Below are 86,896 nucleotides of genomic sequence, written 5' to 3'. Positions count from 1 at the left end.
AAGATAAAACTAAAGGGCATGAGTCCGGTTCAATACCGAACACATACCCTACAGGTTGCTTAAATCTTCGTGTCTAACTTTTTGGGTTCACTTCACGTTAGCGAAAACGATCACCCTTTTTTATAGAGATATCGATGTGACACCCAACGTTGTGCGAAAAAGAAAAACAGCAATGTAGGTATCGTTATGATCATAGCCGCAGCAGCCATTAAGTGATACTGTGTGTTAAATTGGTTTACAAAATGCTGTAGGCCGACCGGCAATGTGTACATGTCTTCCGATTTCAGGAAAGTAAGAGCAATGATAAATTCGTTCCATGTTGTCAGGAAAGAATAGAATGCAGTGATAGCTAAGCCTGGTAGCGAAAGCGGAAGCACCATTCGCCAGAAGATCCCAAACTGCGAGCATCCATCTATTCGAGCCGCTTCCTCTATTTCGATCGGAATAGTATCAAAAAAGTTCTTTAAAACCATCACACAAAAAGGTACGGTAATCGCTAGGTATGCGAGAATCACGCCGATGTATGTATTAAACAAATCTAGCTGATCCATCATGATAGAAAGAGGGACAAGGAGTATAACCCCCGGAACCATTTGTGTAAATAAGAAACTCATCTTGATCCCTTTACGTCCTCGGAATCGGAAGCGAGAAATCGCATATGCGGCAGTAGCGGACAAGATCAACCCAATCACCGTTGTCAACAGCGAGATGATGATACTATTTAAAAACCACGTCCAAAACACCCCATCTGACCTCGTTAATAGATCTACATAATTCTCAATCGTAAACGTCTTAGGCAATATGCGAAACGTGTCACGATAAATCTCGGATACGGGCTTAAAGCTTGTCAATAACAGCCATAGAAGAGGAAACAGAGAAACGAACGAAGCAATTCCTAGTAAAATGTGAACCCATTTATTTGATTTACCCATTTTAATAGTACATCCCTTCGTTCTGGTTTGCCTTTAGTACACGCCGATAATATAGAGTAACCGCGATTAAAAAGCTAAGAATCACGACTCCATAAGTAGAGGCTATGCCGATATTGCCATTTTGAAACATTTCCTGATAGGTATAGGTTATAAGAGTCTCAGTCGAATTCGCCGGTCCACCGCCCGATACGATATAAATCACATTAAACATATTAAAAGTCCAAATCATCCCGAGCGCCGTGGCAGTGGCAGCTACTGGGCGGAGCAGAGGGAGTGTGATATGCGTAAGTTGTTGCCATGAGGAGGCACCTTCGATTCGAGCCACTTCATATAAAGAGGTTGGAATACTTCGAAGTCCACCAAGAAATGTGATCATCATAAACGGAACCCCGATCCACACATTTACCATGATAACGACCAGCATCGTAATCGTACCATCATCTAACCAATGAAAAATCGGAAGCCTTACTTTATGTAGAACTTGATTCATAAAGCCAAACCGATCGTGAAACAACCATAACCATGCATAGGCACCGACAAAAGATGGAACTACCCACGGAATCATCAGCAGGGTCTGATACATCTTGCGCCCTTTCCGAATTCGATATAAGAGCAGGGCTAGTACGAGCCCGATCGTAAATTGGAGAAAGAGATTAATCACCGTCCACGCTAGAGTCTGGAATATGACATCACGAAAAATGGAATTAGATGAAAAAAATGTGCCAAATAACTCAATGTAGTGTTGAAAGGTCATCTGACCATGATGATCGATCAAACTATAACGAATTTCTTTTGCCAAGGGATAAAAGAGCGCTAGCCCGATTGTAAGCAGTGAAGGGAGTAAAAAAATCCACGCGATCCACGCACTTCCTTTTAACTTCATATAGCAATCATTCCTTCTATGGAAATAACAAAGGGAAGAAAGGCATCTCCCCTTCTTCCTCCAAACTTTTTGGTAGCTTGTTTATGCAAACCCTAACCATCGTTTCATTTTGATCAAGATACCCGAATCTGGTTCTAAAACGAGTAGGGGAACCATTTCCCCCATAATTCGCTTCGAAATATTACGATATGCTTTCCCGGATAAGCTACTACGTTCCCAAACGATTGGCTCTCCATCATTACCAGCTCGAATCACTTGTTCATCATCAGGGACTACTCCTAGTAGATCAATCGCGAGGACAGAGACGACTTCATCAATCGCCATCATCCCACCTTCTTTTACCATCTGTGTCTTAAGTCGATTAATCACTAACTTAGGAGTAGGCATATCTTCTTTCTCGAGTAGTCCGATCACTCGATCCGCATCTCGAATCGAAGCATTTTCTGGTGTGGTAACCACAATCGCTTGATCAGCCCCAGCAATAGCATTTTGAAATCCTGATTCAATCCCTGCTGGGCAATCGATGATGACATAATCAAACTCTTCTTTTAATTCACTTACCAACCAGCGCAAATGATTCGATGTAAGTGCACTCTTATCCTTCGTCTGCGCAGCTGGCAATAGATATAATTCGTCACAACGCTTATCTTTTATAAGTGCTTGTTGCACTCTACATTTCTTCTCAATAACGTCAACTATATCATATACAATTCTGTTCTCTAAACCCATCAGGACATCTAGATTACGCAGTCCGATATCTGTATCAATCATAACCACTTTCTTCCCTGCCAATGCCAGCGCTGTACCCACATTTGCGGTGGTAGTCGACTTTCCTACTCCACCTTTACCAGAAGTAACAACAATGCTCTCTCCCACTTGACTCCCCTTCCCCTCTATAACGATCGATAACTTCTCTGCACTTCTTTCCACTCTCGGTCGGGGCGGATCTGACAAAAATGATTCATACGTTCTACCGAAATCTGTCCATCCACTACATGAGCAAATCGCATCGTGCTATCAAATTCAGTCCACTCATCGGGAGGCCTAGAAATGACATCAGCCACGCGAAGCTGGGTTGGCTTAAAGACTGATGCCGAGATGACAGCCCTCTCATCTCCATTCATTCCTGCGTGAGCTAATCCCCGTAACGCTCCCATTACATAGATGCTTCCAGAGGCTTGTATACTGCCACCCGGATTTACATCACCTAGAAATAGCAGATCTCCTATATGAGTCAAGACTTGTCCAGAACGAACGGTTCCCGAAAGAGTCGTGATCCCCATTTCCGACTTAATTAGATGCGGTTTTCCTTCTGATTCAATACCATAGATTACTAGATTCTTCTTTTGGGAAAATATATCACGTAGCGACTTTTCTTCTTCATTTGTAATTTGACGTGATCCCAACTTAATTCGAATCTTTGTATCTGGTCCCTCCCAAAGTGTTTGATTATGCTCCAATTTATGGGCTAACTCTTCTAAAATCTCCGAATAGGGACATGAATCATCAAAATAAAACAATAGACCATCCTTGGTTCCTTTGATCGTTACGTAAGGCTTCATCACTTTCCCCATTCACGTCACCCCGCCTCAACTCTATTTTTTCGCTAAATTCCATCATTTTCCTTCTTATTGTCAAAAAACCGTTTTAACTCGGTTCAAACATTAACCCTTCATTTCGTAAGCTACAAAAACGACCATCCCCAATAATGATATGATCTACGACCTCAATCCCCACTAACTCCCCAGCCTCCATTAGGCGCTGGGTAACCATTATATCTTCTGGACTAGGTGTAGGATCCCCACTCGGATGATTATGAGCACATATGATGGAAGCTGCATTGTATCGGATTCCCTCTCGAAAAATATCGCGAGGATGTACGATGGAAGAATTTAATCCTCCGACAAAAATATCTTTTTTATGTATAATTCTATTTTTTACATTAAGGTAGAGACAAACAAAATGCTCTTGTGGGAGATAACGAAGATCCTCCATCAAATATTCAGCCACTGTCTCTGGATTTTGAATGGATACTAGCTCTTCTCGTCGATGCTTGACAAGACGCTTTCCAATCTCAATCCCAGCCAAAATCTGAATCGCTTTCGCTTCCCCGATTCCTCGGATCTTCGTCAATTCTTGCAGAGAAGATCCATGCAGATTTCGAAGTCCACTCGTCTCCATAAGTAAGCGCTGGGCCAGTGCTATAACGGACTCCCCACGACTTCCTGTTCGAAGAAGTAAAGCAATTAATTCCGCATTTGATAAGTGTTCTGCACCAAGTTGAATCATTCTTTCCCTGGGTCTCTCATCTGCTGGAACATCCCTCATCCGTAATGGAGAATTACTACATTCCACTAGAATCCTCTCCCAAACATTTTGCATTGATTAAGTGTCCATCTTGATGCATTACACAACTGGTTATGACTTCTCATACAACGGGCAAGAACAGGTTTCTAACATTTCTGCAAGCAAGGATAGCGACATCCCCACTACGTTAAAATAGCAGCCCTCAATCTTTTCAATAAAACTAGCTCCATATCCTTGAATCCCATAGGAACCAGCCTTGTCCATCGGTTCCCCAGTCTCGATATACCAGTTCATCCTCTGATCAGAGAGCGAGTTCATCCACACATCGGTGATCGCATGTCTCGATAGTCGGCGCTTCACCTCGCCATCACGAACCTCGATCAAACTAATGCCACTAAATACTTGGTGCCAAGTTCCTTGAAGACTCGATAGCATCTCAAACGCATCAGCTGGATTACTCGGCTTTCCGAGAATCTTGCCTCCTTGCACCACAATCGTATCCGCGCCAATAATCCAAGCATTTTTCTCTTCCTCAGCCACTTTCGCTGCTTTACGCAAAGATAATATTTCTACTACTTCGCTTGGTTCTATTAAACCCTCTATCTCTTCACTAACCTCACTCGTCCGCACACGAAAATCCACTTTTAGATGGGCTAATAATTCACGTCGCCTGGGTGAGCTAGATGCTAAAACAATCTCCACATAAGCGCCTTCTTTCGTCCAAAATCCTCCTATGTACAAAAAAGCACCTCGTCAAAAAGGTGCAGTCAAAATTATGATAATTTTAGTTTAGCAAACTTGGCATTATTCAACAAGAATCTAACCAAACTGACTATTGAAATGATTCGATTAGTTGCTGGTACGAAGTACTATAACGGACCAACCCTTCTTGAATCATCCAGAGCAATGCCGTATTGGGATTCTTCTGGGCTTCCTCAGCCGCTTGTACCGACTGATCAATGCCTCGGATCATCTCCGATAGATAATTTTTAGAGGTTTGTGGTAAAGAGGTCGCGATTGCCTGTCCATCTGTGAGCAGCTTTCGATGTTTTTCTAAATACTCTGCTTTAAATGGAAAGGGAGGCGGTTCTTTGGAACTGGTAAGTTGTGCTACGGTTAAGGGTGTCATCTCCTGTACCATTTCATTCCCTAGATGAATAAACGACTGCAATGATGAATCAATCTGTTTCTTGGTTTCTTTTTGAGACGACTGTACCTTTTTAGAACTTACCGGAATCCCTTTTTGTTTTAGGAAATTAGATAGCTGCCCTGCTTGTTTCTCATCGATTGTCATTCCTACGAAGATCCGATCTGGATTCGCAAACGATAATACCGAAGCAAATCCCTTGGCACGAAGCTCAAAAACACCTTTTTGCGCAGCAGATGCGTCACCGTAGCCTCCTGTTTCCATCAAAATAAAAGGCAACTCTGGAAAATGGTTGGGATCACCTTGAACAGGGGTTTCTTGTTTCGAATCACTTTTGGGTGTTAGGTGTGAATCAATGGAGTTTGTTGATCGCTTTTCCTCTGAAAAAAACAGAGATAGAACGGATACCCCCATAATCGAGCCTAAGACCGTTGCACCTACTATCGATAACACGATCTGTAGCCATGTTTTTTTCCAATTAAACCTTCGTTTTTTCGGATTTCGAGGTGGGGTATGTGGGGAGCTCCACTCGATGATCTCTGACTCCCGATCATCTTCGATTGAGAAAACTTTTCGAAAACGATAAGCACTTAATGCATCTAGAAAGGTACGTCCTTGAGCGGGCGGTTTCGGTTCCACCGGTTCTATGAGTTCTGTTTCTATTGTTTCTGAACATTCCTCTTCCTGCTGATTCTGAATCGGGTCAACAATCACAGATGTAGGTACCGTTGAAGAGGGATGTGTAACGACTTTTACTAAATGATCATCCCGAGAATCGCCTACAGCAGACTTTTCTCGTTTGGGCTTTACATTTACTTTTACCATAATAGATCCTCACTCCCAGAAACTTTCTATCACAGTATATGGACAAATACCCAAACTAGAACTACGCTACTAGACAATTTTACTAGAATGAGAGAAACCATTCTAAATAACCTGCCCACATCGTTTCTCCTGCCATCCACGCCATTATCGCCCCTAGTACAATATATGGACCAAAAGCTATTTTCTGCTTTCGAGCAACTTGTTTGGTTGTAAGCGCTCGAAGCAATACTACTACACATGCACTCACACATGCGATCCATAAGTGAATGATCCAATTCCATGTACCCAACCAGATAAAGAGAGCGGTTACTAGCTTTATATCGCCCCATCCCATAGAACGAGTAAGCCAAACCAGAACGATAAATAGAAAAAGAATCCCCAACCCCACTAACCACTCCGTTTGTAAATACTCTTGATAGGACTGACTTCGAATCTGCTCCACAACTCCTAACCCACAGATTACAATCACACATAGATTCGGAATCACTCCCATCCATAGATCGGACCACACGATCATCCCCATGATCCATAGAATCCCCGTGATGGTGAACCATTCCGTGTTGTGAGAGAAGGAATCGATAGAAAGAAGGGCTGTCCCGTACACCAATGAAACTCCATTCATCCACCATGTGACCTTTTTAGGTAACTCATCCTTCCAGCTACTATGTAGTTGGTTCCGCTTTTGCCTATAGGTTAGATAGATGTGTGTAATATTAGGTAATAGTCCGAATGAGACGATGCATATGATCCATTGCCATGTGTTCAATGTTGGTTCCTACTTCCTAGTAGAGGTTCAACAAACATCTTCAATTTTAGTCGACCAATGAATCCCATTTCTGTACAATGTAATTAATCGTTCTTTTACATATAAGAGGTGAACTATTTTGCTTTCCATTCAGAATATAACCGGTGGTTATTCACGTACAAGCCCCGTTATCCATAACCTCTCTTTTCAAGTGAATCCTGGTGAAACAGTTGGGCTAATTGGGCTAAACGGAGCTGGTAAAAGTACCACGATGAAACATATTCTAGGTCTATTAAACGCACATAGTGGCTCGATCACGATTGATGGGTCTACACTATCTGACCAGCCAGAAGACTTCCGATCCAAAATCGGCTACATACCAGAAGTCCCTTTGTTTTATCCGGAGTTAACATTATGGGAACACCTTGAATTAACGGCTTCTGCTTATGGATTATCAGATGAAGTGTTTCATAAGCGAGCTGAGCAGCTCTTAAAACAATTTCAAATGGGACGAGCACGCAACTGGTTCCCGGATACATTTTCCAAAGGGATGCAACAAAAAATTATGATTCTCTGTACTTTTCTCACTGAATGTAAGTATCTCATCGTAGACGAGCCATTTGTAGGACTGGATCCCATCGCAATCGATGAATTGGCGATGCTCTTGCAACAACGTAAAGAGAAGGGAGCGGGTATCTTAATCTCCACCCACATCCTTGATATGGCTGAGAAACTTTGTGATCGCTATGTTTGTATTCATCAAGGAAATATTGCACTTGCAGGGACGATCCAAGAGATGCGGAGCCAAGCCAAGCTCCCACACGCCACCTTGCATGAACTCTTTATATCCGTTGTAAGAGGGGATCATCGATGAAACAGAATAAATCCTTGCTACAACAGCGGATCCATACAACTTGGACGAAAGCCACGCGAATCATCGCCCTGATCGCAAGTGGCGGAGGAACGCCTCTAGTTCTCGGTATTCTCTTAGTTGGCTTTTACATAGCATATCAAAGCTTACTCACAGGACTACCTGCCACCTTTCCATTTGATTGGGTTGTATGGGGAATTCTTACGTATACCCTCTCCAGCGTCGAATTCCGACCATGGATCGAAAAAGCGGATTTAGTCTTTTTACTTCCTCTCGAGCACAAGATGCCGGCTTGGAGAAAAACGGCCTTTTTATACTCAGCAGGTATGGCTATGCTTCGTCTTACCATCGTTCTTTTCCTGCTTTATCCCCTTTATCGAATTCGTATCGGTACTTCGTTAGAATGGTGGACGGCAATTAGTATGTTACTCGCTCTACAAGTTTGGACCCTGTGGGTACGAATGATGGGAGACCACCGCAGGCTCCAAGAGTTTTCGCACATATTGGACCAAGCTTGCCTTTGGGGGATTACATCATTTCTCGTATTTTGGTCACTCCATCCCTATCAAATCTACACCGTGCTAGCTCTATTTCTTCCCATCGCTCATTCTATTTGGCTATATAAAACGACCAAAACCAGCCAAATGCCATGGATGATCTGGCAAAAAAGAGAATCGATCATCCGACATCGATGGCAATCACTTGCTAGTTGGTTTGTCGAGTTGCGAGGGGTTGAACCACCGATTAAAAAAAGAACGTGGCTCATCGCTATCATCCATCGTTCGACAACACAAAAGGAGCCATTTACCTATTTATATTGGCGCACCTTAATCAGGCGAAGTGACTTGTTTGCTAGTTTCTATCGAATTTGGATTTGGGCAGCCCTCTTCGTCGTCAGTCTTCCCTATACATGGGTATCTTGGACGATTACTCCGTTTGCAGTCAGTCTCTTCGTCCTCCAAATGCCTAGGTTAATCACACAGCAAACATACCCACTCTGGGTAAAACTGTATCCCGTATCCGCACGACGAGCCGTCCATAGCTGGGCTAGCATCACTCGAATCCTCACAGCCTTACTCGGCCTTCTACTCGTCATTATGCCCCTAGCCATGAAGCGGGTGAGTTATATCGAAGCAATTATTCTACTTCTTATCAACTGGGCGATCGGATTTGTGATTATCGATTGGAATAAACGGAAGCTTTCTCACTCCAATCCCCCAGACTAATAGCTGATCTAACAACAAATGTTTCAGCATTAAAAAAGGCATGACGGAAAGCAACTATCGCTTCCTGCCATGCCTTTTTCTTATCTCATAAAATTACTTACTACCTAATACTTCTTTCACATCTTTTTTAATTAACGCTTGATCTGGATTCATTCCATTATAAAATTTACGAACTTTTCCCGTCCCATCTACCAAGTAAAATTGAACCGGATGTTGGAAGAGGGGTTTTCCGCCCTGAACTTGGCTATCTTGCTTCTCCACTGTCCCTTTGAAAGTCTCACGCGCTAGTTTCTCCATATCAGAAAGCGCATAGCCCGTTAAGAAATGCCAGTTAGTAAAATCAGCTTTATGCTTCTCTCCAAATGCCTTTAGCACCGCAGGCTTGTCTGTCTCAGGATCAACGCTAAAAGAGACGATCTCTACATTTAATCCATCTGCTTTCAATTCTTCTTGGATTTTCCGCATATTCGCGGTCATAGGCGGGCAAACGTCTGGGCAACTGGTAAAAATAAAATCACTTAAATATACTTTTCCCTTTAGATCCTGACTTCCGAATTTCTTGCCATCTTGATCCGTATATGTAAACTCTGGAACCTGCCAATTATCTTGCGTTACATCATTTGTAGAAGTACTTGCTTGCTGATTCGCCGCTTCTTTGTGCCCGGCATGTTCATTTGATTTAGAACATCCGACTACCATACCCATCACACTAACTGCTACTACTCCTACTACCAAAAAACGTTTCATATTCCTCGCCTGCCTACTCTATCATTTTACTTCTATATTATTCCAAATCAAATCATTGTGCAATAGCTCACATGAATCATTCTACCACTTTCAGTTCTTCTCTGCTCATTCACTTATCGGTATCCCCACTATAATCTCCTATCTTTTTGTCCTACTAGATACAGCAAATGATATGTTGCATATACACCTGATTCCATTTGATAGATTTGATCATATTGATCCATCACCCGTGGAAGTAGCTTTCGATGTACAGATAATGATGGTGTCGTTTCACTATAATTGGCCCCAGTCGCTTTGATACTTTGAAAAAAATCCCGACAACTAGAATACGACATCCGCTTCCAGTCCTCTATTCCCTTTAACATCGTCAGCCCAGCTTGCTTCCATACTTCTTGCCACTTCTCCAACGAATGCATCGTTAGACGGTGTTGGCTCGATCTAATCAGAAGTTCGCTCTCGATTTTCTGGAAGATAGTCGCTAGTTCTTGAAAGGTGTCTTGCCCAAATGTAGAAGAAACCAGCCATCCAGTAGGTTGAAGTGCTTCTGCCCACGAATAAACCGTACTCTTTGGATCCGTTAACCATTGAATCGTCGCATTGGAGATAATGAGATCAAAGGGGCCAGATACTAGCTGTTGAAGCGCTTCTGCATCCCCTACAATAAATTGAACATGAGGGCTTTTCACTTTTTCTTTTGCCACTTCAATCATTTTGGACGCTAAGTCGATCGCCACGATCTCTGCATGTGGATATCGATCAATAAGGAGACCAGTCAAATACCCCGTACCACAGCCTATTTCACAGATTCTCTCTACTGGATTTCTCCTATACGAGAGAAGTTTAATCAAATGATGAGCCATCTGCTTCTGTACCCTTGCCTGTTGATCATATGTCAAAACGGAACGATTGAACCGATGCGCTACTTTGGCTTTACGAATGCTCTCCATGTAAACACTCCTTTATCCACTGCTGAAAACGCCCCTTCTGCGTCCAAAAACAAGCATGACCGCTCTCACTCCAGATGGTACACTCCACTCTAGGAAGTTGTTTTGCTAGATGCAACGTTGCCTCCGCAGGACAGATACCATCTTCAGATCCGGTCAGTAGAAACACAGGGGTAGAAATCTCTTTCCCTCGATCGCGAAGTGAAAATTCTTGTAGAAAATCAAGTCCGGCTTGTAAAGAAGAGAGGGAAGGGAGATGTTTACGAAACACCCCCTGCCACCTCTCCTGCCAACCATCTTCTTGTTCGAGCAACGAAAACATCTTTTGATCAAACGAACGAATCACTTCTTGTCTATTCGAACGTAATTGCTTTTTCATCCTTCTAAGTACACGTTCATCCCATCCTATGTCATCATGACCCTGCTTCATAAAATCAGCTACACCACCGATGAGAAAAAGACGACTGATCCGCTTAGGAAAACGAAGAGCCAGTTCCAAAGCAACCATCGCTCCTAGAGACCACCCCACCACTGTTACTTCATCTTCTTCCATCTTCCCCAATGTTTGGATCGCCTGTTCCATCACGTGCTCTACCTGTTCACAATGACAAAATGAGAGCGTAACATGATGATAATCAGGCCACTCCCCATGAAATGGCTCCCAAATCCCTTCCGGAACCGACCAGCCCGAGATCCATAAAAATGCATGCTCTTTTCTACTCATGTAATCACCTTACATTCATGTCCAATTTGACCAATCTTACGAATCGCTTCTTGTACATCCCCGTCTCGATGACTTGCCATCAAGGAAAATCGAATCCGTGCTTCTCCTTTAGGAACAGTCGGTGGCCGGATCGCCACAGCCAGTACCCCACAATCAACTAATCGCTTGCTAAACTGGAGCGTCGTCGAACTCTCTCCCAGCACAATCGGTATGATCGGTGTCATCGAATCGGTAAGCCTAAATCCAGCCTGAGAAAGCTCTTCACGAAAATAGCGACACTTCCCCATCAGATATTGACGTAATAAGGCCCCCTGTTTCACCAATTGCAAAGATCGACGGATGGCTGTTATCATCACTGGAGGAAGCGCCGTCGTATAGATAAAACTACGTGCCGTATGAATGAGATAGCGAATCCACTCCCTTTTTCCAGATACATAAGCTCCGTATACACCGAACGCTTTACTAAATGTGCCCATGTGCAGGTCCACTTGCTCAGCAATGCCTAGGTCGTGAGCCAACCCTCTTCCCTGTGTTCCGACCACCCCCACACTATGAGCCTCATCCACAAATAAAGCCGCACCATAGCGCTCTTTTAGATAAACGATCTCCTGAAGGGGCGCGAGATCGCCATCCATACTAAACACCGCATCCGTTACAATTACCTTTCGCCTGATCCCTTTTTGATCTGCCTTCTTCAAATGGTTCTCCAAATGGTCCATATCTCGATGGCGATATCGATAGTGGGTTGCACCACTAAGCCGAATCCCATCCACGATACTTGCATGATTAAACCGATCACTAAATACCGCATCTTCTCGTCCCAATAACGCAGATAAAACACCCAGATTTGCCATATAACCATTGCCGAAAACCAATGCCTCTTCGGACTTTTGCCAATTCGCTAACTCCGATTCTAATAGAGCTGTCTCTTCCTCATGCCCCACAATTAAACGGGAGGAAGGCGACCCTGCTCCCACCCCTCGTTCGATCGCTTCCCCCATCGCCTCAGCCAATTGGGGGTGTCCTGCTAACCCTAGATAGTTATTGGAAGAAAGATTAAGCAATGTTTTTCCTTCACGCCGACATACTGGTTGCGACGATTCCGTCACCACTCTCAATTCACGTGTTAAATCCTGCTCTGCCCTACGCCCCAACTCTTCTTCAATCCACTGATCCCAATCGTTTACAGCGCGCATTCTTCAATCTCAAATCCCAAATCTTCAATCATTTGATGATCGATTAAGGAGGCTTGTCCTTCCGTCGTCAGGTAGTCCCCCACAAAGATCGCATTTGCAGGATACAGAGAAAGTGGCTGCAAATGGCGTAGGTTCACTTCCCTTCCCCCAGAAACCCGGATTTCTTTACTTGGATTGATAAATCTCATTAGAGCCAATACCTTCAAACAGTACCGCGGGTCTAAATCTTCCTTATCTTCTAGTGGCGTTCCTTTAATCGAATGAAGAAAGTTTACCGGAATCGAATCTGCATTAAGCTCTCTCAATGCATAAGCTATCTGAACCACTTGCTCCCGAGTCTCTCCCATTCCCACGATACAACCCGAACACGGAGACATTCCAACTGTTTTTGCTTGTTCAATGGTTTGCACCCGATGATCATAGTTGTGAGTGGTCGTGATATTAGAGAAATGATCTTTACTTGTATTCAAGTTGTGATTATAACGATCGACGCCTGCCGCTTTCAGTCTCTCCGCTTGATCATTTCGTAAGATTCCTAAGCATGCGCACACTTTCATCTTTAAATCTTGTTTAATCTCTTTTACTGCTTCAATCACTTCCTCTAGCTCGTGTTCAGTAGGGCCACGGCCACTTGCTACGATACAATAGGTTCCTGCCTTTCGAGCCAACGCTTCTTTCGCACCAGCGACGAGAACATCTCTTTTCATCATCGTATATTTCTCAATCGGCGCATCGGAAACGATCGATTGAGAACAGTAGCCACAATCTTCTGGACAAAATCCGCTCTTAGCGTTAATAATCATGTTCAGTTTTACCTTTCTGCCAAAGGTATGATACCGAACTCGAAAAGCGGCTTGTAGTAAGGGAAGTAGCTGAGAATCCTCTGCATCTAGGATGGATAATGCTTCTTCCATGGTTAGAAGTTCTCCCTGTAGTGCTTTGTCAGCGTATCGTTCCCACTGTGTAGATGTGATCGTTAACATATTTGCTCCCCCTCATAAATCGATAGACTTGATCAATTCTGTCATATTCACATTCTGCCTCATGACTTGCCTTACCATATGAGATGATAAATCCGCTTCTAGCCATGGAACGGTTCCTAGCACAGGGATTTGAGCCATCTGCTCGATGAATCGAGAATTATGCTCTACACTCAGATCCTGATCGGTTTCCCGAAGTCCATTTAAGATCACTCCCACCGGATGTAATCCCATCTGGCGGGCAACAAAAGTCGTTAACACGGTATGATTCACTGTACCGAGAAGTGGATTCGCTATAATCAGAAGTGGCCAGCCGATCTCTTTCGCTAAGTCTGCAACACTGTAATCGTGTCGTATTGGAACCATGAGTCCACCAGCCCCTTCGACCAATACCACATCATGCTTTGCCTTTCTCTCTTCGACATGTTGCAAAATTCGCATGCGGTCTATTTCTACCGCCGCAATCTCTGCTGCTAATTGGGGTGCTACTGGCTCAGAAAAGCTATAGGTAACGATTTCTTCAATCGGAGCTGTTATCTGAGCTAATTTTTTTAGCACCATCCCGTCACTTTCCGGGGAATCGAGGGCATGTCCGCTTTGCACTGGTTTTAGTATCCCTACATCATAGCCATAATCTCGTAGTGCAAGCGCCAACCCAGCCGTGATCACGGTCTTCCCGATCCCTGTCCCTGTTGCCGTAATAAAGATTCCTTTACTCATCCTTCTGTAACCTCAGAAATAGCTTGATATAAAATCGTAAGCATCTCTCTTAGTTCTTCTTTGGTCGTGATGAGCGGTGGAATTAAGGTAATCACGCTATCGAGTGGACGAGTAATGAGCCCTAGTTCCTTCGCTCGTCTACAAACCCGTACCCCGATCGCCTCTTCAAAGGCATATGGCTCTTTTCGCTCCTTATCTCGCACTAACTCTATACCTACGATCAGTCCCAATTGTCGAACATCTCCCACATGAGAGAGCATTTCAAACTCTTTTAACCAAACTGATAACAACCTACTTACCTCTTGAACGTGCTCAACGACATGCTCCCGCTCATAAAGCTTGAGACTGGCAAGTGCTACCGAACATCCAAGCTGATTTCCTGTATAAGAATGGCCATGGAAAAAAGTTTTCCCTTCCGCATGATCCCCATAAAAGGCATCATAGACTTCATTGGAAGTAAGGGTCGCCGCGACAGGAAGATATCCACCCGTTAATTTCTTTCCTACCATCATGATGTCCGGCTGAATCCCTTCATGTTCACATGCAAACATCTTCCCTGTCCGACCGAATCCGGTAGCTACTTCATCGACTAAAAGGAGAACATCATACTGACGGCATAGCCTTTCTACTTCTGAAAGAAAGCCATCTGGCATCACGATAATCCCACTTGCCCCTTGCACCATAGGCTCTACAATGAGACCTGCAATCTGATCAGATTTATCCTCTAGTACCTGGTTTAATTCATCTAGACAACTCTGTTTACATTCCTCCACCGTTCCAGGAAACCGATACGGATATGGGTACGAAACCTTTTCAGTTGGGAACAGCAATCGATTGAAAGCTTGATGAAACGTACTAATTCCCCCTACACTGACCGCCCCCACGGTATCACCATGGTACGCATTTTTCATACTAAGAAACGTCTGCTTCTCAGGCTTTCCTCGATGCTTCCAATAGAGAAACGCCATCTTTAATCCGATTTCAACTGCCTCTGCCCCACTATCCGAGTAAAAAACTTTTTGTAAGCGATCCGGAGCAAGCTGAACAAGTTGCTCTGCCAATAAAATAGATGGTACATTCGCCATTCCTAATAAAGTAGAGTGAGCAATTTGCTCTAGTTGCTGTTGAATCGCTTCATTTAGCTCTTTTCGATTATGACCGAACACATTTAGCCACACGGAAGCATTTCCATCGTAGTATTCATTTCCTCGTACATCGATTAGCTTGACCCCTTGGCCACGTTCAATGATGATTGGGTTATCCTGTAAATATTCCTTCATTTGTGTGAATGGATTCCAGAGGTATTTCTGGTTCTTCTCTAGTAGCTCTTGATAGTTCTGTGACATGCTCCTACCCCCAGACTAATGTAAACTATTTATTTATATTAAGTTTACATTGATTCCAGTTGAGTATATCAAAATGGTAGGGACTCTACAATTGTCTCTTCACGAAAGCTTACCTTGTTGGATACACGACGTGTCTGAGGAGACACCGTATTAATCCGAAATAAATAATTCTGAATAAATCGTTTTTTATTTACAGAGAAGAAAAGGCCAACTAAAGATTGACTGCCACATTGAAATAAGATATAATATTTCTGAATATAATATTATATCTGTAAACACATGCTATTAAAAAGTGTTTGCATTGTTAGTAGCATGTGACCTGAAGCCAACAGGTCTTTTTTCAGTTTTTGATTTGGTTCCATCACAGCAGTTTTTGCCCAAGCCCCCGAAAAGGTGTATTAACCAAAATATAGGATACGGTTCATATTTGGAGTTCCTGTTAGCCTCATTCGGAGCGTTGGGCAAGATACTGCATTTTCATTAGCAGAAAAGTTGGAAGCGGGTAATGTGATGAAGATATGGTCCAATAAAGGAAGGAAGTGAGAGTCATGATCGATACACCTATGCATGTCGAAAATCGAGTTGAGACAGGCTTAGATTTTACAGTACAAATTTATGTTGACCCAGCGGGTGATCGACTGCGTGTAGATGATTACAGGGGAAATGTTTTCTCAATCATGAAACGTATTGAAGAGATTGCCAAGCAATACCACTTTACTAAGGTTTTTGTGAAAGCAAGAAGTGAGGACTGGCAATCTTTTGTGTCCAGAGGTTACATGTTAGAAGGGATCTTTAAAGGATACTTTAACGGAAGTGATGCATATAGCGTAGCTCTTTATTTTAGTCTTGAGAGGCGCACCAGTGACCATTGGATAAAAGAAAATGAGATCCTACAAAAAGTGCAAACCCACCCCATGACATCGGATCCCAAAGAGTTTTCAAGCAATTATCACATGCGTTTAGCAATAGAAGAGGATGCGGAGCAACTAGCAAACTTGTACAACACTATTTTTCAATTTTATCCAACTCCAATGAATGATGAAACATACGTTCGAAATGCGATTGAAAACGGCACCATTTTTTATGTGGTTGAAAACGAAGATCAAATTGTAAGTGCCGCTTCTGCAGAATTAAATACGACCTATAACAATGCAGAGATAACGGATTGCGCTACATTATCAGAACATCGTCGGCATGGATTTATCAAGAATTTAATTCTATCACTTGAAAGTGAGCTAAAACAAAGAAGTATTTTTTGCGTATACTCATTAGCACGCTCTCTTTCGTTTGGAATGAATATGGCATTTCATCAACTTGGCTACGAGTATACGGGTAGGCTAACAAAAAATTGCAATATACATGACAAATTTGAGGACATGAGCTTGTGGACGAAGGATTTGTCTGTGTAGGGGATTCCGACAGAAAAGTACAGCTTATACCATTACCAAGTCATCCGTTTGTCGGATGGCTTTTTTGTTCTTCATCCAGTGCTTGTTTCCTATATTTCCGAAAACGCAGAATCGTATATATCCCAGCAACAAACCAGACCACACCAAAAAGCGAGTAGGTATAGTTTTGAATATTAGATGAACTGATGCTAAAGATATTGAATAACGTTTTTAGATTCGTCATGATAATGAGTCCACCTACTAGGACTCCTAATATAGGGGCAGGGATGAGTCGTACTAACCAAGCGGCAATGGGGGCTGCTATGACACCACCTATCATCAGAGCGAGCACCCACTCCCAGTGAAACTGCTCCCATCCGAGCGAGATTAGAAAGCCTAGTGTAGCGGAGAAGGCAATGGCAAATTCGCTCGTATCTACAGAGCCTACTACTTTTCGTGGTTCCAGTTCCGTTCGCGCCATCAAGACAGGCGTAGCAAGCGGGCCCCAGCCGCCGCCACCTGTAGAATCTGCAAATCCTGCAATAAACCCTAGAGGGACGAGTAGTTTTTTACTGGGAGTTCGGTTTGACAGGTTCATATTCTGCTTAAAACGAACAAATGAAAACCGAAATAGAACATAGACCCCTAGTAAAAACAAAAACATCGCAACATACGGTTTCACCAATTCGCCAGGTAGATTACTTAAAAAACAGGCACCCATAAACGCCCCTATCGAACCCGGCAAAATCAAACGAAGAACCGTTTTCTTATCTACATTTCCAAAACGGATATGCGAAACCCCAGAAGCCGCCGTTGTCACCACTTCAGACATATGCACAGATGCAGATGCAATCGCTGGCGCAATCCCAAACAGCAATAATAATGAACTCGACGTCACCCCATACGCCATCCCTAGCGCACCATCCACAAGCTGTGCAAAGAACCCCACGATAATAAAGGTAACCAAACGATTCATATCATCCCTCCATTCAACACAAATACTTATAATACATATATGATTACTTTGTATTAGGGTATGACATGATAAGATATTTCAAAATCATATATTAAACAAAAAGACATGTAGAGTTAAATCATGAGTGAACATAATTTAAAAAAACTCTCCTTCATGAATGGCTAAGGGAGCAAAGTTAAGACAAGCCCTTCTGATCGTGCTTCAGAAGGGCTTGTCTAACTAACATCATTTTATTTCAGATAAACTGCCCTTATCGACTGTGTAGTAGTAATTTTCAATAGGGCTGTGGCCTGTTGCTCCAGAGAAAATATGTACCCGGATATCTGTTATACGATCACCATTGAAGTCTCCAAATCTCAAACTTGGCTCATATCCGCCATTCCCCACTTCTACTTGTGTCCTTTTGTGACTTTTCCCATCAACCACTCGAAGATATAGCTTTTCATTCCAGCCATCCTGTGGAAACTCTTTTTGACCGATTAGTGTGATTACATCCTTTACTCTATCTCCCGTCACATCTCTCTTGACTTGAGTAATCATATACCGAACACGTTTTCCAGAATCTTTCGTAACCACAGATTCCCCTGAATCGGATGCAGCAAATGCTTGTGGAATGATATGAAAACCAGACATAGCCATCAACCCAGACACCACTAAAATCCCACTTTTCAACCATAGCTTCGTACATACTTCTTTCATTTTTTCACCCTATTCTATATTTTCATAACCTATTTTATATTATATCGATCACTTAGATTGTTTGTAAAGTTTTTCCATATGTTTTATTCCTAATATATATTTTCTTGATATACCTAAATATCAACTCAGCTTTCTCTTCCATGATTGATAGCTGATAACATATATAATCTTAATCCAACCTGTATTTCTCTTACAAAAGAGTAATACAAGTGAAAGGAAAACAAATGGGAGGAAATCGGAGCATGGATTAAAATATCAATATAAACAAAAACAAAACGGAGGTGAGCTTGATGAACTGGATGACAGTGCTAAAAACGGTATTCGAAGTTGTATTTAATGTATGGATTGGAAAAGAAAGAGGTGGGGTCTAATTTGAATACGATTGCGCATATGAAAGGAAAAACTTAGAAGTCATTCTACGTAAATTCGGGAATGACTTCTTTTTATTTTATGTTACAATGAGAGTAAGGAAGTAAAGAAGTAAAGAATACAAACCAATCCTGAAGGTGATTTTATGCATGTATATCGCATTAGCTCGAAGGGTCAAGTTACTGTACCTAAGGAAGTTCGAGAGTGCTTAGAATTAAAAGAAGGTGATTACATCACTTTTGGGATTGAAGATGGAAGAGTTTTCATCGATAAAGTTCAGATGGTACAAGGTGATCTCTCCCACAAAACCGATTAGAGAGGAGTAGATAGATGGAAGCTGTATTAAAACAACCACAACCAACTCCGGAGATAACCCCCAAAGACCATAAAAAGCTATCTGCATTAGCTTTATGTAAACGAGGTATCTTAATTTTCTTAGGTGCTATTTTGATGGCTGTAGGCTTGGAGATATTTTTAGTGCCAAACCAAGTTATTGATGGTGGCGTTGTCGGAATCGCAATCATGTTGTCGCACTTATCTGGTCTAAACTTAGGGCTTCTTTTGTTTGTATTAAATGTTCCGTTCTTTTTCCTCGGCTACAAACAAATTGGAAAAACGTTTACCATCTCTTCTATCTTTGGTGTCATCGTGATGTCTATTGGCACAAATTTGTTGCATCCTGTACAACCTTTAACCTCAGACCCATTACTCGCTGCTGTATTTGGCGGAATGATCTTAGGTGTAGGTGTGGGGCTAGTCATTCGATACGGTGGCTCTTTGGATGGAACAGAGATCTTAGCCATTGTGTTTAACAAACGCATTCCTTTATCCGTTGGTCAAACCGTCATGTTCATCAACCTATTTATTCTAGGGAGTGCTGGATTCGTCTTTTCATGGGATCGTGCTATGTACTCATTGATGGCTTACTTTATTGCCTATAAAGCAATTGATGTCACCATCGAGGGTTTCAATGAAACGAAGTCTATTTGGATTATTAGTGATAACCCAAGATTACTTGGGGATGCAATCTTGAACCGCTTAGGAAGAGGCGTTACGTACCTAAATGGCGAAGGTGCATTTACAGGAGAAGAGAAAAAAGTCATCTTCTGTGTGATTACTCGTCTAGAAGAAGCAAAACTGAAAGCAATCGTGGAAGATATTGATCCACAGGCATTCCTCGCCGTTGGAAATATTCATGATATCCAAGGTGGAAACTTTAAGAAACGAGATATTCATTAGCACTCATCCTTTTATCATTCAAAAAGAAGTAGACTCTTCATTTGAAGGGCTACTTCTTTTCTATAGTAAATCCAGCCAACGATTTCGCATATTCAAGAGGATTCGTCATCACTTGATCAAACATTTGACGATTATTCTTAATATACAAAGGCATATAAAGATCATGGTACTTATTTATCTCTAGCAGCCAGATTCGCTTCTCGCTATCCACGGCGATGTCTAGACCCACGTCTCCAAACAAACCGTGTTCGTCAATTACCTGACACGCTTGTTTACAAACCTCTTTTATCTCCTCTTCCATCACCTTGATTTCTTGATTAGAAGCTGAGAACATTTTTTTTAATGCCACTGCGCCCTTCCGTAATTGACCCTTTTCTCGAAAGTTAGTTGTGATACTCCCTTTCTCTCCAATTCGGGCAAGAATCCCGACACATGTCCATTGTTTTCGCTTCCCTTTCTGCATAATGACACGGAAATCAGTAGAAAAATCTTTTCGATCTGGAAGAACATCTTGTTGGATCATATAATCCATGGTTTGTAGTTTTTCTAATAGTTGATATATCCCTTCTTGCGTAAGGATCGTTTTTTGCTGGTCCCGATCAATGAAATGGTATTTTTCTCCTTTTTTCTTCACTAAAAAGAGCCCTACTGCCCGTCGTGATATATTGGGCTTTAGAAAGACCGATCCATACTTGTCGATCATACCTTGAAAGCTTTGGATATCGACTAGTTTTTTTGTTTCAGGTAGATGTTCTCTTAACGTTTGCGAAAGCCATTTCCATAAGATCCATTTACTAAAAGTGCGAGAATTAAAGACTTTTCCTGAAACATGATTCGCTAGTTCTGTAGGAATTTTTTTACAAAACATCCTTCTGTACATAGCATCTGGAAAAGGAAGCCGTGTAGAGCACCAGACTTCTTTCTCATCTCTCGCTTTGGGATTAAAGTAGGATCCTTGGATGGTTCTCGTTTTCGTTTTAACATTTCGTAATGTAAATACGTAGATTAATCCTTTTAGCTGGGGGTATTTTTTTACATGACAGGCAAAGTAGGGATACTTTTTTAGGCTGGGCAAAAGGATTCCGATTACAGGACCTATATGGATCTCATCCTCTTTTATCTGTACCTCGTAAGGTAACACAGGAATGGGGAAAGGAAAGGGTTGAGCCGGAATGCCTAGTGTACGATCCGGGAGTTTCTTACTTATTTTCACTTGTAATTCACAGGTATACGAACCAAAATGAAGCGACATCGTATCTGGGAGCGAACTTTTCTGTGCAAAGGGATTTCGGGGTAGAAGGATATTGTTTGTTTTCTTGATCCATTGAATCCTCACCATTTCACCTCTCTGTATACTTCGGTTTAGAAGTATGATTTCTACTATATGTATATTCATGGACTACTCAACGGTTAAAAAAGAGCAACTGCATGGTTGCCCTATCTGAAACTCTCTTTATTTATCTCTCTATATGAATCGGCAAACTTTTTAGCGATTGGCCTGTGACTGAATCCGTTAGATGGTCTGATACTTTCATCCCATCGATTGGACTAATATTTGAAAAGCGCTCAACAAAAGAAGTAAATAACATAGTCGCTTCCAAACGTGCCAGAGGAGCGCCTAGGCAAAAATGAGCGCCCGCTCCAAAGGTCAGGTGATGCTGATTCCCAGAACGATGGATATCAAAATCTCCGGCATGTGCAAATTGGGATTCGTCTCGATTTGCGGAGGCGATCCAAGCAACGACCATTTGTCCCTGTTTCATCTCGTGTCCAAATATGTCAGTATCTTGAGCTACTCTCCGATCCATGGTAACTAAGAATCGAAAACGAAGAGCCTCTTCTACTAACTTAGGAATGAGGGACACGTCTTTACGTAACTCTTGGTAAATGTCTGGTTTATCAAATAGCATGGCGTAAAATGTATTTGAAATCAGCGTGGTCGTCGTTTCATTCCCAGCACCTAGTAGTCCAATTCCCGACATCACTACCTCTTCATCGGTTAGTTTCTCACCCTCTAACTCTGCTTGAACCAGGTCAGAAAGAATATCATTTGCTGGATTTCGCCGTTTTTCAAGCACAATTGGATGTAAGTATTCTCGAAACTCCTTCATCGCTTGTGCCTTTTTTGCCGCGATATCAGTAAATAAATCCTTGGCGTAAGGGAGAAAGAGGATGTTTGACCAAGCTTTAAATAATTCTCGATCTTTTGAAGGAACTCCGAGCAAATCGGCAATGACAATGATTGGCAATGGGACAGCCAGCCTTTGTACTATATCCACTGTCGTCTGATCTTCTAGGCCCGCAACCAGTTCGTCTGCCAATAATTGAATGCGAGGCTTCCATTCATTCAGGCTTCGAGGTGTAAATGCTTTTGAAAGCAACGCACGACGACTTCGGTGTTGTGGTGGATCACAGTTGTTTACGTTATTTCGATCATCCTGATCACTACGAGGAATCGGGATTAAGCTACGTTCTCGTTTACTAGAAAATAACTCGTGGTCAAATAACACACGCTTTACATGATCATATAAAAAAACATTCCATACATCTTGTTCAGGGTCATAAAAAACGGGACTCTTTTCGCGCATTTCTTTATACCATGCGTAAGGTTCCCATTGTTCTTCCTTCGATTTTAATTTGGCTATGTCGTGCAATAGGATGGCTTTACGCAATGATGCTTCCATAAAGAAAACCTCCTCGACATTTATTTTACTTACTTAACTAATTATAACATAGTAAATGTAGAAATATAATACTATCTAATGAATATTCAATTATTTTCATAGAAGAAAGCACTACCCAAAGGATAGCACTTTCTTACACCCTACTACTGTGCAAATCGCTTATGTAACTCAGGAGCCAAGCCATGAGACACTCGCCAAATGTCACCCGCGCCCATAGTAATCACTAATGTTTCAGGATGTACCGATTCTGCAAGATAGTGGATAATATCATCGATGGATGCCATAAACTGTGTATTTGGATTGCTGTTTTCGACGATCAACTTCGCTAAGCGCTCTGCCGATACGCCTGGGATCGGTTTTTCCCCTACAGGTGCATACAGCGTATGAATAATAACCTCGTCTGCTTCTCCAAAGGCTTCGCTAAACTCCTGCATCAGATGATAGGTACGAGAATATCGTTGTGGCTGAAATACACACACAATCTTTTTCTTGGAAGCTTTCGCGCCTTTAAGAGTTGTGACAATTTCTGTTGGATGATGGGCATAATCATCGACGACTAATACATCATTTACTTCATCAATCACCTGGAAACGTCGTTTTGCCCCCTGACACTCTGATAGAGCTGCTGCCGCTGCTGCGAACTGCACCCCTAACTCTAGTGAAGTAATGATAACCGCAAGTGCATTGGCGATATTATGACGTCCGGGAATACGAATCGTCACATCACCTAGCTCATGACCGCGATGAACCACGGTAAAGGTAATCGCGCGAAATTTCTCACGAATATTTACTGCACGATACTCGGCATCCGGATGGTCAATTCCATACGTAATGTACTTTCCTTTTACGCGCTCAGCCATACTTCTTACATGCTCATCATCCCAGCATAAGATCGCTGCTCCTTCTGGACGCACCTGACTTAAAAACTCTCGATACGCTTGTTTTAAGTTTTCAAAGTCGCCGTGGTAGTGTTCGAGATGATCAGGTTCAATATTGGTCACGACAGCGATATGCGGGAAGTATTCGAGAAAAGAGCCATCGCTCTCATCCGCTTCTGCTACTACAAATTTACTTTCGCCGGCCTTGGCATTACTTTTTAATCCGACTACTTCTCCACCGATGATGTATGTCGGGTCTTGGCCACAGATCTCAAGTGTTTGAGCGATCAAGGACGATGTAGTTGTCTTGCCATGCGCTCCAGCCACGGCGATCCCTGTTTGATCATTTAACAGCCGCGCCAACATTTGTGCACGATGGATTACTTCAATGCCTTGTCGCCTTGCTTCTTCAATCTCTGCATTATCTTGAGCGATGCTGGTAGAGTATACAACTAGCTCTGCACCATGTACATTTTCTGCTTGGTGTCCCATTGTTACTTTAGCACCACGCTCTATCAAGCGCTCAACCAAAGAGTTTACCGCTACATCAGAGCCAGATACAGGAAAACCCATATCGAGGAGGACACGCGCAATGGCACTCATCCCGTACCCACCGATCCCAATAAAATGTACTCTTTTTTTCTCCACTTGGATCACCAACCTTCTCACCATTTAAATCGATCTTACAAAATAAGGGCGTACTTCTGAAACGAGATATAAAGAACCTGTAATGACGACTACATCGTCTGAATTTGCTTGATTTACTGCTACCTGAACCGCATCTTCTGTCTTTTCAAATGCTTGTACCGTGCCTGAGAAATAAGGCGTTAACATGGTAGCTAGCTCATTTGCTCTACGTGAGCGTGGGAAGTTCGAAATTTCCGTTACGATGATTTCATGTGCTATATCCACAATGGGCTTTAGTATGTCGATTTCTTTATCTTGTAGGGAAGCCAACACAAAGCGGATTTTCTTATGTGGATACCACCTCGTAAGGGATGCTGCTAATGACAAAATCCCATCTTGATTATGGGCACCATCTAGTATTACCAGCGGTTGATCCTGTACCTTCTCCATACGCCCCGCCCAATGAACCTTTTCAAGTCCTACTCTAATGTGGGTTTCTTCCACCACTGTTATGTACCTGCGCCTGAGAATGTCGATCGTCATGAGGGCCGTTGCTGCATTCTCAAACTGGTGAACCCCTTGTAAACCAATAGAAAGATTCGTCAGTCTTTCAAAAGGACTCGTAAAGGAAAAAACTTGTTTATTAGCTGTACATTCTTCTATTTCATAGGAAAATTGTTTATGTAATTGATAAATGGCGGCCGATTCATTCTGGGCAATCCGATGAATCACAGATTGGGCATCCCCCTCTTCGACACTACTTACGAGGGGAACTCCGCGCTTGATAATCCCCGCCTTTTCGCGAGCAATATCTGGTAATGTGGAACCTAAAAACTCTTTATGATCATATCCAATGTTCGTAATGACCGATACAAGCGGATGCACCACATTCGTCGAATCCCAGCGTCCACCCAGTCCCGCCTCCCAAACGACGAACCATGGACAAGCATCTAATGCAAAGTAGCAAATCCCAACAAGCGTCCAAACCTCAAAAGGGGAGGGAGCATTTCCCTGTTCCACTAATTCTTCTAGGTACGGAAGCAACGTATTGCTCCACTGGACAAACGATTCTTCCGAAATGCCGATTCCATCTACTTGAATTCGTTCATTCCACTCTAAAATATGGGGAGATAAAAACACTCCAACCGAGTAGTCAGCCTCTCGCAAGATTGAAGTAATCATAGCACCTGTGGAACCCTTTCCATTCGTACCTGCGATATGAATCCATTTGCATCGGCGCTCTGGATGTCCAAGTCTAGCCAACACCCATTTCATACGATCCAGACCAGGCTGAATCCCCATTACACAATGCTGATCCATCCAATCTTGGACTTCTTGGGCTGCTCTAAACAACGTAGCTCGCTTCCTTCCTTCGATCTCTGCACACTCAGCATCGATCCATACTCTGTCCATTTTGCAATGGATTCCCCGTTTCGTCAACAGAAGGAACAGGGTAGGAAACAGATCCTACCCTTCTTTCCTTATCGCAAATGAAACTTTTGTTTTACCCATTACTTATTGTTGTAATTCGTTTAATCGCACTTGTACTTTCTCACGCTTTTCGAGGTAATCTTTCTCTTTTCTTTTTTCTTCCTCTACTACATGATCAGGGGCTTTGCTTACAAACCCTTGATTCGATAGCTTCTTCCGAACTCGATCCACCTCGGAATTTAGCGTGGTTAGTTCTTTTTTCAACCGATCTATCTCTTGATCGATATCAATCAAACCAGCCAGTGGAATAAAGATTTCCGCTCCCGTTACCACCGCACTCATCGTTTTCTCCGGTGTTCCGGCTGTCATAGAAATCGTTAATTCCTCTGTTTTACAGAAATGGCGAATGAAAGCTTCCCCTTGTAAAAGAAGTTTTTCGGTCGTCTCATCACTTGGGCGAATAATCAATTCTATCATCTTGCTCAAGGCTACATTTGCCTCGGCACGGATATTTCGCACGTTTCGGATTACCTCGATCAACAAAGCGATTTCCTCTTTCGCTTCGGAAAACTGTAGCTCTGCTTGTTCTTCCGGCCACTTTGCTGTAACGATACTTTGCCCTTCATGAGGAATTTGTTGCCAGATTTCTTCGGTAACAAACGGAATCATCGGATGCATAAGACGAAGAATCTGATCCAAAACGTGGCAGAGAACGGATTGAGCTGTTTTCTTGACTAGTTCATCATCACCATATAGATGCAGTTTTGCTAGTTCGATGTACCAATCACAGAAGTCATCCCAAACAAATTCATATAAAGCACGGCCTGCTTCATTTAACTGGTACGATTCTAGGTAATCGGTCACTTGACCAATGGTTTCCTGAAGACGAGTCAAGATCCATTTATCTGCTGTACCGAGATTGCCTGATAGATCGATATCTTCAACCTTGAAATCTCCTAGATTCATAAGCACAAAGCGGCTTGCATTCCAAATTTTGTTGATGAAGTTTCTGGCTTGTTCGACCCGTTCGATACGGAAACGCAGATCTTGCCCTGGAGTGGAGCCTGTAGATACCATAAAGCGCATCGCATCTGCGCCGTATTGTTCGATTACTTCAAGCGGATCCACACCATTTCCTAAGGACTTGGACATCTTCACGCCATTTGCATCCCGAACTAATCCGTGAATCAGCACATCTTGGAATGGTTTTTGCCCTGTAAATTCAAGGGCAGTAAAAATCATACGCGACACCCAAAGATAGAGAATATCATGTCCGGTAACTAAGACGCTATTAGGGAAATAGCGATCTGCATCATCCGTTTTTTCAGGCCACCCCATCGTCGAGAACGGCCACAGCGCGGAACTAAACCAAGTATCCAGCACATCATCGTCCTGACGGATATCGGTACACTTACAGGACTGACAATATGTTGGGTCTTCATACGTTACCGTCATTCCTCCACAGCTATCACAATACCAAACCGGAATACGATGTCCCCACCACAACTGACGAGAGATACACCAATCGTGAATGTTTTCAATCCAACGGACATACTGATGCTCGAAGCGTTCGGGAACAAAGGTTACTTTATCTTCACTCTTCTGAAGCTGGATAGCCTGCTGTGCAAGAGGTTTCATCTTCACAAACCACTGAGTAGATAGATACGGCTCGACAATGGCATCAGAACGTTCACTATGCCCAACCGAATGAATATGCTCCTCTATTTCAACCATCACACCTGATTCTTGTAGATCTTTCGTAAGTTGTTTTCGACATGCAAAACGGTCCATGCCTTGATATTTTCCTGCGTTTTCATTCATAGCTCCTGTTTCATCCATCACTACGATCTGTGGTAAGTTATGACGTAGTCCCATCTCGAAATCATTTGGATCATGAGCTGGTGTAATTTTCACAGCACCTGTTCCAAACTCTTGATCCACATACTCATCCGCGATAATAGGGATTTCACGCCCTATGATCGGTAAAATCAACATTTTCCCGATCATATCTTGATAACGCTCATCCGCTGGGTGAACGGCAACTGCAGTATCTCCCAACATCGTCTCAGGTCTTGTGGTGGCTACTTGAATATAACCAGAACCATCCTTCAACTGATAGCGCATGTGGTATAGCGCACCCTTAATCTCTTTATGAATCACTTCTACATCAGAGAGAGCTGTACGTTGTGCTGGGTCCCAGTTAATGATTCGTTTACCGCGATAGATTAACTCCTTGTTAAACAGATCAACAAACACTTTGCGAACCGCTTGAGATAATCCTTCATCCAAGGTAAAACGCTCCCTTGAATAATCCATCGAGAAACCCATTTTGCTCCATTGTTCACGAATCGTTTTTGAGTAGTGATCCTTCCACTCCCAAGACTTTTCTAAAAAAGCTTCTCGCCCGAGATCGTGGCGGCTAATGCCTTCTTCTCGAAGTTTCGCTTCCACTTTTGCTTGCGTCGCAATGCCCGCGTGATCCATGCCCGGTAGCCATAGTGTGTCATACCCTTGCATCCGTTTCATCCGAATCAGTACGTCTTGTAGCGTAAAATCGAGAGCATGTCCCATATGTAGCATTCCTGTAACATTCGGGGGAGGTAAAACAATGCTGTAAGTAGGACGATCTTTATCGCCTGAAGGTCGAAATAATTCATGTTCTAGCCAAAATTGATATCTTTTTTGTTCTACGGATTTCGGATCATACTTCGTAGACATTTGCAGTTCGTTATCCATACATTCATCTCCTCAATATAATAAAACCCTTCATCCATCAAAGGACGAAAGGGTTATTTTCGCGGTACCACCTTTGTTCATAAGTAAGCATTCACATCCAACTTATGCACTTAGGGCCTGTTAACGGATAGGCTTCCGGTCTACCTTACTATGGATCGATAAATAACCATCTGTTCGGGGAGACAGCTTTCGGGTGACGTTCGATCTAGATTCCTTAGGAAATCTCTCAGCCGATGGATTTCCTTCTCTGATAGGTATTGCTGGATCTACTCTTCCCGGTCATAGCTCATCGATATGAATTCTTTGTACAATATTCTAACGCGAAGAAGGGGGTGAGTCAAATAATATATCTATAAGTTCGCCATTATATTATCCACGTATTCCAAAGGTATGCTTCACATGATCAATCATACCCTCTGGGTCTGCTAAAAAGGTGAACAGCAACATCACGCTTAATAGCATAAATGCTAGAAAGCCGATAAATAAGGCCCCACGATAAAATTTGGAAGCAAACGTCTTAACAAAACTCAAATGGAATCTCCTCCCATAAAAACTGGTACCTACATTTTAACATATTTCTTATTCTCTACGTTTTCCGTGTCCATGTCTAGATAGACCAAGAAATCTACATAATATTGGCGCATATGGTATTCAACCAGTACATTTTATGACAAACTGCATATCTTATCGGGTATACAAGCAAAGTTTCCCTAAGGAAACATTATAAGCAGAGACCACAACTAGTACGGTCAGAAGATCATTCTACCTTGAACTACTACCACCTGTAAAGGTGATAGATTCCTGCGAACCCGTCTAGCCTTAGCATCACACCCAATTCATCCCACCGCTTATAGAAGCGGGAGTACTCTTAGATAATTCAGATAGAACAGGAGGAGACATAATGTGGGAAGCACTTTTTCTAGCTCTCTCCCTCTCGCTACCCGCCAAATTTATTCGACGTGTAGTAGATCGCAGGCCAAAAGAGAAATAGGGCGTAAAGGAAAAGAAAAACCCCGGGAATCCCCAAGGTTCAGTCTCTGTCATTGTCTTCTAGATCTAGATGATCTAGATGATCTAGATGATCTAGATCTGGCTCACTTTCACCTTGTGATGATGGCTTCATTTCCTTTATTTCCTTTGGCGCCCTTGTTTCTTGTGTTTCCTTTATTAGTTTTGGTTCCTTTATTGGTTCTGTTTCCTTTATTGGTTTTGTTTCTTTTATTGGTTTTGTTTCTTTTGTTGCTTTGGTTGACTTCGTTCCCTTGGTCGCCTTTAATGTTGTTTTTGCCGCTGCCTTGGTCGATTTTTTAGCTGGTTTCGTACGTCCTGTTTTTGGGGGTTCGGTCTTCCATAATCGTTTCACCACATCAAACAACGCATGCATCTGCTGAATTTTGTTTTCTAGTTGAACCACGGCATCACTCTCACCCATGATTCTGGGTCTATCATAATACTTATGAGCGAGGCGCAATACGTTCTCTGGATAAGAGAGGTAGATAGCGAGTAGTTTCTTTTCTTTCGGACTGAGTGGATTTTCAGATTCATACACTTCTATTAAGTGCTGAATTTCTTCTGGATCCAGGTTTCTATGTTGGAATCGGCGTAAAAATACTGCCAGATCACGGACAGGAGTATCAATTTCCGCATCGTCAAAGTCAATCCAATAAAATTGCTCATCATCGCGAACTACATTGGAGGGATGTAGGTGACCGTGGCATAAAGTATATCTAGGAGGCACACCTGATTCAGCTTCGACAAAGCGCTCCAATCCCTTGATCGCAAATGTAAACAATCGGTCCACCAAATCAATTTGTCCCACATATACTTTATCAAATGGAGACTTATATTCTCGATTTTGAACGACTTCTTGATATTCGCTTAATTTAGTTTGATAACCTTTCCATCTCTCAACTTGCTCCTGCTCTACCTGCTTCGTTCGATCCACATGTTCGCTTACCAACGGTTCTGCTTGTTTGTGAAATATTCCTAATGAACGCACAAGTACTTCCGGATTATAATCAAATTCTTGAGGTTCCTGTGGTTGTACCCAAGGGGTTAGATACCAACATTTCCCCTCACGCTCGACAAATGTTTCATTCTGTTCCGTCTTTTTACACGAAAGTAGATTTGGATAACCTGCATCATGAATCTGATCTGTAATATCATGAATCAATGCAAGTGTATCTGCTGATTGAGAAGTCGATTTCAAAGCAAACCATCTTTCACCATCAAATACTTGCCAAACGTTACGTGATCCTTTTTGAACATGTTGTGGCTTGAAACGAAACTGTTTACATACCTGTTTAATGACGGAACGTTCGTCCCGACTATCTTTTTCTTGGTTCACATCTTCCCTCTCCTTCTTAGGAGGTTACAAGCAAACTTTCCTAATCTATACTTGGGATACAAACAATCTGACCCTCTTCTAGTTGTTCGGAGCTTAGGTGGTTACAAAGTTTAATACGGGAAGAAGAGACTTGATATCGATCCGCAAGAGAGTCAACCGATTCTTCCTTTTGAATAATAACAAGTCGCATTGCTGTAAAGGTTTCTGGCTTCTTACCTACTAACCAATAGGACCATTCATTTACACCTTTTTCAGGCTCATCTAAATCATAATCATCTGGCCCCAGATCTGGGTCTCCTCGTCCATCCATCATTTCAAGATCATTTGCCGAAAATCTCCGCTCCATTTCTGGCTGCCTTGCTTCATCTGGAAAAGGATAAACATACTCTTCCTCTGGTTCATATTCTGGTTGCATCGGTCGTCTTTCATTACTATATCTGGATCTTGATACTTCTCTTTCTAGCTCATATGGGTCTTGAAGATCTTCTACATCTGGATGATAGTGGGTAAATAACTCTTGTGCAGAGAAATGATCGTCTTCCTCTGACACTTCACTCTCCGATTGTCCGGGTTGTGCCTGGAAGAACGGTTGGCTATCTTCCACCATCGAATCTTCTTCCAGCGATTGGGTTGAATGTTTTCCGGATGCGACTCCGTCAATGAATAGAATCGCTTCAATCTGCAATTCAAATGGAGAGACTAATTGGTAATCAAATGATTCTACTTCTGCTGATACATTGCTAATATCAGCTCGATCTGCCGGTAGCGTAATTTCCACAGGAATCACATACGAGATACCCTCTGGTTCATCAGCCATCGAGACTTCCGAATCACCTGACTCTCCTATATAACTTCCGTTTAGGCGCAGATAGCCTTGAATTCTCACATGATGACCTTCATCCAATATCTGTACATCTGGAAATAAGTCCAATTCAAGTACACGAACAATGCCCAGTTGTTGTGGATGCAGGCTCACCTTTTCTGAGATATCAAAACGAAGTTGGTTATATTGATTTTCCACTTTTCTAAATTCCCTCCCCAAACAATCTGTCCATACCAAGAATGGAATGTTATTGTATCTATATGCGACACTCTTTGCTATATACCGATTTTCGGATGAGGAGTTATTTTCATAGAAAATAGACTAGGATTGGGTTTCCTAGTCTATAGCAACTTGCTTTTTTATTTAACTAGAGTTGTTTTAACGCATTGCGATTTGCCTCAATGGTGCGGGCAATTTCTTCTTCCGAGTGAGCTGTAGAGACAAACATCCCTTCAAACTGGGAAGGTGGCAAAAAGACGCCTTCCTCTAACATCAAGCGGAAATACTTCGCAAATCGCTCCGTATCTGCCATCTTCGCTTGATCATAAGAGGTTACTTTTTCTCCCGTAAAGAACAGACATACCATGGAACCAACGCGGTTAATATGGTACGGGATGCCGATCTCTTCTGCATTTTGACGGATCCCTTCCGCTAGACGAGCTCCCTTTTTATCTAGCTCATCATATGCTTCTGGTGTCATCTGTTTAAGCGTAGCGATCCCTGCTGCCATAGCAAGAGGATTTCCAGACAGAGTGCCCGCTTGATAGACAGGACCTACTGGAGCTACCATCTCCATGATCTCGCGCTTCCCACCATATGCACCAACTGGCAAACCACCGCCGATCACTTTCCCCATCGTGGTTAGATCAGGAGTGATATGGTAAAGTCCTTGTGCAGAATGATATCCTACACGGAACCCTGTCATCACTTCATCAAAAATCAGGACGATGCCGTATTGATCACTCAAGGAACGTAACCCCTCTAAAAAACCTGGAGCAGGTGGAACTACACCCATATTCCCTGCAATCGGCTCTAAAATAATGGCCGCAATATCGTCGCCAAATTTTTCACAAGCCAATGATACGCTCTCTAAGTCATTATAAGGCACCGTAAGAGTATGTTCCGCCGTTTGCTCCAGCACGCCTGGGCTATCTGGAAGGCCCAGTGTAGCTACCCCAGATCCAGCTTTAATCAGCAAACTATCTGAATGTCCATGATAACTACCTTCAAACTTTAAGATCTTACTTCGTTTCGTATAAGCACGAGCAAGACGCAAGGCACTCATGGTTGCTTCGGTACCCGAATTCACCATACGAACCACTTCTACGGAAGGCATCCGTTCGACAACCATCTGAGCCATCTGAGTCTCTAGTTCCGTTGGAGCACCAAAACTAGTCCCTTTCTCAGCCGTATCTTTAATGGCTTGTACAACAGTAGGATTAGCATGTCCTAAGATGAGTGGACCCCAAGAGCAGATGTAATCGATATACTCATTTCCATCTACATCCGTTACCCTTGATCCCTTCCCTTGTCCAATGTATACAGGATTCATCTTCACCGATTTAAAGGCACGAACAGGGCTGTTTACACCACCTGGGATAATCCTAACTGCTTCCTGAAAGTGATGGATGGAGCGTTCAAATTTCTTCTTGATCTTCTTCACTCCCTCTCTTGTTGTCTTATATCGAACCATACTTCTTAGTATTGTAACGCAAATAGGATAAAAACACACCTATTCACCGTGAATTCGTCGTTTCTGGAAGTTTTTTGTAATAAATTGGGATTTAACAGGAGGTTATTTTATTTTTAGGTCGAATTTTATACCCTACAGTTAGTTTGGAAGGAGTCAACAACGATGGATGAGTACAAGTCCATATTAAATAAAATCTTAGAAGCTGTGCAGATACATCATGCCAAATTCGATAGTTTAGAGCTTCGAATGGCTAGATTAGAAGGCAAGATTGACGGACTCGAGATGCGTTTGACGAGTGTGGAAGAGCGTCTTACGAACGTGGAAGAGCGTCTTACGAACGTGGAAGAACGTCTTACGAACGTGGAAGAGCGTCTTACGAACGTGGAAGAACGTCTTACTGACGTAGAAGAAAGTGTAAGAATCCTTAAGGGAGAATTCGGCGAACATCAATTACGGCTAGAGCGCCACGAAGTAAGCCAACAAATTCTCGCCCAGAAAATATTTGCACATGACACTGACATCTTGCACATGAAAAAAAGATTTTTTGCATAAGAAGAAGCCCCGTGGTTCAGCTCCTCGGGGCTTCTTCTCACTTAGAGAACATCTACACTGTATAGCTTCCTTCCTTTATCCAACACGCTACATCCTTGGCATGGTACGTTAGGATCATTTCAGCCCCAGCACGTTTAAAACCGACTAGCATCTCCATGACCACTTTTTGCTCATCGATCCATCCATTTTGTGAGGCAGCCTTAATCATGGAGTACTCTCCACTTACATTGTAAGCGACTACAGGTAAATCAAAGTTTTCTTTTACCCGATAGATCACATCTAAGTAGGCAAGTCCTGGTTTTACCATTAATAGATCTGCACCCTCCATCACATCGGAAGTAGCTTCTCTCATTGCTTCACGGGCATTGGCAGGGTCCATTTGATAGGTGCGGCGATCTCCGAAAGAAGGGGTAGAGTGGGCCGCATCTCGGAACGGACCGTAAAAGCTAGAAGCATATTTTACCGCATAAGACAGAATCGGAATATGAGGGAAGCCTGTTTCATCTAACCCTTGACGTATCGCCGCCACAAAACCATCCATCATATTAGAAGGGGCAATCATATCAGCCCCCGCTTCTGCTTGGGAAACCGCTGTTTGTACTAATAGTTCCAGCGCTTGATCGTTCAGGATCTCGCCATCTTCAACAGGTCCACAATGTCCATGATCTGTATATTGGCATAAACAGGTATCGGCAATCACATACAGTTCCGGAGCTTCCTGTTTAATCAAGCGGATCGCTTTTTGGACGATTCCATGTTCATGATATGCTTGGCTCCCACAAGAATCTTTTGTGCTAGGCACTCCAAAGACGATCACTGAAGGTAATCTCAATTCGACGATTTCGTTTAATTCATTTTCCAATTGATCGAGAGAAAAGTGAAATACACCGGGCATGGAAGGAATCTCTTGTTTAATATTTTCGCCCTCTACGATAAAGAGCGGATAGATAAGGTCGCTTGTATGTACATGATTTTCACGGATCATGCGGCGAATTTGTTGGTTAGCACGAAGACGGCGGTGGCGTGAAAAGGTGTTCACGTGTGGATCCCTCCCTATGGGTTCTAATTTTAAGTCTAAATATCAGCTGTCTATGGTCAGGTCTATACTAGATGATTTAGAGAAATGGCACAGATAAACAAAGAACAACTTAATGCTTTTTGCTAGATTGCATTGCTACTTTCAATACTGCCTGAATTAATCCTTCTATCGTATATGGCTCAGCAATAGCTGCTACATTTAGCCCTAGTTTGATAGCTGCGCCAGCTGTAACGGGTCCAATGCAGACAAGTTGAGTAGTAGATAGCAAAGCTTGTACATCTGGACGTATGGACTGCATCACTTTGGCAAAGTTTTGGACGGTGGAGGAGCTAGTGAATGTGATGATATCAAGTAGCCCTTGTTCGAGGTAGCAAGCAACTCCCTCTGCATCTCCCATGTCTAACTGAGTCTCGTATAAATCGATCTCCACAACTGTACATCCCTCTTGTCTAAGCGCAATCGGTAGTATTTCCCGGGCAAGATTGCTACGCGGTAGCAAGACTTTCTGGCCAGGCTCGACCATCGGCAATAGTTGATCTATTAAATCCTCTGCCCGAAACGTAAGGGGTACCAGATCCACTTGCACCCCTTTGGCTTCAATGGCTTGAACGGTTTTAGGGCCGACTGCGGCGATTTTCACCTGTTCCATAATATCCAGTTGTAACTCGCTAAGTCGCTTGAAGAAAAATTCAGCTCCATTCACACTCGTTAGCACGATCCAATCAAAATGAGCGATTTGCTGCAAAGCCGCATCAATTTGACTTAAATCGGAAGGCATGACGGTTCGAATCATCGGCATTTCGATGGGATCACCGCCTAAGTCTGCGATTCGTTTTACCAGCTCACTGCTCTGACTACGAGCACGCGTTACGAGGACTCGATGTCCCAAGAGTGTTTTTTTCTCCAGCCGAGGTAGATGTTTTTGAATCGAATCGTTCATCGTAGGCTACCCCTCTTTACACCGAAACAGAAGCCAATAATTCACCTGCTCCTAATTCAATCAATCGATTTGCAAGTTCTTGGCCCATCTTGATTTCGTTTTTACCTATAATGGAATCAGCAATCATTTTTTTACCAGTAGGATCGCCAACTAATCCTTTTAGTTGTATTTGCTCCTCGCAGATCTGGGCATATGCTGCGATCGGCAAATGACAGCCACCATGGAAAGCTTGGAGAAATGCCCGCTCTGCACGTACCGCCCTAGCTGTCTCTTCATGATTGATTTTCGCTAATAGGGATCGGGTCTCCCGGTCATCCTCTCGACATTGAATCGCAAGCGCCCCTTGACCCACTGCTGGCAACATCGTCTTAACCGAAATCCATTCCGCGATATCCTCCTGCCAAGATATTCGATTCAAACCAGCCGTCGCTAGGATAATCGCATCAAACTGGCCATCGTTCATCTTCTGTACGCGAGTATCAATATTTCCACGAATCGGCTCAACTCGCAGATCAGGACGAATCGCCAAAATTTGAGCTTGTCTACGCAAACTACTCGTTCCCACTATAGAACCAGAAGGCAGTTCTTCTAGCGTTGATCCATCCCGCGATAAAAGACAGTCCCTTACATCTTCTCGAACTGGAATCGCCCCAATTATTAATCCATCTGGCATTTCAGCGGGTAAGTCTTTCATACTATGGACAGCTAAGTCAATCTCCCCGTTTAAAAGGGCACTTTCGATTTCCTTGACAAATAGACCTTTCCCACCTACTTTGGATAGGGTCACATCGAGGATTTTGTCCCCTTTGGTAACGATTTTTTCTAATTCAACTGTAAGCTTCGGTTCCATCTCTTTTAAACGATCCATCACCCAGTTGGTCTGGGTCATCGCAAGTTTACTTTTTCGTGTTCCGACCACGATGGTTCTCATACCGCACAAGCCTCCTGTTTCAAAGCCTCTAGACCCAGTGGTGAAAGCTCCATCTAGAGAGTAATACATTCCCGATCATAACCAGTATGGCAACTACATTCCACCAAGCCAATCGTTTTCCCTGCCAGCCAACCCGACGCCACTGCCATAAAATCAAGCTGTATACAGTTAAAGTCAGAAGGGAAGAGACCATTTTAGGGTCTATCCATACAGATGGTTGGACGACCTGAATAGCCCAAATCCCACCAAGTAGAAGCGAAACAGCAAGACAAGGAAGACCTACAATCAGAGAGCCTGTTGAAAACCGCTGTAAACTTCCTAAACTCGGGAGTTGTGTAAGGAAACGATTCCATTGTTTCTTTTTTAATAAAAAACTTGCTATATAGTATAAAAAAGCACTGATACTTGATAATGAAAAGGCAACATAGCCAATGATAGCAAGCGATATATGGACAAAAATCAGTTCAGAAACCATGATCACTTCTTTTTGAAATGGCACACCCCGTACAAAAAATAACTGAATCGCTAACACGATCAGACCTACAGAGCTAATCGTCATAAAAAATATATCGAGCTTTACGATGTGTTGATAATATAAGGCAAAGGAAATGAGAGCCCACGTATAAAGAAGGATCGGATCAATCTCCGAAATCTGTGGCCATGTCCGCCACATTTCCATCTCAATCAGGGACAACTCAATCCCCCAAACCATAAATAAAAGCGCAGATGAAGCGATCGTGGCCCTTGGATTCGGTTTAATCAATCCAGCAAATCCAAATAGCAAACTGAGCATATAGGCATAGATCAAAAAGTCGTATAACCAACGTTCAGCAAGCAAATCCCCTCATCCCCTTTCCTGTCATTTATCAGGAGATCGAAATCGTTGTTTTGAGAGTCTTCGCTACATCCGTTTCTATTTTTTCTTCACATGTATCCCCTGTTTTTTGAAGCTCCTTCTCCAATGCAAAGAGATGGACAAACAAGTCTAACGCTTCTTCTTTCTGAGGACCTGCTGCCAGTTCTTTCATTCTTACTATAGGGTCCCGTAGCATTTGATTAATAATGCTTTTAGTGTGCTTATTCAGCACTCGACGCTGGTGCTCTGTCAATTCGGGAAGCTTCCGTTCAATCCGTAACAAAGCCTCTTCTTGAATGGAAATCGCTTTTTCACGCAAAGCCGTAATGAGCGGAACCACACCCAGTGTTTGCAACCATTCGTGAAACTTCTCACACTCAAGCAAAATCCATTCCAACACTTTTTCGGCTTCTTGATGGCGTAATTTCATATTTGCCTCCACAATACCATGTAAATCATCAATATCGTAGAGAAATACTTGATCTAACTCATGGACACTCGGTTCAATATCACGTGGAACGGCGATGTCGATGATAAATAAAGGAGTACGCCGATTCTCTATCACAGGCGCGATAAACTCCTTCGTAATGACAGCTTGCTCCGCTCCCGTTGAAGAGACAACGATATCCGCCTCTGCTAGAGATGGAAGAAGCTGATCCCACGGACGTGCTTCACCGCGGAATCGACTCGCCAACTCTTCCGCTTTTGCCAACGTGCGATTAATCACAATCACACGGGCAGCTCCGCTTGACGCAAAATGCTTCGCTGTTAGTTCAGTCATCTTCCCAGCGCCTATTAATAAAATCGTCTGGTTTTGAAAAGAGGAAAATAACTTTTTACCTAATTCTACTGCTGCATAGCTCACCGAAACTGCATTCTGGCCTATTTCTGTTTCAGAGTGCACTTTCTTGCCAAATGTAACCGCTTGTTTAAAAAGCATATTAAATACTGTACCTGTCGTACCAATCTCTAGGGCTTGCAGAAAAGCCGTTTTCATTTGACCTAAGATCTGTGTCTCACCAATCACGAGGGAATCTAATCCACACACAACGCGAAATAAATGATGTACAGCCTCTTGATCTTGTTTTATATATAGATGCTCTTGAAATTCTTCTTTCGGTATGCGAAACCAACTCTCCAAAAACGCCTTAGAGTAGTACTCACCAGTATGAAGTTGATCCACTACTACATATAACTCCATGCGGTTACATGTACTAACGATCACACATTCTAGAATACTCTTCATATCTCGCAAGCTTCTTAAAGCCATAGTAAGACGATCTTCTTGAAATACAAGTCGCTCTCGCAACTCTACAGAAGCTGTCTTATGACTAAATCCAATTGTCAGTATATGCATAATCTATTTCACTCCAATCTCTACAACTTCCCATTTAACAGAAGAAGAGATCATAAAACCATTCAAAACGTTCATAAAAACCAAGACATATTATAACATACAGCGATCTAAATCTCTCTTCATTTCCTGTGAACATTTTAGCGCATAGCCACACATAGTCTATAAAATCTACTATATAGGAGCAGGTACCTTTTTGATATCCATCCTTGCTCACCATTATTTTTCCAATAAATACTAATTTTATGCAGTCTCTTTAGCACAAAGCCTCCTCTTATACTCTAGCAAGTAAAAATTTGTGCTAAAATAGGAAGATACATTCTAATACGTCAGAGGAGAGTTTTTTCATGCAAAAAAAAGCCATTGGGTTCGTCTTGGTTTTAGCTGGTGGATTATCACTCGTCATCGAAACGAGAACAGCAGCTCTTAACACCTTGATTACATGGCCTTTTCTTCTATTCCTTCTAGGTTCCATCTTGGTATTTATTTCTTTTTTGCAAAAACAATCCCAATTAACTGTAATTGGCGGAATTATTGCTGCAATCGGCTTGTCCGTATGGGGATTCCGATATATTCCGAGTTGGCCTAGACATTGGAGCATTTTGATGTTGATGATCGGGGTTGTGGTTTTTTTACAATACATGCAGAATAAGAATAATATGACTCTCATTATTTCCTTGGTCCTATGTTTGGCAGGTTTCTTTGCCAATCCTGTTGTTGCCGATATTTCTTTATTTGCTCCGATTGCGCATACACTAAATACATACTGGCCGATACTGATTGTGGGATTGGGACTCATGTTTATCATGAAGAGATAAGGATGTGATTGATATTGAACCAACTCATCAAAATAAAAACCCCTGAACAAATTGAACGAATGCGGCGTGCGGGCGTTATACTTGCCTCTTGTCATAAAGAGATAGCTAAATATATCAAGCCAGGAATTAGCACGTGGGAGATCGATGAATTTGTAGAGCAATATCTCGCTGAGTGCGGTGCTATTCCCGAACAAAAGGGATATATGGGTTACAAATACGCTACCTGCGCATCCATAAACGATGAAGTGTGTCACGGGTTCCCACGAAAAACGAAGCTTCTAGAGGGGGATATTGTTACCATTGATATGGTGGTCAACCTTAATGGATGGCTAGCCGACTCAGCTTGGTCCTATGCCGTGGGTAAAATTTCACCTGATGCAAAGCGACTTCTTAAATTGACAAAGCAATCCCTTTATCAAGGAATTGAAAAAGCACAAATTGGCAATCGAATCGGGGACATCTCCCATGCCATCCAAACGTTTGCGGAAGCGAATGGTTTATCTGTAGTACGTCCTTTTATCGGCCATGGAATCGGAAGTAAGATGCATGAGGCGCCTGAAGTTCCACACTTTGGCCCTGCTGGAAAAGGCCCCCTCATCCAAGAAGGCATGACCTTTACGATTGAACCTATGCTGAATTTAGGGAAACATCATGTACAGCTCATGAGTGATGGCTGGACGGCGAAAACCGTAGATGGTAGTTTATCTGCTCAGTATGAGCACACCCTTGCGATTACGGCTAATGGGCCTATTATCTTAACTGATCAAGACTAAAAAAGGCTATAAAGATGAACTATGCTGTTCATCTTTATAGTCTTTTTATCATTTTAACTTTCCAGACTGGTTATCAAAGATTGCTTCTCTTCATACCGCTCAATCGCTAATTGAATCAAACGGTCTATTAACTCTGAGTATGGAATCCCTGTCTCTTGCCACATCACAGGATACATACTAAACGGTGTAAACCCGGGTAGCGTATTCACCTCGTTGATTAGAATTTCCCCATTATCTTTACGCAGGAAGAAGTCTACACGAGCTAAACCTGTGCAATCTAACGCTTGGTATGATTTAACCGCCATTTCTCTAACTTGCTTCGTCTGCTCTTCCGTTAGTTTCGCTGGCACCTCCATCGCAGACTTACCATCTACGTACTTTGCTTGATAATCATAGAAATCGCCAGATGAGATGATTTCGCCTGGAAGCGAGGCTTGTGGATCATCATTTCCAAGCACAGCCACTTCAATTTCACGAGCAGGGATAAACTCCTCGACTAATACTTTACGGTCATAACGATAAGCCAATTCCATCGCTTGCTCTAATTCACTACGATGATTCGCCTTCGAGATCCCTACACTCGAACCCAAATTTGCAGGCTTCACAAAACATGGATACCCGAGTTTCTCTTCTACCCCATCAAGCACTTCCTCCTTTTGCTTAAAGAAGTGACTACGTAAATAATGTACAAACTCACCTTGCGGCAAACTCGCTGAAGCGCACACCATCTTCGCCATTACTTTATCCATCGCCACAGCTGATGCGAGCACTCCTGCTCCTACATAGGGCACATTTGCCATCTCAAACATTCCTTGAATCGTTCCATCTTCTCCATATGTACCGTGTAAAACTGGAAATACAACATCTACAAACTCACTGGTCAATGCAGGGAGTTGTTTTCCGTTGGTAATCGTGCCTACAGATGGCAATTGAGATTGTAGTTGATCCAGTTTCTCTGCACCAAGACTATCTTCAAGCGCCGGGAATGCATGTGTACCCACTAGCCATTCTCCCTCTTTTGTAATTCCGATAGGTAAAACTTCATATTTTTCTAAGTCCATAGCCTTCATCACGGAAGCCGCACTGATCAACGACACCTCGTGTTCTCCAGATTTACCACCGTAAATGACAGCAACACGTAGTTTCTTCTGCATCATTCCCCAGCCTTTCTGATATAGCCTTAATTTATCTATCAGTTACAGGATATAAGTCTAAATTTTTATCTGAATCTCTATCTCAATTCCTTCCAAAAGGTCTGTTCATTAGCTAGTAAATGAGAATGGAATAGGAGCAATGTATCTGACTACTGCGAGGTTAGTAAGCCTTACTTAGCTCCGTCCTTCGTAGCAAGAGCGTTTTGTGGCAATGTCTGAGCGTTATTTGCGAGTTTTGCCACTTACCCGAAGCTACGAAGACGGAGCGGACTTGCTTTTCCACATCTTTGTAGGTTTACTATTTGAGCTATGGGCAGATACATTGACCCGAGAAAAGCTTAAGTCTAGTTAATCAACAGAGCGAACCTCAGCACCATCTACACCCTCAACCGAACCATCATCCACACGCCGCATGATCTCTCCCCAAAGCTCGTCCCTTCCCACCTTCGTCTCCGAAGAGAAAAGAATCACCGGATCACTTGGCAAAACATTCAACGTTTGCTTAACCACCTTTAAATGCCTTTGCCAATGCCCCTTCGTAATCTTATCTGCTTTCGTCGCAACGATGATCACTGGGATATTATGATGCTTTAAAAATCGATACATCGATACATCATCCTGTGATGGTGCATGACGTAAATCAACGATCTGGATGACCGATCGCAGCGGCTCACGCTTCGTAAAATAAGACTCCAGCATTCGTCCCCACGCAGCTCGTTGGACCTTAGACACTTTTGCATATCCGTAGCCGGGTACATCCGCAAACATCACCTTATTATTCACCGAGAAAAAATTAATCGTTTGCGTCTTCCCAGGTTTCGAACTGGTATGAGCTAGTTTCTTTCGATTTATCATGGCATTAATCAGAGATGATTTACCAACGTTGGAACGCCCAGCCAGGGCAATCTCTGGCAGGGCGTCTTCTGGATATTGACTTAATTTCACTCCACTTGTTATAAAATTCACTTCAGTTATCTTCATTAGGATCCCTCACAAGCGCGATTTTCAACACTTCATCCATGTGTGAAACCGCAGTAAACGTTAAACCTTTCTTAACGCTCTCTGGTATTTCAGCGATATCTTTTTCATTATCTTTTGGAATGACGATATGTGTAATACCCGCTCGGTGCGCACCTAAGGCTTTCTCTTTTAAACCACCAATCGGTAGTACCCGACCGCGCAATGTCACTTCACCCGTCATCGCTACAAATCGTGAAACCGGAATATTAGTTAATGCGGACACTAGAGCAGTCGCCATCGTAATACCTGCGGACGGACCGTCTTTAGGAATTGCTCCTTCAGGCACATGGATATGAATATCATTTTTCTCATGAAAATCAGCTTCCACACCTAGCTCACTCGACCGTGAGCGAATGTAGCTAAATGCGGCTTGAGCCGACTCTTTCATCACATCACCTAATTGACCAGTCAGAGTGAGACGACCCTTTCCTGGGAATAACGAAACTTCTACGGCTAATGTGTCTCCGCCTACTTCTGTCCACGCTAGACCCGTTACCACTCCAACTTGGTCTGTATCCTCTGCTCTGCCGAAGCGGAACTTCTCTGTTCCTAAATACTGTTCCAAATTTTTAGGTGTAACGACCACTTTCTTCTTCTCACCCGCTACGAGTTGCTTCGCCGCCTTACGACAAAGCGTACCCACCGTCCGCTCTAAACTACGTACGCCGGCTTCTCTCGTATAATTACGAATCAGTTTTAGAATCGTATCTCCATGGAGCTGCATCTTCTCCCTAGATAGTCCGTGTTCTTTCAATTGCTTCGGATACAAATATTTTTTTGCAATCTGTTCCTTTTCTACTTCCGTGTAGCCCGATATAGTAAGAAGCTCCATCCGATCCAATAAAGGCCTTGGAATCGTGCTAATCGAATTGGCAGTCGTGATAAACATCACTTTTGATAAATCATAAGGCACTTCCAAATAATGATCACTAAAAGTAGAATTTTGATTTGGATCAAGAACCTCGAGTAAAGCGGCACCTGGATCCCCACGGAAGTCCATCGCCATCTTATCAATTTCATCCAGAAGAAACACAGGATTGCTCGAACCTGCAGTCTTCATCCCTTGAATAATCCGGCCCGGCATGGCTCCTACGTAGGTACGGCGATGTCCGCGAATCTCAGCTTCATCACGAACCCCTCCTAAGGAAATACGGACAAATTTACGGTCAAGTGCTCTAGCTACGGATCGAGCAAGTGATGTTTTCCCTACCCCGGGTGGTCCAACTAGACAAAGGATCGGCCCCTTCATCTCATTTACCATCTTCTGAACAGCTAGGTACTCTAACACGCGTTCCTTCACTTTTTCTAATCCATAATGATCTTCATCTAATACTTTTTCTGCTTTTAACAAATCTAAATCATCTTCTGTGAATAAATTCCAAGGAACATCTAATAACCATTCGATATAAGTGCGAATCACGCCACCTTCTGCAGAAGAAGTAGGAATTTTTTCGAGTCGGTCTAACTCCTTCTCCACTTTTTCTAAAACGTCAGGAGGGAGATCGACTTCTTCCATCTGGTCACGAAGTCCTTCAATCTCCCCAGCACGGCCTTCTTTTTCACCTAGCTCTTTCTGGATGGCTTTCATCTGCTCACGGAGATAGTATTCTTTTTGCGTTTTCTCCATTTGACGTTTTACACGACTACTTATTTTTTTCTCTAATTCCAGTACTTCTTTTTCATTATGAAGGAACCCAAGTAATTTCTCTAAACGAGCCTTTACATTGGCTTCTTGTAAAATTTCTTGTTTATCAGCCATTCGAATCGGAAGGTGAGAAGCAACCAGATCAGCCAATCGGCCTGGCTCTTCGATATCAGACACAACCGAATGAGTCTCAGCAGATATTTTCTTGGTTAAACGTAAGTATTGTTCAAAGTAATCGAGAACCGATCTCATAAGCGCTTGTAAATCAACACTCTCTTCCACTTCGTCCTTTACGGCGATGACAGATGCCTCTAAATACTCATCCCCATCTTCAAAACTCATGAGACGAGCCCGTTCTAATCCCTCAACTAACACACGAATGGTACCATTCGGTAGCTTCAACATCTGTCTAACCTTGGCAACTGTACCAATCACATAAAGATCCTCGCGAGTAGGGTCCTCTAATTGAGCATCTTTTTGGGTAATAAGGAGGATTTGACTATCTTCCACCATAGCCTGCTCTAAAGCTTGGATTGATTTCTCCCTCCCCACATCCAAATGAATTACCATACTTGGATATACAAGTAATCCCCGGAGTGGTAGAAGCGGCAGGTTACGTTCCTCTTCTTTTCCAGCCATAAATGCACCTCCACTTGCTGTCTGTACAAGGAACCAAACTTTGTACGATTTTATCCTATTCGATTTCTTTTGTCTATGACAAAGCAAAAGCCGGTACTCCCAAGTATTTCTTAGCACCGACTTTATACCCCATTCATTCTAAAAGGCTGACGTAGTCCAAATCCCTTGAGGATTGGGCAGAATCAAAGGCTCCGTTTCTTCTTGAACAACTGGCTCAAGCGCGTGTTGGAATACCTCTTCTAAGAGTTGGACAGGGATTACCTCAACCCCTTCCATCCTCTCTAAAATATCCTGCATATTCTCCAATGGAATGATTACTTTTTTCGCCCCTGCATGCATCGCTGCCTCTACCTTCGCGATCACACCGCCAATCGGTTTTACCTTCCCATGAATGGAGATCTCCCCTGTCATGGCTACCTCATTGCTAATGGGAATTTCCTTTATGGCCGAGTATATGGCAGTTGCGATGGTAATTCCCGCCGATGGTCCATCGATAGGCGTTCCACCTGGGAAGTTAATATGAAGGTGATATTCATCTGGATTAATATCTGTACTTCGCAAAACCGTAATCACATTTTCCACCGAACCGCGAGCCATACTTTTACGTCTTATCGTTCTTCCGCCACTGCCCATTTCCTCTTCATCCACTACACCCGTAATTTGAAGCGAGCCTTTTTCTCCTGGAGTTACAGGAGTAGAGGTAACTTCCACCTCTAAAATCAGCCCCATATTGGGTCCATGCACTGCAAGCCCTGTTGCCAGACCCACTTTCGAGCTTTCGGGCATCCGACCATCTGGGCGTGGGCTTAGCTGGCTACTATGAACTACCCACTCAACATCCGCCTTTGTTATCATACCACGTCCCTCTGTCATCGCGACACTAACTGCCGTTTGCACCAGATTGACTGCATCACGGCCATTCATGGCATAACGAGTAATAACATGAACGGCATCTGGATGGTATGAGAAGTGAACACGTTCTAATGCTTGAGTTGCCACCCTTTCGATCTCACCTGCCAGTAGAGGTCGAAAAAATATTTCCACACAACGGGAGCGAATCGCAGCCGGAATCTCTTGTGGAGTACGAGTTGTTGCACCAATTAATCGAAAATCAGCTGGCAATCCATTTTGAAAGATATCATGAATGTGACCCGGCGTGTTAGAGTCTTCCGAGCTATAATAAGCACTCTCTAAAAACACCTTACGATCTTCTAACACCTTCAATAGTTTATTCATCTGAATCGGATGAAGCTCCCCAATCTCATCAATAAATAATAACCCACCATGTGCCTTGGTTACAGCACCCGGTTTAGGCTGAGGAATCCCTGCCATTCCCATAGCCCCTGCCCCTTGATAAATCGGATCATGAACACTGCCGATTAGTGGATCAGCGATTCCTCGCTCATCAAAACGGGCAGTCGTAGCATCAACCTCAACAAATTTAGATTGTTCTCCAAAAGGAGAGCAGGCGATTCTCTTCGCCTCTTCCAATATCACGCGGGCAGCAGCCGTCTTCCCTACTCCTGGAGGTCCATAAATAATGACATGTTGCGGATTCGGTCCACAGATAGCCGCTCTGAGTGCTTTTACTCCATCAATTTGGCCCACAATCTCTTCCAAATTAGCGGGTCTGGTCTTCTCTGCTAGAGGAACCGTAAGCTTCATTCTACGTAACCTTGACAGCTTTTCCAGTTCCTTTCGTGACTCACGATCAACCGCACTTTTGCTCGTTTGCTGATTCCGTAACAAGTTCCAAAAATAAACACCAATAATAATCGAAAAGACAATTTGTAATACCATCAACAAAGCCGTAAAACTCATACTCGTCCATTCCTTCCCTATTTACATATAGCTAGTATGACCGTGGAAGGAAAGGGATATTTACCTTTTTTTCATATACATATCAAAAGCCCAATGAAGCATTGGTATTACTGGATAATCCCACTCACCCATCAACTCACATGCGTCACCTGCATAGCCTAATCGGAAACGTAACATTTCAAATAGAGGATCTTTGTCGTTGAGCGTCGTGCTAACCCCGCGGAAGTCATACATTTGATCGCCTCGCTCGTAGCTATCTGCAATCATTTTCCAACGTAATAAATAACTGGCTGGGTGATCTGACTTACCTAACTTTGCACTATATAACTCTTCTGTATGGCCCTTTACATGAATCGCTAAACAGGCGGCCAATAACTGTTTTTCTTGAACGGCCAGATACAAACGAATACGTTCCGGCCCTTCTTGTTTGAGTGTTCGAAACATTTTTTTAAAGTATGTACTTTCTCTTGCTTGTGTTTGTTCTTGTTGTGCGGTATGTGCTAGAAGGTGATAAAAGTCATCAAAATCTTGCTCCGTTCCAATCCGTACTTCTACCCCTTCCCACTCAGCTTGATTAATCTTTTTCTGCCAAATGGGATCAAACTCTGAAAATAGGTCATCCAATGATTTACCAGAAAGGCACAAGCGAAATACATACTGCGGTTGAACCGAATCAAAACTATCCACCACCGTATTTTGGTGCCATCCCATTTCACTTAGCTCTTGTTGGATAAATTCAACACTATTAAAAGTGGTGTCTGAAACCAAGTCTGTAAGTCGCTTATTTTTTATGCCGTGGGTTTGGTACTCGAATATCCCTTCTTTAATGGAGTGACTGGACCAGGTTCGCTTGATTAAAGGCGGGTCCATCTTCACACTAAAAACATGCCGATTTTTTAAATGGGCAAATAAGGGAGCAAACCAGTCCTCTAACTTATAATCCTGTGAAAACCAATCAATTAGTGGCCCACGAGGTATGTATGCTAAATATTTATTGATTCCAGGAACTTTGCGATACAAGACAACAGCAGCGCCTACCATGCGTGCATCTTTCGAATACCATCCCAACAACTCGCTGGACCATCTCATCTCTGTCTTTAAATCAGCCCATGATGGGTATTGCAAAAAGTTCCGATATGGATGGCTATCTGCAAACGTCACAAATCGCTTCCGATCAACTAACGAAATCTTCAACAACACGAGGTACCGTCCTTTCAAGAATGATAACTTTATAGATTCATTTGCTAAATTAGTGAACTATATTTATTTATGTAAACTATTTTAACATAAATAAAAAGAAAGATGTCAGAAAGAAAGCACCTACCCAAAGGCAGATGCTTATCATTACAAACTATGCACTTTCTTCTTTCTTCTTACTAGACTTCCCATCCTTAAGTGTGTATAGGGTAGGCTTTGTCTTATTGATAACCGTCTCTTTGGTGATGGTACACTTCTCAACATCCTCGCGAGAAGGTAATTCAAACATCACATCCAGCATGATCGACTCGATGATAGCACGAAGCCCCCGCGCACCTGTTTTCCGCTTAATCGCTTCTTCTGCAATCGCCTGAAGTGCATCTTGGTCAAACTCTAATTTCACCTGATCTAGCTCTAGTAGCTTCGCGTACTGCTTCACTAAAGCATTTTTAGGCTCTGTTAAAATTTGAACCAAAGCCCCCTCATCTAACGGCTCTAGTGTAGAGATCATCGGCAAGCGACCTACAAACTCAGGAATGAGTCCGAACTTAAGTAGATCCTCCGGAAGGGATAAACGCAAGTATTCGCCTGGCTTCAAATCTTCCACTTTCTCTTGATCTGTTCCAAAGCCGATTACTTTTTTCCCAATCCGGCGCTTAATAATCTGCTCTAAGCCATCAAAAGCACCACCACAAATGAATAACACATTGCTTGTGTCAATCTGGATGAACTCCTGATGAGGATGCTTCCGGCCTCCTTGTGGAGGTACACTAGCAACCGTACCTTCTAAAATTTTCAAAAGCGCCTGCTGAACACCTTCACCTGACACATCACGTGTGATGGAAGGATTCTCAGACTTACGAGCCACTTTGTCAATCTCATCTATGTAGATAATACCTCGTTCTGCCTTCTCCACATCATAGTCGGCAGCCTGAATTAATTTGAGCAAGATATTTTCCACATCTTCCCCAACATATCCAGCTTCCGTAAGTGAAGTTGCATCCGCAATCGCAAAAGGAACATTGAGAATACGAGCCAATGTCTGAGCTAGCAAGGTTTTACCGCTACCTGTAGGCCCAATCATCAAAATGTTACTCTTCGATAGCTCTACATCATCTGACTTCTGCGAACTATTTACTCGCTTGTAATGGTTATAAACCGCTACAGAGAGAGCTTTTTTCGCTTGATCTTGTCCAATTACATATTGATCTAGAATCTCACGAATTTCTAGGGGCTTAGGAAGATTCTTGAGGTCAACTTCTTCTTCACTTCCAAGCTCTTCCTCTACAATCTCATTACAAAGCTCGATACACTCGTCGCAAATATAAACACCTGGACCTGCTACCAGCTTACGTACTTGATCCTGAGATTTCCCACAAAAGGAGCACTTTAGCTGTCCTTTTTCTTCGTTAAACTTAAACATCCAGATCACCCCTTTCTGATGATTACCGGGTGATTACCTCGTCTACCAAGCCATATTCTTTGGCTTCCCTAGCATCCATGAAGTAATCGCGGTCGGTATCCCGTGCGATTCGTTCGATTGGTTGTCCGGTTTGAACCGACAAGATCTGGTTAATTTGCCTCCGTGACCGCATAATCCAGTCTGCATGAATCTTTATGTCTGAAGCTTGACCACGCGCTCCACCAAGAGGCTGATGAATCATTACTTCACTATTCGGGAGAGCAAAACGCTTTCCTTTTGCCCCAGCTGTGAGAAGAAATGCACCCATGCTAGCCGCTAGTCCAATGCACATGGTAGATACATCGGGCTTGATGAAGTTCATTGTGTCAAAAATTGCCATTCCAGCGGTTATCGAACCACCGGGAGAGTTTATGTACAAATGAATGTCTTTGTCTGGATCTTCTGCTGCTAAAAATAGGAGTTGAGCTACTACCAGATTTGATACATCGTCGTCAATCTCCGTACCCAAAAAGACAATACGATCTTTGAGGAGACGAGAGTATATGTCATACGAACGTTCACCACGGTTCGATTGCTCTACAACCATCGGTACGACAGGCACAGTGTCCACCTCTCTTATATGTATTCTTATTTAGAAAACAAGGCACGTATGCACCGCGCCTTGTTTTTCTCTCCCTAATTCCATTATGCCGTAACTTTGCTGTTCAATACAAGTAGGTCCACAGCTTTCTTCAAACGCAACTGTGAGCGAACTTGTTCGATGCTACCTTGAGCTTCTAAAAGTGTACGGATTTCTGCTGCATCACGCTTCATTTCTTCAGCCATAACTGCAATCTCGCGATCGATTTCCTCTTCACTTACTTCGATATTTTCCGCTTTTGCAATTGCTTCTACAACCAGATCATTACGCACCTTCTGCTCAGCGCCTTCTTTGAATTGCTCTTTTAATGCCTCTGTCGTCTGTCCGGTGAACTGAGTGTAAAGCTCCAAATTCAATCCTTGATAGGAAAGATTTTGTTCGAAATTACGAAGCATTTGTTCCACTTCACTATCAATCATAACAGTTGGAACATCTACCTCCGCTTTTTCGGAAGCCAAATCTATTACAGAAGTACGGATATAGTTTTCTTTTTCCTTCTCAGCATCAGTAGCCATTTTCTTCTCTATATCTGCTTGTAACTCCGCAAGTGTTTCAAAATCGCTTACGTCTTGTGCAAAGTCATCATCAAGTGCTGGTAAATTTTGACGTTTGATTTCGTGGAGCTTCACGCGGAAAGTAGCTGCTTTTCCAGCTAAATCAACAGCATGATACTCTTCTGGGAACGTAACTTCAACATCCTTTTCTTCGCCTACATTCATGCCCACAACTTGCTCTTCAAAGCCTGGGATGAAAGAGTTTGAACCGATATCAAGGGAGTATTGCTCTCCTTTACCACCTTCAAATGCTACACCATCCACAAAACCTTCGAAGTCAATAACAGTACGGTCCCCTTGTTCCACAGAGCCTTCTTCAACTGGCTCCCAAACCGCTTGTTGTTTTTGCATACGAGTCAATTCTTCCGCTACAGCCTCTGCTGTTACAGAGAAGTCTTTTTCTGCTACTTCAAGACCTTTATAGTCACCTAATTTTACTTCTGGTTTCACAACAACGGTTGCTTTAAAGATAAGAGCTTGGCCTTGCTCCAATTGTTCAATATCCACTTCTGGCCGATCTACTGGTTCAATTCCTGTTTCTGCTACTGCTGCTTCATATGCTTCTGGCAATAAAATATCAAGGGCATCTTGGTAGAGGGATTCTACACCAAATCGTTGTTCGAAAATGGCACGAGGCACCTTTCCTTTACGGAATCCAGGTACATTTACTTTCTTTACTACTTTTTTAAAAGCTTGATCCAGACCTTCCGCAACCTTTGTAGAATCTACTTCTACAGTAAGTACTACCTTATTGGCTTCTACTTTTTCAAAACTTACTTTCATCATTAGCAACCTCCTGCAATCTATTAAGTAAGGAATCACTTTTCCTTGGCATGCCGCTTCTGTATGCAACGCAACCACTATATTATATGGCACAAAAGCCCTTTTTTGCAACAGAATCTATAGCCAGTCCCCTACCCTCTCATAGTGAATCTATTCTACTACAGAAACCAAGCGCTGAGAAGACAAAGCAATAGATGGACTCTTAATCGAATTCCGAAAAATTTTTTACTCTGAAACCTTTAAATTAGTAGTATAATGAATGTATATGTACTAAGTAGATATTCTAGTCGCAAAGGAGTGATTTCTATCAAACGTCCTTCTAACAAACCCAATTCTAACTTTGAAACAGTAGATTTAGAGCTCACTCTTCTACAAGATGAGCCTGAGGAGGAGACCCTAATGCAGTCCAATCAATCCGCACTATCTCTATCCAAGGGTGATAAAGAAGAGAAGATCCATGAAAAGATTAAGCATGCCTTAGCTCTCATCGATCAAAGCTTTGGAACAAGTGTACAATTGTATGTAAAAGATGAAACAGGAAACAAAGATCTAATGAAACAATTACTTTACATTGAGCAAGAGCTACGCGATATCCAAAAATTAGTAGACGGAACCAAATAAAACCATACATACTCAAAACATACAAAACCTTCGTTCGGTATATCCGAAAACGAAGGTTTTTTTATATATAAATAAAAATTACCATTCTAACAAATGATAAAGGCATCATCAATTAGGAGAGGTCACGCATGGATCGTACAAATTCCATTTCTATCATTCATATTTCCATGATCGGTATGGTTGCAATCGGATTCAAAAGTCATGTCCTTGTAATCCCACCCCTTATTCAAGCAGCAGGCAGGGACTCTTGGATGACCCCTATCGTCATCCTAATTGTAGCTCTACTATGGGCCCCTCTATTACTGTATATAAATAAAAAAACGCAAGATCAAAACCAATCATTGATGCTTTGGCTAAGAGATCATATCGGAAAAATTCCTACCTACATTATTTCGTGTCTGATTCTCCTCGAATGTACAGCCATTGTTTCCTTTGCCTTAAACGATACGATTGTTTGGACCAGCATATCCTATCTCCCATCCACTCCTAACTATTTTATTACTGTGATACTAGCTAGTACTTCCTTTTATTTAGCACTCAAGGGTCTCCGAACTCTCGCGATAGTCAATTTTGTGTTAATCTTTGCCATTGTTTTATTCGGGTTTTTTGCCGGCATTAGTAACCTACAAGTAAAAAACTACTCATTACTTCTTCCTTTTTTAGAAAATGGAATAAAACCCGTCATACACGGGTCTATCTATCCAGCTTCTGGCATAGTCGAAATGGTTATCTTTATTCTGCTTCAACACAAGATCAAAAAACCATTAAAATACAAACATCTTGCTTGGAATATGCTCATCTTATCCTCCCTAGCACTGGGACCTCTTGTGGGGGCTATTGTTGAGTTTGGCCCGAGGGAAGCAGGACGGCAACGATATCCAGCATTTGAGGAATGGGGGCTTGTTCAGCTCTCCGAATTCGTCGGACATCTTGATTTTTTATCGATTTATCAGTGGCTATCAGGTGCATTTATCCGAATCTCCCTATACCTGATTATCATCGGCGAGATTTTCCCATTGCAAAAAGAAACCACAAGAAAATATATCATGCTTGGCATCATCTCGCTCTCTACTATTTTAGTATGTATAGGAGCAAGCGATACCATATTTTATAAATGGGAGAAAATCTTATTTTTACCACTTACAGCCTATATTTTTTCCTCCATCTCTTTCATATTGGCCATATGTGTATGGTTTGGTAGTAAAAAATCTAAGAAAAAAGCAAACAAAGCGCAGGGGTGATTTCATATGAAATTTAGCCTTAGAAAAAAGAAAATGAAAACCAAAGCCCTTAGCGATGTAAGAACGGACTCCCATCCAAAACAAGAACCTTTAGATGAAGGCATGTTACGTAAACTGTTTCAGAAATGTCCCGATGTAAACTTCCAGGAATATCAATTTGGTGATCCTGCCCAGCGAGTTCTACTCATCTTTTGCTCCGGCATGGTCGATCAAGAAACCATGGATCGTCTACTGCAAGACCGGATCCATCAATTTTTAAATACATTAGATCCTTACGATGAGATGACATACCCTCTTATACAAGAAAACTTACATCTACCGAACGTTCAAGAAGTCCTTCTTGCAAATGACGTCATATCTGAGGTGTTTTCTGGAAAAACACTCATCTACTTTGAAACGACTGGTCACCTTATTTCGACCAATCTATCCAAGCGACCACAACGAAACCCTGAAGAGAGTAAGATGGAAGTTACGATTAAGGGCCCCCGTGATAACTTTATTGAAGATCTCACGACCAATATCTCCCTTATTCGCAAACGTCTCAAAACCAATTCAATGTGTGTTGAATTTTTCGAGGTTGGAAGGCGTAGTAAAACAACCATTTCTCTTCTATACATGGATGATATCGCTAATCCAACATTACTCGAAAACGCCCGAAAAAGAATTGAAGCCATCGATATTGATGCCATATATGGTGGAAACCAGCTCATGGAGTTAATCGAAGAGAATGGGAATCTCTTCCCCCTCCATAACTACACAGGTAGACCTGACTTTGTCGTTCAATCTCTTTTGAGCGGGAGAATTATCATTCTTCTCGATGGGGTTGCGTATGCCATCATTATTCCCTCCAATATCTTGTTACAGTTAAAGGCGGCAGAGGATAGTGAATACACAGCCATATACAGCTCCTTGGCAAGATTTCTTCGATTTCTAGGCGTCTTCATAGCCACCCTCCTCCCGGCATTTTGGGTGGCTGTTACCGGATTCCATCAAAATCAAATCCCTTTTGCCCTATTGACCACCGTTATTGAATCGCGCATGGGCGTTCCTTTACCTATCCCGCTAGAAGCTCTCTTGATGTTAGTTCTGTTCGAACTATTTCGAGAGGCTGGCTTACGACTTCCGATTGCGATTGGCCAAACATTAAGTGTAGTAGGCGGACTCATCATCGGTGATGCCGCTATTCAAGCAGGGCTAACAAGTCCCGTAACAGTCGTAGTCATCGCCGTTTCAACCATTGCTACGTTTACCCTTGTTAATCAGTCTATTATCGGTGCGATCAGTATTTTGCGCTTCCTCTCTCTCGTCTTGGCGTCCATTTTCGGTCTATTCGGCTTTTGTCTCTCGTTCTTCTTCATTTTGATTTACTTAGCCAGTCTACATACGTTTGGCTACCCTTATTTGGAGATTGCTACTCGAGCGAGCTTTTCCCATTTTATGAAATCGTTATTCCGTCTCCCTACCAATAAATACATCAGTCGTCCACAGGAATTTCATCCCAAAGACCCGACAAGAAAAGGAAGCGACAAAGGATGAAAAAGAAATTATGGCTAACAATAGTCCTCCTACTGTTCCCACTAACGATGACGGGTTGTTGGGATCTGAATGAACCTGAGCAAATGGTGTATGCAAATGGGCTGGGTATCGATTTTAAAGATGGTGTTTATACAGTCTACTCCCAGTTGTTTGATCTCGGAACGTCTGGAAAATCTGAACAAGGCCGCCCCACCAGCCCTCACGGGGAAATCATCTGGGGAGAAGGACGAGATGTAGATGAAGCCGTTTTTAATGTCTATAAATCAAGTGATCGAAAAATATTTTGGGGTCATCTCTCTTTTGTCATTATGACCGAAGCGGCTATCAAGAATGGAGGGCAACAGCAGATTTTAGATATGTTGGATCGTTTCGTAGAAATTCGCTACCACCTTTGGTTTTATGTTAGCCATGCACCGCTTAGGGATCTTCTTGTAGCATCTAACTATCCATCTAGTTTAGATAATCCTAAAACGATCTTCGAGCAGGGTTCATTTGTGAAACCTGTTACGATGAGGGAAGTGATTATTAAGCTAGATGAACCTGGGCATGAAGCAGTTATCCCAACCGTTAGTATTACACCTAACCGAATTGAAGAAAAAGAAGAAGTTACATCTGGTATCCGCCTTCACGGAGTTACCATCATCACCAACCATGCGTATAAAGGATTCTTAACAGAGGCGGAAGGAGTGGGCCTTAGATGGTTAACAGATAAAACAAAACGTGGACAGATTTCCATACACAAAGATGGAAAACCAGCCGCATCCATTATCGTGCAAAAGTTAAACACTGATATTGTTCCTTCTGTTCAAGGAAATCAGGTCCAATTTGATATTAAAATCAAGGGATCTGCCGTTGTAAGCGCACTCTATCAAAAAATAGATCTTGCGTTTCTAAATAAAGAGATCTCTAAAAAAATAGAAGAAGAAGTAATGCTCACCTACCACGAATCTATCAAGCACGATACAGATATTTACCGGCTTTCTGAAAAACTGTATCGATCCGATGTAAAGTCATGGAAAAGAATTGCACGGAATGGAAAAGTCCCCCTAAACAAAGACTCCATTCATTCGATGAGAGCAGATGTCGATCTTCGCTATACCAATCAGTTGCACTTGGTACCTTCGATTGAATAGAACACCTACCACGCCTGATGGATTCTCACTCCATCAGGCATTTCTATTTTGATTACCCACACTTCTTATAACCTATCTTCATATCTTATAGAGAATATATGTTATAGGGGGTTTATGATTTGAAAACAAAGAAAAAGTCACCATCGTATCAAATCGCCCTTTCCCCTCCGTGGATTACTTTCGCTAACCTTGTTCAAAATACAGTAGGGGCAGATCCAAATGTCCGAGTTCGTAATCTACGCGCTAATGGATCAAACTATATCTTACCTATTGTCGTTCGCAACTTGGGAAGAGCAAGGGCTATCGCTACTCTTATCCAAAATAATGTGCAATTTGGAGGGACTACTGTAACCATCCAGATTCAAACAAACAACGGACAAACTGTAACACCAAATAGTACTATTGCCATCACCCCTCAACAAATCGCACGTCTCTATCGCCGAGCTTTTTCTACAAACAATCTCTTCTCCCTTGTCCGAGTTCGCTCCACTACACCTCCATTAGGTCCTGTTGCTGTCTTTCCCATTTTCGAACCAGAAATAGTCCAATTTCCAAATGACGATTTATCCGATTACTACAATAACTATAACAATGTAGCCGCTTTTGCTTTCCAAGCTGTGCTACTTAATACAATCAACAACATCCCCATTAACTTCTCTACCGCCGAATCGTAAAAAGATCGTCCATCTAAAAATAAAAAGACGAACTCCTTTGATATGATATGATCCCGAAAGGTAGCCTACCTAGGGGAGATATCCATTCATCTAGAGAGTACGTCTTTTTTATATTGGTTCCATTCCGACTCTTATAATTCCACATTCCCACCACTGAGAATGACCCCAATACAACTTCCTTTCTCGATTTGAAATTTACGGAACATAACAGCCGCCAAAGCCACTGCGCTCGATGGCTCAATTACGATCTTTAAGCGAACCATCGCAAATCGCATCGCAACTTCAATCTCTTCTTCCGATACCGTTACCACTTCGTGAACCATTTGCTGGATAATCGGAAAATTCCTCTCTCCTACCTGCTGTGTTCTAAGGCCATCTGCGATCGTATTCGGCGGATCAATTCGAACTCTTTCCCCTTGAAGCATCGATCTCCTTACATCATCGGCCCCTTCAGGTTCCACTCCATGAATCTTCACACGAGGGTTCATGCCTTTTCCTGCAAGTGCTGTGCCCGATATAAGCCCTCCTCCCCCTACTGGAGTAACCAAATGCTCTAAAAACGGATGCTCTTGCATTAACTCATAGGCTGCGGTTCCAGCTCCAGCGATAATATCAGGATGATCAAACGGCGGAATAATGGCCATCCCGTGTTCCTCCGAATACCGAGCGGCAATCCGTTCTCGACTTTCCTTATAACGATCAAAAAAAAGCACATTTCCTCCATAATTTTGCACAGCCTCTATCTTTACCTCAGGGGTATCTTCTGGCATCACAATGGTGGCTTGTACACCCAAAATTTTACACGCAAGAGCTAGTCCTTGGGCATGATTCCCCGAAGAAAACGCAATTACACCTCGCTTTCTTTCCTCCTCTGACAATTTACTTAACGCATTATAAGCACCTCGAAATTTAAAGGCTCCACCTCGTTGAAAATTTTCACATTTTAAATAGACTTGTTGCCTAGACAATTCATTTAGCACTCTAGAAGTTAATACTGGTGTACGATTTGCTACTCCACGGAGTCGTTCGACCGCATCAATAATATCGTGGAATATGATCGCCTTATTCATTCGACCCGCTCCTTTAGTAGATTTATTTATTATTTTATCTGAACAGAATCAAAAGGGGAATGAATTTATATTCATTTCATCATATTGGACAGGAAAATTACTTTGACAGACATATATATGTGTGATACATTGTATAATGCGAGGTGAAAAACTATGGGCAAAAAAATATCAACGGATTTGATCCGGGGCCATACAAGTACCATCATTTTAAATGTACTGCACCAAGGGGATAGTTACGGTTACGAGATTTATCAAAAGATCATCCAGCTTAGTCATCAGCAGTACGAACTAAAGGAAGCAACGTTATACTCCGCCTTTCGCAGACTCGAACAGGACGGATATATCAGCTCCTATTGGGGAGATGAAACACAAGGTGGCAGGAGAAAATATTACCGAATTACAGACTCCGGTCATGATTTTTATAAACAAAGTAAAAAGGAATGGAACGTAGCGAAAGAGATTTTAAATCAACTTATCGAAGGAGTGATCGATCATGAACCAAAATAAAACGCTTGATCGTCAAATCCAAATCTATCTAAATCGCCAATTTGAAGGCATTCAAGAAACACAACATCTTTTTGATACAAAAGAAGAGTTGTTTATGAACTTAAAAGAACGCGCGATGGATTTAATTAAAAATGGAAAGGATGAAGAAGAAGCATTTCGAGATGCGATCGCTTCCATGGGGAATTTAAGTAGCTTAGCTGAAGAACTGCGCCAATACGGAGAAGATCCAGTAAAGCAATCTATTCATTCTAGAGCACAAGAGAGAATCTCCACCATGGGAATCCTCATAGGGGTACTATTAATGATTTTTGGAATATTTAACTCTGCCATTGTATTTTTTATGCATCGCCCTCCCAATGTCGTAGTAGGCTCTGGCTTTTTATTCATCATGCTAGGTACCGCACTCATCACATACAGCGTGCTCACAAGAGAAACCAAGTCTCGCTTTGCAATGCACAAGATTCGCGCGCTGCTCTATACAGTAGCCATCAGCACCATTTTATTCGGGTTCTTCTCATCCGCTTTTAGCTATTTCAGCACCGGAAAAGTTTATGTCGCGATTGCTGCTTGCATGGTATTTGTCCTTATTGGATTAGGACTATACCTATACCTTATGCTTACCGAAAAAAGTCGTCTGAAAGAAAATAAATAAGTACGATTACATGCTCCTTCGCACATTCTAATCCTAAAGGAAGATCCGTTGCCTGTCCGTATGCGAATCACAACAAGCCATCTAGACGTCGATAAGGTAAAGACTTCTAGATGGCAAACCTTTCTACTAATTTTATGGTAGGAAATGGCGGATTAGAGGTCTAATGCTAAGATAGTCGAGTAGGGTCTAGACTCTATTAGCTCACCTGACCTCTAATCTCCCCAGACGGATGATTCTCTGTGTGAACATTGGTATAAATTTCACCAACTTCTATCAGTTGGATAAGCCGTTCGATCGTTTCCCCTGCTAACGGACCTACTAAATCATCAGCTGTAATAACACCCGATATAATTCCTACCTGCTTCAAGCTTAGCCCCGGATTCACGCTTGCGAGTGGAACTACAACAGGCCCATTTTGTCCTACAGGTCCCAAATGTAGATGTGCTGCTATCAATTTTTGCATATTATATACAAGCAGTGTATAGTCAATTCCCGTCTCATCGTTATTCGAATTAAGTGTGAGAACTCCTAAAGCAGACGTTATAACCTTCGGAACTTCTTGATTCCCAGTTAAAAAAGCAAAAAAGTTTTTTGCCAATATAGTCATCCCTTTCTATAAGATTAATCATTTTTTCATTTAACTTTTTCCTAGTACTCTAACATATAGATATGAAAGTATATATCAAAGGGACACGTCAAATATCTTGAATAACATACCTCCAATACAAAAAACCTCCCACACCATTTTAGAAAAACGATGTGGAAGGTTTTTTTTTAAGCGGTTATCCCACTTTTCATTGGCATCCGGGGAGCGATTCGAGCGCCTTCCAACGGCTTAGAAGGCTGTTTCATGGACCAATATGAGCAAACTGGATTTGCTGAAATCACTCATAATGATGCATACCGTAAGTTGTAATAAGAAGAATCTGGGTATAATGATGAATGGATTTGAGCACTCCTTCATCACTTCACTCATTGAGACCTATTTTGGCATCTAGTAAATAGTTTCGTTATAATAAACTTTATACATCGAAAAAAAGACGAAGAAGGAGGTTCTTTCATACAATATCCATCTGATGTACAATCCACTAGGAAAGGGAGAATTATGAAAAAATTCACGACTGTATTCATGGTTTCTGTCACGATTGCCTTTTTATTTATCTTATGGGGTACTTTCTATCCTCAACAATTGACTACATACACATCAGCCATTCAAACCTATTTACAAGGAAGCTTTGGATGGTTCTACCTTTTATCAGCTACCCTGTTTCTTGTGTTCGCTTTTTATTTGATTTTTAGTCCGTATGGAAAAATCAAACTAGGAAAAGATACAGATCAGCCAGAGTATAGTACCCTTAGTTGGTTTGCTATGCTATTTAGTGCTGGGATGGGGATTGGACTCGTGTTTTGGGGTGTAGCTGAACCACTTTCACATTATCACAACCCTGCTGTGGGAGATCCACAAACGGCTGAAGCAGCAAGACTAGCAATGCGGTCTTCGTTTTTTCACTGGGGACTGCATCCTTGGGGAATTTATAGTGTATTAGCACTGGCACTTGCTTATTTTCAATTCCGAAAGGATGCCCCTGGCCTGATCAGTTACATCTTCTATCCTTTGCTCAAAGAAAAAGTAAATGGCCCCATCGGTAAGACCATTGATATCATCGCCATATTTGCAACCGTTTTTGGAGTAGCTACTTCACTAGGCTTTGGAGCTGTACAAATTAGTGCAGGGCTCTCTTATCTAACGAATATGAGTAACAACTTCACTTCTCAACTAGTGATTATTGTAGTTGTCACTCTTTTGTTTTTAGTGTCCGCAGCAACCGGCCTTAGTAAAGGGATTCAGTATTTAAGTAATGCAAATATCATCTTAGCAGTACTATTGCTTTTATTACTCTTATTTGTAGGACCAACTAAATTTATCATGAATGTATTTGTAACAACAATAGGTAATTACATTCAAGGCCTTCCCGCAATGAGCTTAAATATGGCTCCGTTTTTCCCAAAAACAAATGAGTGGATACAAGGATGGACGGTGTTTTATTGGGCTTGGTGGATTGCTTGGGCTCCTTTTGTTGGGACCTTTATTGCTCGAGTGTCAAAGGGGAGGACCATTAGAGAGTTTGTGATAGGAGTTCTTTTAGTCCCTACCCTTTTTGGTGCTTTATGGTTTTCCGTATTTGGTGGTTCAGGCCTATATATAGAACTTGTACAGGACTTTTCGCTATTTAACATTATGAGCGATCAAGGTACGGAAATTGCACTATTTGCCATGCTACAGCAGTATCCAATGGGTGAGATCTTATCGGTATTAGCTATTTTCTTGATTGCGACATTCTTCATTACCTCAGCTGATTCAGCTACATTTGTATTAGGGATGCAATCAAGTAGTGGCTCCCTCAATCCATCTAATTATATGAAAGTTACTTGGGGACTTATCATTTCTGCTTCTGCAGCCATTCTGCTGTTCTCTGGAGGATTAAATGCTTTACAAACTGCATCAATCATTGTATCTTTTCCGTTTATATTCATTCTTTTTGGTATCATATTTTCCTTCATTCTTGCTCTTCGCAAGGAGAATGAAGGAAAATAAGTGATGCATATACCGTGATATCGAACATGGTTAAATTATTTGGAGGCTCTCTTCAATATTCATACTAGCTTGAAGAGAGCCTCCCCCTATTTAGACTGAGTCGAAAGCAGGTATAGCGTGAGTATCCCACCCTGCTTTTCTGTACCCTTCCAAGCTGATTTTTATCTAAATCCCACGGATGAGTTATAGTACGTTTTATACGATCCACCCGATCTTCACTATCTAGCAAACCTATTTTCTTTTTGTCAACACAAAAACCCCCTGTACTATCCTTAGAACACACATTAGTTTCACTAAGCCACAAATGGGTACATTTTGACTTTTTGACCGTGATACTAACCGTTGCACTTAGATATACAAAGGGTTGTTGTTAGTGGTTATCCCTATTTCATTGGCATCCCAGGAGCGATTCGAACGCCCGACCGACGGCTTAGAAGGCCGTTGCTCTATCCAGCTGAGCTACTGGGACACGATAATCAATTCATTCGCAAGTAAGTATGATTATACAGGGTTAACGGCGACCATGTCAACGAAAAAGTGAAGAAAATAGGCTACTTCTTCACTTTTTCAATTGATAGATCCCTCCGCGCTCGGTGATCTGCGTGCCATCTACTTGATGATAAGTGACTTCAATCTGCTGATCCTTGCCAATCGACAACACCGAATACGTAGGGTGCGCAAAACCCCTGGCCTGCTTGATGCTTCCCGGATTAATGTACAATCGCTCATCTACTTGATCACAAACGGGATAATGAGAATGCCCGAAGCAAACAATCTGCGCATTTTTTTCCTCAGCCCGATACTTGAGCGGTAATCCCGACTGGCTCACTCGAAATAGATGTCCATGTGTCACATAGAAACGCAAACCGTCTACTTCATATGTATCTTCCTCCGGAACCTGCTCCCAATCACAATTACCACGCACCACTGTTAAAGGAACATCAGGCAACTCGATCAAATCCGTACAAAAATCCCCACAATGAATCGTATGATCCGGATTCTCTCGTTTTATAATCTCTTCAAGCAAATCTTTCTTCCCATGAGAGTCACTTGTAATTAAGATTTTCATGCCGACTACCACCTCTTGTAAACGCTACGGACTCGCTATTTAAGTAAACGCAATGGTCAGCTTGATCAATCAGTAAGTTGAATGGAGTAGGGATAATATGTCTGACCATGCCCCGATGCCATCTGGTATCGTCTACCTTATTAAGCAACGTCTCTACGAAAACGTATACGTCTCCTTCAATAGCTCAATCAACTTCTTCGTCGCAATCGAACGATGACTAATCGCTCCCTTTTGCTCACTACTTAGCTCCGCCATCGTTTGCCCTCGCTCCGGCAGATAGAAAACGGGATCATATCCAAATCCATTTTCCCCTCTAGGCCCATGAGCGACCACTCCGTGGCATTCTCCCCGTACAAATTTGGATTCTTCTTCCGGTACAGAAAGTGCCATGACACATACATAGTAAGCCTTGCGATCCGAAGCAGAGAGAGTCTCCATCTCGTAAAGCATTTTTTGGTAGTTTTGCTGATCGGTACTTCCTTCTCCTGCATATCTTGCTGAATACACACCTGGGGCTCCGTCCAAAGCAGGGACCACAATCCCGGAGTCATCGGAAAGAACGGGTTGCCCTAACCAACGAGAGATGGTTTCCGATTTCTTCATTGCATTTCCTTCAAACGTTTCTTGGTCCTCTATGATTTCTGGAGCATCAGGGAACTCATCTAATCCTTTCACACCAATCCCCAGTTCTAACTCGAACAGATCACGAAACTCTTTTAGTTTGTGCTGATTTTGGGATGCGATCAGCACGTAAGGATATTGCCATGCCTTTTTCATCTTAGGCTCCTACTCCCACATAAGAAGCATGTTCACCGAGCGCATCCTTCTGTAACTGAATCAATTCTGCGATGCCTGCTTTTCCTACTTCTAATAATTCCATAAGTTGCTCACTGCTAAACGGATTTGATTCGCCTGTCCCTTGAATCTCCACGAACTTACCTTGTCCCGTCATAATCAGATTCATATCCACAACAGCACTTGAATCTTCTTCATAACACAGGTCAAGACGAACATCGTTTCCGACCACTCCAACACTCGTAGCGGCAAGGAAATCCTTAATCGGAAACTTGGAAATCGTACCCGCTTGTTTCAGTTTAGCAAGTGCATCAACCAACGCCACAAACGCTCCGGTAATCGCAGCTGTACGTGTCCCACCATCTGCTTGAATTACATCGCAATCAATCCAGATCGTACGCTCACCAAGCGCCTTTAAATCAATCACGGAGCGTAATGTACGCCCGATTAAACGCTGGATTTCCATCGTTCTGCCACCCAGCTTCCCCCTACTCGCTTCACGGATCGTACGTTGTTGAGTAGCTCGAGGTAACATCGAGTATTCGGCTGTAATCCATCCTTTGCCCGAATTTCGTAAGAACGGCGGAACCTTCTCTTCTATAGATGCTGTGCAGATCACACGGGTATCCCCCACGCTGATCAATACGGAACCTTCAGCTGATTTTATGTATGGACGAATGATTTCCACTGGTCTTAGTTGATTATTTTCTCTTCTGTCTAATCTCAACAGCATATCCCTCCAAATCCTAGATTTATCTAGTATAGCATAATCAAATGATACACTCACAAAAAAGAAGATGCTTAGGCCCACACCGAACTAAGCATCTCCCTCTACTCTATCCTTCTGTGTTACCTCACATAGAGATTGCATTAATTTTCTCTGGACGAGACACTGGTTCCGATAGCTTTTCACCTTTTGTCATCGTACTCGTGCTATCTTTGCCGTTCACCAAAAATTTTACTGTTTTCGCAGCTGTATTTTCCGTTAGCGAAAGTACAATCATATCAATCGCATTTTTGGAAGCTTTGTTTTCCGCACTAAACTGTAAAAGTTGTTCTCCGAGGTCAGCTGTGACGGTGTCTCCTTTTAAAGCCACATTATTTACTGCTAAAGTACTGTCAACGGCGCTAAGAAGCTTTGAATCTAGCTCAGGCCCTCTTACTAGTTCTTGGAGAACCGATTTCGCACGATTATCCGCACGGTTGATCATTCTGGTAACCGGAACATAGTAAATCGTACGATCCTCTGATTGAGCCATAAAATACAAAGTGACCGGCATGCTCTGGGTCATATCGACCCCTCTAGCAATCTCTAAGTTAATCCCATCTTGCCTTGAAAGCCCCTGTGTCTTCATCTTGCTTTTCGCAGTATATGGCTTACCTTCTACGTTTAGATTTACCGTTTTCACATTTCCAAATTGAGTAACAGTCCATGTAATAGCACTAAAGATGTGCTCTTCTTTCTTCGCATCGTACTTGGTAAATTCTTTACTGAAATCGACGGTTGCGACCCCATTTTTCACCTGTACTCCTTTGATCTTCGTTCCTTTTGGGAGCGCACCTTGAAACCCTTTAGGGACCATTGACTTTGCTTGATCTTCTACCAGATACGGTAATGCTTCATTGCTGTTCTTTAGCTCCTTTGAAAGGGTATAAGGCACCACATAGCCAGAGTCGGTTAAGAAATATAGCTCAGAACCTTTCACAACTTTTTTATCGCCTGTTTTCTGGCTACTTTTATTCTCTTTATCCTCCGATTTTGGATCGGCTGGCGGTGTTGTGGTTACGGCACTTGACGCTTGCTCCATTTTCTTAGCGACATCGGCTGGCGGTGGATCGATTGGTGCTACTGCATCTTTGTCTTGACCCATACATCCAACCAATAGAAACGGTACGATTAGGACCGCACATACTTTTTTATTCATATTTCGTTCCTCCTACAGGACAAGTATTGATATATGTATACGAGGAGGAACTGTTTTTAGGACAACTATTTTTCAAAAAGCAAAAAGCCCATGATACGCCTCCGTATCTTAGGCTTTTTAAGGTAATAAAACTTCTTTGGATGGAAAATGAACTAGATCAGATGATAGTTTTACATGTTCCACTCGAACAACCTGGCCTAACCAATCTTGAGCAATGTCTTGGAAAGATCGTAAATCCCCTGTTGTGAAAAAACGATGAAATGATTTTCTCTCCGATAGAAGCTCTTTATATTGCAAAATGGTACTTAACTCCACAGCCGTCTCCTCCGCTGAGCTAATCAGTTCGACATGTTCAGGAAGCACCTTCTTAAAAGAAGACATCAGTAATGGATAATGCGTACAGCCTAAAATTAAAGAATCATATTTCTTATGTTCAAATGGACGAAGCGCTTGCTCGACAACCTGATCAGCAAGTGAAGTGTTTCGCCCACCACTTTCCACTAGTGGAACCAATGTGGGACAGGCCAAACTGTGAACAGTGAGATCTGGATTCAGTCTCCTGAGTGCATGTTCATATGCTTTACTATGAATCGTACCCACTGTGCCAATCACGCCGATTTCTCCCCGTTTAGATGCTTTAATCGCAGCCCTTGAACCAGGTTCTATGACTCCGAGCACAGGGAGCTTGATATATTTCTGTACCTCAACTAATGCAGCTGCCGTCGCAGTATTACAGGCAATGACGATAGCTTTAAGTGGATATTGGAGAAGATAGTCTATGATCTCAAAAGTGAATTGGCGCACTTCTTCTGTGGATCGAGGTCCATAAGGACAACGAAGAGTATCACCAAAGTAGTAAACCGTCTCTTTGGGTAGTTGTCTCATGATTTCTTTGGCAACAGTCAGCCCACCTACTCCAGAATCCAAAACTCCAATCACATTACGATCCATGCTACCACCTCCTTTTTACAGTTCCCTTAAAGTATCATGATATGATAAATATTGCTAGTCTGCTCAAAGTTCCGTACTAAAAAGACCCCTCTTCAAAGGGGTTAGTCTTTCATTTTATCAAATAAAACCTGTAGGTAATCCCTCATAATTGTAGCGCTTTCATTTGTCTCATTTTCTAATACTTGTGTCAAGTAAGCCCTGCGCGCTGCTAAAACTTCATTAATTACTTCTGTACCATATTCCAAGAGGCGAATGCGAACCACACGGCGATCTTTATCATCACGAATTCTCGCCACCAGCTTGTTCTTCTCCATACGGTCAATCAAATCAGTCATCGTACTACAAGCGAGATACATCTTTTGACTAAGGTCCCCGATCGTTAAATCTCCCTCTTCATTTAACCAAAGCAAAGCATTTAATTGGGGCGGAGTAATAGGGAAATTGTGCAAAATCTCACGCCCATGGCGCTTTACAATCACACTAATTTCGCGTAATAGGCGTTCAATCTCATTGACAGTCTCGGGTGTAATAGAATGTTCTTTCATAAGGCTCCCCTTAATAGTTATTCCCGCTCTACCTGCAAGTCCTTGATGATTGCAAGAGCTATGACTATTTTAACAAAAGATCATCCTACTTACGAGAGATTTAAGTTCCAAAAGAAAAAGCCCCCCTATCGATTAGGGAAGCTCTTGCCTTTGAGACTGAGATTTTTTGAGAATCAAAAGGTAACTAGCATTTTGGCTCAGGCATAACAGCGCAAACCGTTTGTAGACGAACATAGCATACACATTGACCCTCACAAATCACAAGGTGATCACGTTTTACTTTTAGTAATTCGCCTCTGTATTTTCCGCAAGTTGTTGTGACACACACTTTTCGTCCGCACAGACATTTCAAAGCCTCATATAAGTATGGTTCTACCATCTCCATCCGACTGTAACCGCATGCCTGTTCCATCGGCTTCTTAGGTACTGGCATAGGTCTGTATGGTTCGCGTTTTATATCATAATTCTTTTCCATGGACATATCCTCCCCTATGTTTAATCACATTCATGTTATGTGACTAGGGTGCATATGGACTGAGGCAAATGCCCATTTCATAGTTTTTTTTAAAACTTACAATATCTCTTGCCTCTTCCGCATACAAAATCCACTCAAAAAAGTCATCATCGTATGAACCGCTGCTCTCACCGTCATCTCAGCAACATCTTTTCGTGGGTCCACACATACGATATCCATTGCTTTCACTAACGGATATTGGCTTGCTTCATAGATAGCAGAGAATAGTTCGTCTGTTCTCATACCCCCCACTGTCGCCGCCGCAACACCTGGTGCATACGCTATATCTAAGACATCCATATCGACCGTTAAATAAATCGTATCCACTTCTTGTGCCATTTGCTTATATGCACGCAAAATGGTTTCCGCCATCCCTGCTATGCGTGCTTCTCGTAGCGCAACATAGTGTACTCCTTTTAACTGAGCGTAATCTCGTAACGACTTCGTATTATAAAATCCATGTAAGCCGATATTCCACACATCAGAGCCCTTTATCGTTTGACTTTCGATTAAATTGCGGATTACCGTACCATTACTAGGTCCGCTTGTGAGAGGGCGAAGATCAAAATGAGTATCTAACTGCAAAATCCCTACTCTTTCACCCGGGTGCGCCCGTTTCCACCCTTTTACAAGTGGAGCTGTGATGGAGTGATCTCCTCCAATCGTAATCGGAAATGCCTGCGGGAACTGCTTTCGGAGCAGCATCATAGCCTCTTCAATCCGCTGATGATTGATCCCGATATCAGTTGTATGCTGAATCACATCCCCCACATCTACTACGCGAAGAGGGGTTAAATCAAGATTATAATCCACATGATACGGAACAAAATACTTCCACATTCTACGAAATGCTTCCGGATGCTCACTCGCAGCTGACGCACTGATAGAGGATCTAGATAGGGGAACTCCTAACAACGTAACATCCCAATTTTGTGCTTGGGATATGCTCATCCAATCTTCGTTCTTGCGAGAAAAAATCCAGTCGCTCACACGCTCCACTGCATCCGTTTCTCTCCAATGAAAGGCAGGCAGTTCGATTACTTCTGATATTTGATGTTTCAATTATGTCTCTCCTCATTAGGTCCCATCGTAGTTGGATGTAAAGGGTCCGAGCCCAGTCCCCATGCGGGAGGATCTTGATTTGAGCGATTTTTTCGCTTTCTTATAAACAAAAGGATCATTCCCACTATCAAAGTGACCCCCATTAGGCCCAGTACCACGATAACCCACATATTGATTACCGAAACTTGTACTTGGATCGGTTTTTTATTTTTTAAGTCCCATACTAACGTCCCATCATCTTCAAGTCGATCCGCATTATGAGAATCGGGCTTTACAGGCAACGTTAACTTAAACCTAGAATTTATCATTCCGGCAAGGTCTCCAGCATTACTGAGTGCCGTACCCATTTCCTGCTTGTTTAACTGATAGGTAGTAAACAAGAAGCCCTTCTCTTTCACAAACTTTACACCCTCAGAGGAAGTAGCTCCATCTTCCATTAAAGCCCACTCTTTTGGATTAGCTATATCTTGAATCTTCTTGGTAAAAATAAAACCATATTGGCCATCTTTTTCCGTTATTTGTTTCTGATAGCCTTTCTTCTCTAGCTCTTTAAATGGGCCATCTCCCCCAGACCCTATCGCTTCTTTCAACCTACTCCACACTTGTTGATCCGTTGTCATCATCTTAAGTTGAAATGTCCCTGTCCCGTCACGGTTAACAGTAGCATGAAGATCCGCATCCACACAGCCAACTAACGCGACCATCATTATGACGACAATAAAAAGAAAACGAAACTGTCTCCCGATCATGAAAGTACCTTCCCCTTCTTACTACTTATTAATGAACCGCTACTTAGCAAACGTTTGAATCATTTCAGCCACTTCTCGAGCAGTACAGGTTAACTTTTGCGCTTTCATATTTTCAATCAGTTGATCCCGTTTCGTCCAGGTGCTCGTGATACCATCTAAAAATGATTCATTTGTTAAGTCTTCTTCCATTAACACCTCAGCAATCCCTTGCTTTTCGAATAAATTCGCATTCAAAATCTGATCCCCACGACTAGCCGCACGCGATAGCGGAATCAAAAGCATTGGTTTATGTAAAGACGCAAATTCAAAAATAGAGTTAGACCCTGCACGGGAAACAATCAGATCGGCCATAGCCATCAAATCAGGCAATTCCCAGCTCACATATTCAAACTGCCTATACCCGGGCTTCCTTAATAACGATTGATCCATAGCGCCTTTTCCAGTAATATGTACAATCTGATAAGTTGGTAATAATGCATCAAGATTCTCTCTGACCACTTGATTGATCTTCTGAGAACCCATGCTTCCACCCATCACTAACAAGACAGGCTTGCTCGACACGAAATCGCATAAAATCAGGCCTCTTTTGCGATCCCCACTAAATAATTCCTCTCGGACAACTGCCCCTAGATATTCACCTTTTTTTCCTTTAATATGTTTCTTCGTCTCTTCAAACGTGGTACAAACCTTACTCGCAAACGGCATCGCGATCTTATTTGCTAATCCCGGTGTTAAATCAGATTCATGAATAATAATCGGCACACGATTCATCCAACCTCCGAGTACAACCGGAACCGAAACAAACCCACCTTTTGAGAAAATGACATCCGGCTTGAGCTTTCGTATCTTACGGTACGCTTCCCAAATCCCTTGCAACACCTTAAACGGATCTTTTATGTTTTTCAAATCAAAATAACGGCGAAGCTTCCCTGTTGTCACAGGCTCATACGGAACATTCTCTAACTTTCCAATTAACTCCCGTTCAATCCCATCATGAGAACCAATATACGAAACTTCCCACTGGTCTTCTTGAAACTTCGGAATCAGAGCTAGATTGACCGTAACATGCCCTGCCGTCCCACCACCCGTAAACAACACCTTTTTTTTCTTCATATCCCTATGATTCCTCTCGTAAATATAAGACGTAGAATGTCCTGACACACCTAACAAAGGCATCCCTTGAATGCATCTACTGTAGCACAAAAAAATTTCCAATGTAAGATCTCACAGGAAGATGGTACATGCCCGCAGGATCTCTCCTATATCTGACTCCATTAACATACACCCAACAAATCAACACCATATTTTATGATATACTCATCCCTAGAAAATAAAAATATCTATTCTCACAATAAATGTAAGGTGTGACCCATTTGACACATTCATCTCCGCAACTCTTATTTGAATTTCCCGATCTAAACGGAAAAAGCAATCCCCTAACATTTTTACGTCCTGCTCACATCGTAACTGCCTATTCATTAGAAGAAATCATCCCTGCCCTTCATCAGCTTCAGGAATATCTGCAAGCAGGATTTTATGTAGCAGGCTGGCTTTCCTATGAAGCGGGGGCTGTCTTTATATCAAGCGATATCAACGAGACGAGTGACGTTCCTTATTTGTGGTTCGGTGTATACGACAAGCCCATAGAAGGGGATTTTTTACATCGACCGCTCCATCCAGTTCGCCATCTTTCTTGGGAATCTACCATTTCAAAAGAGCAGTACCATCAAGGGATTCAGAAAATTAAAGAGGAGATTGCGAAGGGAAATACCTATCAAGTGAACTATACCCTTCGAGTAGAAAGCCCATGGAACCATCAAGATCCACTTGCTTTCTATCGACAGTTAACAGATGTCCAGCAAGCATCTTACACATCTTATATCGATACCGGCCGTTTCCAAGTTCTCTCAGCATCTCCAGAGTTGTTCTTTCGCATCGATCAGTCTACGATCACAACAAGACCAATGAAAGGAACGATGGCTAGAGGAAACACGCCAGAGGAAGATCATCTAAATAAAGAATGGCTCGCAAATTCCGAGAAAAACCGTGCAGAGAATGTTATGATTGTGGATCTTCTTCGTAACGATCTCGGAAAAGTGTCCCTGCAAGGTACGGTTCGTGTCCCGGAGCTATTTTCAATTGAAACGTATCCAACCTTGTTTCAGATGACATCAACCATTACTGCCAAACTAGAAAAAGGGGCTACACCTCTAGAGATTTTCCGAGCCTTATTTCCATGCGGTTCCATCACAGGTGCACCTAAGAGAAGTACAATGCAGATTATCAAGGCAATCGAAGATACACCGCGAAATGTATACTGCGGAGCCATCGGATTCTGGACTCCTAAAGGTGATGCAATCTTTAACGTCCCTATTCGTACTGTTCTAATCGATCAAGAAACACAACATGCTACCTATGGAGTAGGAGGAGGGATTACGTGGGATTCTACTGCCGAAGAAGAGTATGAAGAAGTCCTCGTGAAAACGGCCATTCTCCAAAAAGCAGCTCCATCCTTCCAATTAATTGAGAGCATCTTATTAAAAGAGGGGCACTATTGGCTAGCTGATCTACATGAACAACGTATCTTCCATTCTGCTAAATCCTTAGACTTCCCGTGTGATCTATCAATCTATCAATCCTATTTAACACAGTTTGCTCTTCAGCATCCCCATGATCATTGGAAAGTTAGAGTTACCTTAGATCATCTCGGTCATTGGGAGATTGCAGGGGAACCGATCCAGCCCATCTCTAAATCACAATCCATCGGACTGGCTACTACCCCCATTTCTCGAAATCATCCCTATCTCTATCACAAGACAACCGAGAGATCGATCTATCAGTTACATAAACAGACCCAACCTGATTTATATGATGTCCTACTATGGAATGAGCAAGGTGAGTTAACCGAATTCACAACAGGAAATCTCGTTCTAGAAATCGATGGCCTTCATTATACACCCCCCATCTCATCCGGTCTCTTAAACGGCACTTTCCGTCAACGACTAATTCAAACAGAAAAAGTGCTAGAAAAAGTCTTGCATAAAGATGATTTAACTCACGCTACCCAAATCTGGCTCATAAATAGTGTCCGCGGCTGGGTGCTGTGCTCACTTCACGCCTAATATAGCGAAACCAAGCCAACTACTCATGCTCACATGACAGTTGGCTTGGTTCATATTTATTGTAACTTGGAAAACCGACTTATCATGTCCAAAAAATTTCACATTCCAAAATTAAAACTCAGAATAAAATGAAAAATGTATAGCGGGTTTTCCAAAGGTATTTTCAGTTCATCATTTTCTTCCATTTCTTCATTTTCTTATTGTGTACATCATGACTTAAGCAAAAATATCGTAGAATCTTCCTGAATAAATGTGAATTCCATCATCGAGGTCAACTTGCATAAAATCAAGGAACGTAAACTCTACTTCTTGGCCATTACCCAAATGCATCTTCAATCTTCTCGCTCTTGTATTGACAGGATTTTCGACAGAACACGTGAGTGTCATTTCATCTTCATCCTTGTGGATCGATGGGTAGACATATTCGGCTTTCAGTACCTCCACTTGAGCCCAACGTTTCAAACCATACAAAATCGGTTCTACTTCACTCGCTTTTCCTTTAATCTTCACTTCTACCACAATTCGATCTCCTTTCAGAATTTGTTAGATTTCGTAGCGACAAGTCCATCATGCCATAGTATAATTATTTTGACCAATAATGAAAATTCTGTAAGAAATATAGATTAGAGGCATTTCCTCACTCTTACACCACCTAAAAAAGTCTTTCAGAGTGAAAATGAAGCAAATAGATGAAGTTTAACCTTTTGAACATAAAATTCATAAAATACGACAAAAAATTTTTTTCAGGAGGAACGAACATGAAAGAGTATATCTATATTCATGCGGATCTAGGAAAACAAATTCGCCTAGCGCGTAAAAAAAAGAGTCTACGACAAGAAGATCTAGCAGACGACTTAATTTCTACTGGGACCATCAGTAAAATTGAGTGTGGCTCTCACCATATCGGTAAAGAAAAACTTCAATATCTGTGCGATAAACTAGAGATTGGCTTCGATTCTCTCCTACATACAGAAGAACGCCAAGAGCAGCAACAACATTTAAACGATCAAATCGTGATGATGGGCATCGAAATGAAAGGAACCATCGATCCAGAGCTCAGCTGGGAAGAAATTCGCACGCTGAAATACACCAAAGATGACCCACGAATCTGCAATGTTACCTATCTACGTGGAAGATATTATGAGTATAAGAAAAAATGGGACTATGCCCGTTTAAACTACCAGCAATGTATCGCTCTTCTGGATCAGCACAAAGAGTTGCATTCCACCAACCTGGCTTCCATCTGCTATTATGCATTAGGTAGAACATACTACCTTGATAACCAAGTAGAAGAAGCGCTACAGCATACCTTAGCAGCCGAACAATGCTTCCATCCGAACGGTGAAAAGGCACATATGATCCATTTCTTTCAAATTGCGAAAGCCATTTATTTAGAGCGACTCAATGTAACAGAGGAAGCCTACGTCATTATTAATGAATTATGGGAACAGAAAGAGCAAATTGACAGTAGCGAGGTATTGCTAAATTTGTACGAGGTACGAGCCCGTCTCTTTAACCGGATGGAACACTACGATAAGGCGATTGAGTGCGCGTTAGTTGGGATTGAAAAAGCAAAATACAACTATGCCTATGACCGTCTTTGTGAGCTATGGACAGTACTCGGCGATGGTCTGACGAAAAAAGGAATGTGGTCAGATGCAGAATATGCATATGGTTGCTCGCTTCAACTGGAAAGCAAACTAAAGAAAAAACAGCCCATTGTGGTGGCCAATACCAAGCTAGGACTGCTCCATTTAAAGCGAAATAATATAGCGGAAGCCGAAGAGGTTCTAAAAAGAGCAGTCACTCTTGCTTCCTACACAACAGATGCGATGGACTATGTCGAAGCCCTCATCATATACGGAGAATGCCAATACGTACAAAAAAAATATCCAAAAGCCATTGAATGGTGGGAAAAAGCGCTAAAAATAGCGGAAGATAAAGGCTTGTCTAAGCATAAACGAAGAATCCTGATGAAACTAGCAAATGTATGCGCAAATTATGACAAAAAAAAATATCAATTTTATATTGACAAATTCTTACGAATCTCCGTACAATTAGAGACAAGTAAACAGTAAGTATAAAATTTTCCAGTTGTACAAAATGCTGTTTATGTCAAAGAAGGAATTTTGGTAGGGAGCGTAGCAGAAATTGCTTCGTTTTCACCGCAGGGACTGCGGGTAGAGCCTGCTAAGATAACCAGTCAAAAGACTGGTGTTCGCAGGAATCTACCACTTTAAGCATCAGCTAAGTGGTAGTAGTTCAATTTACCAATAGGAGTTGATGGACATGTTGTTCACTTTCGGTGACCCACCATTAGAGTAGAATATTCAGATCTATTTTAGATAGATCTTTTAAAAAAAGGATTTGCTTATCCTCCTCTTTTGTGGGACAAGCAAATCCTTATTTCTCTTATCCAAAACGGCCTGCAATATAATCCTCTGTCCTTTGATCAGATGGCGTATGAAATATTTTTTCCGTTGTATCAAATTCGATGACTTCTCCTTGTAAAAAGAAAGCTGTTTCATCTGAAATTCTAGCCGCTTGTTGCATGTTATGCGTTACAATGACAATCGTATACTGTTTCCGTAGCTCTCCGATTAACTCTTCAATCTTAGCTGTTGAGATAGGATCAAGCGCTGAAGTCGGTTCGTCCATCAGCAGAATTTGTGGATTTACCGCTAAAGCCCTCGCGATACAAAGGCGCTGTTGTTGCCCACCCGATAATCCATAAGCTGGCTTTTTTAAAATATCCTTTACCTCTTCCCACAGGGCGGCTGCTTTCAGACTCTGCTCGACAACCTCATCTAGCTCTTTCCGATCTCGCATTCCGTGAATCCTCGTACCAAATGCGATATTATCATAAATACTTTTTGGAAAAGGATTAGGCTGTTGAAAAACCATCCCGATGTTTTTACGTAGATTTTCCACATTCACATCCTCGTGGTAGATATTTTGCTCCGCTACTAAAACTTCCCCCTCGATATGCACCCCTTGAATCATATCATTCATTCGATTCAACGTTCGTAAAAAGGTAGACTTGCCGCAACCCGATGGACCAATTAAGGCTGTAATCGAGCGCTCTTTTATCTCACCTGTAATATTCTTCAAAGCATGATGTTTATCATAATATAAATCAACGTTTTTGATTTGGATGATAGACATAAGCAAACCTCCTAGTATCGCTTTTGATATTTATTTCGCAAGTAAACCGCTAGCAGGTTCATTGTAAGAAGGACAACTAAAAGAACCATAATTCCAGCGGCAGCAATTGCTCTAAAATCATCTTGCGGGCGAGAAGTCCAGTTAAAGATTTGGATAGGTAACACGGTAAACGGATCCATTGGAGAAACTGGAACAAAAGCGACAAAAGTAAGAGCTCCCACTACAATCAAGGGCGCTGTTTCACCGATCGCACGCGATAAAGCTAAAATGACACCTGTTAAGATATTGGGCAATGCAGTTGGGATTACCACACGGCTAATCGTCTGCCATTTAGATGCGCCTAGTGCATAAGAAGCATTCCGCATCTGTTGCGGAACACTGCGAATCGCTTCTTGTGAGGATACAACCATAATCGGTAAAACCAGTAACGACATGGTAAAAACTCCTGCAAGTACAGCCTGTCCCAGCATCAGACCTTGGACAAATACAGCCAATCCTAAAATCCCGTATACAATCGATGGGACCCCAGCGAGATTATGAATGTTTACTTGAATGAAACGTGTAAACCAACTCTTCTTCGTATACTCCTCTAAATAAAGCGCCGTCCCGACTCCTAGAAAAAAAGCAATCGGGCCCGTAAGTAGGATAATCCAGATGCTCCCAATCAAAGCCGCCGCCACTCCTGCTTTGGATGGAAATCGCGAAGAAAAATTAGTAAAGAAATCCCAACTTATCCATCTTACACCATCCGCTACGATCTGATAAAGGAGTATCCCTAAGAAAGCAATTCCAAATAATGTAGCGGAGAGGAACGTTATTTTTGCAAAATGATCCATTGTTTTTCGAATTCTCCATTTCCCTTGATCCATCAATACTCCTCCTTAAATCGTCTCTTCAACCACTGGGCAATCAAATTAATGAGGAAGGTTAAAACAAATAACGTCATCCCAACCGCAAAAATGGTCTTATATTCAATCGAGCCGTGTTGGATATCACCTAGGCTCACTTGGACGATATATGATGTCATCGTTTGCACACTTTCAAGCGGATTCATCGTTAATTTCGGAGTTGCACCCGCCGCAATCGTCACGATCATCGTCTCACCGATCGCTCGTGAGATCGCAAGGACAAAGGAAGAGATAATCCCAGAGAATGCTGCAGGAACCACCACCTTCCTCGCTACCTCTAATCGTGTTGCTCCTAGAGCGTAAGCTCCATTTCGCAATGATTTCGGAACAGACACCATCGCATCTTCACTAAGCGATGCCACCATCGGTAAAATCATGATCCCTACCACGATACTAGCACTCAGAGCATTAAAGACTCCCATGTCCGGAAAAATCATTCGAAAAAGCGGGGTGACAAAGGTTAGAGCAAAATATCCATAGACAATCGTGGGGATTCCCGCTAATACCTCTAAAATAGGCTTTATCACTCTCCTAACCCGATCGTCTGCATATTCACTAAGGTATATGGCTGTCATTAAACCTAACGGCAACGCAACAAGTGAGGCACCTAACGTAATCAGAACAGACCCACTTAAGAGAGATAAGATTCCAAAGTGCTCTGGTTTAAATAGCGGAGTCCATTTCGTATCTGTTAAAAAAGAGAGTAATGAAACGTCTTTAAAAAAGGAAAGTGTCTCCACTAGCAAAACAGCCACAATCCCAATCGTCGTCAAGACCGAAACCATGGCACAAAGGAATAAAATCGACTTCACGATCAAATCCTCTCGATTCATTCGTTTCTTTTGGACAATCCCTGAGATTTCTTTTTGCGACTGACTCCCAGCCAAACGATTCCTTGCATTTTTTAACACCGCTTCATTCATCTTCGTACCCACCTCCTTAGGAATAGAAATGTGACGCCGAGGATTGACGCCACATTCTTCCTTGCTTTTTGATTAATTTACTTTACTCAATCCAGCTCGGTATTCTTCCTTCTTTAGCGGTACATAATAGACCGCTTTTGTAAGCTCTTCTGCATTCTCCATGTAGTACGTAACAAAGGATTTTACTTCTGGTTTCTGGAGTGAATTTTTACTTACGTAGATAAATAATGGCCGAGAAAGAGGCTTATAAGAACCATCTTTAATCGTTTCCATAGTAGGTGTTACGGTCTTCTCACCTGAATCAATCGGAACGAGTTTTAAGTCCTTCGCGTTTTCCTCATAGTAAGAAAATCCAAAATAACCCAAGCTATTTTTATCTCCTTTTACTCCCGTTACTAAAACATTATCGTCTTCGCTCTGGTTATAATCGGCTCTGCTCTTCTTCGCTTCCCCTACGATCACTTCGGTAAAATACTCAAATGTACCCGAGTCCGTTCCAGGGCCATATAATTGAATCGGTTCCGCTGGCCAGCTAGATCTAACATCCTTCCATGTCTTCACCTTACTACCCGGCTCCCACATTTTCTTCAACTCAGCTACAGTTAATTTGTCCACCCATGTGTTCGCTTTGTTTACCACTAGTGAAATTCCGTCATAAGCAACTGGAAGCTCTAGATAATCCACTTTATTCGTAGTAGCCTGTGCCTTTTCTGCACCCTTAATCGTTCGTGATGCATTACTAATATCAAGATCACCCGCTGCAAACTTCTTAAAACCACCACCTGTACCGGACACCCCAATGGTTACCTTTACATTTGGATTCGCTTTTTGGAACTCTTCAGCCACTGCTTCCGTGATCGGAAACACCGTACTCGATCCATCTATTTTGATACTACCTGATGCTTTCGCTGCTCCTGCATCTTTCCTATCTCCCTGACCACAACCGGTCAAGCTGGAAGCAGTTAATGCCACCGCAACCAAAGTCAAGCCTAGTTTCTTCACACTCATGGATGATCCTCCTAAAAGGGATTCATTATTTCACAAGCAAATCCTAACAAGCCACTTTTGATTCATTATTATAGAATTGTAAATGTTTATTAAGAACTACACATATGATGATCCAAGAAGAGATCAGGCACATATCAAAAAAACTTGCATAACGTAACAATGTTATGTTACATTGTTTTTCAGGAGGGGAATAGCATGGAACAAGAGCTCATTTCTAAGAAAGACTTACTTCAAGAAGCCGACATCTCGTACGGACAACTTTATCGATGGAAACGAAAGCAACTCATACCGGAAGAATGGTTTATACGTAAATCTACTTTTACTGGGCAAGAGACGTTTTTCCCAAAAGAGAAAATCCTAGAGCGAATCGAAAAGATTAAACAACATAAAGACGATCTCTCTTTAGATAACTTGGCACAGCTTTTTACAAAAAAAATAGATGAAGAACCACACTTTAAAAACATCTCCTTGTCTCACTTACACTCAAAGGAAATCATCTCACAAGCAACTCAGGATCTCTGCCAGCTTGAATTAACCAACGTAGACACTCTCTCATATCCACAAGCTTTTACACTATTTACGATCGAAGAGATATTATCATCTGGTTCTTGTTCGTTAGAAGAAGCGAAATTAATTCTAACTTTGTTACGCGAACAGGAAGAGAATTTCACTCATAAGCCGTATGTCCTTCTCGTATCTCGTAAGTTAGGTGTAACTACTGCGATCTTGCTCCATCAACACGATGAAGTTCATTTTGACTCTGCTAGTAAGATCATCCTGAATTTGTCTCTAGATGCGTTGCAAGAACGTTTTAAACAATTATTACTGACAGACGGAGGGATCTCATGAATACGGAACGAAAATCACGATTATCCATTAATGGAGCAGCAACTGTTGATGGTGGAAGATATCAAGAGGTAAAAGTTACGGGGCAGGGCAAAATCAACGAAGGATTAGATGCGATTCAATTAACTGTGAATGGTCACATGGAAGGATTTGGAGATATTATTACTGAATCGATGACTATAAATGGAAAATTAGTAGCCAAACGGGATCTATCAGCAAAAAAAGCCCAAGTAAACGGAATCGTGAAGTCTTGGGGGGACTTACAAATACCTCAATTACGGATCCACGGAGAAGTGACTGGCAAGAAAAACCTAATAAGTGAATCCATTCACATCTATGGCTCTCTAAAACTAGATGGGGACTGTAATACGGAATCCTTTACAGGAAAAGCTCAGTTTCACATTGATGGATTATTAAATGCAGACCAAATCGATATTAGCTTATACGGAAGTAGCTCAGCTAAGGAAATCGGCGGGGAAAAAATCATTATTAAAAAAGGTAAAAAATGGAATAAATTCCTTCCATGGTTACAATCTGATCTAAAAGTGGAATGTATCGAAGGAGATTATATTGAACTAGAAAATACACAAGCTAAGATCGTGCGGGGAAAGCAAATTGTGATTGGTAAAGATTGCACCATTGATCGAATCGAATATCAGGACTCCTACACATCTCACACAGATTCTAAAGTAGGAGAAGCTGTAAAAATATAGCCTATATCCCAAGAAGCGTCTTATGCATCATTGAGACGTTTCTTGTTTTTTTACATAAACAAATTCGCCTCATGGAAAAATACTACTTGACCAAATGAATGTACGCCTATAATATATTTAAACATAGTTAATCATTAGCCAATGTAAATAGTTATATATGTATAATTAAATGGAGGTCGTAATATTGAGCCATACGGAACTTCAATTAGACCGGATTTTGAAGTCCCTCTCTGTCTTTATTGATAAGATTCGATCCGAGATGACCCAATTTAAGGATTTAAACCTAACTCCACCCCAATTTCACGTTCTGAAATACTTATTAACCAAGGGCCCTACGAAGGTGAAAGAACTAGCAGAAAAAATGGATGTAAAACCAAGTGCAATCACGGTTATGATCGATCGCTTAGTTCAAAATAACTACGTAGTACGTCATCACGACTCGGATGATCGGAGAGTGATCTATATTAGTGTAACCGATGAAGGTAAAAGAGTCCTTCAAACGATTAAGAAAAGGCATAAAGCAACCCTACAACGGTATTTAGTCCATCTTGATAAACAAGAACTGGAAGCCTTTGCCGACACATTTGAAAAGCTCTCGGAACTACCTACCCAATAAAAAATAATCAGAAGTACCTAAACTTGGCATACTTTGATCAACTGACTAAACACGAAATGAGGTTATTTCGATGGAAGCTGAACTCATAAAAAAAAATTCAGAACAACAAGGAAAAAATGGCTTATTAATCGCTGGACTCATTATTGCCATGTTATTTGCAGCATTAGACGGAACGATTGTCGGGACTGCTATGCCCCGCATCGTCGGTGAACTAGGTGGTCTTAGCTTAATGACTTGGTTAACCACCGCTTATATGCTGACATCGACCGCTGTTGTGCCTGTCGCAGGTAAACTGGCAGACTTACTAGGGCGTCGTGCGGTCTATGTAACAGGATTAGTTATTTTCATGGTCGGCTCTGCCCTATCAGGTTTATCTCAGACGATGGAGCAATTAATTATTTTCCGTGCGATCCAAGGGATTGGCGGTGGCGTGATGATGCCGATGGCTATGATTATCATCGGGGATTTATTTTCAGGTAAAGAGCGCGCTAAGTGGCAAGGGATTTTTGGTGGATTGTATGGCCTATCCTCCATCCTCGGACCTCAAGTCGGTGGGTGGATTGTAGACTACATGTCGTGGGAATGGGTTTTCTACATCAACCTTCCAGTCGGTATTCTAGCCACTATTTTCATCGCTCTCGGCTTGAAAAAACATAAAGTCTCTGGACCGATTTACTTTGATATCCCTGGTATGCTTACGATGATTATTGGGGTTGTCAGCTTACTATTAGCCCTTACCTTTGGCGGAAAAGATTATGCCTGGGGATCATGGCAGACATTAAGCTTATTTGCACTGGCTCTCGTCTCGCTCGTTGCCTTTGTCTTTATTGAATTACGTTCAAAAGACCCTATTTTACCCGTTCGCTATTTCCGAAATCGTGCATTTGTCACCTTAAATGGAATTGGTTTCTTCATGGCCGTAGGTATGTTTGGAGCCGTTATGTTCGTCCCTCTTTTCATGCAAGGAGTGGTAGGTGTAAGTGCCACGGATTCCGGCACGATCATGACTCCTATGATGATCACTATGATTATTACTAGCATTATCGGGGGCCAATTGGTTCAAAAAGTCGGCATGAAGCCTCAAATTTATGCAGGTATGATTATCATGGCCGTCGGATTCGGGCTATTGATGACCATGAATCTAGAAACGACGAAATTAATCGCTACCGGTTATATGATGATCATTGGTCTGGGAATTGGTCTTGTCATGCCCTTATTAACGCTCGGACTACAAGAAAGCTTCTCCAAAGATGAGTTAGGTGTGGTGACCTCCTCCAGCCAGTTCTTCCGCCAAATCGGAGGGACATTTGGAATGACTATCTTGGGTGCTGTGATGAATGCAAGAACGGCTGATTTACTCAAATCAAATCTGGTTCCCACGTTAGAAAAACTACCTGCTACGGCTCATGATTTTGTAACAAACATGGAATCAATGATCTCTAAAGATGCACAGAGCATTTACTCCATGCTGTTTAACCCAGGAGCATTAAGCAAGATTCCAAAACCGATCTTAGATTCGATTGTTCCAATCATGAAAAGTTCCATGGTCGAATCATTGCATTCCGTCTTCCTCTGGGGGCTCGTATTCATCGTACTTGGCGGAATGATCACGTTCTTCCTGCCAAAAATCAAGCTATCTGATGAATCAAAAGGCAAAAAACAAGAAGAGGATTCAATCCAAGTAGACCCTGAACCTGTGAAGTAATCAATCCAAAAAAAGCCAGCTTTCCACCTCAACTCTAGGAAAGTTGGCTTTTTCGTATACTGAAACTAGACATGATAAAGGCACCCAACTCCTCAATCAAGGAATTGGGTGCCTTTATCAATAAATACTATCTCGATTTCACTTTGCCTCGATCAGATCCCCCGCGTTTGCCTCCGCCAGAGAACTTCCCGCCACCTTTACTACTACCTTTGAAGCCGCCTTTTCCGCCTCCACTCTTACCGCCTCTATAACCACCTTTGTCGCCTTCGTTTCGAGAGCGATTCGCTGAGGAACGGCGATCACCAGAAGCACCGTCTGAGAAGCTACCTTCGTTATAGCTAAAACGATTGCGATCGTTTCTAGGCTTACCTCCAAAGGACCGATCACCACCGCCACGACGGCCTCCACCACGACGCATGGAGTAATGGTCATCGCTTATTTGGACTGGTGTTTTATCTGGTTCTCTAGTTAGTAGTTTGAGAGCCGCTGATAATAAGGTAACCGAATCGTTAGACTCTAAAAGCGCTTCTGCTGATTCGATATAAGAAGTAATCTCTTCCTCTTTCTCAGCAACTTCAAGCAGACGTTGAACCGCTAATCGTTGTTGACCTTCTACCACTTCATGAATCGTCGGAACCGACATTCGACTCATCTTACGCTTCGTTTGTTGTTCAATCATACGGAGATGATCCATTTCACGGAAGCTAGCAAACGTAATGGCCATTCCTTCTTTACCAGCACGGCCCGTACGTCCGATTCGGTGAACATAGCTTTCTGAGTCTTGAGGGATATCGAAGTTATATACATGGGTAACACCCGAGATATCCAAACCACGTGCTGCTACGTCGGTGGCAACCATGATATCAATCGTTCCTTCTTTGAAACGACGAATCACTGTATCACGACGTGCTTGAGAGAGATCCCCATGGATGCCTTCGGCGGAGTAGCCACGTTTGGTTAATCCCTCTGTAATTTCGTCTACACGCTTCTTAGTGCGTCCAAAGATAATCGCTAACTCTGGAGACTGAATATCAAGCAGATTACATAACGAATCAAACTTTTGTCTCGGAGATAACTCAATGTAATACTGTTCGATACTCGGCATTGTTACTTCTTTTGCTTTAATCTTGATCTCGACAGGATCCATCATAAACTTCGATGCCAAATTGCGAATACGTGTAGGCATCGTAGCAGAGAATAGAAGGGTTTGACGTTCAGACGGACACTCCGAAAGAATCGCTTCAATCTCTTCCAAAAAGCCCATTTGCAACATTTCATCCGCCTCGTCGAGTACAACCATCGATAGGTTTTGCAGACGAATTGTACGACGTCGCATATGGTCTTGCATACGACCTGGTGTAGCCACGATAATGTGTGGATGCTTCTTAAGAGAACGAATTTGACGATCGATCTCTTGACCACCATAAATCGGCAGCGCACGCACTTTTTTCGATTGACCTACTCTGTTTAACTCTTCCGCTACTTGGATCGCCAATTCACGGGTAGGAGTCAGAATCAAGGCTTGTACATGCCCAGAATCAAGGTCCATTTTCTCTACGATTGGAATCCCAAATGCCGCAGTCTTCCCTGTTCCGGTCTGTGCTTGGCCTAAAACATCTCGCCCAGCGAGAGAGACTGGAATCGTTTCTGATTGGATAGGAGTTGCTTCTTCAAATCCCATCTGATGCACCGCTTGCAATAGCTCAGCACTAAGGCCGAGTTCACTAAATTTCGCCAAGGATTAATAATCCCCTTTCACTTCCATATATTCATACGAGCTTATTAGTTTCTAGTTTTAGATATCGTCCCGATCTTATACTTCCTAGAAGCTAAGAAGTTGTATACAATGTATCATAATAACACAATTACAGTACGGAATGGAAAAGAAAGATGTAGAACCGCTTATTTTTTCCTGCAATGAGATCTACTATCTTACATTTTCTTACCAATATACTGCATTGGATCCTTTGAAATCCCATTTACTTGAATCTCAAAATGTAAATGCGGCCCCGTCGAATTCCCATCACTTCCCATACTTGCTATGCGCTGACCTTTCTTCACCTGATCTCCTACCTTCACATAAATATCGCCAGCATACATATGCGCATAGAGAGAAGAGAGCCCAGTTCCATGATCAATCACCAAATAATGACCATATCCCCCTGGATCTGATTTTACGGATGTAACTTTTCCGTCTAGCACACTATAAATAGGAGTTCCTTTTCGGTTCGCAATATCAATCCCTTTATGCGTCCTTCCCCAACGTGGCCCGAATCGGGATGTTACCTTTCCTTCACACGGCCAAATCATACCCACTGATGTATGAGTCCCGCTCATCTCCATTGATGGGTTGGCTGAACCCGCCCCTTTTGTTGCTTCTGTTCCATTCGAGGTAATGTTCCAAACTTCTTGTTCATAAGCCCTTGCTTGGTTCTCTACACGTTCAACAAAAGCCCAGTTCGATTGAATCGAATACGCCGCACAGGTTAGCGAACCTCGGTTTGGAGTATGCATCGCTAACTCTTTCATACACTTATTTGAGTCACCCGCTTGATCTACCTTAGTGCGTGCTTCTTTCAATCGATTAGCTAACTCTTCAATTTCCTTTTTTTGAACCTCTTCCTTAGATAAGGTTCCCTTTCCCCCATACTCCTTATACAATACAGGAATTTTTTTCACATAATTTTGGGTTTCCTTGAAGGGAGGAATCCCTTTATGCTTTTCCACATTTCCTTCGCCTGCATTATACGCGGCGAGTGCTAAGTCTAGATTCCCATTGTACTTTGTTAAGAGACGGGAGATCATCTCCGTTCCCGCCATCACATTGGAAAGGGGATCAAAACAAGTCGTATCGGGGTCCAGATTAAATGCCTTGCAGGTTACAGGCATTAACTGCATGAGACCACGAGCTCCAGCAGAAGATTTTGCTTTCGGATTCCAATTACTTTCCTGCTGGATAATCGCCCGAATAAGCGCTGGATCTACAGAAAACTTTTGAGCAGCTGATTCGATCTCCATCTCAAATTTACTCACTCGCGGAAGCATCACTGCCTTCGCCTTAGGAAGATTCTGATCTAGGGCAGCTAAAAAAGCCCAAGGAAGCTGATGTTGATCGGCAATTTCTTTATATAGGAGCATTAAAGCAGGGTCGATTCCAAATGATTGGGCCGTTTCGTTTTCTTTCATTCGAGCGATAACCGAATAGATAGTCACACTTGTAATCGTTACAAAAGTGATGAAAGGAATCACGATAAGTGAGCAAATGATGATCCATTTCCATGCTGGTTTCTTGATCAAGGCGATTCGTCGATGGATACTGCTTTCCATATTCCTTCCACCTTTCTCACCTGAACCTGAACGATGTCTTCCACTTTCTCACCTCGAAGCACACCTGCAACTAAGAAGCTCCAATGATCCGTATCTAAAGGACGAACCGATACTACCTTAATCCTTTTCCAAGACACAGGCTCGAGTGGCAAATCTAGATTTCCGTTCATCGACTGGTATACAGGCGTTGTTACCCATTCTGAAAGCTTCTTTAAGCGTTCCTCATTTGACTTCATCTGTTGGTGAAGGATCGAAAAAACCTGTCCTGCTACTTTTCCAGCCTCTTTCTGTACGTTGTGATCCTGAGTCAAATCAATTACAATGTCTAGTTCAAATGGGGAATCGATCAGAAGCTGAGAGGCTTCTTTAGGCTGTTCTTTTGAAGGAGTGGGAGCTGGAAGCTGTTGGTTTAACCACCAACCTCTCACCATAGCCCCAAGACTGATTAAAACGATAAGAGAAGTTAGCACCAAGACAAAAGGAGCCCTTTTTGAAGCTCCTTTTAGTCGTTCACTCCTTGGCCCATATTCATTCATCTAGATACCTCTGTGGAGGTGTCTCAGATGAAGAGGCTTGCTTGCGAATAGCCTTTTTCATTTTCCATTGCTTGATTCGTGCTCCAATGCTAAAGCGTTTTTGAGCACTCCCCAAGGCAATGACTGACGTTCCTTCACTGGTCATCAAAGGTAGGTTAACCTTCTCTTCTTCCGTACCACGATTCCAATAGGCCCGTACATTTTTCCAAAGAGTGATCCAATTTGGCTGTGAAATCTCTATTCCAACCAGACCTTGAAGTTGTACTTGAATTTCTTTCATGATCTTCCAAACAGCTAAGAAGCTTGCTAAAACCAGAACATTACGCATTAAAAAGGTGACTAGGTAAGAAAATTCTCCATCATCTGTGATAGGAATTCCTTGGATCACAATAAACAAAGTAATCGCGATTCCTAAAAGTGCGGCAAACAAGACTCTCATGAAGAGTGCATATAAGATCTGCCACAACCATCCAGTAATATCTCGTAAGCTTCTTCCTGGTATCGTAGAGAACACAACGGGTATCAGTATCAACAGCACCCTACCAACCGCCAAGAAAAACCAGTGAAGAAGCTTCCAGCTAAATAAGAATAATAACACCGCAAAACTAATCCCCGTAAGCAAGATAAAAAAGCTATATCCGAAGCGCTTCATCACCCCTGCGCTCGTCACCATTTTAAATTCCTCTGACTGGGCAATCCCTTTTTCAACATCTACATATTTTGTACCTGTTTGTTGATTTGTATCTTCGTTATAGCCTGTAAACC

The 86,896-nt window shown here is 42.3% G+C and carries 84 protein-coding genes, 1 tRNA gene and 1 other annotated feature (1 of these 86 running past the window's edge); of the genes, 24 read left to right on the top strand and 61 right to left on the bottom strand.

Going from position 1 to position 86,896, the window contains the following annotated elements:
- The coding region (locus tag BLU58_RS17295) for an integrase core domain-containing protein (RefSeq protein WP_369813716.1) at window positions 1-63 on the top strand (63 nt) is incomplete at its 5' end.
- Window positions 64-110: 47 nt separating this feature from the next.
- Here BLU58_RS17295 and BLU58_RS08295 read toward each other — a convergent pair.
- The 8 genes from BLU58_RS08295 to BLU58_RS08260 form a co-directional block, all read right to left on the bottom strand.
- A complete protein-coding gene (locus BLU58_RS08295) occupies window positions 111-932 on the bottom strand; it encodes a carbohydrate ABC transporter permease (RefSeq protein WP_093291755.1) in 822 nt (273 codons plus the stop codon).
- Window position 933: 1 nt separating this feature from the next.
- Complete coding sequence (locus tag BLU58_RS08290) at window positions 934-1,815, bottom strand: carbohydrate ABC transporter permease (protein WP_093291754.1); 882 nt, start codon at window positions 1,813-1,815, stop codon at window positions 934-936.
- 81 nt (window positions 1,816-1,896) lie between these two features.
- A complete protein-coding gene (minD, locus tag BLU58_RS08285; RefSeq protein WP_093291753.1) occupies window positions 1,897-2,691 on the bottom strand; it encodes a septum site-determining protein MinD in 795 nt (264 codons plus the stop codon).
- A 17-nt stretch (window positions 2,692-2,708) separates the two neighbouring features.
- Entirely contained in the window at window positions 2,709-3,389 is a 681-nt protein-coding gene (minC, locus tag BLU58_RS08280) for a septum site-determining protein MinC (protein WP_255404653.1), read from the bottom strand.
- 73 nt (window positions 3,390-3,462) lie between these two features.
- Entirely contained in the window at window positions 3,463-4,143 is a 681-nt protein-coding gene (gene radC, locus BLU58_RS08275; protein WP_176786569.1) for a RadC family protein, read from the bottom strand.
- 90 nt (window positions 4,144-4,233) lie between these two features.
- Window positions 4,234-4,863, bottom strand: a complete 630-nt coding sequence (locus BLU58_RS08270; protein WP_255404652.1) for a Maf family protein — start codon at window positions 4,861-4,863, stop codon at window positions 4,234-4,236.
- A 91-nt stretch (window positions 4,864-4,954) separates the two neighbouring features.
- A complete protein-coding gene (locus BLU58_RS08265; protein WP_093291751.1) occupies window positions 4,955-6,094 on the bottom strand; it encodes a hypothetical protein in 1,140 nt (379 codons plus the stop codon).
- 82 nt (window positions 6,095-6,176) lie between these two features.
- Window positions 6,177-6,860: a prepilin peptidase gene (locus BLU58_RS08260; protein WP_093291750.1), complete on the bottom strand. Its 684-nt coding sequence runs from the start codon at window positions 6,858-6,860 to the stop codon at window positions 6,177-6,179.
- Between the two features lie 118 nt (window positions 6,861-6,978).
- Between BLU58_RS08260 and BLU58_RS08255 the strand changes: the two genes are divergently transcribed.
- Both BLU58_RS08255 and BLU58_RS08250 read left to right on the top strand, forming a co-directional pair.
- Window positions 6,979-7,713 carry an ABC transporter ATP-binding protein gene (locus BLU58_RS08255; RefSeq protein WP_093291749.1) on the top strand — a complete coding sequence of 245 codons (735 nt, stop codon included), beginning with the start codon at window positions 6,979-6,981 and terminating at the stop codon, window positions 7,711-7,713.
- Window positions 7,710-8,936 carry an ABC transporter permease gene (locus tag BLU58_RS08250; protein ID WP_093291748.1) on the top strand — a complete coding sequence of 409 codons (1,227 nt, stop codon included), beginning with the start codon at window positions 7,710-7,712 and terminating at the stop codon, window positions 8,934-8,936. The genes BLU58_RS08255 and BLU58_RS08250 overlap by 4 nt, the downstream gene beginning before the upstream one ends.
- Before the next feature lie 93 nt (window positions 8,937-9,029).
- On the opposite strand, the gene BLU58_RS08245 is transcribed toward BLU58_RS08250, so the two are convergent.
- The 7 genes from BLU58_RS08245 to bioA form a co-directional block, all read right to left on the bottom strand.
- Window positions 9,030-9,683 (bottom strand): SCO family protein, encoded by a 654-nt coding sequence (locus tag BLU58_RS08245; RefSeq protein ID WP_093291747.1) that lies wholly within the window; start codon window positions 9,681-9,683, stop codon window positions 9,030-9,032.
- 128 nt (window positions 9,684-9,811) lie between these two features.
- On the bottom strand, window positions 9,812-10,630 hold the full coding sequence (gene bioC / locus BLU58_RS08240) for a malonyl-ACP O-methyltransferase BioC (protein ID WP_093291746.1): 819 nt from the start codon (window positions 10,628-10,630) through the stop codon (window positions 9,812-9,814).
- Window positions 10,614-11,351 carry an alpha/beta fold hydrolase gene (locus tag BLU58_RS08235; RefSeq protein ID WP_093291745.1) on the bottom strand — a complete coding sequence of 246 codons (738 nt, stop codon included), beginning with the start codon at window positions 11,349-11,351 and terminating at the stop codon, window positions 10,614-10,616. Before BLU58_RS08235 ends, bioC begins: the two co-directional genes overlap by 17 nt.
- Entirely contained in the window at window positions 11,348-12,547 is a 1,200-nt protein-coding gene (gene bioF, locus BLU58_RS08230; protein ID WP_093291744.1) for an 8-amino-7-oxononanoate synthase, read from the bottom strand. The genes BLU58_RS08235 and bioF overlap by 4 nt, the downstream gene beginning before the upstream one ends.
- Entirely contained in the window at window positions 12,535-13,530 is a 996-nt protein-coding gene (bioB, locus tag BLU58_RS08225; RefSeq protein WP_093291743.1) for a biotin synthase BioB, read from the bottom strand. The genes bioF and bioB overlap by 13 nt, the downstream gene beginning before the upstream one ends.
- A gap of 12 nt (window positions 13,531-13,542) precedes the next feature.
- The gene (bioD, locus tag BLU58_RS08220; protein WP_093291742.1) at window positions 13,543-14,247 is read right to left on the bottom strand and encodes a dethiobiotin synthase; all 705 of its coding nucleotides are present in this window, start codon (window positions 14,245-14,247) and stop codon (window positions 13,543-13,545) included.
- Window positions 14,244-15,593, bottom strand: a complete 1,350-nt coding sequence (bioA, locus tag BLU58_RS08215) for an adenosylmethionine--8-amino-7-oxononanoate transaminase (protein ID WP_093291741.1) — start codon at window positions 15,591-15,593, stop codon at window positions 14,244-14,246. Before bioA ends, bioD begins: the two co-directional genes overlap by 4 nt.
- A 548-nt stretch (window positions 15,594-16,141) precedes the next feature.
- On the opposite strand from bioA, the gene ablB reads away from it, so the two are divergent.
- A complete protein-coding gene (gene ablB / locus BLU58_RS08210) occupies window positions 16,142-17,002 on the top strand; it encodes a putative beta-lysine N-acetyltransferase (RefSeq protein WP_093291740.1) in 861 nt (286 codons plus the stop codon).
- A gap of 40 nt (window positions 17,003-17,042) precedes the next feature.
- Here the strand turns inward: ablB and BLU58_RS08205 are convergent, their stop codons facing one another.
- Both BLU58_RS08205 and BLU58_RS08200 read right to left on the bottom strand, forming a co-directional pair.
- Window positions 17,043-17,957, bottom strand: a complete 915-nt coding sequence (locus BLU58_RS08205; protein WP_093291739.1) for a sulfite exporter TauE/SafE family protein — start codon at window positions 17,955-17,957, stop codon at window positions 17,043-17,045.
- Between the two features lie 225 nt (window positions 17,958-18,182).
- Window positions 18,183-18,656, bottom strand: a complete 474-nt coding sequence (locus BLU58_RS08200) for an FG-GAP repeat domain-containing protein (RefSeq protein WP_093291738.1) — start codon at window positions 18,654-18,656, stop codon at window positions 18,183-18,185.
- Window positions 18,657-19,170: 514 nt separating this feature from the next.
- On the opposite strand from BLU58_RS08200, the gene BLU58_RS08195 reads away from it, so the two are divergent.
- Both BLU58_RS08195 and BLU58_RS08190 read left to right on the top strand, forming a co-directional pair.
- A complete protein-coding gene (locus BLU58_RS08195; protein WP_093291737.1) occupies window positions 19,171-19,341 on the top strand; it encodes an AbrB/MazE/SpoVT family DNA-binding domain-containing protein in 171 nt (56 codons plus the stop codon).
- A gap of 14 nt (window positions 19,342-19,355) precedes the next feature.
- The gene (locus BLU58_RS08190; RefSeq protein WP_093291736.1) at window positions 19,356-20,264 is read left to right on the top strand and encodes a YitT family protein; all 909 of its coding nucleotides are present in this window, start codon (window positions 19,356-19,358) and stop codon (window positions 20,262-20,264) included.
- A gap of 49 nt (window positions 20,265-20,313) precedes the next feature.
- Here BLU58_RS08190 and BLU58_RS08185 read toward each other — a convergent pair whose 3' ends face one another.
- The 9 genes from BLU58_RS08185 to hemL form a co-directional block, all read right to left on the bottom strand.
- Window positions 20,314-21,600 (bottom strand): YheC/YheD family endospore coat-associated protein, encoded by a 1,287-nt coding sequence (locus tag BLU58_RS08185; protein WP_176786567.1) that lies wholly within the window; start codon window positions 21,598-21,600, stop codon window positions 20,314-20,316.
- Between the two features lie 121 nt (window positions 21,601-21,721).
- A complete protein-coding gene (locus BLU58_RS08180) occupies window positions 21,722-22,948 on the bottom strand; it encodes a cytochrome P450 (protein WP_093291734.1) in 1,227 nt (408 codons plus the stop codon).
- A 143-nt stretch (window positions 22,949-23,091) separates the two neighbouring features.
- Window positions 23,092-24,498, bottom strand: a complete 1,407-nt coding sequence (murC, locus tag BLU58_RS08175) for a UDP-N-acetylmuramate--L-alanine ligase (protein WP_093291733.1) — start codon at window positions 24,496-24,498, stop codon at window positions 23,092-23,094.
- Window positions 24,499-25,866 (bottom strand): bifunctional folylpolyglutamate synthase/dihydrofolate synthase, encoded by a 1,368-nt coding sequence (locus BLU58_RS08170; RefSeq protein WP_093291732.1) that lies wholly within the window; start codon window positions 25,864-25,866, stop codon window positions 24,499-24,501.
- Between the two features lie 102 nt (window positions 25,867-25,968).
- Entirely contained in the window at window positions 25,969-28,620 is a 2,652-nt protein-coding gene (locus tag BLU58_RS08165; protein WP_093291731.1) for a valine--tRNA ligase, read from the bottom strand.
- 37 nt (window positions 28,621-28,657) lie between these two features.
- Window positions 28,658-28,912: a binding site (T-box leader), on the bottom strand.
- Window positions 28,913-28,989: 77 nt separating this feature from the next.
- Window positions 28,990-29,151 (bottom strand): hypothetical protein, encoded by a 162-nt coding sequence (locus BLU58_RS16370; RefSeq protein WP_176786566.1) that lies wholly within the window; start codon window positions 29,149-29,151, stop codon window positions 28,990-28,992.
- 499 nt (window positions 29,152-29,650) lie between these two features.
- Window positions 29,651-30,967 (bottom strand): phosphotransferase, encoded by a 1,317-nt coding sequence (locus BLU58_RS08160; RefSeq protein WP_093291730.1) that lies wholly within the window; start codon window positions 30,965-30,967, stop codon window positions 29,651-29,653.
- A gap of 40 nt (window positions 30,968-31,007) precedes the next feature.
- Window positions 31,008-31,988, bottom strand: a complete 981-nt coding sequence (locus BLU58_RS08155; protein WP_093291729.1) for a LysM peptidoglycan-binding domain-containing protein — start codon at window positions 31,986-31,988, stop codon at window positions 31,008-31,010.
- Window positions 31,989-32,157: 169 nt separating this feature from the next.
- Window positions 32,158-33,444, bottom strand: coding sequence for a glutamate-1-semialdehyde 2,1-aminomutase (gene hemL, locus BLU58_RS08150; RefSeq protein ID WP_369813715.1), 1,287 nt, complete (start codon window positions 33,442-33,444; stop codon window positions 32,158-32,160).
- Between the two features lie 201 nt (window positions 33,445-33,645).
- On the opposite strand from hemL, the gene BLU58_RS08145 reads away from it, so the two are divergent.
- Window positions 33,646-34,035, top strand: a complete 390-nt coding sequence (locus BLU58_RS08145) for a hypothetical protein (protein WP_093291727.1) — start codon at window positions 33,646-33,648, stop codon at window positions 34,033-34,035.
- 52 nt (window positions 34,036-34,087) lie between these two features.
- Here BLU58_RS08145 and hemB read toward each other — a convergent pair whose 3' ends face one another.
- From hemB to hemA, 5 genes are all read right to left on the bottom strand, one after another.
- Window positions 34,088-35,074 (bottom strand): porphobilinogen synthase, encoded by a 987-nt coding sequence (gene hemB, locus BLU58_RS08140; protein WP_093291726.1) that lies wholly within the window; start codon window positions 35,072-35,074, stop codon window positions 34,088-34,090.
- A gap of 109 nt (window positions 35,075-35,183) precedes the next feature.
- The gene (locus BLU58_RS08135; protein WP_093291725.1) at window positions 35,184-36,014 is read right to left on the bottom strand and encodes a uroporphyrinogen-III synthase; all 831 of its coding nucleotides are present in this window, start codon (window positions 36,012-36,014) and stop codon (window positions 35,184-35,186) included.
- A gap of 16 nt (window positions 36,015-36,030) precedes the next feature.
- A complete protein-coding gene (gene hemC / locus BLU58_RS08130; RefSeq protein ID WP_093291724.1) occupies window positions 36,031-36,945 on the bottom strand; it encodes a hydroxymethylbilane synthase in 915 nt (304 codons plus the stop codon).
- Between the two features lie 28 nt (window positions 36,946-36,973).
- Window positions 36,974-37,783: a cytochrome c biogenesis protein CcsA gene (gene ccsA, locus BLU58_RS08125; protein WP_093291723.1), complete on the bottom strand. Its 810-nt coding sequence runs from the start codon at window positions 37,781-37,783 to the stop codon at window positions 36,974-36,976.
- 28 nt (window positions 37,784-37,811) lie between these two features.
- A complete protein-coding gene (gene hemA / locus BLU58_RS08120; RefSeq protein ID WP_093291722.1) occupies window positions 37,812-39,158 on the bottom strand; it encodes a glutamyl-tRNA reductase in 1,347 nt (448 codons plus the stop codon).
- Window positions 39,159-39,502: 344 nt separating this feature from the next.
- Between hemA and BLU58_RS08115 the strand changes: the two genes are divergently transcribed.
- Window positions 39,503-39,973: a hypothetical protein gene (locus tag BLU58_RS08115; protein WP_093291721.1), complete on the top strand. Its 471-nt coding sequence runs from the start codon at window positions 39,503-39,505 to the stop codon at window positions 39,971-39,973.
- Between the two features lie 14 nt (window positions 39,974-39,987).
- Window positions 39,988-40,746, top strand: a complete 759-nt coding sequence (map, locus tag BLU58_RS08110; RefSeq protein ID WP_255404651.1) for a type I methionyl aminopeptidase — start codon at window positions 39,988-39,990, stop codon at window positions 40,744-40,746.
- A 53-nt stretch (window positions 40,747-40,799) separates the two neighbouring features.
- On the opposite strand, the gene BLU58_RS08105 is transcribed toward map, so the two are convergent.
- The gene (locus BLU58_RS08105) at window positions 40,800-41,900 is read right to left on the bottom strand and encodes a D-alanine--D-alanine ligase (protein ID WP_093291760.1); all 1,101 of its coding nucleotides are present in this window, start codon (window positions 41,898-41,900) and stop codon (window positions 40,800-40,802) included.
- A gap of 211 nt (window positions 41,901-42,111) precedes the next feature.
- Between BLU58_RS08105 and BLU58_RS16365 the strand changes: the two genes are divergently transcribed.
- Window positions 42,112-42,252 carry a hypothetical protein gene (locus BLU58_RS16365; protein WP_176786565.1) on the top strand — a complete coding sequence of 47 codons (141 nt, stop codon included), beginning with the start codon at window positions 42,112-42,114 and terminating at the stop codon, window positions 42,250-42,252.
- Here the strand turns inward: BLU58_RS16365 and yihA are convergent.
- From yihA to tig, 7 genes are all read right to left on the bottom strand, one after another.
- Window positions 42,249-42,881, bottom strand: a complete 633-nt coding sequence (yihA, locus tag BLU58_RS08100; RefSeq protein ID WP_093291720.1) for a ribosome biogenesis GTP-binding protein YihA/YsxC — start codon at window positions 42,879-42,881, stop codon at window positions 42,249-42,251. The two genes, BLU58_RS16365 and yihA, sit on opposite strands and share 4 nt — an antisense overlap.
- On the bottom strand, window positions 42,868-45,204 hold the full coding sequence (gene lon / locus BLU58_RS08095; RefSeq protein WP_093291719.1) for an endopeptidase La: 2,337 nt from the start codon (window positions 45,202-45,204) through the stop codon (window positions 42,868-42,870). Before lon ends, yihA begins: the two co-directional genes overlap by 14 nt.
- A 138-nt stretch (window positions 45,205-45,342) precedes the next feature.
- Window positions 45,343-47,025, bottom strand: coding sequence for an ATP-dependent protease LonB (gene lonB / locus BLU58_RS08090; protein ID WP_093291718.1), 1,683 nt, complete (start codon window positions 47,023-47,025; stop codon window positions 45,343-45,345).
- Window positions 47,026-47,085: 60 nt separating this feature from the next.
- On the bottom strand, window positions 47,086-48,225 hold the full coding sequence (locus tag BLU58_RS08085; RefSeq protein WP_176786564.1) for a lipid II:glycine glycyltransferase FemX: 1,140 nt from the start codon (window positions 48,223-48,225) through the stop codon (window positions 47,086-47,088).
- Between the two features lie 151 nt (window positions 48,226-48,376).
- The gene (gene clpX / locus BLU58_RS08080) at window positions 48,377-49,645 is read right to left on the bottom strand and encodes an ATP-dependent protease ATP-binding subunit ClpX (RefSeq protein ID WP_093291716.1); all 1,269 of its coding nucleotides are present in this window, start codon (window positions 49,643-49,645) and stop codon (window positions 48,377-48,379) included.
- Between the two features lie 22 nt (window positions 49,646-49,667).
- On the bottom strand, window positions 49,668-50,246 hold the full coding sequence (gene clpP, locus BLU58_RS08075) for an ATP-dependent Clp endopeptidase proteolytic subunit ClpP (RefSeq protein ID WP_072330688.1): 579 nt from the start codon (window positions 50,244-50,246) through the stop codon (window positions 49,668-49,670).
- A gap of 83 nt (window positions 50,247-50,329) precedes the next feature.
- Window positions 50,330-51,622, bottom strand: a complete 1,293-nt coding sequence (gene tig, locus BLU58_RS08070) for a trigger factor (RefSeq protein ID WP_093291715.1) — start codon at window positions 51,620-51,622, stop codon at window positions 50,330-50,332.
- 399 nt (window positions 51,623-52,021) lie between these two features.
- On the opposite strand from tig, the gene BLU58_RS08065 reads away from it, so the two are divergent.
- The 5 genes from BLU58_RS08065 to BLU58_RS08045 all read left to right on the top strand — a co-directional run bounded on the left by BLU58_RS08065 (window position 52,022) and on the right by BLU58_RS08045 (window position 56,827).
- Window positions 52,022-52,243 carry a hypothetical protein gene (locus BLU58_RS08065; RefSeq protein WP_093291714.1) on the top strand — a complete coding sequence of 74 codons (222 nt, stop codon included), beginning with the start codon at window positions 52,022-52,024 and terminating at the stop codon, window positions 52,241-52,243.
- Between the two features lie 128 nt (window positions 52,244-52,371).
- A complete protein-coding gene (locus BLU58_RS08060; protein WP_093291713.1) occupies window positions 52,372-53,484 on the top strand; it encodes an endospore germination permease in 1,113 nt (370 codons plus the stop codon).
- 6 nt (window positions 53,485-53,490) lie between these two features.
- Window positions 53,491-55,020, top strand: a complete 1,530-nt coding sequence (locus BLU58_RS08055) for a spore germination protein (protein WP_255404650.1) — start codon at window positions 53,491-53,493, stop codon at window positions 55,018-55,020.
- Window positions 55,017-56,153 (top strand): Ger(x)C family spore germination protein, encoded by a 1,137-nt coding sequence (locus tag BLU58_RS08050; protein WP_093291712.1) that lies wholly within the window; start codon window positions 55,017-55,019, stop codon window positions 56,151-56,153. The genes BLU58_RS08055 and BLU58_RS08050 overlap by 4 nt, the downstream gene beginning before the upstream one ends.
- Before the next feature lie 119 nt (window positions 56,154-56,272).
- The gene (locus BLU58_RS08045) at window positions 56,273-56,827 is read left to right on the top strand and encodes a hypothetical protein (RefSeq protein ID WP_093291711.1); all 555 of its coding nucleotides are present in this window, start codon (window positions 56,273-56,275) and stop codon (window positions 56,825-56,827) included.
- 131 nt (window positions 56,828-56,958) lie between these two features.
- Here the strand turns inward: BLU58_RS08045 and BLU58_RS08040 are convergent, their stop codons facing one another.
- Window positions 56,959-57,897 carry a pyridoxal-phosphate dependent enzyme gene (locus tag BLU58_RS08040; RefSeq protein ID WP_093291710.1) on the bottom strand — a complete coding sequence of 313 codons (939 nt, stop codon included), beginning with the start codon at window positions 57,895-57,897 and terminating at the stop codon, window positions 56,959-56,961.
- A gap of 153 nt (window positions 57,898-58,050) precedes the next feature.
- Between BLU58_RS08040 and BLU58_RS08035 the strand changes: the two genes are divergently transcribed.
- Together BLU58_RS08035 and BLU58_RS08030 are read left to right on the top strand one after the other, a co-directional pair.
- Window positions 58,051-58,404, top strand: a complete 354-nt coding sequence (locus BLU58_RS08035; protein ID WP_093291709.1) for a PadR family transcriptional regulator — start codon at window positions 58,051-58,053, stop codon at window positions 58,402-58,404.
- The gene (locus tag BLU58_RS08030; RefSeq protein WP_093291708.1) at window positions 58,391-59,056 is read left to right on the top strand and encodes a permease prefix domain 1-containing protein; all 666 of its coding nucleotides are present in this window, start codon (window positions 58,391-58,393) and stop codon (window positions 59,054-59,056) included. The genes BLU58_RS08035 and BLU58_RS08030 overlap by 14 nt, the downstream gene beginning before the upstream one ends.
- Before the next feature lie 196 nt (window positions 59,057-59,252).
- Here the strand turns inward: BLU58_RS08030 and BLU58_RS08025 are convergent, their stop codons facing one another.
- Entirely contained in the window at window positions 59,253-59,654 is a 402-nt protein-coding gene (locus BLU58_RS08025) for a CHRD domain-containing protein (protein ID WP_176786563.1), read from the bottom strand.
- 507 nt (window positions 59,655-60,161) lie between these two features.
- Between BLU58_RS08025 and BLU58_RS08020 the strand changes: the two genes are divergently transcribed.
- Window positions 60,162-61,652, top strand: a complete 1,491-nt coding sequence (locus BLU58_RS08020; protein WP_093291706.1) for a glycine betaine uptake BCCT transporter — start codon at window positions 60,162-60,164, stop codon at window positions 61,650-61,652.
- 392 nt (window positions 61,653-62,044) lie between these two features.
- On the opposite strand, the gene BLU58_RS08015 is transcribed toward BLU58_RS08020, so the two are convergent.
- The 11 genes from BLU58_RS08015 to BLU58_RS07965 form a co-directional block, all read right to left on the bottom strand.
- A tRNA-Arg gene (locus tag BLU58_RS08015) sits at window positions 62,045-62,121 on the bottom strand.
- 90 nt (window positions 62,122-62,211) lie between these two features.
- On the bottom strand, window positions 62,212-62,721 hold the full coding sequence (locus BLU58_RS08010; RefSeq protein WP_093291705.1) for a metallophosphoesterase family protein: 510 nt from the start codon (window positions 62,719-62,721) through the stop codon (window positions 62,212-62,214).
- Window positions 62,722-62,874: 153 nt separating this feature from the next.
- A complete protein-coding gene (locus BLU58_RS08005) occupies window positions 62,875-63,498 on the bottom strand; it encodes an XTP/dITP diphosphatase (protein ID WP_093291704.1) in 624 nt (207 codons plus the stop codon).
- Window position 63,499: 1 nt separating this feature from the next.
- Entirely contained in the window at window positions 63,500-64,243 is a 744-nt protein-coding gene (gene rph / locus BLU58_RS08000) for a ribonuclease PH (RefSeq protein WP_093291703.1), read from the bottom strand.
- A gap of 127 nt (window positions 64,244-64,370) precedes the next feature.
- Window positions 64,371-65,441 (bottom strand): GerMN domain-containing protein, encoded by a 1,071-nt coding sequence (locus BLU58_RS07995; RefSeq protein WP_093291702.1) that lies wholly within the window; start codon window positions 65,439-65,441, stop codon window positions 64,371-64,373.
- A 117-nt stretch (window positions 65,442-65,558) separates the two neighbouring features.
- Window positions 65,559-66,392 (bottom strand): glutamate racemase, encoded by an 834-nt coding sequence (gene racE / locus BLU58_RS07990; RefSeq protein ID WP_093291701.1) that lies wholly within the window; start codon window positions 66,390-66,392, stop codon window positions 65,559-65,561.
- A 101-nt stretch (window positions 66,393-66,493) separates the two neighbouring features.
- Window positions 66,494-66,937 (bottom strand): MarR family winged helix-turn-helix transcriptional regulator, encoded by a 444-nt coding sequence (locus BLU58_RS07985; protein ID WP_093291700.1) that lies wholly within the window; start codon window positions 66,935-66,937, stop codon window positions 66,494-66,496.
- 184 nt (window positions 66,938-67,121) lie between these two features.
- Window positions 67,122-67,412, bottom strand: coding sequence for a DUF2642 domain-containing protein (locus tag BLU58_RS07980; protein ID WP_176786562.1), 291 nt, complete (start codon window positions 67,410-67,412; stop codon window positions 67,122-67,124).
- Window positions 67,413-67,508: 96 nt separating this feature from the next.
- Complete coding sequence (locus BLU58_RS07975; RefSeq protein WP_255404649.1) at window positions 67,509-68,513, bottom strand: agmatinase family protein; 1,005 nt, start codon at window positions 68,511-68,513, stop codon at window positions 67,509-67,511.
- Window positions 68,510-69,262: a hypothetical protein gene (locus tag BLU58_RS07970; RefSeq protein ID WP_093291698.1), complete on the bottom strand. Its 753-nt coding sequence runs from the start codon at window positions 69,260-69,262 to the stop codon at window positions 68,510-68,512. The genes BLU58_RS07975 and BLU58_RS07970 overlap by 4 nt, the downstream gene beginning before the upstream one ends.
- Before the next feature lie 39 nt (window positions 69,263-69,301).
- Entirely contained in the window at window positions 69,302-70,375 is a 1,074-nt protein-coding gene (locus tag BLU58_RS07965; RefSeq protein WP_093291697.1) for an undecaprenyldiphospho-muramoylpentapeptide beta-N-acetylglucosaminyltransferase, read from the bottom strand.
- Window positions 70,376-70,635: 260 nt separating this feature from the next.
- Between BLU58_RS07965 and pabB the strand changes: the two genes are divergently transcribed.
- The gene (pabB, locus tag BLU58_RS07960) at window positions 70,636-72,384 is read left to right on the top strand and encodes an aminodeoxychorismate synthase component I (protein WP_093291696.1); all 1,749 of its coding nucleotides are present in this window, start codon (window positions 70,636-70,638) and stop codon (window positions 72,382-72,384) included.
- 216 nt (window positions 72,385-72,600) lie between these two features.
- On the opposite strand, the gene BLU58_RS07955 is transcribed toward pabB, so the two are convergent.
- The gene (locus tag BLU58_RS07955) at window positions 72,601-72,903 is read right to left on the bottom strand and encodes a hypothetical protein (RefSeq protein WP_072330740.1); all 303 of its coding nucleotides are present in this window, start codon (window positions 72,901-72,903) and stop codon (window positions 72,601-72,603) included.
- Window positions 72,904-73,142: 239 nt separating this feature from the next.
- Here BLU58_RS07955 and BLU58_RS07950 point away from each other — a divergent pair, with 239 nt between their 5' ends.
- Window positions 73,143-74,462, top strand: a complete 1,320-nt coding sequence (locus BLU58_RS07950; protein ID WP_176786561.1) for a tetratricopeptide repeat protein — start codon at window positions 73,143-73,145, stop codon at window positions 74,460-74,462.
- A gap of 334 nt (window positions 74,463-74,796) precedes the next feature.
- On the opposite strand, the gene pstB is transcribed toward BLU58_RS07950, so the two are convergent.
- From pstB to BLU58_RS07930, 4 genes are all read right to left on the bottom strand, one after another.
- The gene (pstB, locus tag BLU58_RS07945; protein WP_093291694.1) at window positions 74,797-75,549 is read right to left on the bottom strand and encodes a phosphate ABC transporter ATP-binding protein PstB; all 753 of its coding nucleotides are present in this window, start codon (window positions 75,547-75,549) and stop codon (window positions 74,797-74,799) included.
- Window positions 75,550-75,560: 11 nt separating this feature from the next.
- Window positions 75,561-76,418, bottom strand: coding sequence for a phosphate ABC transporter permease PstA (gene pstA, locus BLU58_RS07940; protein WP_093291693.1), 858 nt, complete (start codon window positions 76,416-76,418; stop codon window positions 75,561-75,563).
- The gene (pstC, locus tag BLU58_RS07935; protein WP_255404656.1) at window positions 76,418-77,290 is read right to left on the bottom strand and encodes a phosphate ABC transporter permease subunit PstC; all 873 of its coding nucleotides are present in this window, start codon (window positions 77,288-77,290) and stop codon (window positions 76,418-76,420) included. The genes pstA and pstC overlap by 1 nt, the downstream gene beginning before the upstream one ends.
- A gap of 162 nt (window positions 77,291-77,452) precedes the next feature.
- The gene (locus BLU58_RS07930; protein WP_093291691.1) at window positions 77,453-78,388 is read right to left on the bottom strand and encodes a PstS family phosphate ABC transporter substrate-binding protein; all 936 of its coding nucleotides are present in this window, start codon (window positions 78,386-78,388) and stop codon (window positions 77,453-77,455) included.
- Between the two features lie 195 nt (window positions 78,389-78,583).
- Between BLU58_RS07930 and BLU58_RS07925 the strand changes: the two genes are divergently transcribed.
- The 4 genes from BLU58_RS07925 (at window position 78,584) to BLU58_RS07910 (ending at window position 82,268) form a co-directional block, all read left to right on the top strand.
- Entirely contained in the window at window positions 78,584-79,237 is a 654-nt protein-coding gene (locus tag BLU58_RS07925; protein WP_093291690.1) for a DUF4004 family protein, read from the top strand.
- Window positions 79,234-79,947 carry a hypothetical protein gene (locus BLU58_RS07920; protein ID WP_093291689.1) on the top strand — a complete coding sequence of 238 codons (714 nt, stop codon included), beginning with the start codon at window positions 79,234-79,236 and terminating at the stop codon, window positions 79,945-79,947. The genes BLU58_RS07925 and BLU58_RS07920 overlap by 4 nt, the downstream gene beginning before the upstream one ends.
- A 184-nt stretch (window positions 79,948-80,131) precedes the next feature.
- A complete protein-coding gene (locus tag BLU58_RS07915) occupies window positions 80,132-80,563 on the top strand; it encodes a MarR family winged helix-turn-helix transcriptional regulator (protein WP_176786560.1) in 432 nt (143 codons plus the stop codon).
- 70 nt (window positions 80,564-80,633) lie between these two features.
- Window positions 80,634-82,268, top strand: coding sequence for an MDR family MFS transporter (locus BLU58_RS07910; protein ID WP_093291687.1), 1,635 nt, complete (start codon window positions 80,634-80,636; stop codon window positions 82,266-82,268).
- 127 nt (window positions 82,269-82,395) lie between these two features.
- Here BLU58_RS07910 and BLU58_RS07905 read toward each other — a convergent pair whose 3' ends face one another.
- The 4 genes from BLU58_RS07905 to BLU58_RS07890 all read right to left on the bottom strand — a co-directional run.
- Entirely contained in the window at window positions 82,396-84,006 is a 1,611-nt protein-coding gene (locus tag BLU58_RS07905) for a degradosome RNA helicase CshA (RefSeq protein WP_093291686.1), read from the bottom strand.
- 194 nt (window positions 84,007-84,200) lie between these two features.
- Complete coding sequence (locus BLU58_RS17290) at window positions 84,201-85,595, bottom strand: transglycosylase SLT domain-containing protein (protein ID WP_093291685.1); 1,395 nt, start codon at window positions 85,593-85,595, stop codon at window positions 84,201-84,203.
- Window positions 85,562-86,131, bottom strand: coding sequence for a hypothetical protein (locus BLU58_RS07895; RefSeq protein WP_093291684.1), 570 nt, complete (start codon window positions 86,129-86,131; stop codon window positions 85,562-85,564). Before BLU58_RS07895 ends, BLU58_RS17290 begins: the two co-directional genes overlap by 34 nt.
- Window positions 86,124-86,896, bottom strand: the 3' portion of a protein-coding gene (locus BLU58_RS07890; protein ID WP_093291683.1) for a hypothetical protein. The gene runs 997 nt beyond the window's last position; the window shows 773 of its 1,770 coding nt (coding positions 998-1,770); its start codon lies beyond the right edge, outside the window — the gene reads right to left on this strand; the stop codon is at window positions 86,124-86,126. Before BLU58_RS07890 ends, BLU58_RS07895 begins: the two co-directional genes overlap by 8 nt.

Origin of the sequence: Thermoactinomyces sp. DSM 45892 (assembly GCF_900107305.1) — a bacterium.
Taxonomy (GTDB): domain Bacteria; phylum Bacillota; class Bacilli; order Thermoactinomycetales; family Thermoactinomycetaceae; genus Baia.
This window is presented reverse-complemented; position numbering and strand designations above follow the sequence as displayed.

What these genes read in the sequence shown, in the direction of transcription:
- BLU58_RS08295 (WP_093291755.1), bottom strand. Translation starts at nt 932, where the DNA reads ATGGGTAAATCAAATAAATGGGTTCACATTTTACTAGGAATTGCTTCG.
- BLU58_RS08290 (WP_093291754.1), bottom strand. Translation starts at nt 1,815, where the DNA reads ATGAAGTTAAAAGGAAGTGCGTGGATCGCGTGGATTTTTTTACTCCCT.
- minC (WP_255404653.1), bottom strand. Translation starts at nt 3,389, where the DNA reads ATGGGGAAAGTGATGAAGCCTTACGTAACGATCAAAGGAACCAAGGAT.
- radC (WP_176786569.1), bottom strand. Translation starts at nt 4,143, where the DNA reads ATGAGGGATGTTCCAGCAGATGAGAGACCCAGGGAAAGAATGATTCAA.
- BLU58_RS08265 (WP_093291751.1), bottom strand. Translation starts at nt 6,094, where the DNA reads ATGGTAAAAGTAAATGTAAAGCCCAAACGAGAAAAGTCTGCTGTAGGC.
- BLU58_RS08250 (WP_093291748.1), top strand. Translation starts at nt 7,710, where the DNA reads ATGAAACAGAATAAATCCTTGCTACAACAGCGGATCCATACAACTTGG.
- BLU58_RS08245 (WP_093291747.1), bottom strand. Translation starts at nt 9,683, where the DNA reads ATGAAACGTTTTTTGGTAGTAGGAGTAGTAGCAGTTAGTGTGATGGGT.
- bioC (WP_093291746.1), bottom strand. Translation starts at nt 10,630, where the DNA reads ATGGAGAGCATTCGTAAAGCCAAAGTAGCGCATCGGTTCAATCGTTCC.
- BLU58_RS08235 (WP_093291745.1), bottom strand. Translation starts at nt 11,351, where the DNA reads ATGAGTAGAAAAGAGCATGCATTTTTATGGATCTCGGGCTGGTCGGTT.
- bioF (WP_093291744.1), bottom strand. Translation starts at nt 12,547, where the DNA reads ATGCGCGCTGTAAACGATTGGGATCAGTGGATTGAAGAAGAGTTGGGG.
- bioB (WP_093291743.1), bottom strand. Translation starts at nt 13,530, where the DNA reads ATGTTAACGATCACATCTACACAGTGGGAACGATACGCTGACAAAGCA.
- bioD (WP_093291742.1), bottom strand. Translation starts at nt 14,247, where the DNA reads ATGAGTAAAGGAATCTTTATTACGGCAACAGGGACAGGGATCGGGAAG.
- bioA (WP_093291741.1), bottom strand. Translation starts at nt 15,593, where the DNA reads ATGTCACAGAACTATCAAGAGCTACTAGAGAAGAACCAGAAATACCTC.
- ablB (WP_093291740.1), top strand. Translation starts at nt 16,142, where the DNA reads ATGATCGATACACCTATGCATGTCGAAAATCGAGTTGAGACAGGCTTA.
- BLU58_RS08205 (WP_093291739.1), bottom strand. Translation starts at nt 17,957, where the DNA reads ATGAATCGTTTGGTTACCTTTATTATCGTGGGGTTCTTTGCACAGCTT.
- BLU58_RS08200 (WP_093291738.1), bottom strand. Translation starts at nt 18,656, where the DNA reads ATGAAAGAAGTATGTACGAAGCTATGGTTGAAAAGTGGGATTTTAGTG.
- BLU58_RS08195 (WP_093291737.1), top strand. Translation starts at nt 19,171, where the DNA reads ATGCATGTATATCGCATTAGCTCGAAGGGTCAAGTTACTGTACCTAAG.
- BLU58_RS08190 (WP_093291736.1), top strand. Translation starts at nt 19,356, where the DNA reads ATGGAAGCTGTATTAAAACAACCACAACCAACTCCGGAGATAACCCCC.
- BLU58_RS08180 (WP_093291734.1), bottom strand. Translation starts at nt 22,948, where the DNA reads ATGGAAGCATCATTGCGTAAAGCCATCCTATTGCACGACATAGCCAAA.
- murC (WP_093291733.1), bottom strand. Translation starts at nt 24,498, where the DNA reads ATGGTGAGAAGGTTGGTGATCCAAGTGGAGAAAAAAAGAGTACATTTT.
- BLU58_RS08170 (WP_093291732.1), bottom strand. Translation starts at nt 25,866, where the DNA reads ATGGACAGAGTATGGATCGATGCTGAGTGTGCAGAGATCGAAGGAAGG.
- BLU58_RS08165 (WP_093291731.1), bottom strand. Translation starts at nt 28,620, where the DNA reads ATGGATAACGAACTGCAAATGTCTACGAAGTATGATCCGAAATCCGTA.
- BLU58_RS08145 (WP_093291727.1), top strand. Translation starts at nt 33,646, where the DNA reads ATGGATGAGTACAAGTCCATATTAAATAAAATCTTAGAAGCTGTGCAG.
- BLU58_RS08135 (WP_093291725.1), bottom strand. Translation starts at nt 36,014, where the DNA reads ATGAACGATTCGATTCAAAAACATCTACCTCGGCTGGAGAAAAAAACA.
- hemC (WP_093291724.1), bottom strand. Translation starts at nt 36,945, where the DNA reads ATGAGAACCATCGTGGTCGGAACACGAAAAAGTAAACTTGCGATGACC.
- hemA (WP_093291722.1), bottom strand. Translation starts at nt 39,158, where the DNA reads ATGCATATACTGACAATTGGATTTAGTCATAAGACAGCTTCTGTAGAG.
- BLU58_RS08115 (WP_093291721.1), top strand. Translation starts at nt 39,503, where the DNA reads ATGCAAAAAAAAGCCATTGGGTTCGTCTTGGTTTTAGCTGGTGGATTA.
- BLU58_RS08105 (WP_093291760.1), bottom strand. Translation starts at nt 41,900, where the DNA reads ATGCAGAAGAAACTACGTGTTGCTGTCATTTACGGTGGTAAATCTGGA.
- BLU58_RS16365 (WP_176786565.1), top strand. Translation starts at nt 42,112, where the DNA reads ATGTCTGAGCGTTATTTGCGAGTTTTGCCACTTACCCGAAGCTACGAA.
- yihA (WP_093291720.1), bottom strand. Translation starts at nt 42,881, where the DNA reads ATGAAGATAACTGAAGTGAATTTTATAACAAGTGGAGTGAAATTAAGT.
- lon (WP_093291719.1), bottom strand. Translation starts at nt 45,204, where the DNA reads ATGGCTGGAAAAGAAGAGGAACGTAACCTGCCGCTTCTACCACTCCGG.
- lonB (WP_093291718.1), bottom strand. Translation starts at nt 47,025, where the DNA reads ATGAGTTTTACGGCTTTGTTGATGGTATTACAAATTGTCTTTTCGATT.
- clpX (WP_093291716.1), bottom strand. Translation starts at nt 49,645, where the DNA reads ATGTTTAAGTTTAACGAAGAAAAAGGACAGCTAAAGTGCTCCTTTTGT.
- tig (WP_093291715.1), bottom strand. Translation starts at nt 51,622, where the DNA reads ATGAAAGTAAGTTTTGAAAAAGTAGAAGCCAATAAGGTAGTACTTACT.
- BLU58_RS08065 (WP_093291714.1), top strand. Translation starts at nt 52,022, where the DNA reads ATGCAGTCCAATCAATCCGCACTATCTCTATCCAAGGGTGATAAAGAA.
- BLU58_RS08060 (WP_093291713.1), top strand. Translation starts at nt 52,372, where the DNA reads ATGGATCGTACAAATTCCATTTCTATCATTCATATTTCCATGATCGGT.
- BLU58_RS08055 (WP_255404650.1), top strand. Translation starts at nt 53,491, where the DNA reads ATGAAATTTAGCCTTAGAAAAAAGAAAATGAAAACCAAAGCCCTTAGC.
- BLU58_RS08050 (WP_093291712.1), top strand. Translation starts at nt 55,017, where the DNA reads ATGAAAAAGAAATTATGGCTAACAATAGTCCTCCTACTGTTCCCACTA.
- BLU58_RS08040 (WP_093291710.1), bottom strand. Translation starts at nt 57,897, where the DNA reads ATGAATAAGGCGATCATATTCCACGATATTATTGATGCGGTCGAACGA.
- BLU58_RS08035 (WP_093291709.1), top strand. Translation starts at nt 58,051, where the DNA reads ATGGGCAAAAAAATATCAACGGATTTGATCCGGGGCCATACAAGTACC.
- BLU58_RS08030 (WP_093291708.1), top strand. Translation starts at nt 58,391, where the DNA reads ATGAACCAAAATAAAACGCTTGATCGTCAAATCCAAATCTATCTAAAT.
- BLU58_RS08020 (WP_093291706.1), top strand. Translation starts at nt 60,162, where the DNA reads ATGAAAAAATTCACGACTGTATTCATGGTTTCTGTCACGATTGCCTTT.
- BLU58_RS08010 (WP_093291705.1), bottom strand. Translation starts at nt 62,721, where the DNA reads ATGAAAATCTTAATTACAAGTGACTCTCATGGGAAGAAAGATTTGCTT.
- BLU58_RS08005 (WP_093291704.1), bottom strand. Translation starts at nt 63,498, where the DNA reads ATGAAAAAGGCATGGCAATATCCTTACGTGCTGATCGCATCCCAAAAT.
- BLU58_RS07995 (WP_093291702.1), bottom strand. Translation starts at nt 65,441, where the DNA reads ATGAATAAAAAAGTATGTGCGGTCCTAATCGTACCGTTTCTATTGGTT.
- racE (WP_093291701.1), bottom strand. Translation starts at nt 66,392, where the DNA reads ATGGATCGTAATGTGATTGGAGTTTTGGATTCTGGAGTAGGTGGGCTG.
- BLU58_RS07985 (WP_093291700.1), bottom strand. Translation starts at nt 66,937, where the DNA reads ATGAAAGAACATTCTATTACACCCGAGACTGTCAATGAGATTGAACGC.
- BLU58_RS07980 (WP_176786562.1), bottom strand. Translation starts at nt 67,412, where the DNA reads ATGGAAAAGAATTATGATATAAAACGCGAACCATACAGACCTATGCCA.
- BLU58_RS07970 (WP_093291698.1), bottom strand. Translation starts at nt 69,262, where the DNA reads ATGATCGGGAGACAGTTTCGTTTTCTTTTTATTGTCGTCATAATGATG.
- BLU58_RS07965 (WP_093291697.1), bottom strand. Translation starts at nt 70,375, where the DNA reads ATGAAGAAAAAAAAGGTGTTGTTTACGGGTGGTGGGACGGCAGGGCAT.
- BLU58_RS07950 (WP_176786561.1), top strand. Translation starts at nt 73,143, where the DNA reads ATGAAAGAGTATATCTATATTCATGCGGATCTAGGAAAACAAATTCGC.
- pstB (WP_093291694.1), bottom strand. Translation starts at nt 75,549, where the DNA reads ATGTCTATCATCCAAATCAAAAACGTTGATTTATATTATGATAAACAT.
- pstA (WP_093291693.1), bottom strand. Translation starts at nt 76,418, where the DNA reads ATGGATCAAGGGAAATGGAGAATTCGAAAAACAATGGATCATTTTGCA.
- pstC (WP_255404656.1), bottom strand. Translation starts at nt 77,290, where the DNA reads ATGAATCGAGAGGATTTGATCGTGAAGTCGATTTTATTCCTTTGTGCC.
- BLU58_RS07930 (WP_093291691.1), bottom strand. Translation starts at nt 78,388, where the DNA reads ATGAGTGTGAAGAAACTAGGCTTGACTTTGGTTGCGGTGGCATTAACT.
- BLU58_RS07925 (WP_093291690.1), top strand. Translation starts at nt 78,584, where the DNA reads ATGGAACAAGAGCTCATTTCTAAGAAAGACTTACTTCAAGAAGCCGAC.
- BLU58_RS07920 (WP_093291689.1), top strand. Translation starts at nt 79,234, where the DNA reads ATGAATACGGAACGAAAATCACGATTATCCATTAATGGAGCAGCAACT.
- BLU58_RS07910 (WP_093291687.1), top strand. Translation starts at nt 80,634, where the DNA reads ATGGAAGCTGAACTCATAAAAAAAAATTCAGAACAACAAGGAAAAAAT.
- BLU58_RS17290 (WP_093291685.1), bottom strand. Translation starts at nt 85,595, where the DNA reads ATGGAAAGCAGTATCCATCGACGAATCGCCTTGATCAAGAAACCAGCA.
- BLU58_RS07895 (WP_093291684.1), bottom strand. Translation starts at nt 86,131, where the DNA reads ATGAATGAATATGGGCCAAGGAGTGAACGACTAAAAGGAGCTTCAAAA.